The sequence below is a fragment of the Achromobacter spanius genome (assembly GCF_039673305.1).
In the GTDB taxonomy this organism is placed as follows: domain Bacteria; phylum Pseudomonadota; class Gammaproteobacteria; order Burkholderiales; family Burkholderiaceae_B; genus Achromobacter; species Achromobacter spanius_F.
This window is the reverse complement of record NZ_JBDJLJ010000012.1, coordinates 1-115,343: the sequence shown is the minus strand read 5'-3', so window position 1 is coordinate 115,343 and position 115,343 is coordinate 1. Positions and strand designations below refer to the sequence as shown.

At 67.8% G+C, this 115,343-nt stretch carries 94 protein-coding genes and 2 riboswitches (1 of these 96 running past the window's edge); of the genes, 47 read left to right on the top strand and 47 right to left on the bottom strand.

Annotated features, from left to right (window positions below; genetic code table 11):
- The 3 genes from ABE485_RS13035 to ABE485_RS13025 form a co-directional block, all read right to left on the bottom strand.
- On the bottom strand, positions 1–613 hold the 5' portion of the coding sequence (locus tag ABE485_RS13035) for an acyltransferase (protein ID WP_430795422.1). 296 nt of this gene lie to the left of the window's left edge; 613 of the gene's 909 nt are visible here — the first part of the coding sequence; the start codon lies at positions 611–613; the stop codon falls past the left edge of the window.
- Between the two features lie 204 nt (positions 614–817).
- Positions 818–2,713 (bottom strand): LTA synthase family protein, encoded by a 1,896-nt coding sequence (locus ABE485_RS13030; protein ID WP_346515710.1) that lies wholly within the window; start codon positions 2,711–2,713, stop codon positions 818–820.
- A gap of 216 nt (positions 2,714–2,929) precedes the next feature.
- Positions 2,930–3,658 carry a FadR/GntR family transcriptional regulator gene (locus ABE485_RS13025; protein WP_346515709.1) on the bottom strand — a complete coding sequence of 243 codons (729 nt, stop codon included), beginning with the start codon at positions 3,656–3,658 and terminating at the stop codon, positions 2,930–2,932.
- A 129-nt stretch (positions 3,659–3,787) separates the two neighbouring features.
- Here ABE485_RS13025 and ABE485_RS13020 point away from each other — a divergent pair, with 129 nt between their 5' ends.
- The 5 genes from ABE485_RS13020 to ABE485_RS13000 all read left to right on the top strand — a co-directional run bounded on the left by ABE485_RS13020 (position 3,788) and on the right by ABE485_RS13000 (position 8,446).
- Positions 3,788–4,627: an NAD-dependent epimerase/dehydratase family protein gene (locus ABE485_RS13020; RefSeq protein ID WP_346515708.1), complete on the top strand. Its 840-nt coding sequence runs from the start codon at positions 3,788–3,790 to the stop codon at positions 4,625–4,627.
- A gap of 8 nt (positions 4,628–4,635) precedes the next feature.
- Entirely contained in the window at positions 4,636–5,514 is an 879-nt protein-coding gene (locus ABE485_RS13015; RefSeq protein ID WP_346515707.1) for an SMP-30/gluconolactonase/LRE family protein, read from the top strand.
- A gap of 109 nt (positions 5,515–5,623) precedes the next feature.
- Positions 5,624–6,601, top strand: coding sequence for a TRAP transporter substrate-binding protein (locus ABE485_RS13010; RefSeq protein WP_346515706.1), 978 nt, complete (start codon positions 5,624–5,626; stop codon positions 6,599–6,601).
- 7 nt (positions 6,602–6,608) lie between these two features.
- Complete coding sequence (locus ABE485_RS13005) at positions 6,609–7,172, top strand: TRAP transporter small permease (RefSeq protein ID WP_346515705.1); 564 nt, start codon at positions 6,609–6,611, stop codon at positions 7,170–7,172.
- On the top strand, positions 7,163–8,446 hold the full coding sequence (locus ABE485_RS13000; protein ID WP_346515704.1) for a TRAP transporter large permease: 1,284 nt from the start codon (positions 7,163–7,165) through the stop codon (positions 8,444–8,446). The genes ABE485_RS13005 and ABE485_RS13000 overlap by 10 nt, the downstream gene beginning before the upstream one ends.
- Here ABE485_RS13000 and ABE485_RS12995 read toward each other — a convergent pair.
- The 5 genes from ABE485_RS12995 to ABE485_RS12975 form a co-directional block, all read right to left on the bottom strand.
- Complete coding sequence (locus ABE485_RS12995) at positions 8,439–9,185, bottom strand: phosphatase PAP2 family protein (protein ID WP_346515703.1); 747 nt, start codon at positions 9,183–9,185, stop codon at positions 8,439–8,441. The genes ABE485_RS13000 and ABE485_RS12995 overlap by 8 nt on opposite strands.
- A 64-nt stretch (positions 9,186–9,249) precedes the next feature.
- Positions 9,250–10,593: a sensor histidine kinase gene (locus ABE485_RS12990; protein WP_346515702.1), complete on the bottom strand. Its 1,344-nt coding sequence runs from the start codon at positions 10,591–10,593 to the stop codon at positions 9,250–9,252.
- Complete coding sequence (locus ABE485_RS12985; protein ID WP_346515701.1) at positions 10,590–11,303, bottom strand: response regulator transcription factor; 714 nt, start codon at positions 11,301–11,303, stop codon at positions 10,590–10,592. Before ABE485_RS12985 ends, ABE485_RS12990 begins: the two co-directional genes overlap by 4 nt.
- A gap of 27 nt (positions 11,304–11,330) precedes the next feature.
- The gene (locus tag ABE485_RS12980; RefSeq protein ID WP_346515700.1) at positions 11,331–12,746 is read right to left on the bottom strand and encodes an FAD-binding oxidoreductase; all 1,416 of its coding nucleotides are present in this window, start codon (positions 12,744–12,746) and stop codon (positions 11,331–11,333) included.
- A 101-nt stretch (positions 12,747–12,847) separates the two neighbouring features.
- Positions 12,848–13,480 (bottom strand): BPTD_3102 family carboxylase-like protein, encoded by a 633-nt coding sequence (locus ABE485_RS12975; protein WP_430795421.1) that lies wholly within the window; start codon positions 13,478–13,480, stop codon positions 12,848–12,850.
- Positions 13,481–13,799: 319 nt separating this feature from the next.
- On the opposite strand from ABE485_RS12975, the gene ABE485_RS12970 reads away from it, so the two are divergent.
- Both ABE485_RS12970 and pgi read left to right on the top strand, forming a co-directional pair.
- A complete protein-coding gene (locus ABE485_RS12970; protein ID WP_346515698.1) occupies positions 13,800–15,191 on the top strand; it encodes a phosphomannomutase/phosphoglucomutase in 1,392 nt (463 codons plus the stop codon).
- A gap of 7 nt (positions 15,192–15,198) precedes the next feature.
- Positions 15,199–16,746, top strand: coding sequence for a glucose-6-phosphate isomerase (gene pgi, locus ABE485_RS12965; RefSeq protein ID WP_346515697.1), 1,548 nt, complete (start codon positions 15,199–15,201; stop codon positions 16,744–16,746).
- Here pgi and ABE485_RS12960 read toward each other — a convergent pair.
- The 10 genes from ABE485_RS12960 to coq7 all read right to left on the bottom strand — a co-directional run bounded on the left by ABE485_RS12960 (position 16,736) and on the right by coq7 (position 29,578).
- Positions 16,736–17,869 carry a glycosyltransferase family 4 protein gene (locus tag ABE485_RS12960; RefSeq protein ID WP_346515696.1) on the bottom strand — a complete coding sequence of 378 codons (1,134 nt, stop codon included), beginning with the start codon at positions 17,867–17,869 and terminating at the stop codon, positions 16,736–16,738. The two genes, pgi and ABE485_RS12960, sit on opposite strands and share 11 nt — an antisense overlap.
- Complete coding sequence (locus tag ABE485_RS12955; RefSeq protein WP_346515695.1) at positions 17,866–19,023, bottom strand: glycosyltransferase family 4 protein; 1,158 nt, start codon at positions 19,021–19,023, stop codon at positions 17,866–17,868. Before ABE485_RS12955 ends, ABE485_RS12960 begins: the two co-directional genes overlap by 4 nt.
- The gene (locus tag ABE485_RS12950) at positions 19,020–20,135 is read right to left on the bottom strand and encodes a glycosyltransferase family 4 protein (protein ID WP_346515694.1); all 1,116 of its coding nucleotides are present in this window, start codon (positions 20,133–20,135) and stop codon (positions 19,020–19,022) included. Before ABE485_RS12950 ends, ABE485_RS12955 begins: the two co-directional genes overlap by 4 nt.
- Before the next feature lie 3 nt (positions 20,136–20,138).
- The gene (gene asnB, locus ABE485_RS12945; RefSeq protein WP_346515693.1) at positions 20,139–22,070 is read right to left on the bottom strand and encodes an asparagine synthase (glutamine-hydrolyzing); all 1,932 of its coding nucleotides are present in this window, start codon (positions 22,068–22,070) and stop codon (positions 20,139–20,141) included.
- A 43-nt stretch (positions 22,071–22,113) separates the two neighbouring features.
- Positions 22,114–23,256 (bottom strand): glycosyltransferase family 4 protein, encoded by a 1,143-nt coding sequence (locus tag ABE485_RS12940; protein WP_346515692.1) that lies wholly within the window; start codon positions 23,254–23,256, stop codon positions 22,114–22,116.
- A complete protein-coding gene (gene murJ, locus ABE485_RS12935; protein WP_346515691.1) occupies positions 23,257–24,606 on the bottom strand; it encodes a murein biosynthesis integral membrane protein MurJ in 1,350 nt (449 codons plus the stop codon). It lies immediately after the preceding gene.
- Position 24,607: 1 nt separating this feature from the next.
- On the bottom strand, positions 24,608–25,633 hold the full coding sequence (locus ABE485_RS12930; protein ID WP_346515690.1) for an SDR family oxidoreductase: 1,026 nt from the start codon (positions 25,631–25,633) through the stop codon (positions 24,608–24,610).
- An 11-nt stretch (positions 25,634–25,644) separates the two neighbouring features.
- Positions 25,645–26,922, bottom strand: a complete 1,278-nt coding sequence (gene tviB, locus ABE485_RS12925; RefSeq protein WP_346515689.1) for a Vi polysaccharide biosynthesis UDP-N-acetylglucosamine C-6 dehydrogenase TviB — start codon at positions 26,920–26,922, stop codon at positions 25,645–25,647.
- 95 nt (positions 26,923–27,017) lie between these two features.
- Positions 27,018–28,124: an MraY family glycosyltransferase gene (locus tag ABE485_RS12920; RefSeq protein WP_056325286.1), complete on the bottom strand. Its 1,107-nt coding sequence runs from the start codon at positions 28,122–28,124 to the stop codon at positions 27,018–27,020.
- A gap of 776 nt (positions 28,125–28,900) precedes the next feature.
- The gene (gene coq7 / locus ABE485_RS12915) at positions 28,901–29,578 is read right to left on the bottom strand and encodes a 2-polyprenyl-3-methyl-6-methoxy-1,4-benzoquinone monooxygenase (RefSeq protein ID WP_346515688.1); all 678 of its coding nucleotides are present in this window, start codon (positions 29,576–29,578) and stop codon (positions 28,901–28,903) included.
- A gap of 122 nt (positions 29,579–29,700) precedes the next feature.
- Between coq7 and ABE485_RS12910 the strand changes: the two genes are divergently transcribed.
- From ABE485_RS12910 to ABE485_RS12895, 4 genes are all read left to right on the top strand, one after another.
- The gene (locus tag ABE485_RS12910; RefSeq protein ID WP_346515687.1) at positions 29,701–30,144 is read left to right on the top strand and encodes an OsmC family protein; all 444 of its coding nucleotides are present in this window, start codon (positions 29,701–29,703) and stop codon (positions 30,142–30,144) included.
- 117 nt (positions 30,145–30,261) lie between these two features.
- Positions 30,262–31,233, top strand: coding sequence for a thymidylate synthase (locus ABE485_RS12905; RefSeq protein WP_346515686.1), 972 nt, complete (start codon positions 30,262–30,264; stop codon positions 31,231–31,233).
- A 392-nt stretch (positions 31,234–31,625) separates the two neighbouring features.
- The gene (locus tag ABE485_RS12900) at positions 31,626–33,689 is read left to right on the top strand and encodes a putative bifunctional diguanylate cyclase/phosphodiesterase (RefSeq protein ID WP_346515685.1); all 2,064 of its coding nucleotides are present in this window, start codon (positions 31,626–31,628) and stop codon (positions 33,687–33,689) included.
- Between the two features lie 73 nt (positions 33,690–33,762).
- Entirely contained in the window at positions 33,763–34,248 is a 486-nt protein-coding gene (locus tag ABE485_RS12895; protein WP_346515684.1) for a dihydrofolate reductase, read from the top strand.
- A gap of 15 nt (positions 34,249–34,263) precedes the next feature.
- Here ABE485_RS12895 and ABE485_RS12890 read toward each other — a convergent pair whose 3' ends face one another.
- Positions 34,264–35,682: a PLP-dependent aminotransferase family protein gene (locus ABE485_RS12890; protein WP_346515683.1), complete on the bottom strand. Its 1,419-nt coding sequence runs from the start codon at positions 35,680–35,682 to the stop codon at positions 34,264–34,266.
- Positions 35,683–35,840: 158 nt separating this feature from the next.
- Between ABE485_RS12890 and ABE485_RS12885 the strand changes: the two genes are divergently transcribed.
- From ABE485_RS12885 to ABE485_RS12840, 10 genes are all read left to right on the top strand, one after another.
- Positions 35,841–37,166 carry an aspartate aminotransferase family protein gene (locus tag ABE485_RS12885; protein ID WP_346515682.1) on the top strand — a complete coding sequence of 442 codons (1,326 nt, stop codon included), beginning with the start codon at positions 35,841–35,843 and terminating at the stop codon, positions 37,164–37,166.
- A 103-nt stretch (positions 37,167–37,269) separates the two neighbouring features.
- Entirely contained in the window at positions 37,270–38,763 is a 1,494-nt protein-coding gene (locus ABE485_RS12880; protein ID WP_346515681.1) for a CoA-acylating methylmalonate-semialdehyde dehydrogenase, read from the top strand.
- A 206-nt stretch (positions 38,764–38,969) separates the two neighbouring features.
- Complete coding sequence (locus ABE485_RS12875; RefSeq protein WP_346515680.1) at positions 38,970–40,478, top strand: M81 family metallopeptidase; 1,509 nt, start codon at positions 38,970–38,972, stop codon at positions 40,476–40,478.
- An 80-nt stretch (positions 40,479–40,558) separates the two neighbouring features.
- The gene (locus ABE485_RS12870; protein WP_346515679.1) at positions 40,559–42,124 is read left to right on the top strand and encodes an ABC transporter substrate-binding protein; all 1,566 of its coding nucleotides are present in this window, start codon (positions 40,559–40,561) and stop codon (positions 42,122–42,124) included.
- A gap of 66 nt (positions 42,125–42,190) precedes the next feature.
- Entirely contained in the window at positions 42,191–43,132 is a 942-nt protein-coding gene (locus ABE485_RS12865) for an ABC transporter permease (protein ID WP_346515678.1), read from the top strand.
- 10 nt (positions 43,133–43,142) lie between these two features.
- Positions 43,143–44,048, top strand: coding sequence for an ABC transporter permease (locus ABE485_RS12860; protein WP_346515739.1), 906 nt, complete (start codon positions 43,143–43,145; stop codon positions 44,046–44,048).
- Between the two features lie 5 nt (positions 44,049–44,053).
- The gene (locus ABE485_RS12855) at positions 44,054–45,748 is read left to right on the top strand and encodes an ABC transporter ATP-binding protein (RefSeq protein WP_346515677.1); all 1,695 of its coding nucleotides are present in this window, start codon (positions 44,054–44,056) and stop codon (positions 45,746–45,748) included.
- A 25-nt stretch (positions 45,749–45,773) separates the two neighbouring features.
- A complete protein-coding gene (locus ABE485_RS12850) occupies positions 45,774–47,183 on the top strand; it encodes an amidase (protein WP_346515676.1) in 1,410 nt (469 codons plus the stop codon).
- Between the two features lie 28 nt (positions 47,184–47,211).
- A complete protein-coding gene (locus ABE485_RS12845; RefSeq protein WP_346515675.1) occupies positions 47,212–48,687 on the top strand; it encodes a M81 family metallopeptidase in 1,476 nt (491 codons plus the stop codon).
- A 228-nt stretch (positions 48,688–48,915) separates the two neighbouring features.
- Positions 48,916–50,886 (top strand): DUF945 family protein, encoded by a 1,971-nt coding sequence (locus ABE485_RS12840; RefSeq protein WP_346515674.1) that lies wholly within the window; start codon positions 48,916–48,918, stop codon positions 50,884–50,886.
- A 69-nt stretch (positions 50,887–50,955) separates the two neighbouring features.
- Here ABE485_RS12840 and gcvP read toward each other — a convergent pair whose 3' ends face one another.
- The 8 genes from gcvP to ABE485_RS12800 form a co-directional block, all read right to left on the bottom strand.
- The gene (gene gcvP, locus ABE485_RS12835) at positions 50,956–53,829 is read right to left on the bottom strand and encodes an aminomethyl-transferring glycine dehydrogenase (protein WP_346515673.1); all 2,874 of its coding nucleotides are present in this window, start codon (positions 53,827–53,829) and stop codon (positions 50,956–50,958) included.
- 100 nt (positions 53,830–53,929) lie between these two features.
- Positions 53,930–54,307 carry a glycine cleavage system protein GcvH gene (gcvH, locus tag ABE485_RS12830; protein ID WP_008166713.1) on the bottom strand — a complete coding sequence of 126 codons (378 nt, stop codon included), beginning with the start codon at positions 54,305–54,307 and terminating at the stop codon, positions 53,930–53,932.
- A gap of 99 nt (positions 54,308–54,406) precedes the next feature.
- Positions 54,407–55,507 (bottom strand): glycine cleavage system aminomethyltransferase GcvT, encoded by a 1,101-nt coding sequence (gene gcvT, locus ABE485_RS12825; RefSeq protein WP_346515672.1) that lies wholly within the window; start codon positions 55,505–55,507, stop codon positions 54,407–54,409.
- 86 nt (positions 55,508–55,593) lie between these two features.
- A riboswitch (glycine riboswitch) is annotated at positions 55,594–55,716 on the bottom strand.
- Between the two features lie 44 nt (positions 55,717–55,760).
- Positions 55,761–55,862, bottom strand: a riboswitch (glycine riboswitch).
- An 84-nt stretch (positions 55,863–55,946) separates the two neighbouring features.
- The gene (locus tag ABE485_RS12820; protein ID WP_346515671.1) at positions 55,947–56,840 is read right to left on the bottom strand and encodes a ZIP family metal transporter; all 894 of its coding nucleotides are present in this window, start codon (positions 56,838–56,840) and stop codon (positions 55,947–55,949) included.
- Between the two features lie 30 nt (positions 56,841–56,870).
- Positions 56,871–57,485, bottom strand: a complete 615-nt coding sequence (locus tag ABE485_RS12815) for a superoxide dismutase (RefSeq protein WP_346515670.1) — start codon at positions 57,483–57,485, stop codon at positions 56,871–56,873.
- A 152-nt stretch (positions 57,486–57,637) separates the two neighbouring features.
- Entirely contained in the window at positions 57,638–58,840 is a 1,203-nt protein-coding gene (locus tag ABE485_RS12810) for an NAD(P)/FAD-dependent oxidoreductase (protein ID WP_346515669.1), read from the bottom strand.
- A 23-nt stretch (positions 58,841–58,863) separates the two neighbouring features.
- Positions 58,864–61,125 (bottom strand): arginine/lysine/ornithine decarboxylase, encoded by a 2,262-nt coding sequence (locus ABE485_RS12805; RefSeq protein WP_346515668.1) that lies wholly within the window; start codon positions 61,123–61,125, stop codon positions 58,864–58,866.
- Positions 61,126–61,421: 296 nt separating this feature from the next.
- On the bottom strand, positions 61,422–61,874 hold the full coding sequence (locus ABE485_RS12800) for a hypothetical protein (protein WP_346515738.1): 453 nt from the start codon (positions 61,872–61,874) through the stop codon (positions 61,422–61,424).
- A 114-nt stretch (positions 61,875–61,988) separates the two neighbouring features.
- Between ABE485_RS12800 and ABE485_RS12795 the strand changes: the two genes are divergently transcribed.
- Positions 61,989–62,507 (top strand): GNAT family N-acetyltransferase, encoded by a 519-nt coding sequence (locus ABE485_RS12795; protein WP_346515667.1) that lies wholly within the window; start codon positions 61,989–61,991, stop codon positions 62,505–62,507.
- A 16-nt stretch (positions 62,508–62,523) separates the two neighbouring features.
- Here ABE485_RS12795 and ABE485_RS12790 read toward each other — a convergent pair whose 3' ends face one another.
- Positions 62,524–63,765, bottom strand: a complete 1,242-nt coding sequence (locus ABE485_RS12790) for a GGDEF domain-containing protein (protein ID WP_346515666.1) — start codon at positions 63,763–63,765, stop codon at positions 62,524–62,526.
- A gap of 159 nt (positions 63,766–63,924) precedes the next feature.
- On the opposite strand from ABE485_RS12790, the gene ABE485_RS12785 reads away from it, so the two are divergent.
- A complete protein-coding gene (locus ABE485_RS12785) occupies positions 63,925–64,788 on the top strand; it encodes a GNAT family N-acetyltransferase (protein WP_346515665.1) in 864 nt (287 codons plus the stop codon).
- A gap of 4 nt (positions 64,789–64,792) precedes the next feature.
- On the opposite strand, the gene dcd is transcribed toward ABE485_RS12785, so the two are convergent.
- The 4 genes from dcd to apbC form a co-directional block, all read right to left on the bottom strand.
- Complete coding sequence (gene dcd / locus ABE485_RS12780) at positions 64,793–65,356, bottom strand: dCTP deaminase (RefSeq protein WP_008166733.1); 564 nt, start codon at positions 65,354–65,356, stop codon at positions 64,793–64,795.
- A gap of 108 nt (positions 65,357–65,464) precedes the next feature.
- On the bottom strand, positions 65,465–69,151 hold the full coding sequence (locus ABE485_RS12775; RefSeq protein WP_346515664.1) for a translocation/assembly module TamB domain-containing protein: 3,687 nt from the start codon (positions 69,149–69,151) through the stop codon (positions 65,465–65,467).
- A 56-nt stretch (positions 69,152–69,207) separates the two neighbouring features.
- Positions 69,208–71,100 (bottom strand): autotransporter assembly complex protein TamA, encoded by a 1,893-nt coding sequence (locus tag ABE485_RS12770; protein ID WP_346515663.1) that lies wholly within the window; start codon positions 71,098–71,100, stop codon positions 69,208–69,210.
- Between the two features lie 3 nt (positions 71,101–71,103).
- Positions 71,104–72,192, bottom strand: coding sequence for an iron-sulfur cluster carrier protein ApbC (apbC, locus tag ABE485_RS12765; protein WP_346515662.1), 1,089 nt, complete (start codon positions 72,190–72,192; stop codon positions 71,104–71,106).
- 101 nt (positions 72,193–72,293) lie between these two features.
- On the opposite strand from apbC, the gene ABE485_RS12760 reads away from it, so the two are divergent.
- Together ABE485_RS12760 and metG are read left to right on the top strand one after the other, a co-directional pair.
- Positions 72,294–72,569: a hypothetical protein gene (locus tag ABE485_RS12760; protein WP_006226181.1), complete on the top strand. Its 276-nt coding sequence runs from the start codon at positions 72,294–72,296 to the stop codon at positions 72,567–72,569.
- Positions 72,570–72,792: 223 nt separating this feature from the next.
- A complete protein-coding gene (metG, locus tag ABE485_RS12755) occupies positions 72,793–74,859 on the top strand; it encodes a methionine--tRNA ligase (RefSeq protein WP_346515661.1) in 2,067 nt (688 codons plus the stop codon).
- A gap of 71 nt (positions 74,860–74,930) precedes the next feature.
- Here metG and ABE485_RS12750 read toward each other — a convergent pair whose 3' ends face one another.
- The 3 genes from ABE485_RS12750 to ABE485_RS12740 all read right to left on the bottom strand — a co-directional run bounded on the left by ABE485_RS12750 (position 74,931) and on the right by ABE485_RS12740 (position 77,118).
- Positions 74,931–75,668 carry a sulfurtransferase gene (locus ABE485_RS12750; RefSeq protein WP_346515660.1) on the bottom strand — a complete coding sequence of 246 codons (738 nt, stop codon included), beginning with the start codon at positions 75,666–75,668 and terminating at the stop codon, positions 74,931–74,933.
- Positions 75,669–75,753: 85 nt separating this feature from the next.
- Positions 75,754–76,551: a DUF4377 domain-containing protein gene (locus ABE485_RS12745; RefSeq protein WP_430795420.1), complete on the bottom strand. Its 798-nt coding sequence runs from the start codon at positions 76,549–76,551 to the stop codon at positions 75,754–75,756.
- Between the two features lie 36 nt (positions 76,552–76,587).
- On the bottom strand, positions 76,588–77,118 hold the full coding sequence (locus ABE485_RS12740) for an META domain-containing protein (RefSeq protein WP_346515659.1): 531 nt from the start codon (positions 77,116–77,118) through the stop codon (positions 76,588–76,590).
- A 306-nt stretch (positions 77,119–77,424) separates the two neighbouring features.
- Between ABE485_RS12740 and ABE485_RS12735 the strand changes: the two genes are divergently transcribed.
- Entirely contained in the window at positions 77,425–78,576 is a 1,152-nt protein-coding gene (locus tag ABE485_RS12735) for an acyltransferase family protein (protein ID WP_346515658.1), read from the top strand.
- Here the strand turns inward: ABE485_RS12735 and ABE485_RS12730 are convergent.
- Positions 78,557–78,955 (bottom strand): helix-turn-helix domain-containing protein, encoded by a 399-nt coding sequence (locus tag ABE485_RS12730; protein ID WP_346515657.1) that lies wholly within the window; start codon positions 78,953–78,955, stop codon positions 78,557–78,559. The genes ABE485_RS12735 and ABE485_RS12730 overlap by 20 nt on opposite strands.
- Positions 78,956–79,511: 556 nt before the next feature.
- On the opposite strand from ABE485_RS12730, the gene ABE485_RS12725 reads away from it, so the two are divergent.
- Positions 79,512–80,327 carry a response regulator transcription factor gene (locus ABE485_RS12725; protein WP_346515656.1) on the top strand — a complete coding sequence of 272 codons (816 nt, stop codon included), beginning with the start codon at positions 79,512–79,514 and terminating at the stop codon, positions 80,325–80,327.
- A 405-nt stretch (positions 80,328–80,732) separates the two neighbouring features.
- On the top strand, positions 80,733–81,944 hold the full coding sequence (gene kch / locus ABE485_RS12720; protein WP_346515655.1) for a voltage-gated potassium channel protein: 1,212 nt from the start codon (positions 80,733–80,735) through the stop codon (positions 81,942–81,944).
- On the opposite strand, the gene ABE485_RS12715 is transcribed toward kch, so the two are convergent.
- Both ABE485_RS12715 and ABE485_RS12710 read right to left on the bottom strand, forming a co-directional pair.
- On the bottom strand, positions 81,921–83,516 hold the full coding sequence (locus ABE485_RS12715; RefSeq protein WP_346515654.1) for an EAL domain-containing protein: 1,596 nt from the start codon (positions 83,514–83,516) through the stop codon (positions 81,921–81,923). The genes kch and ABE485_RS12715 overlap by 24 nt on opposite strands.
- A 153-nt stretch (positions 83,517–83,669) precedes the next feature.
- The gene (locus tag ABE485_RS12710) at positions 83,670–84,278 is read right to left on the bottom strand and encodes a TetR/AcrR family transcriptional regulator (protein ID WP_346515736.1); all 609 of its coding nucleotides are present in this window, start codon (positions 84,276–84,278) and stop codon (positions 83,670–83,672) included.
- Positions 84,279–84,474: 196 nt separating this feature from the next.
- Here ABE485_RS12710 and ABE485_RS12705 point away from each other — a divergent pair, with 196 nt between their 5' ends.
- The 11 genes from ABE485_RS12705 (at position 84,475) to ABE485_RS12655 (ending at position 97,046) form a co-directional block, all read left to right on the top strand.
- Positions 84,475–85,989, top strand: coding sequence for an efflux transporter outer membrane subunit (locus tag ABE485_RS12705; RefSeq protein ID WP_346515653.1), 1,515 nt, complete (start codon positions 84,475–84,477; stop codon positions 85,987–85,989).
- Between the two features lie 29 nt (positions 85,990–86,018).
- Positions 86,019–87,086: an HlyD family secretion protein gene (locus ABE485_RS12700; RefSeq protein ID WP_346515652.1), complete on the top strand. Its 1,068-nt coding sequence runs from the start codon at positions 86,019–86,021 to the stop codon at positions 87,084–87,086.
- Positions 87,086–89,815 carry a ribosome-associated ATPase/putative transporter RbbA gene (gene rbbA, locus ABE485_RS12695; RefSeq protein WP_346515651.1) on the top strand — a complete coding sequence of 910 codons (2,730 nt, stop codon included), beginning with the start codon at positions 87,086–87,088 and terminating at the stop codon, positions 89,813–89,815. The genes ABE485_RS12700 and rbbA overlap by 1 nt, the downstream gene beginning before the upstream one ends.
- 1 nt (position 89,816) lies before the next feature.
- Entirely contained in the window at positions 89,817–90,941 is a 1,125-nt protein-coding gene (locus ABE485_RS12690) for an ABC transporter permease (RefSeq protein ID WP_346515650.1), read from the top strand.
- Between the two features lie 49 nt (positions 90,942–90,990).
- The gene (locus tag ABE485_RS12685; protein ID WP_346515649.1) at positions 90,991–91,458 is read left to right on the top strand and encodes a hypothetical protein; all 468 of its coding nucleotides are present in this window, start codon (positions 90,991–90,993) and stop codon (positions 91,456–91,458) included.
- On the top strand, positions 91,448–92,194 hold the full coding sequence (gene phbB / locus ABE485_RS12680) for an acetoacetyl-CoA reductase (RefSeq protein WP_346515648.1): 747 nt from the start codon (positions 91,448–91,450) through the stop codon (positions 92,192–92,194). The genes ABE485_RS12685 and phbB overlap by 11 nt, the downstream gene beginning before the upstream one ends.
- 313 nt (positions 92,195–92,507) lie before the next feature.
- The gene (locus ABE485_RS12675) at positions 92,508–93,623 is read left to right on the top strand and encodes an ABC transporter substrate-binding protein (RefSeq protein ID WP_346515647.1); all 1,116 of its coding nucleotides are present in this window, start codon (positions 92,508–92,510) and stop codon (positions 93,621–93,623) included.
- 100 nt (positions 93,624–93,723) lie between these two features.
- Complete coding sequence (locus tag ABE485_RS12670; RefSeq protein ID WP_346515646.1) at positions 93,724–94,617, top strand: branched-chain amino acid ABC transporter permease; 894 nt, start codon at positions 93,724–93,726, stop codon at positions 94,615–94,617.
- Entirely contained in the window at positions 94,610–95,497 is an 888-nt protein-coding gene (locus ABE485_RS12665) for a branched-chain amino acid ABC transporter permease (protein WP_346515645.1), read from the top strand. Before ABE485_RS12670 ends, ABE485_RS12665 begins: the two co-directional genes overlap by 8 nt.
- Positions 95,494–96,315: an ABC transporter ATP-binding protein gene (locus ABE485_RS12660; protein ID WP_346515644.1), complete on the top strand. Its 822-nt coding sequence runs from the start codon at positions 95,494–95,496 to the stop codon at positions 96,313–96,315. The genes ABE485_RS12665 and ABE485_RS12660 overlap by 4 nt, the downstream gene beginning before the upstream one ends.
- Positions 96,316–96,326: 11 nt before the next feature.
- On the top strand, positions 96,327–97,046 hold the full coding sequence (locus ABE485_RS12655; RefSeq protein ID WP_346515735.1) for an ABC transporter ATP-binding protein: 720 nt from the start codon (positions 96,327–96,329) through the stop codon (positions 97,044–97,046).
- Between the two features lie 42 nt (positions 97,047–97,088).
- Here ABE485_RS12655 and ABE485_RS12650 read toward each other — a convergent pair whose 3' ends face one another.
- Complete coding sequence (locus tag ABE485_RS12650) at positions 97,089–97,763, bottom strand: GntR family transcriptional regulator (protein ID WP_346515643.1); 675 nt, start codon at positions 97,761–97,763, stop codon at positions 97,089–97,091.
- A gap of 407 nt (positions 97,764–98,170) precedes the next feature.
- Here ABE485_RS12650 and ABE485_RS12645 point away from each other — a divergent pair, with 407 nt between their 5' ends.
- Genes ABE485_RS12645 through ABE485_RS12630 form a run of 4 tightly spaced genes read left to right on the top strand, consistent with a single transcriptional unit; the run spans position 98,171 to position 102,202 of the window.
- Positions 98,171–99,607 (top strand): cytochrome ubiquinol oxidase subunit I, encoded by a 1,437-nt coding sequence (locus ABE485_RS12645; protein ID WP_346515642.1) that lies wholly within the window; start codon positions 98,171–98,173, stop codon positions 99,605–99,607.
- Between the two features lie 4 nt (positions 99,608–99,611).
- Complete coding sequence (gene cydB, locus ABE485_RS12640; RefSeq protein WP_346515641.1) at positions 99,612–100,619, top strand: cytochrome d ubiquinol oxidase subunit II; 1,008 nt, start codon at positions 99,612–99,614, stop codon at positions 100,617–100,619.
- A complete protein-coding gene (locus ABE485_RS12635; RefSeq protein ID WP_346515640.1) occupies positions 100,619–100,762 on the top strand; it encodes a DUF2474 family protein in 144 nt (47 codons plus the stop codon). Before cydB ends, ABE485_RS12635 begins: the two co-directional genes overlap by 1 nt.
- Positions 100,763–100,789: 27 nt before the next feature.
- Positions 100,790–102,202 carry a PLP-dependent aminotransferase family protein gene (locus ABE485_RS12630; RefSeq protein ID WP_346515639.1) on the top strand — a complete coding sequence of 471 codons (1,413 nt, stop codon included), beginning with the start codon at positions 100,790–100,792 and terminating at the stop codon, positions 102,200–102,202.
- A 14-nt stretch (positions 102,203–102,216) separates the two neighbouring features.
- Here the strand turns inward: ABE485_RS12630 and ABE485_RS12625 are convergent, their stop codons facing one another.
- The 7 genes from ABE485_RS12625 to ABE485_RS12595 form a co-directional block, all read right to left on the bottom strand.
- A complete protein-coding gene (locus ABE485_RS12625; protein ID WP_346515638.1) occupies positions 102,217–102,801 on the bottom strand; it encodes a WG repeat-containing protein in 585 nt (194 codons plus the stop codon).
- Positions 102,802–102,886: 85 nt separating this feature from the next.
- The gene (locus tag ABE485_RS12620; protein WP_346515637.1) at positions 102,887–103,864 is read right to left on the bottom strand and encodes a Bug family tripartite tricarboxylate transporter substrate binding protein; all 978 of its coding nucleotides are present in this window, start codon (positions 103,862–103,864) and stop codon (positions 102,887–102,889) included.
- 74 nt (positions 103,865–103,938) lie between these two features.
- A complete protein-coding gene (gene tcuB / locus ABE485_RS12615) occupies positions 103,939–105,168 on the bottom strand; it encodes a tricarballylate utilization 4Fe-4S protein TcuB (RefSeq protein ID WP_346515636.1) in 1,230 nt (409 codons plus the stop codon).
- Positions 105,155–106,570, bottom strand: coding sequence for an FAD-dependent tricarballylate dehydrogenase TcuA (gene tcuA / locus ABE485_RS12610; protein WP_346515635.1), 1,416 nt, complete (start codon positions 106,568–106,570; stop codon positions 105,155–105,157). The genes tcuB and tcuA overlap by 14 nt, the downstream gene beginning before the upstream one ends.
- Positions 106,571–106,647: 77 nt before the next feature.
- Positions 106,648–107,574: a LysR family transcriptional regulator gene (locus ABE485_RS12605; RefSeq protein WP_346515634.1), complete on the bottom strand. Its 927-nt coding sequence runs from the start codon at positions 107,572–107,574 to the stop codon at positions 106,648–106,650.
- A 3-nt stretch (positions 107,575–107,577) separates the two neighbouring features.
- Entirely contained in the window at positions 107,578–108,276 is a 699-nt protein-coding gene (locus ABE485_RS12600) for a glutathione binding-like protein (protein WP_346515633.1), read from the bottom strand.
- A gap of 43 nt (positions 108,277–108,319) precedes the next feature.
- Positions 108,320–108,751, bottom strand: coding sequence for a hypothetical protein (locus ABE485_RS12595; protein WP_346515632.1), 432 nt, complete (start codon positions 108,749–108,751; stop codon positions 108,320–108,322).
- A 146-nt stretch (positions 108,752–108,897) separates the two neighbouring features.
- Between ABE485_RS12595 and ABE485_RS12590 the strand changes: the two genes are divergently transcribed.
- Together ABE485_RS12590 and ABE485_RS12585 are read left to right on the top strand one after the other, a co-directional pair.
- The gene (locus tag ABE485_RS12590; protein ID WP_346515631.1) at positions 108,898–109,719 is read left to right on the top strand and encodes an alpha/beta hydrolase; all 822 of its coding nucleotides are present in this window, start codon (positions 108,898–108,900) and stop codon (positions 109,717–109,719) included.
- 179 nt (positions 109,720–109,898) lie between these two features.
- Complete coding sequence (locus ABE485_RS12585; RefSeq protein ID WP_346515630.1) at positions 109,899–111,368, top strand: tetratricopeptide repeat protein; 1,470 nt, start codon at positions 109,899–109,901, stop codon at positions 111,366–111,368.
- A 60-nt stretch (positions 111,369–111,428) separates the two neighbouring features.
- Here ABE485_RS12585 and ABE485_RS12580 read toward each other — a convergent pair whose 3' ends face one another.
- Positions 111,429–112,124 carry a hypothetical protein gene (locus ABE485_RS12580; protein WP_346515629.1) on the bottom strand — a complete coding sequence of 232 codons (696 nt, stop codon included), beginning with the start codon at positions 112,122–112,124 and terminating at the stop codon, positions 111,429–111,431.
- A gap of 220 nt (positions 112,125–112,344) precedes the next feature.
- Here ABE485_RS12580 and ABE485_RS12575 point away from each other — a divergent pair, with 220 nt between their 5' ends.
- Both ABE485_RS12575 and ABE485_RS12570 read left to right on the top strand, forming a co-directional pair.
- Positions 112,345–114,300 carry a hypothetical protein gene (locus ABE485_RS12575; protein ID WP_346515628.1) on the top strand — a complete coding sequence of 652 codons (1,956 nt, stop codon included), beginning with the start codon at positions 112,345–112,347 and terminating at the stop codon, positions 114,298–114,300.
- Between the two features lie 19 nt (positions 114,301–114,319).
- Entirely contained in the window at positions 114,320–115,297 is a 978-nt protein-coding gene (locus tag ABE485_RS12570; RefSeq protein WP_346515627.1) for a DUF945 family protein, read from the top strand.
- The last annotated feature ends 46 nt before the right edge of the window (positions 115,298–115,343 follow it).

The window sequence follows — 115,343 nt, the reverse complement described above, 5'->3', positions numbered from 1 at the left end:
TGGGCTTGAGCAGGTGGCGGTAGGGCGACCCTTGCGAGGCGCGCTTGGCCTCGGAAAAGCGGGTGCCTTCGGCAAACACCATCACACTGGTCGGCACCAGTGAAAACTTCGCGCACGCGCGCCGCGCCGCTTCCTGGTCCTGGCGGCCGAGGTCCGGATTCTTGCGCAGCGCGGCCTTGCCGTGCCGCTTCATGAAGGGAAAGTCCAGCGCCCACCATGCCAGCCCGATCACGGGCACGTAGATGAGCTGCTGCTTGAGGAAGAACTTCAGCAGCGGAATGCGCCGGTTCAGCGAATACTGCAGCACGAAGATGTCCACCCACGACTGGTGGTTGCAGTTGACCAGGTACCAATCCGCGTAGCGCAGGTCTTTATTGCCTTGAATGTCCCAGGCCTGCGGCTGGATGCGCACGAACCAGCCGCAATTGCACGACACCCATGCCGTGGCGATGCCGTTGAGCACCGGATCGACACGCCGCCTGACCGCGGCGAACGGCAGCGCCAGCTTCAGCAGCGACAGCGGGAACAGCAGCAGGCACCAGAACAGCGTGTTCGCGGCCAGCCAGACCGAACTGAAGACGCCGGTGACCCATGCGAGCCGCCCGCGCGGCACGGGAATCGCCAGGCGCCGCCGCGGCTGCGGCGCGCTGTCGTGCGCGCTGGATAGGGCCGCGGGAGCGGCGCGGGGGGCTCCGGTGGAAGGATTCGGCGATGTCATGGCCGCCAGTGTGCTATCGGACCGCGGAAAACGGCTTGAGCAGGATCAAGGCGGCCGGCTTGCCACCGGCTGCCTCGCCGGGCCGCAGGCCCGGCGGCGTCAGGGTAGCCGGTACTTCTCTTCCCGATAGGCCCAGCTTGCCCACAGCGCGTGCGCCAGCGCCTCTTGCGTCAGCGTCGGGTCGGCCGGTTCGACCGGCGCATAGACTTCGTCGCGTCCCACCGGCGCCGCCTCGTAGCGGAACTGCCTGGGCGGCTTGGACGGCTCCAGCACCAGCAGCTGGTCTCCCCGCAGATAGCCGAAGTTGTCCGCGTACTGCATCATCGCGCGGTTCGGATCCCGCTGCGTCAGGTCCACGCCCAGCATCGGGTTCACGTTGTCCAACCCGATCAGCGACAGCAGCGTCGGCGCCATGTCGATCTGGCTGACCAGGCGCTCGTCCTGCCGCGGCGCGATGCCGGCGCCCAGGATCAGCGCGGGAATCTGGAAGTGCCGCACCGGCACGGGAATGGACCCGTAGACGCGCGAATCGTGGTCCGCGATGACCAGGAACACCGTGTTGTCCCAGTAGGGTGCCTTGCGCGCCTTGTCGAAGAACTGGCCCAGGGCCCAGTCGGCGTAGCGCACCGTGTTGTCCACCGACGCCGGTTCGCCCACCGGCTGGATGCGGCCTTCCGGATATTCCCAGGGCGAATGGTTGGTCACGGAAAACGCCAGTGTGAACACCGGCTTGTCGCCGTCGGCGCGCAGCAGCCGGTCTACCTGGTTAAACATGTCTTCGTCCGACGCGCCCCACGATCCTTCGAAGACGGGATCCACGAATTTGGGACGGTCCACGATTTCGTCGAATCCGTTGCCCAGGAAGAACGCGCGCATGTTGTCGAAATGCGATTCCCCGCCATACACGAAGCGCGAGTGGTAGCCGTGCTTGCCCAGCAGCTGCGCCAGCGTGAAGAACCCCGTCTGCGAGCGCGGCAGCTTGACCACCGCATCCGCCACGCTGGGCAGGAAGCCCGCCGTCACCGCTTCGATGCCGCGCACCGAACGCGTGCCGGTGGCATAGGCGCGATGGAACATCCAGCCGTCCTTGGCCAGGCGGTCGATATTCGGCGTCAGGTCGCGGCCGCCCAGGCTGCCCACGTACTGGGCCCCCAGGCTTTCCTGCAGGATGATCACCACGTTCAGCGGCTTGTCCCGCCGCACCGTCGCCTTCTGCTCGTGCAGGCTGGGCAGGCGCGGGTCCATCGGCGGCCCCGACATGCCCGCCTTCTCGCGCACGATGGCGTTCATCTCGTCCACCGCCATCTTCGGGTACATCGCGGCCGATGACCGCTCGTCGCGCATGCGATACGCCGCGTCGAACACGCTGTACAGCGAGTTGAGCGCCAGCGCGTTCACCATCGAGTCCGAGCTGAAAGCCACCTTCGCGGGATTGATCGGCCGGTGCTCCAGCGTGCCGCGCGCGCCCAGGAACACCAGCGCCAGGATCACGAAGGACGCAACGGGCCGCTTCCACCACCCCATGAACGGATCGCGCTTGCCGGTCGGGAACAGTTTCACCGCCAGCCAGGCCGCGACCACCAGCACCACAAAGGCGGCCAGCAGCACCCCCTTGTAGCCCTGCCACAGCATCGAGCCGACTTCCTTCGGATTGAGCAGGTAGATGAAGTAAAGGCGATTCGGACGCGTGTCGTATTCGGCGATGAACTGCGGCGTCGAGACTTCCAGCAGTACGTACAGCATCCACCACACGCGGAACCACCATGCCGTGATGCGCGCGGCGAGCGGCCTGTGCCCGAACCAGGGCGAAAGCACGGCGGGCAGCGCGATCACCATCGACAGCAGGCACACGTCGATGCGCAGTCCGCCCAGCAGGAGCGGCCCCAGGCCGCCGGCGGCCTGCACGCGGTCCCACATCCAGAAGGCGAGTCCCAGCCGCGACAGCGTCAGCAGGGCCAGGATGGCGACGATGAACCGGAGAGTCAGGCGACGCATGCCGACGCCCTCCTTGCCAGGAATGCCGCCTGCCCTGTTGATGAAGATATGCCGCCGTGTGTGCCAAGCAGAACCATGCCGCCTCGATGACCAAAAATTGAAACGGGCCAAGAGTAACGCGGTTTCAGCCCCGGCCGGCGCCAGGCGCTTTAACTCAAACGTTGTACGACATCACATGTGACAAAATCCTGCGGGCGCGACAGGCGCGCCCCTCGCCTACTGGGCCCGGCGCAGGCGCTCGCGGCTGTTGCTCAGGTGCGTGCGCATCGCGGCGCGCGCGGCTTCGGCGTCCTGCCGGGTGATGGCGCTGTAGATGTCCTCGTGCTCGAGGTTCACGCGCGCCAGATACGCCGCACGGTCTTCGTGCGCGAACTTGGCCGAGTTGATGCGGGTGCGGGGAATGATGGCCGAACCCAGGTGCGACATCAGGTCCGCGAAATAACGGTTGTCGGTGGATTGCGCCACCAGCAGATGGAACTGGAAGTCGGGAGTAATGGTGTCGCCGTCGCTGTCCAGCGCATGCTTGAATGCGTCGAGCGCGCGGCGCATCTCCTGCAGCTGCGTCTCGCTGCGGCGGATGGCCGCCAGCCCCGCGGCCTCGCTTTCAAGGCAGATGCGCAGTTCCAGCAGGACCAGGACATCGCGCACCGTGCCGATGTCGGCCGGGTCCACCCGGAAGTCGCCGCCGCCGCTGGGCTCCAGCGCATACGTGCCGACGCCATGATGCGTCTCGACAAGGCCCGACGCCTGCAAGCGCGACAGCGCCTCGCGCACGACGGTCCGGCTTACGCCGAACTGACGCATGATTTCGGATTCGGTCGGCAGCTTGTCGCCGGGGCGGATCTCTCCGCCGCGGATGCGTTCGGAAATGTTTTCGACCAGGCCCTGGGCCAGGTTCCGGGGACGACGCTGCGGCAAGACGGGGGTATCGACAGGAGCGTTCATCAGGGATTATCCGAAGGCGGTTGGGCAGAGCTTGACGCTGAATTTTGGCGCTCATTATACTTTGCACCAGTTGTACGATAACGTACCAGCCAAGTCCACTCCACCGCGCCATTTACAGAGCGTTGCGTCATGAGCCGAGCTGTCAACAACATGCCTGCATCTTCCCGCTGTCATCGCTTGTTATTGACCGGCGCCGCCGGCAACCTGGGCCTGGTGCTGCGTCCGCGCCTGAAGGACCACGCGGACATCCTGCGCGTCTCGGATGTGGCCCCCATGGCCGCCGCCGGGCAAGGCGAAGAGGTCGTCCCCTGCAATCTGGCCGATGCCCCCGCGGTTTCCGAACTGGTGCGCGGCGTGGACGCCATTGTGCATCTGGGCGGCGTGTCCGTGGAACGGCCTTTCGAGGAAATCCTGCCCGCCAACATCCAGGGCGTCTACAACGTCTACGAAGCGGCCCGCCTGCACGGCGTAAAGCGCATCGTGTTCGCCAGTTCCAACCATGTCATCGGCTTCTACGAGCAGGGCCGGACGCTGGATGCGGACGTGCCGCTGCGGCCCGACGGCTACTACGGCCTGAGCAAGGCCTACGGCGAAAACCTGTCGCGCTTCTACTTTGACCGCTACGGCATCCAGACCGTCTGCCTGCGCATCGGATCCTCGTTTCCCGAACCCAAGGACCGCCGCATGATGGTCACCTGGCTCAGCCATGACGACCTGACCGACCTGGTCCTGCGGTCCCTGTTCACACCGGACGTCGGCCACCTCATCGTGTACGGCGCCTCGGCCAACCGCGACAGCTGGTGGGACAACCGCGGCGCAGCCGTGCTGGGCTTCGCCCCCAAGGATTCGTCCGAACGCTTTCGCGCGCAGGTCGAAGCGCAGGCGCCGCTGCCCGCCGACGATCCCGCGGCGCGCTATCAGGGCGGCGCCTTCGTCAAGGCCGGTCCTTGCCCCTTCCCGAAGGCCTGAAGCTTCCCATGTCCAAGACCGCCGAACGCATAGGAACAATGTTGTGCGGCGTGGGAGAAAGCCCCGTCTGGCGCCGCGCCGACCAGGCGTTCTACTGGACCGACATTCCCGGCAGGACGCTCTGGCGCTGGACGCCCGCGACCGGCGCCTTCGCGCAATGGACGCTGCCCCAGATGGCAGGCAGCATCGCACTGCGGGGCGACGGCTGGCTGCTGGCGATGGAAGACGGCCTCTACGCCTGCGACGCCTTGCTGACGGACCAGGAATGCGTTCCGCGGCCGCTGGCCGCCGTGACGCACGCCGCGCCCGGCATGCGCTTTAACGATGGCCGCTGCGACCGGCAGGGCCGGTTCGTGGCGGGCACCATGGTCATGGACATGGGCCTGGCCTCGCCCAAGGGCGTGCTGTACCGCCATGACGCGCACGGCATGTCCGTCCTGCTGGACGGCCTGATCGTGCCCAACGGCCTGGGATTCAGCCCCGACGGCCGCACCATGTATCTGTCGGACTCGCACCCGTCGCGCGCATCGGTCTGGGCTTTCGACTACGACACCGGCGCGGGCGTCCCGGGCAATCGCCGCCGCTTCATCGACGCCCTGCCCGCCGGCCGTCCGGACGGCGCCGCCGTGGACACGGACGGCTGCTACTGGATCTGCGGCAACGATGCCGGCAAGGTGTATCGATACACCCCGGACGGCCGCCTGGACCGCACGCTGGACGTGCCCGCCGCCAAGGTCGCCATGTGCGCCTTCGGCGGCGCGGGCATGGACACGCTCCTGGTCACCTCGATCCGTCCCGCGAACGCCGCTCCCGGCTCGCCGGACGGCGGGGTATTCGCCCTGCGCCCCGGCGCGCAGGGCCTGGAGGAAACCGCCAGCGCCGGTTAGCACCCGATCGGCGCCCGCTGCGCGCCCCTGAGCAGGTCAGTCCATATCAAAGAGCTTCGGGGCCATCTTGGCCCTCAACGAAACGCCGTACCCCATTCCGGAGGTAGACATGCTGCACCCTCACCTGAGCCGCGCCGTCCTGGCCGCGGCCGCCTTGCTGACGCTGGTTCCCGCCACCCACGCCGCCGAGCTGCGCTCCGCGGACATCCACCCCGACGATTACCCCACAGTGCAGGCCGTGCGCCACTTCGGCGATCTGGTCAAGCAACGGACCAATGGCCGCATCACCGTCAAGGTGTACTCGGGCGGCGCGCTCGGCAACGAAGACGATTCCATCGAACAGGTGAAGCTGGGCGCGCTGGCGATGGCCCGCGTCTCCAGCGCGGCGATGCACAACATCTGCCAGACCACGCGCGTGCCGTCGCTGCCGTTCCTCTTCCGGTCCAAGGAACACCTGCACAAGGTGCTCGACAGCGAGATCGGCGACCAGATCCTGCGCTCGTGCGAAGGCGCGGGTTTCGTGGGGCTGGCCTGGTATGACAGCGGGTCGCGCTCCATGTACACGACCAAGAAGCCCATCAAGACGCTGGCCGACGCCAAGGGGCTGAAGATCCGCGTGCAGCAGTCGGACCTGTCCGTCGCCATGGTGGAAGCCATGGGCGGCAACGCCACGCCGATGCCCATGGGCGAGGTCTATACCTCGCTCAAGACCGGCCTGGTGGACGCGGCCGAGAACAACTTTCCCAGCTACGAAAGCGCTCACCACTACGAAGTCGCCAAGTTCTACTCGCTGACCGAGCACACCATGACGCCCGAGATCCTGATCTTCTCCAAGCGGCAGTGGGACAAGCTGCCGCCCGATGACCAGAAGATCCTGCGCGAGGCCGCGCGCGAATCGGTGCCCTTCATGCGCAAGCTGTGGGACGAGCGCGAACAGAAGTCGCGCGCCATCGTCGAGAAGGCCGGCTCGCAAATCACGGAGGTCGACAAGCCCTCGTTCCAGGGCGCGATGAAGCCCGTGTACGAGCGCTTCGTCACGACGCCCGAGATGAAGGACCTGGTCGCGAAGATCCAGGCCGTGAAGTGAGGACATCATGTTGGCCACTCCCACGAACGAACCGGATGTCGCCGCGGGGGGCCGGGCTCAAGCCCTGGCTGCCCCGCTGGACGCCTACACGCGCGGCTGCGCCAGGCTGGCGCGCGCTTGCATGTGGACCAGCGTGTTCGGGCTGGTCTGCCTGATCATCGCCGTCACCCTGCAGATCTTCGGACGCCACGTGCTCAACAGCACGCCGACCTGGGCGGAAAGCCTGGCGCTGCTGCTGGTGCTGTACGTCACCATGCTCGGCGCCGCGGTCGGCGTGCGCGACGCCGGGCATATCGGCTTCGAGTCCCTGCTCGACGCCCTGCCCGCCGCCGGGCAGCGGCGGCTGCGCATCTTCATCCATCTGCTGGTGCTGCTGTTCGGCGTGCTGATGGCCTGGAACTGCGGCGTGCTGGCCGAGTCCGTCGCGGCCTACAAGATTCCCAACCTGGGCATCTCCAATGCGTGGAAGTACGTTCCTGCAACCCTGTCGGGCACCTTGATCGCGCTCTTTTCCATCGAGCACATCATCGCGATCCTGCGCAACCAGAAGGTGGTACCGGCATGGCGCTGACTCTGCTTTCCTTCACCTTCATGGGGTTCCTCGTGATCGGGGTGCCGGTGGCCTTCGCCATCGGGCTGTCGTCGATCACGGCCATCATGTACGAAGACCTGCCGCTGGCGGTGGCCTTCCAGCAGATGACCTCGGGCATGAACGCGTTTTCGTTCCTGGCCATTCCGTTCTTCATCTTCACGGGAGAACTGATGCTGTACGGCGGCATCGCGGACCGCATCGTGGCGTTCGCGAAATCGCTGGTGGGCCATGTGCGGGGCGGCCTGGGCATGTCCAACGTGGTGGCCTGCACGCTGTTCGGCGGCGTGTCGGGATCGCCCGTGGCGGACGTATCGGCGATGGGATCGGTGATGATCCCGATGATGAAGCGCGAGGGCTACCACGCGGACTACGCGGTGAACGTCACCACGCACGCCGCCCTGGTCGGCGCGCTGATGCCCACCAGCCACAACATCATCATCTACACGCTGGCCGCGGGCGGCAAGGTGTCCATCGCGGCGCTGATCGCGGCGGGCGTGGTGCCCGCCCTGATCCTGACCGTGTGCAACCTGGCGGCCGCCTATTTCGTGGCGCGAAGCCGGGGCTATCCGGCCGGCACCTTCCCGGGCTGGCACATCGTGGCGCGCTCGCTGGTCGCCGCGGCGCCCGGCTTGTTCGTGGTGGTGCTGATCATCACAGGCATCCTGAGCGGCGTCTTTACCGCCACGGAATCCGCGGCGGTGGCGGTGCTGTACGCGCTGGCGCTGACGGTCTTCGTGTACCGGTCGCTGACCTGGGACCAATTCGTGCGCGCCGCCAGCAAGGCCGTCAAGACCACGGGCGTGGTGCTGCTGCTGATCGGCATCTCGGCCACGTTCGGCTACCTGATCAGCTTCTACGGCGTGGCCGAAAAGACCGGGCAGCTCATGGCGTCCATCTCGACGGAGCCGTGGGCCATCTTCCTGATGGTCAACATCATCCTGTTCGTGCTGGGCACGTTCCTGGACATGGCCGCCACCATCCTGATCTGCACGCCGATATTTCTGCCGATCTGCATGCAGTACGGCATGGGACCGGTCCAGTTCGGCATGGTCCTGCTGCTGAACTGCGCGCTGGGGCTGAACACGCCGCCGGTCGGGACCACGCAGTTCGTGGGGTGCGCCATCGGCGGCGTATCCGTGGGCACGGTGATGCGGACCATCTGGCCGTTCTATGGCGCGCTGCTGGCCGCGCTGGCGCTGGTGACCTACGTCCCGGCCTTTTCGCTGTGGTTGCCGGGGGTGCTGCTCAACTGAGCGGGCGGGCGTCGGGCGGGCCGCCCGCGGTCCGCCCCGCGATCACCGGATAGAAGAACAGCGCCGCCAGCAGCCACATCAGGGCGGCGGACCAGAGCGTCTGACTCAGAAAGTGCGCGCCCTGCAGGATGCGCACCACCGAAAAACCCAGGCCCGCGGCCACGCCCACGGCAAGCCCGCTCCAGCGCCACGCCGGCCTGCCCAGGGCCCAGCCCGCGAAGTACAGGCTCAGCAGCGCGTATCCGGCGCCGGCATGGCCGCTGGGCAGCGCCCCGCCGGCGCGCGCACGGCCCCAGGTCCACCAATGCAGCGGATAGGGCGTGTAGCCGCCCAGCGTTTCCAGGTCGTAGGGGCGCGGCAAGGTGGTGTGATGCTTGAGCTGGTTGATCAGCAACTGCCCGGTGAGGCAGGTGGCCGCCACCGCCAGGGCGGCGCCGCGCCAGCGGCGCCAGGCCGGGATGCGGAAACTCGCCGCCGCCACGCCCGCCGCGGCCAGGCCCACGCCGATCGGCAGCGCCAGCACCACGCGATGGCCCAGCAGTTCCAGCCAGCGGCTGCCATGCAGCGGAAAATCGTCCAGGGCCGGATCGAACAGCGTCCGCGCAATGCGCAGATCCAGCCCCGAGGCCGTGGCCCACCATGCCAGGCAGGCCAGGACCAACGTGACGCCGACGACATGCGTCAGCAGGTAGCGGACTCTCGTCGGCGCGCGCGGCGCCGGCAGGGATGGGGACGGCATGGATCGATGAATTCGGACGGATCGGGCAAGCGGCGACTTTACGCGCCCGACAGTCGAAAATTCGTCAAATCCGCGCTTGCGGGGACGCCGGAACCGGTTCGCGCTCAAAGCGCAGCAGGAACCGCGTGCCGCGCGCCGGGCCTTCCCGCGAGGACTCGACGGTCAGCGACCAGCCCTGCATGTCGCAGACGCGCTTGGCAATGGCCAGGCCCAGCCCGCGGGCCGTTTCGTCGCCGCCCGCCACGCCCGAATCGCGCATGCGGCCGCTGAAGTAGCGGCGGAACAGGAACGGCAGGTCGCCAGCGGCGATGCCCTTGCCGTCGTCGCGCAGCTCCAGCCCCGCGCGGGCGTCCAGCGAGGCCGTCAGGGTGGCGGGCGCGGCATGTTCGACGGCGTTGCGGACCAGGTTGCGCAGGACGGTCAGCAAGGCATAGCGGTCCAGCGTGATCACCTGCCCGTCAGGGATGCGGTTGTCAAAGCGCAGGTCCGCCTGCCGGGCCTGGGCGGCGTGGCCGCGCCAGGCGTCTTCCATGCACTCGGCGATATCCACGGGTTCCGGCGCACGAAGCTGGTCGCGGGCCATGGCGCGCGCGCTCTCCAGGCTGACGATGACGTCGTCCACGTTGTCGACCACCCGGGTCAGGCGCTGCTGCTGGTCCGGCGTCAGCGTCTGCGTCAGCAGCATCAGTTCGCTGTCGGAGCGGATCGCCGCCAGCGGCGTGCGCACCTCGTGGCTGAGATTGCCCGCGAACTCCCGCTCGCGGGCGATCGACTTGTCCACCTGGTTCTGCACGCGGTTGAAGGCTTCGATCAGCCGTCCGGCTTCGTCGTCCCGCGTCACGGCCATGTCGGGCGAGCCGGGCGCCCAGGTCGCCAGGCGGTCCGTCAGGTCAAGCAGCGGGCCGACGGCCACCGCCGCCACGCGCCGCGACAGCGCATAGGCGCCCACCACGCAGATGGCGCCCACGCCCAGCACGATCAGCCCGAAGTCGTGGACGCGCTCTTCGTTATCGGTCGCGTCGTACAGCAGATACACCCTGCCGCGGCCGGTCTCGGCCACCATCACGTGCCAGGTGTAAGCGCCCGGCTCGATCAGGTGCAGTCCGCTTTCCAAGGGCAGGAGCTCCGCCGGCATGCCCGCGGGCGGTTGCCCGTCCACGCTCAGCCAGGCGCGCATGGACCCGCCGAGTTCGCGTGCGCCGTGGCGCGGCAGGAATTCGTCGCTGCTACGCGCGTGCTGGACCAGGCGGTCCATCTCGGTGTTGAGGATGTCGTTGACCAGATCGTCCTCCATCTGGTCGAACGTCAGGTAGGCCAGCAGGGCAAGCGCCGTGACGAACAGCGCCACCGTCCCCGTGAGCGCCCACACGACGCGCTGGGTCAGCGTGCCGGAAGCGGCGCGAGTCATGAGGGGATCCCAGGTAGCGCCAGGCGCCAGCCGGTGCCATGCACGGTTTCGATGCCGTCGAAACCGGCGTCCGCCAGCGCGCGCCGCAGCAGATGGACCTGGCTGCGCAGCGCGTCGGACGACGGCGGCTCGTTGCCCCACAGCACCGATTCCAGCTCTTCGCGGGACACCACGCGGCCGGGGTCGCGCAGCAGGACTTCCATGATGATGCCGGCCTTGCGCGTCAGGTGGACGGGCACGCCGTCGACGGACACGGCGCGGCTCCGGGTGTCGTACTGCAGCGAGCCGAAGGCGCGCACCGAATCGACCGTGGAACCCTTGGCGCGCTGGATCAGCGCCAGCAGCCGGGCTTCGACCTCGAGCAGGGCGAACGGCTTGGTAAGGTAGTCGTCCGCGCCGTGCGAAAAACCCGCCAGCTTGTCCTCCAGGCTGTCGCGCGCGGTCAGCATCAGCACCGGGACGTCCAGCCGCCTTTCGGTCCGCATGGCATGGAGCACGGCGTTGCCGTCCATGCCGGGCAGCCCGATGTCCAGCAGGACGGCGTCAAACCGTTGCTCCTGCAGGCGCTGCAGGGCCGCCTGTCCGCTGTAGGCCACGTCGGGAAGAAAGCCGCGCGCCTCCAGGAAGCTGTACAGGTTGCCGGCGATGATGTGGTCGTCTTCGACGATCAGCACCCGGTGATGCGCACCCGCTGCGGGACTCGCTGACATGATCGTGGATTCCTGAGACGCGGGCGGCTACGCCTGCAGCACCTTGCCCGGGTTCATGAGCCCCTGCGGATCCAGCGCGCGCTTGATCTTGCGCATGAGCGCCAGTTCGACGGGACTCTTGTAGCGGGGCAGTTCGTCGCGCTTGAGCTGGCCCACGCCGTGCTCGGCGCTGATGGAGCCATGGTGCGCATGCACGCTGTCGTGCACCACGCCGTAGATTTCGCTTTGCAGTCCCAGCAGCTCGGCCTCGGTCTGGCCGGGCGCATTGGCCACGTTGTAATGCAGGTTGCCGTCGCCCAGGTGGCCGAAGATCACGTGGCGCACGCCGGGAAAGCGCGCCTGCAGCAGGGCGTTGGTCTTGTGCACGAATCCCGCGATCGACGAGATGGGGATCGACACGTCATGCTTGACCGACTTGCCCAGTTCGGCTTCCGCCAGCGGGATGCTTTCGCGCAGGTGCCAGAGCGCCTTGCTTTGCGCGACGTTGGCGGCGATGGCGGCGTCGTTCACCAGGCCGGCCTCGATGGCCTCGCCCAGCACGGACTCGAAGCGCTCGCGCGCGTGGGTTTCGCTTTCGCTGTCGGACAGCTCCAGCAGGGCGAACCACGGCGACGCGGCGGATTCGCCCTCGAAGGGCAGGCGCTGCTGCGGGAACAGCCGCACGACCGCCTGCAGGCAGGCGCCGCTCATGAGTTCAAAGCCGGTCAGGGATGCGCCGAAACCCGAGCGAGCGCGCGACAAGACTTCGACGGCATCGTCGATGCTGTCCAGCGTCAGCAGCGCCGTGCACGATGCGACGGGGCGTGGATACAGCTTGAGCGTGGCGGCGGTGATGATGCCCAGCGTGCCTTCGCTGCCGATGTACAGGTCGCGCAGGTCGTAGCCGGTGTTGTCCTTGCGCAGGCCGCGCAGGCCATCCCAGATCTCGCCTTCCGCGGTCACCACTTCCAGGCCCAGCGTGAGGTCCCGGGTATTGCCGTAGCGCAGCACCTGCGTGCCGCCGGCGTTGGTCGCCAGGTTGCCGCCGATGGTGCAGCTGCCTTCGGCGGCCAGGCTCAGCGGGAACAGCCGGTTCGCCGCCGCGGCGGCCTCCTGCACGGCCTGCAGGACGCAGCCGGCTTCCACGGTGATGGTGTCGTTGTCGGTATCCAGCGCGCGCACGGCGGTGAGCCTGGCGGTGGACAGCACCACCGCGGTTCCCGAATCGTCCGGGGTGGCCCCGCCGCACAGGCCGGTATTGCCCCCCTGCGGCACCACGGGCACGCCGTGGCGCGCGCAGAGCTTCACCGCCGCCGCGACCTCGGCGGTCGAGCCCGGGCGGATCACCGCCAGCGCCGCGCCGCGATAGCGGCGGCGCCAATCCTGCACATAGGTCTCGGCGTCGGCGCCGGTCAGGACGTGAGGGACGCCCAGAAGGGACTGTAGATCGCTCAGCAATGTCATGGATGCCGCACAAGGAAGGCCGGGGCGCGCCCGGGCGCTGTTCAAGGGATGTGCGGGCTATTGTAGGGGCAGGAGGGCCGGGGCCGAAGCCCCCTTGCCCATCAGCCGACTGCCTGGTCCAGGCGCGTGCCCGTCATGCCCGAGCAGAAGGCCCGGGACGCGATGCGGTTCATCAGAAAGGCGCGGTCGACGCCCGCGGGGCCGGGCAGTTCCGACAGGGCGCGATAGGCGCGGCGCAGCACCTCGCCGCGCGTCGCGCCGCACACCATGAGATGCGTGCACGGCAGGCGGCGATCGCCGCAGCCGTCGATGCGCACTTCCAGGACGTGGGCGGCCAGGAGTTCGTGTTCCGCGACCGGCGTGGTGTGGGCATGGGCCTGCGCCTGCGCATCGATGACGCGGAACACGCCGCTGCGGTCGTCCAGCGAGAACGACACCGTGCCTGCGCCCTGCCAACCGCGGTCCCGCGCCACGCTGGCGGCCACCGTGCGCAGCGCCTTTTCCAGCGAAGTCGCCAGATGCGGCGCGGGGCATTCCGCGATCAGGACGCGAGCTTCCCGCCACACGCTGCGCTCCCAGGCGCGGCCCGTGGCCTGAATTCCGTCCGCGCCCGGCGATACGTGGATATCAAGGCGGCGCTCGCGGCCAGCTGCTGGTCCGGCAAAGTCCGTGGGCGGGCCCCGCCTGCTGGTGGCTCCCCCGGATGACATGACTGTGGATACTTTGGCGCCCATGGCCCCCCCCTGGTCTTTCTGCTTGCATGGCAAGCGTATCACCTTCGGATGACGAGCAACTTCCATGCCATGCGCGGCTGCCCCCTGGGGGCCTGTTTTTGCCTGCGGCGCCCGCACCGCAATCAGGCCGGGACGCACTGCCCGTCGCACCAAACCAGGGCAGGCGCCACCCGGAAAACGCCCTACTCCGCCCGAAGGATGAAGCCCCCTGCGCCAATGGGGGATAATTCCGGTTTGACCCTTGTCACAGCGGATTGGTTATTCGGGTTTTCCATTAGTCCCAACCAATCCCGCGCTGTCCCCTTATCAAGGAACCGTCGTGGGCAACAATACACAATTTCCGGCCTCCGTTTTCAAGGCCTATGACATTCGCGGCACCGTGCCGGACCTGATCGACGCCGCCTTCGCGCGCTCGCTGGGCGTGGCGCTCGCGGCCCGCGCGCGGGAACAAGGCGTGCAGACGCTCGTGGTCGGCCGCGACGGCCGCCTCAGCAGCGAGATGCTGTCGCTGGCGCTGCAGGAAGGCATGCTGGAAGGCGGCGTGGACACGCTGGACATCGGCATGGTGCCCACCCCGCTCGTCTACTTCGCCGCCAACATCATGCAGACCGGCTCGGGCGTGGCGATCACGGGCAGCCACAATCCGCCGAAGTACAACGGCTTCAAGATGATGATGGGCGGCCGCGCGCTCTATGGCGACGACGTCCAGGCGCTGGCCCAGGCCATGAACGGCACGCCGCCCGCCGCCGCCGCGGCCCCCGGCACGCGCCGCCAGCTTGACCTTGCCGATGCCTACATCGCGCGGGTCGCGTCGGGCGTCAAGCTCGCCCGCCCCATGAAGATCGCCATCGACTGCGGCAACGGCGTGGCCGGCGCCGTCGCGCCGCAACTGTTCCGCGCGCTGGGCTGCGAAGTCGACGAACTGTTCTGCGACGTGGACGGCACGTTCCCCAACCACCATCCCGACCCCGCCGAACCCAAGAACCTGCAGGACCTGATCAAGCACGTGGCCGAAAGCGACTGCGAACTCGGCCTGGCGTTCGACGGCGACGGCGACCGCCTGGGCGTGGTCACGAAGTCCGGCCAGATCATCTGGCCCGACCGGCAGCTCGTGCTGTTCGCCCGCGACGTGCTCGAACGCAACCCCGGCGCCACCATCATTTATGACGTCAAGTGCAGCCGCCACGTGGGCCTGTCGGTCGAAGCCGCCGGCGGCGCCCCCCTGATGTGGAAAACGGGCCATTCGCTGGTCAAGGCCAAGCTGGCCGAAACCGGCGCGCCCCTGGCCGGCGAAATGAGCGGCCACATCTTCTTCAAAGAGCGCTGGTACGGCTTTGACGACGGGCTCTACACCGGCGCCCGCCTGCTGGAGATCGTGTCGCGCTTCGCCGACCCCTGCGCCCCGCTGGAAGCCCTGCCGCAGGACGTCTCCACGCCGGAGCTCAAGATCGAAATGGAAGAAGGCCAGCCCTTCACGCTGGTCAAGGCCTTGCAGGAGCAGGGCCAGTTCCCCGACGCCAAGCGCGTGATCACGATCGACGGCGTGCGCGCCGAATACGCCGACGGCTTCGGTCTGGCGCGGCCGTCGAACACCACGCCCGTCGTCGTGCTGCGCTTCGAAGCGCAGTCCGCGCAAGCGCTGGAACGCATCCAGGCCGACTTCCGGCGCGAACTCGGCAAGCTCGCGCCGAACGCCATCCTGCCCTTCTGATCCGCCCATGTCTCTATCGAACAGTCCCGCGTGGCGGCAATTCATCGCAGCGACGCGCTCAGCATCCCGGGACGGCCAGAAGCTGCGCCTCATCAACGCACCCGGCCTGCGCCTGGACTTGAGCGCCCAGGCCCAGTCTCCCGAACTGCTGGCTGCCTCGCAGGCCCTGCTGGCGCAACAGGACTTCGATACTGCGCGCGCGCAACTCTTCGATGGCGGCCCGGCAAACTGGACCGAAGGCCGGGCGGCGTGGCATACCGCGTTGCGCGCGGCCGAACCGCCTGCAATGGTGGCCAAGGCGGTGCTGGCCGAACGCGAACGCCTGCGCGAGTTCGTGCGCGAAGCGGACGCGGCCGGCCGCTACAGCGGCGTCCTGCACCTGGGCATCGGCGGCAGCGACTGGGGTCCCAGGCTGGTCACCCGCGCCCTGCGCCACGAAGGCGCGCGCCGCGAAGTGCGCTTCGCATCCAACGTGGACTCGCATTCGGTTGCCGACGCGATGAGCCGCCTGGACCCGCACAACACGCTGGTCATCGTCGCCTCCAAATCCTTCACCACGACCGAACCGCTGGCCAATGCCGAAGTCGCCATGAACTGGCTGCGGGACGCCGGCGTGGCGGATCCCATCAAACAGGTCGTCGCCATCACGTCCAACGTCGAGGCGGCGCTGAACCTGGGCATCCTGCCCGATCACATCTTCCAGATCTGGGACTGGGTGGGCGGCCGCTATTCGCTATGGTCAGCGATCGGACTGCCCATTGCGCTGGCGCTGGGCAACGACGCGTTCGACCAGTTGCTGGCCGGCGCCGCGGCCATGGACGAGCACTTCCGCACGGCGCCCTTCGCCGACAACGCCCCGGTCCAGATGGCGCTGGCGGGCGTGGCCAACCGCAGCGTGCTGGGCTATGACTCGCTGGTCATCGCCCCCTACGACTCCAGGCTGTACCACATCGTGCCCTGGGCGCAGCAGCTGGAAATGGAATCGCTGGGCAAGGTCGCCACGGCCGACGGCAGCCCCGCCGGCATCCCGACGGGGCCCGCCGTCTGGGGCATGTCGGGCACGGATTGCCAGCACACCTTCTTCCAGTGGCTGCACCAGGACGAGACGGGCGCGCCCGTGGACTTCATCCTGTGCGAACAGCCGGACCACGCATATGCCCGGCATCACGAACTGCTGATCGCCAACTGCCTGGCGCAGCGCTCCGCGCTGCTGCGCGGCAAGTCGTATGAAGAGGCCCTGGCCGAAACCTCGGCCACGGAAAGCGATCCGGCCCGCGCGCGCCTGCTGGCGCAGCACAAGGTGCATCCGGGCGGACGCCCCTCGTCGCTGATCGTGCTGCCGCGCCTGGAGGCTTATACGCTGGGCGCGCTGCTGGCGCTGTACGAGCACAAGGTTTTCACGCAAGGCGTGATCTGGGGCATCAATCCCTTCGATCAATGGGGCGTGGAATTCGGCAAGGTGCTGGCCAAGAACATCATGCGTGAACTGGATGCGCCCCAGGCCAGCCAGCAGGATCCGTCCACCCGCTTCTGGATCGACGCCATCAGGCGCTGAGCGCGTCGTACAGGTCCACGTGGATTCGAGCGACCCGCTCGATATTGAATTCGCGTTCCGCCAACGCCCTGCCGGCCGTGCCCATGGCCTGGCGCAATGCCGGGTCTTCGGCCAGGCGGGCGATGGCGTCGGCCAGCGCCTGCGCATCGCGCACCGGCACCAGCAATCCAGTCACGTCCGGCTCGATGGCGTCGCGGCAGCCCGGCACGTCAGTCGTGACGACCGCCCGGGCGCAGGCCGCGGCCTCGATCAGCGACTTGGGCAGGCCTTCCCGATAGGATGGCAGCACCGCAATGTGCGACGCCGCGTACAGCGCCGCGACATCCGAGCGTTCGCCAAGCGCCTCGACGCAGCCCTCCCGCCGCCACGCGTCGACGTCTTCCTGCGTGGCGGACGTGGGATTGCCCGCGTCCACGCCGCCCACCAGTTGCATCGTCACCGGCACGCCGCGTTCGCGCAGCAGCCGCGCCGCCTGCACGAATTCCTGCACGCCCTTGTCGCGCAGCAGGCGCGCCACCATGGTGACGACGACCGGCGGCGCGGCCGGTTCGGGCGTGGCGCGATAAGCGTCCAGGTCCACGCCTGCGCCGCGGATAATGACCACCTGGTCGTCGCGCACCGCGCCCAGGGACTTGAGCAGGTCGCGGTCGTTGGCGTTCTGGAAGATCACGCGACTGTTGGGATGGCCCAGCGCGATCCGGTACAGCCGCGCCACCACCGAGCGCACCACCCGCATCTTCAGCGAGTTGGACAGGAACACGAAGCCCAGTCCGGAAATCGCCGCCACCATCCCGGGCACGCGGGTCAGGCGCGCGGCGATGCCGCCATACAGCACGGGCTTGATGGTGACCAGGTGCACCACGGCGGGACGCAAGCGGCGGAACAGCCGGATCAGGGCCAGCAACGTGCCCAGCTCCTGCAAGGGATGCTTGCCGCTGCGGGTCATGGGAATGGGGTGATGGGTCATGCCCAGCGCCTGGATGTCCGCCACGGCAGGCCCGTCCATGGTGGCCACGTGGACGTCGTAGCCCGCCCGCTGCGCGGCCAGCGCCACCGGCACGCGATGGGACATGAAGAAAGCCGGGTTGTTGACGACAAACAGCAGACAGCGCCCGGCGCTCATGCTTGGACTCCAGAAATACGGCGCCAGACGGCGATATAGCTTTGCACCATGCGCGCAAGGTCGAAGTTTTCAAGGACGCGGGCGCGCCCGGCCTCGCCCGCGCGCTCGCGGCCGCGCGCAGCCACGTCGCAAAGGGCAGACTCGATGCCGCGCGCCAGGGCCTCGGCCTGCTCGGGCGGCACCACCACGCCCGCGTCCCCGACGATGTAGGCCGCGTCGCCGACGTCCGTCACGACGCAATACACGCCGCAGGCCATCGCTTCGGCGACCACGTTCGGAAAGCCTTCGGCACAGCTGGACAGCACGTGCACGTCCAGCCCGTTCATCATGGCCGGCACATCGTCGCTGGGACCGTTCAGCACCACGCGGTCGCGCAGGTTCAGCTTGTCGATCAGGGCGCCAAGCTCCGCGTTGCCGGCGGTCATGTCGCGGCCGATCAGCACGCAGCGCAGGCCGGCGTCGCGGCCATCGCGCACCAGCGCGGCCACGGCGCGCAGCAGGTTGGCGTGGTCCTTGAGCGGATCCCAGCGCGCCACGCAGCCGATCACGGGCACGTCCTCGGACAATCCCCATTGGGTGCGCGCGCGTGCGCGCGCCGCGGGATCCGGCGCATAGCGCGACAGGTCATAGCCGTTGGGTATCACCACGAGCCGGTCGCGCCGGTAGCCCTTGTCGGCGTGGCGCCGCGCCGCGTTCTGCGCCGCGCACACAATGGCGCGGGGCACGCTGCCGGACAGGAGCGCGCAGGCGCGCAGCACGATGCGCGCGGAGCGGCTGCTGCGTTCCAGGTGCGCGCCGGAGTTGCGGATGCCCCAGGCAACCGCCCGCACACCGGCCATGCGCGCCGCCAGCCCGCCGATCAGGTCGGCGTGATACATCCAGGTCTGCACGGCGTCCGGGCGGGCTTTCGCGATCAGGCCTCGCAATGCCATGAAACCGCCCAGGCTCACGCGCCCGCGCTTCATGCCCAGCGCATGGACCGTCACGCCGGCCGCGCGCAGGCGCTCGCCGTAGAGGCCTTCATCGGTCAGCGACACGACGGTGTGCTCGGCTTCGGCGCCCGGCCAGGTCGCCAGGCGGAACAGCACGGACTCGGCGCCACCCTGCCCCAGGCCGGTGATGACATGCAGGATGCGCAGGGGACCGGCGCTCATCGCCCTTCCCTCACGGCTTCGAACAATTCGTCCCATTCGCCCAGCACGCTGGCCAGCGCGTAGCGGTGGCGCACTGCCGCCGCGCCGCGCGCGCCCAGTTGCTGCCGCAGGGCGGCGTCGCTCATGAGCCGATGCAGGGCGTCGGTCATCGCGACGCGGTCCCCGGCCGGCACCAGCAGCGCGTCCTGCCCGTCCCGCGTCATTTCGCGCGGGCCGCTGGGGCAGTCGAAGGCCGCGCAAGGCAGGCCCAGGGACATGGCCTCGAGCAGGACATTGGGGAAGCCTTCGACCAGCGAACTCAGCACGAAGGCCTGCCCGCGCGCGAGTTCCTCCCAGGGCGCTTCGGTGCGCCCGGGCAGGCTGACGCGCGATTGCAGGCGCAGCCGCGCCACCTGCTGCTCCAGCGCGGCGCGCTCGGGGCCTTCACCCCAGATGCGCAGGTTCCAGTCCGGAAATTCGGGCGCGATCTGCGCGAAGATGTCGATCAGCAGGGAAAACTGCTTGTCGGGCACCAGGCGCCCCATCGCCAGCAAGACGCGGGGCTCGCCGTCGTCGCGCTGCTGCACCTGCGGCGCATCCAGCAGCGGCGCGGGCAGCGGATTGGGAATGACGGCCAGGCGCTTGATGCCCGGCACCTGGCGCGCGAACGGGCCGGCGGTGTCTTCCGCCTGCACCGTCACCATGTCGGCGCGGGGATAAAGAATGCGGCGCAGCCGGCGCCAGACGGAGCCCGTCGTGGTCTCGGCGACCGGATTGGTGCGTTCGCAGACAATCAGCGGCACGCCCAGGCCGCGCGTGGCCAGGATCGCGGCCACATTGACGTTGGTCAGGAAGGACACCACCACGTCCGGCCTGCTGTCGCGGATGTGCTTGCGCAGGGCCAGGAGCCGCTTGAACGCCGCCATCGGTCCCGACACCCGCGTGCCGGCCAGGTCCGCCAGCCACGCCAGTTCAACCTTGTCCGACAGCGGGTAGAAGCACGTTCCCTTGGACGAGTAGGTGGGCGTCAGGATGACGGTATCCCCACGTTCGGACCATGCGTTGACGAGCGTCGCAGCCACTCTTTCCGCGCCGCCCGCATGCATGGAGCTGACCAGCATCAGTATTTTCATTCGTCAACGGTCCTCAATCGGTCCCCCTTGGTCCATGCCGGCGCGATAGCGGTCCAGCCAGGCCTGCATCATCAGCACACCCCACAGGTGGCTATCCCAGTTCCGGTGCCCCGACGTGTGCTCGCGCCATTTGCGCAGGATGGGTTCGGGTTCGAACCAGCCTTCCTGGCGCAGGCGCGCCGGATCCAGCAGCGCATCGGCCCACTCACGCAGCGGGCCGCGCAGCCAGGCGGCCAGCGGCACGGCGAAACCGCGCTTGGGGCGGTCGACCAGGGCCTGCGGCACATGGCGGTGCAGCACCTGGCGCAGCAGCCATTTGCCCGTGTTGCCCCGCACCTTGTACTGGTGCGGCAGGCTCCAGGCGAATTCATAGACGCGGTGGTCGATCAGCGGCACCCGCGTTTCCAGGCTGACCGCCATCGCGGCCCGGTCCACCTTGACCAGGATGTCGTCGGGCAGGTACGTCACCGTGTCCAGCTTCATCATCGATTCGAAGGTGGAACCCTGCATTGCGCGCTCGAACTCGGAGACGGGTTCGACACCGCCCTTCACGACGCTGGACGGGTTGGCCCAGTACGACACGAAGTGGCGATAGAACTCGCCGCGCGAGTCGGCCCGCAGCAGTTCGCCCAGCTTGCCCACCTTGCCGCGCCAGGCGCCGCGTCCCGGCAGGTGCGTGGAGGCGCTGAGCATCGCGCCGGCCGGCTTGCGCAACAGCGCGGGAACGCGCTCGCACTGGCGCCACCAGCTGTCGACGCGGAAGTAGCGCGAATAACCGCCGAAGAGTTCGTCCCCGCCGTCGCCCGACAAGGCCACCGTCACATGCTGGCGCGCCATGCGCGTCACCAGCGAGGTCGGGATCTGCGACGAGTCCGCGAAGGGTTCGTCGTACATGTCGGCCAGCGTGGGCACCACCGCCAGCGCGTCGTCCGCCGTCACGTAGAGTTCGGTGTGATCGGTGCCCAGGTGCGTGGCCACCGCCTTGGCGTGCTGCGCCTCGTCGTAGCCCTTTTCATGAAAGCCGATGGCGAACGTGCGCACCGGCTGCGAGCTTTGCGCCTGCATCAGCGCGACGATGGTGGACGAGTCGATGCCGCCCGACAGGAAGGCGCCCAGGCTCACGTCGGACAGCATCTGCCCGCCCACGGCCTTGGACAGCACGCCTTCCAGCGCGTCCGTGGCCTGCGCGTCGGATTCGAACGACAGGCGGGACTTCGCCGCCGCGTCCGCGGCGTCGCGCGCCGACCAGTACACGCGCGGTTCGGGCATGCGGCGGCTGCGGGTATCGTCCGCGGAGAACTCGACCCAGGTGCCCGGCGGCAGCTTGGCGATGCCTTCGTAGATGGATTGCGGCGCCGGAATGTAGTTGTGCCGCATGAACGACGCCAGCGCATTGCGGTTCAGGTTGCGGCCGAAGCCCGGAATCGGCATCAGGCCCTTGAGCTCGGACGCAAAGACCAGCTCCGCGCCCGAATAGCCGTAATACAGGGGCTTTTCGCCCATGCGGTCGCGCGCCAGCACGAGCTTGCGCGACGCCTTGTCCCACAGTGCGATGGCGAACATGCCTACGGCGGCCTGCAGGGTGGCCTCGATGCCCAGCGCGGTGAAGCCCGCCAGCAGGGTTTCGGTATCGGAATGCCCGCGCCAGGACGGCGCCAGCGCCGATTGCTCGAGCTGCTTGCGGATGTCCAGGTGGTTGTAGATCTCGCCGTTGAACACCATGACGTAGCGGCCGCAGGCGGACGTCATCGGCTGGTGGCCGGCCTCGGTCAGGTCCAGGATGGCCAGGCGGACGTGCGCCAGCGCCACTTCGGCGCCGGCGTCTTCCCAGAAGCCATTGCTGTCGGGCCCGCGGTGGCGGATGCGGCGGCAGCTATCCGCCAGCACCTGCGCCTTGTTCCCCAGGGGGCCCCAAATTCCGACTATTCCACACATGATGTAGTTCTCGTGGTCACCGTAGCAACGGCGCGCGCGGACCCTAGCGGCCCGTCTCCCGCACGCCGTCAAAAATTTCCTGCCATTTTTGCAGCACGCGCGCGGCCGAGAAACGGTCGCGCACATCCGTGGCCGCCCGCGCCATGCGCGCACGGCCGTTGTCGTCGCTCATGACGGCATCCAGCGCCTTGCACAGCGCGGCGACATCGCCATTGGGCCGTACCAGCACGCCGTCGATGCCGTCGCGCACGATCTCGCGCGGCCCCGTGTCGCAATCGAACGACACCGCGGCCAGCCCGCTGGCCATGGATTCGAGCAGGGTATTGGAAAGCCCCTCGAAACGCGAGGTCAGCACATACAGGTGTGCGCTGTCGTACCAGTCGCCGACGTTGCCCGCGCGCCCCGGCATCGAAACGCGCGACTGCAGGCCGGCTTCCCGGACCTGCGTTTCCAGCGCCTGCCGTTCGCCGCCCTCGCCCAGGATAACCAGATCCCAGTCCGGATGCGACGGCGCCAGGCGCGCATAGGCCTGGATCAGGAGGTCGAAACCCTTGTCCGCGTGCAGCCTGCCGACAGCCAGCAGGCGCTTGCGCCCGTCTCCGGACACCGGCGCCAGGATCGGTTCGGCGCGCGGCAGCGGAAAGTGGACGGGATTGGGAATGACGGCCAGCCTGGAGCCAGGCACATGGTGGTCCAGCCAGTCGGCGGTGCCCCGGGTCAGGGCCACCACGCGGGCGGCCCTGGGATAGGTCAGGCGGCGCAGCCGTTGCCAGAAGCCCGACAGGGTCTGGGAAGGCGGATGCGTGTGTTCGGTGGCGATGACGCGGCCCCCCAGCCCCGCGCTGGCCAGCACGGACAGCACCGACGCGGTGGTCATCATGCCCAGCACGATGTCGGGCCGGAACGACTTGATCACCCGACGCAGGGCGCGCACGCGCTGCACGTTGCTCCAGATGCCCCGCAGGCCGCCGCCCTCGCCCGCCGTATTCAGGACTTCGCGGCGGACCTTGGGATGCAGCGCATAGACGTCGCCTTCGACGCCCGCCTGCGTGACCACCATGACCTCGCTGCCCTGGGTGGCCCAATGCGCGCTCAGGTCGGCGGCAACCCGCTCAGCGCCCCCGCCGTGCAGCGAATGGATGAACAGCAACACGCGCGCGGGTCGGGCGGAGTCGGCTACGGACATTCAATCGGCCTCCTTGGGTTCGGCCTTGCGCATCGCCACCACCAGGTAGCAGGCGAAGGACAGGACATACATGAGGCTGGTCGCCAGCATGATGCCGGCCGCGCCCATTTCGGGCGCAAGCACGGTGTTCAGCACGGCCTTCAGCGCAAAATTGGCGACCGCGATGGCAGCCATGATGCGATAGCGGTTCTGGCTGGCAAGCAGCTGCACCAGGATCAGCACGCCGAAGTAGAACGGCAGCTGCAGCAAACCCCAGCGCAGCACATGCGCGACGGCTTGCGTATTTTCAGCGGTGAAGGCGCCGCGCTGGAACAGCACCGATACGCCCCAGGGCGCCAGCACCCAGCCCACCGCGACAGCCACGGCGCCCGCCCCCACCATCAGCAGCGACCACTTGAGCGCCATGCTGCGCGCGCGCGCGGTATCGCCGCGGGCCTGCACGTCGGCCAGCACGGGCAGCGCGGCGCGCCCGACGGAGACCGCGCCGATGCCCAGCAGCAGGGACAGCAGCCGGCTGGCGTAGCCGAGCGTCGCATTGGCGTTGGCGCCCAGGTTGGCCGCGGCGTACTGGTCCAGCGGACCGACGAAACTCATCGCCACCTGGCCGATCAGCATCACGCCGGCGGCGCCCATCAGTTCGGGCCAGTGCGGCGACTGCAGGGTCAGGCGCGGCGCGCCCCAGAACCCGCCGTCGGCGCGCGCCGCCAACCAGGCCAGCCAGGCGGTCTGGATGGCGTAGCCCACCAGCGTGCCCCACAGCAGGGGGCCGACACCGTCGGCGCTGGCCGCCAGCATGACCCAGGCCAGCGTCGCCACGGCGGGGACGCTGTCGAGCAGCGTGTTGACGTGCCGTTCCTGTGCGCGCAGGCGCGCGGCGCTGATGCCTGCGACCAGCAGCAGGGCCGACACGGGCGCGAAGGCGACCAGCAGGTCGCCGGTCATGCCGCGCACGCGGCCCGACAGGCCCTGGCCCAGCCAGTCCACCACGTAGGGCCACGCGAACCATGTCAGGATGGCCAGCGCGATGCCCGCGGCCGCGACCCAGCCTTGCAGCTCGCGGATGAATTGCTGTTTCTCGGCGCCCTCGGCGCGGTTGAGCCGCACCAGCACGGGGATCAGGACCACCGACAGGACGCCCACGATCGTGACCGGCAGCCAGGTGGCCATGGTCATCGAGAACTGGTAGGCGTCCACGGCGTCGCTCACGCCATAGCGGTACGCCACCGCCATCTCTTTGATGGCGCCGGCGGCCTTGCCCAGCAGCAGAAACACCGCCACCCGGAACGCGCCCTTGAAGATGCGCTGGTGGTCCGGGTGGATGTTGCCGAGTTTTCGGACGAGTGCTTTCAAATCAACGCAGGAATTGCGTGTACCAGGGCATGGCGACTTCCAGGCCCTCGAGGACCGTGTGCGTGGGCGCATAGCCCAGCAGCCTGCTCGCCTTGCCGATGTCGGCTTGCGAATGGCGCACGTCGCCCGCGCGGAAGTCGCCGTAGACCGGTTGCTTGCCGTAGCTCACGCCTTCGTTGCCCAGGGCCTTCACCAGGAAGCTGAAGAGCTGGTTCAGGGTGCTGCGGCCGCTGACGGCCACGTTGTAGACCTGGTTGCGCCCCTCGGGTGCCGCCATGGCGCCCAGGATGTTGGCCTGCACGGCGTTTTCCACAAAGCAGAAATCGCGGCTGGTCTCGCCGTCGCCGTTGATGGTGACGTCCTTGCCCTGGATCATCGCGGCGGTCCACTTCGGGATCACGGCGGCGTAGGCGCCGTCCGGATCCTGGCGCTTGCCGAACACGTTGAAGTAGCGCAGGCCCACGGTTTCGAAGCCGTACGAACGCGCGAAGACGTCGGCGTACAGTTCGTTGACGTACTTGGTCACCGCGTACGGCGACAACGGCTTGCCGATGTTCTCTTCAACCTTGGGCAGCGCGGGATGGTCGCCGTAGGTGGAGCTGGAGGCGGCGTAAACGAAAGACTTGACCTTGGCGTCGCGCGCGGCCACCAGCATGTTCAGGAAGCCGCCGATGTTGACGTCGTTGGTGGTGATGGGATCGTTGAGCGAACGCGGGACCGAGCCCAACGCCGCCTGGTGCAGCACGAAGTCCACGCCTTCGGCGGCGCGGCGGCATGCGTCCAGATCGCGGATATCGCCCTCGATGAACGTGAAGCGCGCCCATTGCTCGGGCGTCACCGTGGCCTGGACTTCGTCCAGGTTGCGCTGATGGCCCGTGGCGAAGTTGTCCAGGCCGGTCACGGTCTGCCCCAGCTTGAGCAGCGTTTCCAGCAGGTTCGAACCGATGAAGCCGGCGCAGCCGGTCACCAGCCACTTGCGCGGCGAAGCGGACAGTTCCTGGGTGATGGTCTCAAAACGAGTGGTCATTGCGGAATCCCTTACAGACGCAGATCGGATTCGGCGGGCGACAGCACATACTTCAGGTCATAGAGGATGTGCTGGGCCTTGCCGAGCTTGCGGATGCCCTCGGCGCCCATCGCCTTGAACTGGTCGTGCGCCACCGCCAGGATCACGGCGTCGTACTTGCCTTGCTCGGGCTTGGCGACCGGGGTCAGGCCGTATTCGTGCACGGCTTCGTCGGTGTCGACCCACGGGTCATAGACGTCCACGTCGACGTTGTAGTCGCCCAGTTCACGGACGATGTCCACGATGCGGGTGTTGCGCAAGTCGGGGCAGTTTTCCTTGAAAGCCAGGCCCATCACCAGCACGCGGGCGCCCTGCACGTGGATGCGGCGCTTGGTCATTGCCTTGACCAGCTGCGACACCACGTAGCCGCCCATCGAATCGTTCAGGCGGCGGCCGGCCAGGATGATTTCCGGGTGGTAGCCGATCGATTGCGCCTTGTGGGTCAGGTAGTACGGATCCACGCCGATGCAGTGGCCGCCGACCAGGCCCGGACGGAACGGCAGGAAGTTCCACTTGGTGCCCGCGGCCTGCAGCACGGCTTCGGTGTCGATGCCCATCTTGTTGAAGATCAGGGCCAGTTCGTTGATCAGCGCGATGTTCACGTCGCGCTGCGTGTTCTCGATGACCTTGGCGGCTTCAGCCACGCGGATGCTGGCGGCCTTGTGGGTGCCGGCGGTGATGATTTCCTTGTACAGCTGGTCGACCAGTTCGGCCACTTCGGGCGTCGAGCCGGAGGTGACCTTCTTGATGGTGCTGACGCGGTGTTCCTTGTCGCCCGGGTTGATGCGCTCGGGGCTGTAGCCGGCATAGAAGTCGACGTTGTACTTCAGGCCCGACACGCGCTCCAGCACCGGCACGCAGTCTTCTTCCGTGGCGCCCGGGTAGACGGTGGATTCATAGATGACGATGTCGCCGCGCTTGAGCACGGCGCCGATGGTTTCGCTGGCCTTGACCAGCGGCGTCAGGTCCGGCTGCTTGTATTCGTCGATCGGCGTGGGCACGGTCACGATGAACACGTTGGCCTGGCCCAGTTCGGCGCGGTCGGCGGTATAGGACAGGCTGGCAGCCTCGGCCAGCTCGGCATCGCTGACTTCCAGCGTGTGGTCATGCCCTGCCTTGAGCGCGTCGATGCGGCGCGTATTGATATCGAAACCGATGACCGGACGCTTCTTGCCGAACTCCACCGCAAGGGGCAGACCGACGTAGCCGAGGCCCACGACAGCGAGTTTCACATCCTGAATTCGCAACATAACACTCCCTTCACCGTAGAACATTTACGGCATTTAAAAATTTGGTCGGGTGATGGATAACCGAGCCCCCGGCGGCGATCGCCGGGGCACTCAAACTAATCTGTGGTTCGCAAGACTGAAGGCAGCAGCAGCCAGCCCGGACGGCGCCAGGACACGAGCCGCGCATACAGCCAGATGTAGACGCTGGCGAACACGACCAGGCTGGCGCTCAGGGCCCAGGCGTTGTCCCACCAGATCGTGGCCGGCACCAGCCCGATCAGCGCCAGCACCCACATGTACGGGGACGCCAGCGCGTTGCACAACGCGGGCACGGCATGACGCCGGCCGCGGCTGAAGGTCACGCGGACCAGGCGGCGGAACACCAGCTGGTGCAGGTGCAGCGCGTCCGGCTGGTCCACCGGCACGCCGCGCTTGAAACGTCGCCGCCAGATCGAGAAACCGGTTTCGAAAACGGGGTAGAACAGGACCGCCAGCGCGTAGAACGGCGACACCGACGGGTTGCGCACGACCAGCAGCACCGCCAGTTCGGCCAGCATGAAGCCCAGGAAGTACGCACCGCCATCGCCCAGGAACACGCGCCCGAACGGGAAGTTCCAGACCAGGAAGCCCAGGGTCGCCGACGCCAGCGCCGCCGCCACCAGGAAGATCGGCACATCCCCCACTTGCAAGGCCACCAGGCTGATCGACACCGCCATCAGGGTGGCGACCATGCCGGCCAGGCCGTTCATGCCGTCGACGATGTTCAGCGCGTGCGTGCAGCCGCCCACGGCAAACATGGTGAACAGCAGCGAAACGGGCCAGAACGAAAGCACGTAATCGACGGGCGCCATGCCCACGCGGCTGACGCCGCCCAGCAACCACCAGGCGATGGCCGCGGACAGGAAGGCCGCCAGCAAACGCTTGCTGGCGCCGATATCTTTGGTGATGTCTTCAAGCAGGCCGGCCACGAACACGGGCAGCGCCGCAACGAACAGCGCGGGCCAAAGCCAGGTCAGGGTCATGTTGCTGGGGCCAAGCACCAGCAGGCCGGCGAGCGTGCCGGCAAGCACCGCCAAACCGCCGACGCGAGGCGTCGCGCGGGAATGGTTGGCCTGGGGCTTGTTGAGGTCGCTATCGCCGGTAAAAGCGCCATGCCAGCGCTCGGACGCCACGATGAGTCCCCCCACCATGAACGCGACCACGCATATGTACAGCCAGGTCACTGGATCACCTCTGGTTGGTCTATCGAGACAGGCCCGCCATTATCGGAGGCAGGTGTAACGCCCATATATGGGAGGGATAAGGAAGTGCAATCCAGCGGCACAGAACGTAACGCGGTCAGGCGGGCGGCGAAACTGTCCCGCATGTACCTGGAGGGCGTTGGCGCAACCGCGCCGCGGGCACGCGGCAGTACAGGTTTCATGAGCAGATTGTAGAGCGTTCCGCCCTGGGCAACGCGAAATATCCAAGGGAAAACGCGAAGACGGACGGATGGTCGGCCACGGGGAAGCGCAAGAATCGTCAAACGTCCTTACAAAAAATAGGGACACAACAATTCAAGGCAAAAAAAAGCCCGAGATCGTGAGATCTCGGGCTAAATCCACCAAAGGAGGAGGGTGGAGGAGACAACCGTGGCATGTTGGGAGCTGGCCTTCTGCTCGCTACGCTTTCGGGGTTTTTCACCGCGCCGTCTGCGTTTCAACATCCGATGACTGAATAGTACCCATGTTTTTTGTGCGATGCAAGATTTTTTTTAATCTCTTTTTTGGGCCCGCTTCTGCGTTGCATTTTTGCCGCAACGATTTGCTCCACCCCCTGGAAAGCCGCGCCAATCAATGCCCTTAACGAAAAGCGGGTTTTTGCCGAAGGGGTTTACCCCTTGCGGATTTACCCTAGACCATAGCGGGTAATCCCACCCTGGTTTTTGCACCAAAGCAGTGCATCAAGCACCAGGATGCGGCCAAATTTGCGCATTGCAACATTTTGCCGGGCCGCGTCTTCAGATCCAGTAGGCGGTGCTCGTCATGACCTTGGACATGGCGCGCATGGCCGTTTTCACGGGCGCGGACAGGGGGACGCCCCCTGCTTGCTCGGCGCTGGCGCGGTGCTGGGCCTCGTCTTCTTTCATCTTCTGCACGATCTGGCGCGAACGCTCGTCCTGCACCGGCAAGGTGCGCAGGTGCTCTTCGAGATGCGCCTCGACCTGCTTTTCGGTTTCCGCCATGAAACCCAGATTGCGCGGCACCCCCGCAACACTCGCCATGACGCCCAGCGCAAACGACCCCGCGTACCAGAGCGGATTCAGCAGGCTGGGCCGGCTGCCCAGTTCGGTCAGGCGCTGGTTGCACCAGACCAGGTGATCGACCTCCTCGGCGGCGGCGTTGAGCAGCAGCGCGCGGGGCGCGGGCTCCCGGCATACCGACGCCTGGCCGCGGTACAGCGCCTGGGCGCAGACCTCGCCCACATGATTGACCCGCATGAGACCCGCCGCGTGGCGCTTTTCCTGCGCCGACAAGGCCTGGGGCAATTCTTCGGCGGTTGCCGGGTACGGCCGCCCGGCGCTGGCGCTGCCCGACAGCACCCGCAGCGCGCGGTCGGCTTCGGCCAGCAAGGCATCCAGCGGGCCGGAACGGCGCGAAAGAGAAACAGGGCCGGATCGAGGCAGCGTGGTGGTCATGGCAACTCCTGGATGGGACAGGGTCATACGCCCCTGTTGCGGGGCGGGACTCTCGTGCCGGGGATTGTACGCAACAGGTATCATCAGCCATTGACTGCGCTCAAGCTCAAGGACACTACAAAATGGAATGCACGATCGACTGGGGCGGCCCCAACGGCATGCTCTTTACCGCCAGCACCGGCAGCGGCCATGTGGCCGTGATGGATGGCGCCGTGGACGGCGGCGGGCACAACCTGGCGCCCCGCCCGATGGAAATGCTGCTGGCCGGCACCGGCGGCTGCACGGCCTATGACGTGGTGCTGATCCTGAAGCGCGGCCGCCACGCGGTCACCGGTTGCAGCGTCAAGCTGCAGGCCGAACGCGCCGATGCCGACCCGAAGGTTTTCACACGCATCCACTTCGCCTTCACCGTCACCGGCCGCAATCTGCCGCGGGCCGCCGTCGAACGCGCCGTGCAGCTTTCGCACGAAAAATACTGCTCGGCGTCAGCCATGCTGGAAAAAACCGCCGCGATGACGTTTTCGGTCGAGATCGTCGACACCCAGGAAGCCACCGCAGCCGCCTGAGCCGCGTCCGCGGCGTGGTGTAATTCGGCCTGCTTCTTATCTATATAGGCGCCGCCGCGACCGGTTCGCGGCGGCCCGCTTGCGTCACCCGCCGGGCGGGCGAGCACAAGGACCGCCATGAAACAATACCTGGACCTCGTTCAATCCATCCTCGACACCGGCGCCTGGCAGGAAAACCGCACCGGCATACGCACCTTGAGCATGCCGGGCGCGTCGCTGCGCTTTGACCTGCAAAAGGGCTTCCCCGCCGTCACCACCAAGAAGCTGGCCTTCAAATCGGCCATCGGCGAAATGGTGGGATTCCTGCGCGCCTCGCGCAGCGCGGCGGAGTTCCGCGAGCTGGGCTGCAAGGTGTGGGACCAGAACGCCAACGAAAACGCACAGTGGCTGGCCAACCCCTACCGCGAGGGCCCGGACGACCTGGGCCCCGTCTACGGCGTGCAGTGGCGCCAGTGGCCCGCCTACAAGATGCTCGACGCCGGTCGGCAGGCGCAAATCGAAGACGCCCTATCGCGCGGGTACGCAAAAGTGTCCGAGTTCGAAGAAGGCGGCCAGCCCAAGGTGCTGCTGTACAAGGCTGTCGACCAGCTGCGCCAGTGCCTGGACACCATCCACGAGCGCCCGGGCGATCGCCGCATCCTGTTCCACGGCTGGAACTGGGCCCAGATCGAGGAAATGGCGCTGCCCCCCTGCCATCTGCTGTACCAGTTCCTGCCCAACGCGACCACCCGCGAGATCTCGCTCTGCCTGTACATCCGTTCCAATGACGTGGGCCTGGGCACGCCGTTCAACCTGACCGAAGGCGCGGCGCTGCTGCACCTGGTCGGGCGCCTGACCGGCTATACCCCGCGCTGGTTCACCTACTTCATCGGCGACGCGCATATCTACGAAAACCACCTGCCGATGCTGCGCGAGCAACTGACCCGCGAACCCTATGAGTCGCCGCGCTTGGTCCTGTCTGACCGGATCCCGGATTACGCAGTCACGGGCCGATACGAGCCCGAGTGGCTGGAAAAGGTGGAACCGGGCGATTTCTCGCTGTCCGGCTATACCCACCACGCTCCCCTGACGGCGGCGATGGCCGTATAGACAGCCGCCGGCCGACAGAGGCCGGCGCCAGCCGCCCGGGCATCAACCCGGCCGCGAATTCCTTGCCCGCCCGACTGCAGGTGAAGATTGGTGAGCTTCTGGAAGCCCGATTTCGGTATAACCCATCCCTTAGCCACGGACGTGCGTCCAGCATGGCGCGCGCCCGGTTGCCGCCAGGCGCCCCATCTGCCGTCGCGCCCGCCGCTCGCCCGAACAGCGCCGACCGCTGGCGCCGCACCGCCGCATCCCCCAATCCCTAAAAAAGAGAGTGTGAGAATAGCCAGCGTTGAGAGCAGGATCCTCCTTGCGACCGGAATGCAACTGTTGACTACCAATTGAATTGAATTCGCGCCCGTGCGGCGGCTGTATGCGCTTAGGACAGGACACCACAAATGCTCGTTGGAACTTATAACCCTTCGCTCGTCCTCGTATCCCTAGGGGTCGCCATCCTGGCGTCATACACGGCGCTGGGCATGGCCAACCGGGTCAGGGCCGCAAGCGGGCTGCCCGCCGCGAAGTACTGGCTGGCAGGCGGCGCATTCGCCATGGGCATCGGCATCTGGTCCATGCACTTCGTGGGCATGCTGGCGTTCACCCTCCCCATTCCCATGGGCTACGACCTGGCGCTGACCGCGCTGTCCCTGGCCATCGCCATCGGCTGCTCGGCGTTCGCGCTCTGGATCGTCTGCAAAGACGAACTGCCCTGGGGCCGGCTGGCCGCGGCAGCGCTACTGATGGGGGCCGGCATCGCGGCGATGCACTATATCGGCATGGCCGCGATGCGCATGGCGCCGGGCATCGACTACGACCCGACCTGGTTCGCGCTGTCCATCGCCATCGCCGTGGCCGCCTCGGGCGCGGCGCTGTGGATCACCTACCGGCTGCGCCACGACGGGCCGCGCGTGGCGCTGTCGCGCCCGCTTGCCGCAGGGGTCATGGGCCTGGCCATCGTCGGCATGCACTACACGGGCATGGAAGCGGCCAGCTTCCCCGCCGGCAGCATCTGCATGGCCGCCGCCGGCGGCATCTCCGCCGGCTGGCTGGCGATCGCGGTAACGGCGGTGACGCTGAGCGTGCTGGCCATCGCCCTGGTCGTCGCGGTGCTGGACAACCGCCTGGAGGCGCGCACCTCCGCCCTCGCCTCTTCGCTGGCGGAGGCCAACGAAGAGCTGGTGCAGCTTGCCCTGCACGACACCCTGACCAAGCTGCCCAACCGGATCCTGCTCGAAGACCGGCTGGAACAGGCCATCGAAAGCGCCAGCCGCCGCAAGGGCTATTTTGCCGTCCTGTTCTTCGACCTGGACGGCTTCAAGGCGGTCAACGACGCCTATGGCCACCACACCGGCGACGCGCTGCTGATCGACCTGGCCCAGCGCATCCGGCAGGCGCTGCGCACCCAGGACACGGTCGCCCGCCTGGGCGGCGACGAGTTCATCGTCCTGAGCGAAGTCATCGAACCCACCGACGCGGCCAACGTGGCCGACCGGCTGATCGACGCCATCGCCCGCCCCGTCATGGTCTACGGGCACGAAGTCCTGGTGACGTCGAGCGTGGGCATCGCCGTCTATCCGAACGATGGCGAAGACACCCACGCCCTGCTGACCAACGCCGATGCCGCCATGTATCACGCCAAACGCCTGGGCGGCACCGGCTACAGCTTCTTCGAGCCGTCCATGAACGCCGACGCGCACGAACAGATCGAGCTCCTGCATGACCTGCGCCTGGCGCAGGAGCGCGGCCAATTCGTCCTGCACTACCAGCCCAAGTACGAGGCGCCCGCCGGCCCGATCCGCGGCGCCGAGGCGCTGCTGCGCTGGAACCACCCCACGCGCGGCCTGGTGGGCCCGGACCAGTTCATTCCGACGGCGGAAAAGACCGGCCTGATCCTGTCCATCGGGGAGTGGGTCATCAACGAAGCCTGCCGCCAGATGCGGGAATGGATCAATGCCGGCCAGGGACACTGGACCATCGCCGTGAACATCTCGGCGCTGCAGTTCGCCCACGCCAGCCTGGTCGAAACCGTACGCTCGGCGCTGGCGCGGCACGACGTCCCGCCCGCGTGCCTGACCCTGGAAGTGACCGAATCCACCGCCATGCGCGATGCGGAAGCCAGCCTGACCGTGCTCAAGCGCCTGTCGGCCCTGGGCGTCACCATCTCCATCGACGACTTCGGCACGGGGTATTCGAGCCTGCTCTACCTGAAGCGGCTGCCCGCCACCGAGCTGAAGATCGACCGCGGATTCGTGAACCAGCTCGACAACGACAACGAGGACGCCGCCATCGTCTCGGCCATCGTGGCGCTGGCGCAGCAACTGAACCTGCGCATCGTGGCCGAGGGCGTGGAAACGACGGCACAGCAGAAGTTCCTGACAGGGCTGGGCTGCGATTCGCTGCAAGGCTTCCTGCTGGGCAAGCCGATGCCCGCCACGGAATTCCTCGCGCACGCGGTGAACTGACCGGCCGGGGCCGGCGCAATTTGCTACGCTTACGGCGTTTCTCCGGCCCAACCCCTGACAGTTGCAAGCACGCATGCCCGCCAGCCTTACCCTGATCGTCGCCTATTCCACCAACCGCGTCATCGGACGCGACAACACGCTGCCCTGGAAGCTGCCGGGCGACCTGGCGCATTTCAAGCGCAGCACGCTGGGCCATCCCATCATCATGGGCCGCAAGACCTGGGACTCGCTCGGCCGGCCCCTGCCCGGCCGCAGCAACATCGTCATCAGCCGCAATCCCGGCTTCAGCGCCACGGGCGCGATCCTGGCGCCCACGCTGGAAGCGGCCGTGGCCGCCTGCGGCGATGTGGAAGAGGCCTTCGTGATTGGCGGCGCGCAGATCTACGCGCAGGCCCTGCCCCTGGCGCGGCGCGTCCTGGCCACCGAAGTCCACGCCGAGGTCGAGGGCGACGCGTTCTTCCCGCTGCTGCCTTCGTTCCAGTGGAAGGAAACGGCGCGCGCCGCGCAGCCGGCGGAAAACGGCTACGACTACGACTTCGTCACCTACGAGCGCGCCTAGAACCAGGCAGGGACCTCAGGCCGCGCCGGCATTGCGCATGAAGCGCCACAGCGCCGGCGCCGCGGAATAGGCCACGTTGAAGCGCACCCAGGGCGTGTCGGCCTCGTCGGCTTCAAAGTAGGAGCCGGGCGCCAGCCAGATCCCGTCCTTGAGCGCCAGTTCCGCCAGGCCGTTGGCGCCGCGTTCGCGCCACTGCCCGGCCACCTTCGCCCACAGGAACAGCCCGCCCTGAGGCCGTCCGTAGATGTCGAATCCGTGCTGGCGCATCAGCGCCGACACGCTGGCATGGGCCTCGGCCAGCCGCTCGCGGGTACGCGCGATGTGCGCGCGGTAGCGCCCTTCGCGGATGACCTGGTGCACGATGCGCTCCATGATCTCGGGCGAAGTCAGGCCGACCGCCATCTTGGTGCGCGCGATGTCGCGCACCAGATCCCGGTGCGCCACCACATACCCCACCCGCACCGACGGGCTGATGACCTTCGAGTAGCCGCCCAGGTAGACGACCCGGCGCGCCCCGTCCAGGGCCGCCAGCATCGGTGTCACCCCCGGCGCCAGCTCGCGCGAGATGTCGTCTTCCACCACCCACAGGCCGTGCCGCTCGGCCGCCTGCAGGATGCGGAACGCATTGGCCATGCCGATGCTGGCGCCCGAGGGATTCTGCAGCGCGGTGTTGATGAACAGGGCCCGGGGCCGGTGCTGGGCCGCCACGCGCTCCAGCGCGTCGCAGTCCAGCCCGTCCACGGTCCGGGGCACCGCGATGACCCGCAGGCCGGCCAGGCGCAGCATCTGCAGCAGATTGGCGTACGCGGGCTGCTCCACCACCACGTAATCCCCGGGCCGCAGCAAGGTCCGGATCACGGTGTCCAGTCCATGCGACACGCCCTGCGTCAGCAGCACCTGCGAGGCCTCGACCTCCATGCCCTGCGCGCTCAGGCTGGCCGCGATGGTCTCGCGCAATGGCGCATAGCCGTAGGGATGGCCGTAATTCGCGATGCGCATCGCCGGCACGCGCCCCATGTGGCGCAGCGCCAGGTGCAGGCCCTCTTCGTTCAGCCATTCGCCCGGCAGCCAGCCGCAACCCGATTTGATGGGGATGGAATGGTCCGCGAAGATGTCCGACAGCAGCCAGCCGGCATTGAGCCGGGGCGGCTCCCAGGACGGGGGCTCGGCCGGGCGCGCGGGCGCGTCGGGCGAAGCCACCCGGTAACCCGCCCCTGGCCGCGCCGCCAGCCATCCCTGCGACACCAGCCGGCTGTAGGCGCTGGCCACGGTGAACGTGCTGACGCCGTACTGGCGCGCGAACTCGCGCACCGAGGGTAGGGACATACCCGGACGCAGGGTCTGTTCTTCGATGGCCCGCAGGATGGCCGCCACCAGTTGCTCGACCAGGGTCGGCGCAGGCCCGCGGGCACGGATGGGCTGAAAGTCGATCACGAGATAACTGTACAGTTGTGTCGCCCATAACTATACAGTTAGCGGCAAATGCGCGGATTGTATATTTTCATTCCCTGCGGGACGTTCCAGAATCGTCCGAATCCCGCTGGCCCATGCTCTTCGCGGCGCCCGGCGGTTGTCCATCCCCTGGAGTCACCATGAACGCCCCCGCCCAGTTGCCCGACCTGTCCCATCTCTGGATGCCCTTCACTGCCAACAAGCAGTTCAAGGCCCACCCGCGCATGCTGGCGACGGCCAAAGGCATGTACTACACCTCGACCGACGGCCGCCAGATCCTGGATGGCACGGCCGGTCTGTGGTGCGTGAACGCCGGGCATGGCCGCGAGGAAATCGTCGAGGCGATCTCCCGCCAGGCGGGCGTCATGGACTACGCGCCCGGCTTCCAGTTGGGCCACCCGCTGGCCTTCGAGGCCGCCACGGCGGTTGCCGGCCTGATGCCGCAAGGGCTGGATCGCGTGTTCTTCACGAACTCCGGCTCCGAATCCGTCGATACGACCCTGAAGATCGCCCTGGCCTACCACCGCGCGCGCGGCGAAGGCCAGCGCACGCGCCTGATCGGCCGCGAGCGCGGCTACCATGGCGTGGGCTTCGGCGGCATCTCGGTCGGCGGCATTTCGACCAACCGCAAGACCTTCTCCGGCGCGCTGCTGCCCGCCGTGGACCACCTGCCCCATACGCACAACCTGGAGCAGAACGCCTATTCGAAGGGCCAGCCCGCGTGGGGCGCAAACCTGGCCGATGAACTCGAACGCATCATCGCGCTGCACGACGCCTCCACCATCGCCGCCGTGATCGTCGAGCCGATGGCCGGCTCCACCGGCGTGCTGATCCCGCCCAAGGGCTACCTGGAAAAGCTGCGCGAGATCACCGCCAAGCACGGCATCCTGCTGATCTTCGACGAGGTCATCACCGCCTACGGCCGCCTGGGCGCCGCGACCGCCTCGGAATTCTTCGGCGTGACGCCGGACATCATCGCCATGGCCAAGGGCGTCAGCAACGCCGCCGTCCCGGCCGGCGCGGTGGCGGTCAAGCGCGAAGTGCATGACGCCATCGTCAATGGTCCGGCTGGAGGAATCGAGTTCTTCCATGGCTACACCTATTCCGCGCACCCGCTGGCCGCCGCCGCCATCCTGGCCACGCTGGACATCTACCGCCGCGAAGACCTGTTCGGGCGGGCGCGCAAGCTGTCCACCGCATTCCAGGACGCCGCGCACAGCCTGAAGGGCGCCCCCCACGTGATCGACGTGCGCAACCTGGGCCTGGTGTCGGGCATCGAGCTCGCGCCGCGCGCGGGCGCCCCTGGCGCACGCGCCGCCGAGGTCTTCCAGAAGTGCTTCGACAGCGGCCTGATGGTGCGCTATACGGGCGATATCATCGCCGTGTCGCCCCCGCTGATCATCGACGAGGCCCAGATCGGCCAGATCTTCGAGCAGATCGGCAAGGTCCTGAAAGAGGTTGCCTGATCCCTCCCTGCGCCGCGCGCCCTCATCGCGCCGGCGCCGCGCCCGGGCGGCCTGAGGCCGCCCGGCGGCGTTTTGACGAATTTATGCAAAGAGCCTTTCATCCATGAAGAAGATCCCCCATTTCATCAACGGCCAATCCTACGACGGCGGCAGCGGCCGCTACGCGGATGGCTTCAATCCCGCGACCGGCGAGATCTGCTCGTCGATCCCGCTGGCCTCCAACGAAGACGTGGCGCTGGCCGTGGCCGCCGCCAAGGCGGCTTTCCCCGCCTGGTCCGAAACCCCCGCCCTCAAGCGCGCCCGCATCCTGTTCAACTTCAAGGCGCTGCTGGACAAGCACCAGGACGAACTGGCCGAACTGATCACCCGCGAACACGGCAAGGTGTTTTCGGACGCCAAGGGCGAAGTGACGCGCGGCATCGAGATCGTCGAATTCGCCTGCGGCATTCCGCAACTGCTCAAGGGCCAGTACTCCGACCAGATCGGCGGCGGCATCGACAACTGGAGCATGCGCCAGGCCCTGGGCGTGGTTGCCGGCATCACGCCGTTCAACTTCCCCATGATGGTGCCGTGCTGGATGTTCCCGGTGGCCATCGCCTGCGGCAACACCTTCGTCCTCAAGCCGTCCGAGCGCGATCCGTCCGCCTCGCTGCGCCTGGCCGAACTGCTGACCGAGGCCGGCCTGCCTCCCGGCGTCTTCAACGTCGTGCATGGCGACAAGCTCGCCGTGGACGCGCTGATCTCGCACCCCGATGTCGAAGCCCTGTCCTTCGTCGGGTCCACGCCCATCGCGGAATACATCTACGCCGAAGGCACCAAGCGCGGCAAGCGCGTGCAGGCCCTGGGCGGCGCCAAGAACCACCTGGTGGTCATGCCCGACGCCGACCTGGACCAGGTCACCGACGCGCTGATGGGCGCGGCCTACGGCTCCGCCGGCGAGCGCTGCATGGCCATCTCGGTGGCCGTGGCGGTGGGCGACGTGGCCGACAAGGTCGTCGAACGCCTCACGCCGCGCGTCAAGGCGCTGGTCGTCAAGGACGGCATGCAGCCGGACGCCGAAATGGGTCCGCTGGTGACCGCGCAGCACCGCAAGAAGGTGCTGGGCTACATCGAGGACGGCATCGCCAGCGGCGCCGACCTGATCGTCGACGGCCGCGGGCTCACGGTGCCGGGCGCCGAGAAAGGCTTCTTCCTGGGCGGCACGCTGTTCGACAACGTGAAGCCCGCCATGAACATCTACCGCGAAGAGATCTTCGGGCCGGTGCTGTGCGTCGTGCGCGTGCCCGACTTTGCCAGCGCGGTCGACCTGATCAACGCGCATGAGTTCGGCAACGGCGTCGCCTGCTTCACGTCCGACGGCGGCGTGGCGCGCGCGTTTGCCCGCCAGATCAAGGTGGGCATGGTCGGCATCAACGTGCCGATCCCGGTGCCCATGGCCTGGCACTCCTTCGGCGGCTGGAAGCGTTCGCTGTTCGGCGACCACCACGCCTACGGCGAAGAAGGCATCCGCTTCTACTCGCGCTACAAGAGCGTGATGCAGCGCTGGCCGGACAGCATCGGCAAAGGCGCCGAATTCACCATGCCAGTGCTGAAGTAGCTCCCCCCGAAGCGCTTCGCGCCTCCCCCCAGGGGGCGTCGCAGCGGACCGGCAAAGCCGGCTCCGCGCGACTGCGCTTGCAAGGGTATTGCCAGATTCGCAGCGCGTCGTTCTTGCCTCGGGGTTAAAGGGCGCGCCACGCAGCACTGAAAATGGCGCGGCGTTTTGCCGCGCTTCCGAAAATCAGTACTACAAGGGGAACCCTGATGCGTATCGGGATTGGCGGCTTTCAGCATGAGACCAACACGTTCGCGCCGTCGCGCGCGGCGTGGGAGGATTTTGCGGACAAGGGCGGGGGGTGGCCAAAGCTGGTCAGCGGGCCCGCGATGTTCCAGGCGGTGGCGGGCGCCAACATACCGGTGGCGGGCTTCATCGAGGCCATGGGCCAGCACACGCTGCTGCCCACCACGTGGGCGGCGGCAAGCCCGTCGGGACACGTGACCCGGGACGCGTTCGAGCGCATCAGCGAGATGATCCTGCGCGGCCTGTCGCGGGCCATGCCGCTGGACGGCGTGTATCTGGACCTGCACGGCGCCATGGTGACCGAACACCTGGATGACGGCGAAGGCGAACTGCTCAGGCGCGTGCGCGAGCTCGTCGGCCCCGGCGTCCCCATCGTCGCCAGCCTCGACCTGCACGCCAACGTGACCCGCAGCATGGTGCGCCACGCCGACGCGCTGGTCTGTTACCGCACCTACCCCCACATCGACATGGCCGAGACCGGCCAGCGCGCCGCCAGCCTGCTGTCGCTGAGACTGGCGGGCGTGCCGCGCCACTATGTCGCCTTGCGCAGCCTGCCCTTCCTGATTCCGCTGTGCTGGCAATCCACCGACATCGAACCCGCGAGCAGCCTGTACCGATTGGTGGACGAACTCGAGGCGCGCGGCGCCGCAAGCCTGTCGTTTGCGACCGGCTTTCCGGCTGCGGACTTTCCCGAATGCGCCCCCACCGTGTGGGCCTACGGCATGACGCAGGCCGACGCCGACGCGGCTGCCGACGAACTGGAGCGCGCCGTCCTGAATGCGGAACGCGACTTCGGCGGCAGGCTATATACGCCGGACGAAGCCGTGCAGGAAGCCTTGCGGCTGGCGCGCGACGCGTCCCGCCCCGTCGTCATCGCGGACGCGCAGGACAACCCCGGCGCCGGCGGCAGTTCCGACACCACCGGCGTGCTGCGCGCGCTGATCCGGCACGATGCGCGCGACACGGCGATCGGCCTGATCGTCGATCCCGCCGCAGCGCTGGCGGCGCATCGCGCGGGGGCCGGAAACAAGGTACGGATTGCATTGGGTGGACACTCGGGTATTCCCGATGACACACCGCTGGACGCCGAATTCATCGTCGAGAAAACCTCCGACGGACGCTTCGATACGCATGGCGCGTTCTACCGCGGCTTTCACATGGACCTGGGCCCCAGCGCCTGCCTGCGCATCGGCGGCGTGCGCATCATCGTCGCCTCGAACAAGGTGCAGATGGCGGACCAGGAGATGTTCCGTTTCGCCGGCGTGGAGCCCACCCGCGCCGCGATTCTGGTGGTCAAGAGTTCGGCCCACTTCCGCGCGGACTTCGCCCCCATCGCGCAGACGATCCTGGTTTGCGCCGCCCCTGGCTCCATGCTCATGGATGCGGCAAAACAACCATGGACACGGCTGCGTCCCGGCATCAGAATGGCGCCTTGCGGACCGGTGTTCGACGGCCGGCCCGCTACAGCCTGACCCTCGCGCGCCGCCCTTGCGCGGCGCGTCAACGACGTAGCGGCCCACAGCGCCGCTCACTACGCTTCAAGGGGAACTACATGCTCAAGTTTGTCCGAGCGGCCGCTCTGGCCGGCGCAACCCTCGCGATGGCGCACGGCGCCTACGCCGAGACCGTCATCAAGACGGTGATGCACTCGCCTCTGCGTCTGACCGATCCGCACGCCACCACCGCCTACATCACGACGTGGCACGGCTACATGATCTACGACACCCTGCTGGCCACCGACGCCGACAACAAGGTGCAGCCGCAGATGCTTGAGAAGTGGGAAGTCTCGCCCGACGGCAAGACCTACACCATGACCCTGCGCCCCGGCCAGAAATGGCACGACGGCAAGCCGGTGACCTCGGAAGACTGCGTCGCGTCGATCAAGCGCTGGGCCGCGGGCGACGGCATGGGCCGCACGCTGCTCAAGTTCACCGACAAGATCGAAGTCATCGACGACAAGAGCTTCCGCATCGTCATGAAGGAACCCACGGACCTCGCGCTGCGCGCGCTGTCCAAGCCCACGGGCACCGCGCCGTTCATGATGCCCAAGCGCATCGCGGAACAGGCGATCGGCCAGCCCATCACCGACATGACCGGATCGGGTCCGTTCAAGGTCATCGAATTCAAGCCGGGCGTGAAGACCGTCTACGCCAAGAATCCCGACTACGTGCCGCGCAAAGAGCCCGTCAGCGGCCTGGCGGGCGGCAAGGTCGTGCACGTCGACAAGGTCGAATGGGACGTCATGCCCGACGCCCTGACCACGGCCAACGCGCTGCTCGGCGGCGAGATCGATTTCGTCGAGCAATTCCCGTACGACCTGTTGCCCATGATCGAAGGCAACAAGGATCTGAAGGAAGAGTCGCTCAGCCCGGTCGGCTACTTCACGATGTACCGCTTCAACTTCAAGTACCCGCCGTTCAACAACAAGAAGATCCGCCAGGCCGCCATGTACGCGATCGGCCAGGAAGACGTGATGAAGGCGCTGGTCGGCAATCCCAAGTACTGGAAGACCTGCGCCTCGCTGTGGGGCTGCGGCACGCCGCTGGAAAGCGACATCGGCAAGGACATGGTCGTTCCGTCGAACATCGACAAGGCCAAGGCGCTGCTCAAGGAAGCGGGCTACGACAACACGCCCATCCTCGTCATGCACGCCACCGACGTGGGCACGCTGTCCGCGCAACCCGTCGTGATGGCCGCGGCGCTGCGCAAGGCCGGCTTCAACGTCAACCTCGCGGCGATGGACTGGCAGAGCGTGGCCACGCGCCGCGCCTCAAAGGCCGCGCCGGCGGAAGGCGGCTGGAACATCCACAACACCAACTGGTACGCCACTGACGTGATGGACCCGGTGCGCTCCGCCCCGGCCGCCGCCAACGGCGACAACGCGTGGTTCGGCTGGCCCGAGTTCCCGCAGATCGAAGAACTGCGCACGAAGATGGCGCTCACCGCCGACCCGGCCGAGCAGAAGAAGATCTCCGAGGAAGTGCAGCGCATCGGCATCGACGAAGGCCTGTACGTGCCGCTGGGCCAGATGTCCGTGCCCACGGTCTACTCGACCAAGCTGTCGGGCCTGGTGCACGCGCCGGTCTTCGCGTTCTGGAACGTCAAAAAGGCCCCTTGATGGGCGAAGGGCCTGCGCGCAGCGACTTGCAGTACGCGCGGGCCCAACTAGTACAGGGGGAAAAACATGCTGGCATTTGTCTCACGCCGGCTCCTCGCGACCATTCCAGTCCTGCTGATGGTCGCGGTGGTGGTCTTCGCGATACTGCGTTTCAGCCCGGGCGATCCGGCCATCATCATGGCGGGCGACGGCGCCACGCCCGAGCGTATCGTCCAGATACGCCAGACGATGGGCCTGGACCAACCGGTCATCAAGCAGTTCTTCATCTGGGGCGGCAAGCTCCTGCAAGGCGACCTGGGCACCTCGCTCATGTCCGGCGTGCCGGTCACCAAGCTGATCTCGCAGCGTCTTGAACCGTCCCTGAGCCTGGCGGTGCTGACCCTGATCTTCACGCTGATCGTCGCCATTCCGCTGGGCGTGCTGGCCGCGTGGCGCCAGGGCAAGCTGCTGGACCGCGCCGTGATGGGCTTTTCGGTGCTGGGATTCTCGGTGCCCGTGTTCGTCACGGGCTACCTGCTGATCTGGGCGTTCGCCATCAAGCTGGGGTGGTTCAACGTGCAGGGCTACACGCCGCTCGAAAAAGGCTTCTGGCCGTTCCTGCACCGGCTCATCCTGCCGTCGCTGGCCCTGTCCACGGTCTACGTGGCGCTGATCGCGCGCATCACGCGCACCAGCGTCATCGAGGTCATGGGCGAGGACTTCATCCGCACCGCCCGCTCCAAGGGACTGGGCGAAACCGGCGTGCTGCTTGGCCACGCGCTGCGCAACGCCGCCGTGCCCATCGCCACGGTGGTGGGCGTGGGCATCGCGCTGCTCATCAGCGGCGTGGTCGTGACCGAATCGGTGTTCAACATCCCCGGCCTGGGACGGCTGGTGGTAGAGGCCGTGCTGGCGCGCGACTACCCGGTCATCCAGGGCCTGACGCTTTTCTTCGCGTTCGTCTACGTGTTCATCAATCTTGTTGTCGATTGCGCCTACACGGTGTTCGACCCGCGGATCAGGTACTGACGCCATGAGCATGCAAACGCCAACCGATACCGCCGCGCAAGCGGCCGCCGACCTCCCCGGAGGCGGCAATCCCCAGGTCACCGCGTGGCGGCAGATCCGCCACGGGCTCAAGAGCTGGCCCGTCATGCTCGCGCTCGTGGTGCTCACGGCGATCGTCCTGATCGCCCTGTTCGCGCCGCTGCTGGGCACGGTGGACCCCACCCTCCTCAACCCCGGCGCGCGCCTGAAGCAGCCGTTCACGGACTACCTGCTGGGCACCGACGCCTTCGGCCGCGACGTCTGGTCGCGCGTGGCCTACGGCGCTCGCATCTCGCTCATCGCGGGCCTGGGCGCCGCGGTCGTCAGCGTGGCGATCGGGCTGGTCATCGGCGTGATCGCCGGATGGTTCCGCTCGCTCGACGGCCCCATCATGCGGACCATGGACGCCATCATGGCCATCCCGGGCATCCTGCTCGCGATCGCCCTGGTGTCGGTCACCGGCGCCAGCATCACGACCGTGCTCGTGGCCATCACCATTCCGGAGATTCCCCGCGTGGTGCGCCTGGTGCGCGGCCAGATCCTGAGCGTGCGCGGCGAACCCTACGTCGAGGCCGCGCTGGCGCTGGGCACGCCGCTGCCGCTGCTGCTGTGGCGCCACATGGTGCCCAGCACCGTCGCGCCGCTGACCGTGCAGGGCACCTACGTCTTCGCGTCGGCCATGCTGACCGAGGCCATCCTGAGCTTCCTGGGCGCGGGCATCCCGCCCGAGATCGCCTCCTGGGGCAACATCATGTCCGAAGGCCGCATGTACTTTCGCATGCTGCCCGGGCTGATCCTGTTCCCCGGACTGTTCCTGTCGCTGACCGTGCTCAGCGTGAACATCCTGGGCGACGCCTTGCGCGACGCGCTGGACCCGAAAATGGTGCGCAGGATCTGATGCCGATGAACTATTCCCCCAATCCCCCCGCGGGCGATACCTCGTCCGCCATCCTCGCCATCCGCAACCTGTCGGTGGAAGTCGCGGGCGCGGGCAACCGCGTCGTGCGCAACCTCAGCCTCGACGTGCATGCCGGCGAAACGGTGTGCGTCGTCGGCGAGTCCGGCTCCGGCAAGTCCGTCACGTCGCTGGCCGTCATGGGCCTGCTGCCGCAAGGCATCCTGGGCATCAGCGCCGGTTCCATCCGCGTCGAGGGCGAGGACGTGGCCACCGCCACCCAGCGCCGGCTACGCGAAATGCGCGCCACGCGCATGGCCATGGTCTTCCAGGAACCCATGACCGCGCTGAACCCCGTGCACACGGTGGGCAAGCAGGTCGACGAGGTGCTGCGCCTGCACCGCAAGAACATGTCGGCGGCCGAGCGCCGCGCCAAGGTGCTGGAGATGTTCCAGTCGGTGCACCTGCCGGACGTCGAACGCATCTTCGAGGCCTATCCCCACCAGCTGTCGGGCGGCCAGCGCCAGCGCATCGTCATCGCCATGGCGCTGATCCTCGAGCCCAAGCTGCTGATCGCCGACGAGCCCACGACGGCGCTGGACGTCACCACGCAAAAGCAGATCCTGGCGCTCATCAAGGAACTGCAGGTCAAGCACAAGACCGCCGTGCTCTTCATCACGCACGACTTCGGCGTGGTGGCGGAAATCGCCGACCGCATCGTCGTCATGAACCGCGGCGACCTGATCGAAAGCGGAACGCGCCACGAGATCCTGGCCGAGCCCAAGCAGTCCTATACGCGCAGGCTGGTCTCTTCCGTGCCCAGCCTGGTGCCGTCGCGCCGCGACGCGCCCGCGGGCACGCCGGTGCTGCATGTCAAGGGGCTGGGCCGCACCTATGGCGGCAGGAGCTCGCTGTTTTCCCGCAAGGCGGCGCACAGCGTGGTCGCCGCCACGGACGTCAACCTGACGCTGCGCAAGGGCGAGATCCTGGGCATCGTGGGCGAATCCGGCTCGGGCAAGTCCACCGTGGCGCGCTGCATCGTGCGCCTCATCGAGCCCACGGCCGGCCACATGATGATGGGCGGCGAAGACCTCAGCACGCTGTCCGGGTCGGCGCTGCGCCCCGTGCGCCGCCGCATCCAGATCGTGTTCCAGGATCCGTACCGGTCGCTGAATCCGCGCCGCACCGTCGGCGAGTCCATCATCGAAGGACTCCTGAACTTCGGCGTGCCGCGCGAACAGGCGCTCAAGCGGGCGGGCGAGACCCTGACCGTCGTCGGCCTGAGCCCCGACGCCATGCGCCGCTACCCGCACCAGTTCTCCGGCGGCCAGCGCCAGCGCATCTGCATCGCGCGCGCGCTGGTCATGGACCCGGAGATCCTGGTGGCCGACGAGGCCGTTTCGGCGCTGGACGTATCCGTGCAGGCCCAGGTTCTGGAACTGCTGGAGCAGGTGCGCGAGCGCACCGGCGTGGGCGTGCTGTTCATCACGCACGACCTGCGCGTGGCCGCGCAGATCTGCGACACCATCATGGTGATGCAGCGCGGCAAGGTCGTCGAGACCGGCTCCGCCGAAACCGTGCTGACCGAGCCCCACCACGAGTACACGCGCGCCCTGATCGACGCGGCGCCCGGCCGCGACTGGGACTTCCGCAATTTCCGGCCCATCGCGGCCGGCCAGATGCCCGCCGCCCCGGCCCCCTGACTTTCCCGGACCCACTGGAACCGCAATGCCGCAACCGCATGAATTGTCCGCCCAGGAACTCCTGCAGGCCTATCGCAGCAAGACCCTCTCGCCCGTGGAAGCCACGCGCTCCGTGCTGGACCACATCGAACGCTGGGAGCCGCACCTGAAGGCCACCTACGCGCTCGACCCCGACGGCGCGCTGGCCATGGCCCGGGCCTCGGAAGCCCGCTGGATGAAAGGCGAGCCGCAAAGCTGCGGCGGCCATACGCTGGATGGCGTGCCCGCCACCATCAAGGAAAACATCGCCACGCGGGGCGTGCCGGTTCCGCTGGGCACGGCGGCGACCGACCTGACCCCGGCGGCGGCCGACGCGCCGCCGGCTGCCCGGATGCGCGAAGCCGGCGCGGTGCTGCTGGGCAAGACCACCATGCCGGACTACGGCATGCTGTCGTCGGGGCTGTCCAGCTTCCATGACCTGACGCGCAACCCCTGGGACTTGTCCAAGAATCCGGGCGGCTCCAGCGCAGGCGCCGGGGCCGCCGCGGCGGCAGGCTATGGCCCGCTGCACATCGGCACCGACATCGGCGGCTCGGTCCGCCTGCCGGCCGCCTGGTGCGGCATCGCCACGCTCAAGCCCAGCCTGGGCCGCATTCCGATCGATCCGCCGTTCATGGGCCGCTGCGCCGGCCCCATGACGCGCGACATCACCGACGCCGCGCTCATGATGGGCGTGCTGTCGCAGCCCGATGCCCGAGACCACATGAGCCTGCCGTTCCAGGACGTCGACTGGATGAACCTGGACCAGGACGTGCGCGGGCTGCGCATCGGCCTGCTGCTGGACGCGGGCTGCGGGCTGCCGCTGGACCCGGAGACCCGCGATGCCGTCGAAGCCGCCGCGCGCGCCTTCGAGGCCGCGGGCGCCGTCGTCACGCCGATGCAGCCCTGGATGACGCCAGAGATGCTGGACGGCGTGGACCGCTTCTGGCGCACCCGCTCGGCCGTCGACCTCTCCGCGCTGTCCGAGGAACGCCGCGCGAAGATCCTGCCGTTCATCCGCGCCTGGGCCGAAAGCGGCGGCGGACAGACCGGCGAGGCCGTCTTCCGCAGCTACTACGAGACCCTGAACGTGCGGGCCCGCACCGTCGCCGCCTGCGCTCCCTACGACTACGTGCTGTCGCCCGTGGCCCCCGTGGTGGCCTACAACGCCGAGTGGCCGTCGCCCACCAACGACGTCGCCACCACGATGCACCACATCGGCTTCACGCTGCCCTTCAACATGAGCGAGCAGCCCGCCGCCTCGGTCAATTGCGGCTACACCAAGGCCGGCCTGCCCATCGGGCTGCAGATCGCCGGCGCGCGCTTCGACGACCTGGGCGTCCTGCGCGTGGCCCGCGCCTGGGAACGGATGCGTCCGGCCCAGCGCCGCTGGCCCCAGCCCCCCAGGACGAACTGATTTTCCACGGCAACCACAGGACTTTCCCATGCGTTGGCTTTTGGCAATGATCAAGCACGAGACGAACACGTTTTCGCCCGTGCCAACCCCGCTTGAACGCTTCTTCCGCGGCAACCCCGAGATCCTGGCCGGCGAACGCGCCATCCGGGCCTACGAAAACACCGACAGCGGCCTGGGCGGCTACATCGAGGTGGCGCGCCGCGAAGGCGCCGAGATGGTCGTGCCGGTGGCCGCGGAGTCCTGGCCCAGCGGTCCCACAAGCGCCCAGACGCACGAACGGCTGTGCAGGCTGATCCTGGACGAGGTCGAGCGCGGCGGCTTCGACGCCATCCTGCTGGACCTGCATGGCGCCATGGTCGCCGAGGGCGTGGAGGACGCCGAAGGCGACCTGTTGCGCCGCCTGCGCGAGATCGATCCCAAGACGCCGGTTGCCGTGACGCTGGACATGCACGCCAACATTTATGACGACATCGTCAAGAACGCCACCGTCATCAGCGGCTTCCACACCTATCCGCACGTGGACATCCGCGAGGCCGGCGTGCGCGCCGCCAACGTCATCGTCCGGACCCTGAAGGGCGAGATCAAGCCCGTCATGACCTGGGCCAACAAGCCCATGCTGCCGCACATCATGTGCCAGGGCACGCACGCCGCCCCCAACAAGCCCCTGCAGGAACGGTGCAAGGAACTCGAGGCCGGCGGCGTGCTGGCCGCGTCGGTCTTCGTGGGCTTTCCCCACGCGGACATCCGCGAGGCCGGCCTGAGCGCCGTCGTCTGTACCGACGGCAACCTGGCGGACGCCGAACGGCATCGCGACGAACTGCTGGAGCGCGCCTGGACCGGCCGCGCCGACTGGGTGTTCCACCCCGAACCGCTGGCGCCCACCATTGCGCGCGCCAAGGCGATCGAGCAAGGCCCCGTCGTGCTGCTGGATCATTTCGACAACACCGGCTCGGGCGGCACCATGGACACCACGGCCGTGCTGGCCGAGGTGCTGCGCCAGGAACTGGACAACGTGGTCTTCTACGCCATCTGCGACCCGCAGGCGGCGCAGGAGGCGGCGGCCGCCGGCGTGGGCAGCACCATCGCCCTGAAGCTGGGCGGCAAGCTGCCCATGCCCGCCATCAAAGAGCCCAGCGAACCCCTCGAAGTCACCGGCCGGGTCAAGCTGGTGTTCGACGGCGTCTACCTGAACCGCGGCCCCATGTACCGCGGCGTGCGCAACGATACGGGCCTAACCGTCGTGATCGACACCGGCCGGGTCGAGATCGTGGTCGTGTCGCGCCACCAGGAACCCTTCGACATCAATTGCCTGCTGTCCGCCGGCATCGATCCCCTGCAGAAACGCTATGTGGTGCTCAAGAGCCGCATACATTGGCGCGCGGGCTTTTCCGACATGGCCACCGAGATCATCGAATGCACCGGCGTGGGCGTCACCACGTCCGACTACGGCCAGCTCGAATTCAGGAACGTGCGGCGCCCCATCTATCCGCTGGATCCGCTGTAAACCGGCGCATTGTCGACAATAAGGCCGGCGCGCAAGCGCCGGCTTTCATTTTGAAATCTTCGGTAACTGCGCGCGTGTCCGGGGAGACACGCGTCTCGGTATACTCCGCCGCGGGCCTTACAGGCCGATGAATACGCGTATTCCGTAGGTGCGCCCTCCAGACGGGCGCAGCGGCGCACTGCCGCGGCCACTGGATATGACTCGATAATCAACGATATAAGCAGAACGATGAAAAAGAGCGTAGCGATCACCCTCGGCGTGGTCATAGTGGGAGCGGGAAGCTGGGTAGGCGCCACGTGGTACACCGGCAAGCGCATCGAAGAGGACTCGCAGCGTTATCTGGCGCAGGCCAACGAAAAGCTGGCAAAGCTGACGCCCCTGTTCGGGCTGCGCATCGATCAGCTCAAGTACGAGCGCGGCCTGTTCTCGACGCAGGCGCGCTATGGCGTATCGCTCATCAAGAACGACAAGGGCCTGGACGACCTGCCCGCCGGCATGATCGAGTTCGACGCGACCGCCGAGCACGGCCCCTTCCCCAAGAGCGCCCTGGCGCGCGGCGCCATTGCCCCCAAGCTGGCGTTCATCCACACCGAGATCGCCAAGACGGACAACATCAAGCCCGTCTTCGAACTGACCAAGGACGTATCTCCCCTGATCGGCGACGCCGTCGTCAGCTACGGCGGCAACGCCACGACGACCGCGGCCATCGCGCCCGTCCTCGTGAAGCAGAACGGCTCCCTGGTTAACTTCAGTGGCATGCAGATCAACGGCACGTTCGAACGCGGCACGCAGGCCGTCACCGGGCAGGGCGTGATGAACGAGCTGGTGGTGGACGTCAGCAACGGCAACGGTCCCTCCACGATGACGCTGTCCGGCCTGACGCTCGGCCTGGACAGCCGCATGGGCAAGTTCGGCATTTCCATGGGCGATTCGGATCTGAAGATCAAGCGCATCGACGTCGTGCGCCCGGGCGATAAGCTCAAGGTTGCGCTGGACAACTTCGCCTACGGCGTCAAACTGTCCGAAGACGACAAGTCGATCAATGTGCAGGCGTCCTACCAGACCGGCGACCTCACCGTGAACGACGTGGTGCTGGGCAACGGTCAGGCCGTGATCAAGCTCGCCCGGCTCGACGGCCAGGCCGTCAAGCAGCTCTCCGACACCTACAACCAGCTCATGCGCCAGTACATGCTGGGGGCCACCGACGAAGGCCTGAAGGACGAACAGTTCGACGTGCTGCTGGACAACGCCGGCAAGCTGCTGGCGGGCAACCCGTCGTTCAGCATCGATCCCTTGAGCTGGAAGACGGCCAAGGGCGAAAGCAAGCTGAACTTCTCGCTGGACCTGGCCAACCCGGCCAACGCCAAGGACCTGACCCCGCAGGAAATCGTGGTGCAGGCGATCAAGAAGATCGACGCCTCGCTGGTGATCTCCAAGCCCATGGTGCAGGACCTGATGGTGCAGTACGCCATCAAGACGCGCGGCATGGCCGCCGACAAGGCCGCCGCCGAGGCTGACGAGAACATCCGCCAGATGGCCGGCATGGCCGAAATGCTCAACGTCGGCAAGAATGACGGCGACAACATCGTGGGCAAGTTCACCTTTGCCGACGGCATGGGCGACCTGAACGGCCAGAAGATCCCGGCCGAAGAACTCTTCAGCGGCCTGCTGGGCGCCTCCGGCCTGGGTTCAATGGACGACGAGGACGAAATCTCCGGCCTGGACATGGACTCCGACGAAGGCGAGCCCGCCGCGGACGCAACCGCCGCGGCTCCCGCGGTCGGCGTCATGGAGGACTTCAACCTGGATTCCGTCTCCAGCATGCTGGACGACATGGGCTACACCGTCACCAAGTCCGACGGCGATGAAGGTCCCGTGCTGGTCCTGAGCCCGGGCTCCACCGGCGCCACCGACCTGCGCCTGGAATTCCTGTGCAACGACTTCACCGAGAAGTGCCTGGACCTGGTGATGACTGCCACGTACAGCCCCAAGAAGCCGATGACGCTGAAGGCCATCAACGCCTGGAACCAGGAATACCGCTGGACGCGCGCCTACCTGGATGACAAGAACCGCGCCGTGCTGCAGATGGACATGAACGCCGAAGGCGGAATCGGCAAGGACAACCTGCAGATCCTGCTCAACACGTTCATCAGCATTGCCGAAGACTTCGGCGCGGCCAGCAAGGCGCCCGCCAAGTAAACAGGCGCCGCTTCAGGCCAAAAAAAAAGCCCCCGTCGAACAGAGACGGGGGCTTTTTTACTGGGGACTTCAGGCGTAGGCTTCGACCGGCAGGCAGGCGCACACGAGGTTGCGGTCGCCGTAGGCGTTGTCGACGCGCGCCACCGGCGGCCAGTACTTGTTCTCGCGCAGCGAAGCCACCGGGTAGGCGGCCTGCTGGCGCGGGTAGTCGTGCAGCCACTCTTCGGCCAGCAGCATCTGGGCGGTGTGCGGGGCGTTCTTCAGGACGTTGTCGTCGCGGTCGCGTTCGCCGCGCTCCACTTGGGCGATTTCCTCGCGGATCGAGATCATCGCATCGATGAAGCGGTCGAGTTCGGCCACACCTTCGGATTCGGTGGGTTCGACCATCAGGGTGCCCGCCACCGGGAAGCTCATGGTCGGCGCATGGAAACCGTAGTCCATCAGGCGCTTGGCGATGTCCTCGGCGCTGATGCCGCTGGTTTCCTTGAGCGGACGCACGTCCAGGATGCATTCGTGCGCCACGCGGCCATTGCGGCCAGCGTACAGGACCGGGTAGTGGTCGCGCAGGCGGGTGGCGATGTAGTTGGCGTTCAGGATGGCGACTTCGGTGGCGCGGCGCAGGCCGTCGGCGCCCATCAGCGCGATGTACACGAACGGAATCGGCAGGATGCCGGCCGAGCCGAACGGCGCCGCCGAGACCGGGCCGACCTTGGCGTCGCCGGGCAGCTTGCCCTGTTCGTTCACGACGCCCGGCAGGTAGGGCGCCAGGTGCGCGCGCACCGCCACGGGACCCACGCCCGGGCCGCCGCCGCCGTGCGGGATGCAGAAGGTCTTGTGCAGGTTCAGGTGGGACACGTCCGAGCCGAACTTGCCGGGCTTGGCCACGCCGACCATCGCGTTCATGTTGGCGCCGTCCAGGTACACCTGGCCGCCCGCCTGGTGGACCAGATCGCAGATCTCGGTGACGGCTTCTTCGAACACGCCGTGCGTCGAGGGGTACGTGATCATCAGCGCGGCCAGCTTGTCGCCGACCTGTTCGATCTTGGCGCGCAGGTCGGGAAGGTCGACGTTGCCGTTGGCGTCCGACGCCACCACCACCACGTCCATGCCGGCCAGCTGGGCCGAGGCGGGGTTGGTGCCGTGCGCCGACGACGGGATCAGGCAGATGTTGCGCTGGTGCTGGCCGTTGGCCTGGTGATAGCCGCGGATGGCCAGGAGGCCCGCGTATTCGCCCTGCGCGCCCGAGTTGGGCTGCAGGCTGATGTTGTCGTAGCCGGTGATTTCACACAGCGCGGCCGACAGGCGGTCGATCAGATCGACATAGCCCTGGCTTTGCGAGGCGGGCGCGAACGGGTGGATCAGCGCGAATTCGGGCCAGGTGATGGGGATCATCTCGGCCGTGGCGTTCAGCTTCATGGTGCACGAACCCAGCGGGATCATCGTGCGGTCCAGGGCCAGGTCCTTGTCGGCCAGCTTGCGCAGGTAGCGCAGCATGTCGGTTTCGGACTGCACGCTGGAGAACACCGGGTGCGACAGGATCGCGCCTTCACGCGCGACCGAAGCGGGAATGCCGCTGGCAGCCGCGTCGTCCAGCGCGTCGATGTCGAGTTCGACGTCGTCGCGTTCCAGGCCGGCGGCAAACACGTTGACCAGGGCCTGCAGGTCGGCGACGGTCACCGTTTCGTCCAGCGACACCGCCAGGCGGGCGCCATCGACGCGGCGCAGGTTGATGTGCGCGCAATCGGCGGCGGTCAGGATGGCCGGCGTCGCGGCGCCCGTTTCAAGCAGCAGGGTGTCGAAGAACGTGTCGTTGACGACCTTGACGCCCAGCTTGACCAGTTCGGCGCGCAGGATCGCGGTGCTGCGCTGCACGCGTTCGGCGATGCGGCGGATGCCGGCGGGGCCGTGCCAGACCGCGTACATGCCGGCCATGACGGCCAGCAGCACCTGCGCGGTGCAGATGTTGGACGTGGCCTTCTCGCGGCGGATGTGCTGTTCGCGCGTCTGCAGGGCCAGGCGCATCGCCGGGTTGCCCTGCGCGTCCTTGGACACGCCGACCAGGCGGCCGGCCATATTGCGCTTGAATGCGTCCTTGCAGGCCATGAAGCCGGCGTGCGGGCCGCCAAAGCCGAACGGCACGCCGAAACGCTGGGCCGAACCAATGGCGATGTCCGCGCCCCATTCGCCCGGGGCGGCCAGCAGGGCCAGCGCCAGCAAATCGGTCGCGCACGCCACCACGGCGCCTTGCGCGTGAGCGGCTTCGGCCAGCTTGCGGTAATCGGACACCGAACCCGTGCTGTGCGGGTACTGCAGCAGCACGCCGAAGCAATCGGGCAGGCCTTCGGCCTCGTCGCCAATCCGGATCTCGATGTCCAGGCCCTCGGCGCGCGTGCGCACGACTTCGATGGTCTGGGGATGGACGTGGCGCGAAATGAAGAACACCGGGCTCTTGGACTTGGCGCCGCGGCGGGCGAGCGTCATGGCTTCGGCGGCGGCGGTGCTTTCGTCGAGCAGCGAGGCGTTGGAGATGTCCAGGCCGGTCAGGTCGGCGACCATGGTCTGGTAGTTCAGCAGGGCTTCAAGGCGGCCCTGCGAGATTTCCGGCTGGTACGGCGTGTAGGCCGTGTACCAGGCGGGGTTCTCGAGAATGTTGCGCAACACCACGTTGGGCGTCTGCGTGCCGTAATACCCCTGCCCGATGTAGTTGCGGTAGACCTTGTTGCGGCCCGCGATCTGCTTGAGCTCGGCCAGCACGTCGGTTTCGCTGCGCGAAGGCGGCAGCGCCAGCGGCTCCTGGCTGCGGATCTTGGGCGGCACGACTTCTTCGATCAGGGCGTCGAGGCTGGCGCTGCCGATCACGGCAAGCATGGCGGCCTGGTCGGCGTCGGAAGGGCCGATGTGGCGGGGGATGAAGTCGGTGTGGGTGTCTAGGGCGCGCGACATGGGGAGATCTCGGGGTAGCGGTGGCGTCGGGGGACGGAGGGTTTGGCGTGGGGCGCGAGGGGCGCGGCGCCGGGCCGGCCCGCGCCCGGCGCGGCCAGGCTTAGCCGTTGGCGACGGCTTCGTAGCCGGCGGCGTCCAGCAGCTTGTCGGCGTCGGCCGCGTTGACGGGCTTGATCTTGAAGATCCAGGCCGTGAAGGCCGATTCGTTGATCAGGTTGGGGTTGTTTTCCAGCTCTTCGTTGAAGGCGACGATTTCGCCGGCGACGGGCGCGTAGATGTCCGAGGCGGCCTTGACCGACTCGACGACGCCGGCGGTTTCACCGGCGTTTAGCTTGGCGCCGACGTTCACGTCGCCGACGAAGACCAGATCGCCCAACTGATCCTGGGCGGTGTCGGTGATGCCGACGACGAACACGTCGCCCTCGGCTTTGACCCATTCATGGGACTCGGTGTACTTGCGATCGGTGGGCAGACTCATGGGAACTCCTGAGGGAATGCGGGTAGATGAATGGTGTTGCGCGCCTCGCGCGGGCGGCCGTCGCCCATGCCGGGCCGGCGCTCGCGCGAAGCTTCGAGTTTACGAGTGTTCGACGGCTTTGCCGTTACGCACGAAAGGCAGTTTGCAGGCCAGGGCGGGCACCCACTTGCCGCGGATGTCGACCTCGACCGTGTCGCCCGGATTCACGCCTTGCGGCAGGCGGGCAAAGCCGATGGACACGCCCAGCGTGGGCGACATGGTGCCGCTGGTGAGTTCGCCCATGCCTTGCGCGGTGCGCACGGCCATGTGCGCGCGCATCACGCCGCGGTCCTGGAGCTTCAGGCCGATGAACGTGGCGGGCGTGGCGAACTGCTCCAGCGCATCACGGCCGATGAAACGGCGCTCGGGGTTCTTGAGCGACACCGTCCAGGTCAGGCCGGCCTGCCCGGGCTGGGTCAGTTCGTCCATGTCCTGGCCGTAGAGGTTCATGCCGGCTTCCAGGCGCAGCGTGTCGCGCGCCCCCAGGCCTGCCGGACGCACGCCCTGGGCAGCCAGGTCGCGCCAGAGCTGCACCACGTCGGCGGCGGGCAGCACGATTTCGAAGCCGTCTTCGCCGGTATAGCCCGTGCGGGCGACCAGGGTGTCATCGCCCACGCGGGCGGCGACAAAGGGCGTCAGGGGTTCGCTGGCGGCCTGCCAGGCCGGGCGCGCGGCCCACAGCTTGGCGCGCGCGTTGGGGCCCTGCACGGCGACCATGGCCAGGTCGCGGCGCGGCGTGACGGCAACGTCGAACGCGCCGGCCTGCTTCACGCGCTGCATCCAGGCCACGTCCTTGTCGGCCGTGCCGGCGTTCACCACCACGCGCCATTCGTCGGCCGCGAAGAAATAGATGATCAGGTCGTCGATGACGCCGCCCTGGGGATTCAGCATGCAGCTGTACAGGGCCTTGCCCGGCACCGTCAGCTTGGACACGTCGTTGGCGACCAGGCGCTGCAGGAAGGCGTAGGCGTCGGGGCCCTTCACGTCGACGTTGAGCATGTGCGAGACGTCGAACATGCCGGCGTCCTGGCGCACCGCGTGATGCTCTTCGAGCTGCGAGCCGTAGGCCAGGGGCATGTCCCAGCCGCCAAAGTCGACCATGCGGGCGCCGGCGGCAATGTGTTCTTCGGCCAACGGGGTGCGTTTGAGGGTAGCGGACATGCGGGGGAACTCCGGGACGGCAGCGATGCCAGGGTTACGGAATGCCGGTGGTTGCGGGCGGAACGCGCCCGCGCAACGGCTGAATCTTCCGCCCCTCTGTCCTTTTGCCTGAGAGTTGCCCCGCGTGGCGGGTTTGCACCTTCGGCGCCTGGGCTGCTCGCTATGTCCCTAGTTCAGGGGCGGCGCCAGGTCTCTCCAGAGTACTGTTTTGCCGCGTCCGCCTGGCCTGTATGGCAAGAAAAGCGGGACGGGACAAGCATGTGCGGTATCGGTTACCTGAGCGATTCTGGGCGAATTGCGCCTTCGGCGGCGGCCGGAATTCCTGCTTGCGGCCGCTCTCTCCCGCAACATGCGTGACAGCGCCGAAAGCATACAACGAAAGCCCGGGGTAAGCCTAGGCCCGTCGAGCGCTTTCGGCTGCCATCCGGCCGCCCGGGCCCTACCCCAGCGCCGTATCCAGCAACATCATCAGGACGAACCCGAGCATCAGGCCGCAGGTCGCATAGACCTCGTGTCCCTTGCGGTGCGACTCGGGGATGATTTCGTGGCTGATGACGAACAGCATGGCGCCAGCGGCAAAGCCCAGGCCCCACGGCAGGAGCGGCGCCGACCAGCCGACGATGGCGGCTCCCAGCACGGCCCCCACGGGCTCGATCAGTCCGGACAGCATGCCCAGCGCCACCGCGAAGGTGCGCTTGTAGCCGGCGGCCAGCAGGGCCACCGCCACCACCAGCCCTTCGGGAATATCCTGGATCGCGATGCCCGTCGCCAGCGCCGTGCCGCGCACGGGATCGCCGCCGGCATAGCCGACGCCGATCGCCAGGCCCTCGGGCAGGTTGTGCAGCATGATGGCGAACACGAACAGCCAGGTGCGGCGCAGCCGGTGCGCCTCCATCCCTTCCCTGCCCTTGATGAAATGCTCGTGCGGCAGGATGCGGTCCATCAGCAGCAGGACCGCCGCGCCCAGCAGCACGGCCGCGCCGACGATCAGGCCCGCGCCCCAGGGCCCGTAGCCCAGGTCCTTGCCCGCGGCGATGCCGGGCGCCACCAGTGAAAACGCGCTGGCCGCCAGCATCACGCCGGCGCCGAAGCCGAACATGCTGTCCTGCACCTTCTGGGGAATGGTGCGAGCGAACAGGATGGGCAGCGTGCCCAGCGCCGTCGCGCCGGCCGCGACCAGCCCGCCCAGCAGGGCGTCGGCCACGTGCGGCGCCCGCACGTCCAGGTACACCCAGAGCTGGTACAGCGCCAGGCACGAGACCATGACGGCCAGCGTCCACACGCTGATGCTGGTTGCCGCGGGCCGCACCCGATGACGGCTGAACGTGTTCATAGGCTGCTGCGCTCCTTGCGTAAGATGCGCTCAGCCCTTGGCCGCGGCATAGCGGCGCGCCACCTCGGGCCAGTTCACCACGTTGTAGAAAGCGCCGATGTATTCAGGCCGGCGGTTCTGGTACTTCAGATAATAAGCGTGTTCCCAGACGTCCAGCCCCAGGATGGGCGTGTTGCCATGCATCAGCGGGCTGTCCTGGTTGGCGCTGCTTTCGACCACCAGCTTGCCGGCCGGCGTCACGCTGAGCCACGCCCAGCCGCTGCCGAAGCGGGTCAGCGCCGCCTTGGTGAAGGCTTCGCGGAAAGCGGCCTGCCCGCCCAGTTCCGATTCGATGGCCGCCGCCAGCGCGCCGTCCGGCTCGCCGCCGCCCTGCGGCGACATGACGGACCAGAACAGGCTGTGGTTCGCGTGGCCGCCGCCATGGTTGCGGACTGCGCCGCGCACGGCTTCGGGCAACTGTTCCAGGCGCGCGACCAGGGCCTCGACGGGCTCGTCCGTGGCGATGCCGGCGCCATCCAGCGCGGCGTTCAGGCTGGTGACGTAGGTCTGGTGGTGCTTGCTGTAGTGGATCTCCATCGTCATCGCGTCGATGTGAGGCTCCAGCGCGTCATAGGCATACGGCAGGGTCGGAAGGGTATAGGCCATGCGGGTCTCCGTCGGATCCGTCCCCAGGGCGGGGATTTGATCAAGATCAAAACATAAATGATATGTATTTTTATTTAATATCACAATGCCGGCTTGGCCAATCCGGCCCGGTCACGCGACGCATCACGTAACCGGGCGTATCGCGAATGTCGTCAGAGCGCCTGGCCGCAGGCCACGCCCGAGGCCCAGGCCCACTGGAAGTTGTAGCCGCCCAGCCAGCCCGTGACGTCCACCGCTTCGCCGATGAAGTAAAGGCCCGGCGCCGCCTTGGCCTGCATGGATTTCTGGTCCAGGCCGCGCGTGTCCACGCCGCCGCGCATCACTTCGGCCTTCTTGTAGCCTGCCGTGCCGCTGGGCACCAGGGACCACTGATGGATGTCCTGCGCCAGCGCGCGCAGGGTCTTGTCCGGCGCATCCGCCAGGCGCAGCGACGCCAGCCCCGGCTTGCCGCCCTGCTCCGACAGGTGCAGCCAGCGGTCGGCCAGGCGCTTGGGCCACAGCCCCGCCAGCACCGTATGCAGCTGCTGGCGGTTGCCGGACTTGGACGCCAGCAATTCCTGCGCCAGGTCCCGGCCCGGGGCCAGGTCGATCACGATGGGTTCGCCCGGTTTCCAGAAGCTGGAGATCTGCAGGATCGCCGGGCCCGACAGCCCGCGGTGGGTGAACAGCAGGTCTTCAAGGAACTCTCCGCGCGCCTTGCCCTGCCCCGTGTGCAGGTTGACCTCCAGGGCCACGCCCGACAGTTCCGACAAGGCCTGCCATTGCGCGGGGTCGAAGGTCAGCGGCACCAGCGCGGGCCGCGGCTCCACGACCTTCAGGCCGAACTGGCGGGCGATCTTCAGGCCGAAATCGGTGGCGCCCAGTTGCGGAATCGCCATGCCGCCGGTGGCCACCACCAGCTTGGCGGCGCGGATCGGGCCCTGGCTGGTGCGCAGCTCGAAACCATGTTCGCCGTGCGCGATCTCGGCCACCGTGCAGCCCATGCGCCATTGCACATTGCCCGCCCCGCACTCGGCGCGCAGCATGTCGATGATGGATTCGCTGGAATCGTCGCAAAACAGCTGGCCGCGGTGCTTCTCGTGCCAGGCGATGCGGTGGCGCTTCATCAGCGCCAGGAAGTCCTGCGGCGTGTAGCCGGACAGGGCCGAGCGGCAGAAATGCGGATTCTCGGATAGAAAATTGGCGGGTCCGGCGCCGATGTTCGTGAAGTTGCAGCGGCCTCCGCCGGAAATGCGGATTTTCTCGGCCAGGCGCTGCGCGTGGTCGACCAGCACCACGCGCAAGCCGCGCTGGCCGGCCACCGCCGCGCACATCATTCCCGCGGCGCCGGCGCCGAGTACGGCTACATCGAACATCAGGACTCCAGACCCTGCCGCGCTTACTCTTCGATCAGGCAATCGACGTAATAGCGCTTTTCGCCGTCGGGACCCACTTCATCGGCCAGGCCGTGGATGTAGGTCTCGAAGCCCGGGAAGCGCTCATTGAACTCGCGCGCGAACTGCAGGTACTGCACGATGGTGCGGTTGAAGCGTTCGCCCGGGATCAGCAGCGGGATGCCCGGCGGGTACGGGGTCAGCAGCACGCCCGTGACGCGCCCTTCGAGCTTGTCGATGTCGACGCGCTCGACCTCGCGGTGCGCCATGCGGGCAAAGGCGTCGGACGGCTTGAGCGCCGGCACCATGTCGCTGAGATACATCTCGGTCGTGAGGCGGGCGACGTCGCGCTCGCGGTAGGCCTCGTGGATCTGCTGGCAGAGGTCGCGCAGGCCCATGCGTTCATAGCGGCGATGATCGCGGCAGAACTCGGGCAGGATGCGCCACAGCGGCTGGTTGCGGTCGTAGTCGTCCTTGAACTGCTGCAGCGCGGTCAGCAGCGTGTTCCAGCGGCCCTTGGTGATGCCGATGGTGAACAGGATGAAGAACGAGTACAGGCCGGTCTTCTCGACCACGACGCCGTGTTCGGTCAGGTACTTGGAGACCAGCGCGGCGGGAATGCCGGTTTCACCGAAGCTGCCCGACATGTCCAGCCCCGGCGTGATGACCGTGGCCTTGATCGGGTCCAGCATGTTGAAGCCTTCGGCCATTTCGCCAAAGCCGTGCCAGTGGTCGTTCGCTTCGAGGATCCATTCGTCGCGATTGCCGATGCCCTCGGACACCAGGCGGTTCGGCCCCCAGACCTTGAACCACCAGTCGTTCTTGCCGAACTCGGATTCCACCTTGCGCATGGCGCGGCGGAAATCCAGGGCTTCGCGGATGCTTTCCTCGACCAGCGCGGTGCCTCCCGGCGGCTCCATCATCGCGGCGGCCACGTCGCAGGACGCGATGATCGCGTACTGCGGCGACGTGGACGTGTGCATCAGGTACGCCTCGTTGAAGACGTTGCGGTCCAGCTTGCGGGTCTCGGATTCCTGCACGATGATCTGCGAGGCCTGCGAGATGCCGGCCAGCAGCTTGTGCGTGGAGTGCGTGGCGAACACCATGGCGTCCTGGCTGCGCGGACGGTCCTGGCCGATGGCGTGCATGTCCTGGTAGAACTCGTGGAACGAGGCGTGCGGCAGCCAGGCTTCGTCGAAGTGCAGCGTATCGACATAGCTGCCCAGCTGCTTCTTGATCATTTCCACGTTGTAGATGACGCCGTCGTACGTGCTCTGCGTCAGCGTCAGGATGCGCGGATTCTTGTTCACGGCTTCGCGCGCGAACGGGTTGGCCTCGATCTTCTTGCGAATGTTGTCCGGGTGGAATTCTTCCAGCGGGATCGGGCCGATGATGCCCAGGTGGTTGCGCGTGGGGCGCAGGAACACCGGGATCGCCCCCGTCATCGTGATGGCGTGCAGGATCGACTTGTGGCAGTTGCGGTCCACCACCACCACGTCGCCCGCGGCCACGTTGGCGTGCCACACCACCTTGTTGGACGTCGACGTGCCGTTGGTCACGAAGAAGCAGTGGTCGGCATGGAAGATGCGCGCGGCATTCAGTTCGGATTCGGCGACCGGTCCGGTGTGGTCCAGCAGCTGGCCCAGTTCGTCCACCGCGTTGCAGACGTCGGCGCGCAGCATGTTCTCGCCGAAGAACTGGTGGAACATCCGCCCCACCGGGCTCTTGAGGAACGCCACGCCGCCCGAGTGGCCCGGGCAGTGCCAGGAATACGAGCCATCCTGCGCGTACTTCACCAGTTCGCGGAAGAACGGCGGCGGCAGGCTGTCGACGTAGCTGCGCGCTTCGCGGATGATGTGGCGCGCCACGAATTCGGGCGTGTCCTCGAACATGTGGATGAAGCCGTGCAGTTCGCGCAGGATGTCGTTCGGGATGTGTTCCGACGTGCGCGTTTCCCCGTACAGGTAGATGGGGATATCGGCGTTGCGAAAGCGCAGTTCGCCGATGAACATGCGCAGGTTCTTGATCGCGCCGGCCACGTCCTCGGGCGAATCCACGTCGAACTCTTCATCGTCGATCGACAGGATGAAGGCGCTGGCGCGGCTTTGCTGCTGCGCGAACGAGCTCAGGTCGCCATAGCTGGTCACCCCGATCACCTCGACGCCCTCGGCCTCGATTGCTGCGGACAAGGCACGGATACCCAAACCGGACGCGTTCTCGGAACGGTAGTCCTCGTCGATGATGAAGATAGGGAAGCGGAATTTCATGCAGGCGCTCCTGGGGGCAAGGCGAATCGGACGCGTATCGCGGCGCGAATGTACAGCTAGTAAAGACCCGTCCGATGACAGACGGCGCGAGCACCCGCCGGGCGGCGGGAATGGCGGAATTGTAGGGCTGTTTTTCTTACAGTCCTAAGGGAAATCCCCAGAAGGCGCCCGAGGGCGTTGTCATCGCGCCAAAAGCGCGGCCCGGCGCCCGGCTGCCGCCCCCCAGGATTGCTGGCGGAGGACGAACGCAGCCGGCTGCATGCGGCGCGGCCGCGGGGCCTGGGCGTTGGCGACGCCTAGCGGATGGTCGCGGCCTCGCCGGCCTGCAGGGCGGTCATGAATTGTTCAAAGTAGGCGGGGATCGCCTCGGCGGGCCCGTAGCGGATGCGCCGTTCGACCTTGGCGATGGCGCCGAAGCAGACTTCGGCGCCGGGTTCTCCGCAGACCAGGACCACGGGGTCCTCGTCGTCGCAGACTTCATACAGCCCGCCGTGCGCCCGGCGCCCGACCTCGTACAGATAGGCGGCTGCACCGACGGTTTGCATGGGGGTCAGAGGCAGCGTGCCCAGATGGGCGGCCTCCAGTGCGTCATCGAGCGCATGGACGCTGGACGGGGAGTAGTCCAGCACGGCGCCGGTGGAACCGGCGGCCTGCACGAAGTCCTGCGCGGCACCCGCCACGCGCGCCACGAATTCTTCCTGGACCTCGTCGCGCGTAGCATCCTGGTTTATCTTGAGGAAACCGAACATCATTGGCTCCTTTGTGAAAACCGCAAGCGGCGTTGAAACCATTATAGGCAAGCCCTCCCGCCCATACCGACCCGGCCGCCACGAACGTTCCCTATTCCCAACAGTCCACCGCCCATGCCAGACCCCATCGTCAGACGCCTGACCGCCCCGGATGCCGCGCCCCTGCGGCAATTGCGCCTGGATGCGCTGGTCGAAACCCCGGAATCCTTCGGATCGAGTTACGAAGAGGAACACACGCTGACATTGGAGGACATCCGCGAATGGATATCCCCCGCGGACGATGGCGCCCTGTTCGGCGTCTTTGCCGATGGCGAGCTGGCCGGGATGGTGGGCGTGGGCCGGCAGCGCAAGCTGAAGATGCGCCACAAGGCGCACATCTGGAGCATGTACGTGGCGCCTGCCCGGCGCGGACGCGGCTTCGGCCGGCTGCTGATGCTTGCGGCGATCGGCCACGCACGCACCATGCGCGGCATCCGCCAGGTGCAATTGAGCGTTACCGCCAACAACGCCGCGGCGGCCGCGCTGTACACCAGCCTGGGCTTCGCCGTGTATGGCCACGAGCCCGAGGCGCTGTGCGTGAACGGCCGGCTCTACGACGAGACGCTGATGGCGCTGCCGCTGGCGGAAAACTAGATCGCCTGGCGCGGACTCAGGCGGAAGCCGCCCGGCGGCGCGCGCCGTAGGCGCACACCTGGTTGCGCCCGCCGTCCTTGGCTTTGTAGAGCGCCTGGTCGGCGGCCTTGATGACGGCGTCGGGCGCGCGCAACGCCTCGCTGCGCTCGGCCACGCCGATGCTGACGGTCACGCGCAGCGGCCTCGATCCGCGGCCGCCGCGGTTGCCGCGCCGGCGCTGGCCGATCTGATCGGCCTTCGGCCGCGCCGGCTTGTCGCGCAGCCGCATCTGGTAAGCCTCGATTGCGCGCCTGACGGTTTCCAGGTGCGGCATGGCCTCGGCCGCGGTCTTGCCCGGAAACACCAGGGTGAACTCTTCCCCGCCGTAGCGGTAGGCGTGGCCGCCGCCCGGCACGCGGCGCAGCTGGGACGCCACCATGCGCAGCACCTGGTCGCCCACGTCGTGGCCGTGCGTATCGTTGAACGCCTTGAAGTGATCGACGTCGGCCATCGCCAGCGTGTAGACGCGGCCCATGCGCTGCAGCCGCTCGTTCAGCGCGCGACGTCCCGGCAGGCCGGTGAGCTCGTCGCGAAACGCCATGTGGAAGCCTTCGTGCGCCAGCGAGATGCACAGCGCAGTCAGCGACGCGGCGGACATCAATGCCAATTCGATGGGGTGGGCGGCCCCGCGCGGCAACGCCCACGCCATGCAGACGAATCCGAGCCACTGGCCGGCCTGCTGCGGGCGGCCATAGCGCAACAGCAGCAGCGTCAGGGTCAGGCCGGTGGCCAGCAGCGCCACCAGCGCCTCGGCCGGCACACCCAGGCGCGCCAGCATGCCTTGCAGGGCGATCGTACTGAAGAGGTCGCCCACGCCGTCCTTGCCGGCCAGCGCGATCGCCGCCACGCCGGCGGCCATCAGGCCGATGCGCAGCGCCACGTCGATGAGCATGCTGGAGCGCTCCGACCACAGCGCATTGATCGTATAAACAAGCGACCACCAGGCCAGCACGGGCCCCATGGCCCAGGGCGCTTCGCGCGCAAGCGTGGGCCAGGCCGCCGTGATCGCGAGCACGCACAGCATCAGCGCCATGGTCTGCGAACGCTGGTACATCAGGCAGATCGCCGCGCCGATCAGCGCCATCACCCAGGGCACGAAGGGCACGATGAGGGTCAGCGCGGGCGGCCATTCCCGCCAGAACAGGAGCCCCACCGCCGCAGCGACCGGCAGCGCGGGATAGAACAGGAGGGGCAGCCAGGGAATATGGGGGTAACGCACGGATGGGCCTTGCTCACGCTTGCAGAAATGACGTCGCCAAATCGGCAAACACATGTATTCTTTTTACGGACGCGGCATGGGGTTCTTTAGCGCAAGCCGCGTAACAGCGCGGGCATCGGGCTCGCGCCATGCTTGCTGGCGCCGCCGGCGTAAGGTCCCATGAAAATCCTGGTCAACATCGATGTGCCCGATCTTGAACACGCCATTGCGTTCTATCAACAGGCCTTCGGCCTGAACCTGCATCGACGATTGGGGTCGACCGGCGCCGAAATGCTGGGCGCCGATGCGCCCATCTATCTGCTGGAAAAAGCCGCGGGCACGCCGGCCGCCGGCGCGACGCGCCAGCCGCGCGACTATGCGCGGCACTGGACGCCCGTGCATCTGGACGTCGTGGTCGAGGACGTGGACAGCGCGGTGGCGCGGGCCGTCGCCGCCGGCGCGCGGCTGGAAGACCCGCCCGCCACGCACGCCTGGGGCCGCATCGCGCACCTGAGCGATCCCTATGGCCACGGCATCTGCATCCTGCAGTTCCTGGGCCGGGGCTATGACGAACTGGCGCAAGACGGCAGCGCCAGCCCCGGCGGGCTGCGGTTTCCGCCCGCGTCGGAATCGGATTTCGAGGCGCTGCTGGCGCTGCGGATCGCGGCCATGCGCGAGAGCCTGGAGCGGCTGGGCCGCTTCGATCCAGAGCGGGCGCGGGCGCGCCTGCGCGACACCTTCCGGCCGGACTGCACCTGGCACATCGAACAGGACGGGCTGCGTGTCGGCTTTTACGCCGTGCGCCCGGACGGCGAGGGATTGCGGCTGGACCACCTGTACCTGCACCCCGCGGCGCAAGGCCGGGGGCTGGGCGGGCAGGTCATGCGGTGGATCTTGCGGTACGCCGACAGCCGCGGATTGCCGGTGACGCTGGGCGCGCTGCGCGGCAGCGACTCGAACCGCTTCTATCGCCGGCATGGCTTCGTGCAGACCGGCGAAGGCGAGTGGGACATCGAATACCTGCGGCCCGCGTCAGCGGGCTGAAGCCTCAGGTGCGCGGCAGCGTGACGCCGCGCTGGCCCTGGTACTTGCCGCCACGGTCGCGGTAAGAGGTTTCGCAGACTTCGTCGCTTTCCAGGAACAGCATCTGCGCGCAGCCTTCGCCCGCGTAGATCTTGGCGGGCAGCGGCGTCGTGTTCGAGAATTCGAGCGTGACGTGGCCTTCCCATTCGGGTTCCAGCGGCGTGACGTTGACGATGATGCCGCAGCGCGCGTACGTGCTCTTGCCCAGGCAGACCGTCAGGACGCTGCGCGGAATGCGGAAATATTCCACCGTGCGGGCCAGCGCGAACGAATTGGGCGGAATGATGCAGACGTCGCCCTTGAAATCCACGAACGAGCCTTCGTCGAAATTCTTGGGATCGACGATGGTGGAATTGATGTTGGTGAAGATCTTGAATTCGTCGGCGCAGCGCACGTCGTAGCCGTAGCTGCTGGTGCCGTAGCTGACGATGCGCCCGCCATTGGCCGTACGGACCTGCCCCGGTTCGAAGGGTTCGATCATGCCGGCTTCGGCCTGGCGGCGGATCCAGCGGTCGCTTTTGATGCTCATGGTGGGTGTGGTGCTAGGGGATGGAATGGCCGCCATTTTATCCCGAGCGCGTCCGTCCCGTGCCGGCCAGGGCGGGACGGCCTTGTCCCGCCTCAAGCCGGGCGCCGCTCAATTGCCGAACAGCGTCCGGTAGACCAGCGAGATTCCGTTGACCGAACCGCCCTTCAAATCCAGGGACAGACCCCGCGCAAGGCGGTAGCTGGCGCGGCCGACCGTATCGCTGCCCGACAACGCCTGCTCGACGCTGAGCGTGATGCCGTTGGCGAAGTTCTTGCTGGCCACCAGGAACTGGGTGGAGAGATCGCTGTTGATGTCCCGGTTCACGTTGCCCGCCACGGTGCGGTCGGGCAGGATGCTGCCCGAACTGCCCATGCTGCCCGTGCGCACGGCGACGTCGTCCAGGCCGAACTGCTTGAAGAACGGCTGTCCGCCGCCCAGCAAGGCGGTGCCGATGGACACCAGCAGGGCGGCGTCGCCGCCGCTTTCGTCGGGACCGCGGCCCAGCAGCAGCCAGGACAGCTTTTCGACGTCGCTCACCTCCGGGTAGGACACCAGGTCGATGCGCGGCCGCTGGGCCGTTCCCACCACCCGCACGCCCGCCTCGACCAGTTCGCCCGTGCGCAGGGCTTCGATGTCGAGGATGGGGTTGTCCAGGCGGCCCTGGAAGGTCAGCGTGCCCCGGCTCAGGCGCAGCCGCTGGCCGTAGGCCTCGATGCCGCCGCCGCGCGTGCGCAACTGCCCCCAGCCCGTCAGGCGGCCGTCGTTCAGCCGGATCTGGATGGCGCCCAGCAGGCCCGCGTCCAGCCCCATGCCGGTGATGTAGAACCGCGGCCCCATGTCGAACCGCAGGTCCATGGTGGTCTGCAGAGGTGTCGAGACCGTCGATGCGTCATCGCCCGCGCGGATCACGCGGACGTCGTCGTCCAGCGAGGGCACGCCCTGCAGGATCTCCAGGCTGAACCAGCCCGCGTCGGCGCTCAGGTTCCCGACGATCTCCAGGCGCGGCATGGCCGCCCGGACGTCCACGGTGCCGGACACCATCGCGTAGCGGTCCGACCGCTGCAGGGCGGGAAAGCGGTGCAGCGTCAGCTTGATGGCGCCGCCGCCGTCCATGATGTTCCAGTCGCCCTTGGCTTCGGCGTAGCCGCCCTTCGCCCCGGGGTTGGTCGTGATCCATTCCTTGGTCCGCCATTCCGCCGGCATGACCCGCAGCGACGCCGGGAAGCGCAGGCTGTCCAGCACCAGCCGCTGGCCGTCCAGCCGCGCGGACAGCGTGCCGTCGACCAGCCGCACGCCGTCGTCGATGCGCACCAGCCGCAGTTTGTCGCCCCGGATGGTGCCGGTGGCGTTCCATTGGCCGGCAAGGGTGCCCTGGACGTCGACGTTGGCCTTGAGCGTGCCGCCGATTTCCATCGTGTCGCCCACGAACAGTCCCACCCAGGCGAGGTCGGCGATGTCGGCGTTGAGCCGGGCCCGCAGCGGCTGGCGGGAATCGAGCGCCATGCCGCCCTGGGCGTCCACGACCAGCACCGCGGTTCCGGTCCCGTTGACCGAACCCATTTTGTCGGTGGCCAGATCGAGCCGGGCGTCCAGCCGGCTGGCGTTGGCCGAGGTGGGCGTGGCGGTCAGGTCCAGCGCCAGGGCCTTCACGCCGAGCGGGATGGGCGGATCGCCCGGTATCAGCAGGTCGCCCGAACGGCGCGCGATCCGCGCCCTGCCCGCCAGGCGTCCGTCGAACTTCAGGTCCCAGAGCAGATCCAGCGCGATGCGCCGCTGCCCCTCCGGAACCATGGCATTCACGCGCCCGGCGTTCTTGCCCAGCTTGGCCGCCGCGTCGGGATCGAACGCGCCGACCACCTGGCGCGCCATGGCGGCCGTGATGACGAGGTTGTCGGCCTGTCCGGCGGTTTCCCAGCGCTTGCCGCCCCCACGCGAACCCTGGTGCGCCACGGTCAGGCGTTCCTTGCCCGGCAGCGTCAGGCTCAGCGTCGTCTGGCCGACCTGCCACTGCCATTGCGGCGCCACGGCGGACGGCAGGAAACTGAGCGCAACCGGCCTGTCCGCGGACACCGCGAAACCGGCGGTGTCCGCGCCAAGACGGGAAAACGTGCCGCGCCAGCCCACCAGCGCGGCGTCCGGCTGACCGGCCGCCCCCTTGCCCCAGCCTCCGGAGAACGTGAGGTTGGCCTGCGCCCGCGATTGGCCGATGACGCCGGGGCGCAATCCGGGAGGGGTATAGGTGGCGGAGACCTCTCCGCGGTGGGCGGCCAGCGCGCCGTCCAGCCGCGCCTTCACGTCCGCGCCGCCCGGCAGGTCGGGCCAGAACGCATCGAGCTGCGGCGCCTGGGCATCCAGCGTCAGGGAACTGTCCGCCGCGCCGAGTTCGCCGGCCGCGCGGACGCGGTTGCGTCCCAGCCTGACGTCCACATCCAGGCCGCGGATGCGCAAGCCCGCCAGGGGATCCAGCGCCGGGTCCGGCGGCGCGGCCCCGGCCGGCGCTGCCGCAGCCATGTCCACCTGTGCCTTCAGCGTGCCGCCCAGGGGCTGCCGGTTCCAGCGGCTGCCCTCTTCGAAACGCAGGTCGATGGCGGCCTGGCGCAGCTGGCTCAGGTTCTCGATCTCGGCTCGCACGTCGGCGCGCACGGTCAGCACCGCGGGCGGAATGGCGTTGCCTGCCCACGGCCCGAGGTCCAGGCGTTGGGCGTCCAGCGAACCGACGATCCGGTCGCGGCCGGGGGCATCGCCCGCCTGCAGGTCGAACTGCGCCGCGAGCGTGGACTTGTCGGGCAATTGGGCGCGCGCCCGGGCGCTGCGCAGCACCAGCGCCGTGCGGGGCGCCAGGTCGGCGACCACGTCCAGCACCAGGTTGGATCCCGTGCCGTCCACCTTGGCCTGGATGCCATCCAGCGAACCCGCGGCATCGGCATGAAGCACGACCAGGCATGCCGGCGCGGGCGGTCCCATCGGTTCGGCCGTGGCGGCGGCGGGAATCTGCGCGGCTTTGCCCTTGGCGCCGGCTTCGGCCCGGCCCTTGGCCGCCGCGTCCGCCTTGGCTTTGGCGCCGCCCTTGGCCGCCTCGTCCGCTTTGGGCTTGGCGCCGCCCTTGGGCGTTTCGGCCGCCTTCGGCTGCGCCTGCCCCGCGGCCGGCCCGAACACGCCGCTGAGCCGGTCGGCCTGGCACAGCGGCGACTCGGGTCCCGAACCCCGCGCCGTCACGTCCAGGCGCGCGGCGAAGGGCCAGGGGTCGGCCATGTCCCGCAGATCCGCCTGGCCGGTCACGTCGGCCTCGCCGACCTCGTGCCCGACGCGCAGGCTGGCGATGCGCACCTGCGCCCCCTGCTTGCCGGCGGCGAAGGTGGCGCTCAGGTCATTGAGCGTCACCGGCAGCGGCTGGCCATCCTGGATGAACTGGAAGTCTCCCAGCGCCAGCCGGTCGACGGCGATGGTCACCGGCAGATCCGGCAGCGTGAAGGGCTCATCGCTTTCTTGAACGGGCGGCGTCTCGGGCGAGGAGGTCGTTTCCACGCGGACCGATCCCGCCGAGACATTGCGCACATGCAGCAACCGGTCTCCCAGCGCGCGCCAGCGCACCACGAGATTCAGGTCGCTGATGTCGATGCGGGTGCCGCCCGTCTCCAGCTCGAGCCTGCCCACGGTCACGCCGCGCAGGATGGAGCCGCGCACGTCCAGCGCCTGGCCGTTCAGTTGCTGGGCGGCGGTGGTCAGCAAAAGGCGCGTGCCGTTCTGCGACGCCGCCAGCCAGAACAGGAAGCCCGCCGCAAGAACGGCCAGCATGGCAAGCCCGGGAAGCCACCACACCAGCACATGGCGAAGGAACTTGCGCAGGACCCTCAAAACGCGATCCCCAGCGAGAAGTGCAAGCGCAGGTCGCGTTCGCGCTGGCCATAGGCCACGTCGAGGAACAGCGGGCCGGCCGGCGTGCGCACGCGCGCGCCAACCCCGTAGCCCACCGACATCTTCATGTCGCCGAAGGACTCCGCGGCGTCGCCCGCGTCCACGAAGACGCCCATGCCCCAGCGCTCGTCGAAGTAATGGTCGTATTCGATGCTGCCGACCAGCAGCGTGGGCGCGCCCACGACCGCGTTGTCGCGGTGCACGCCGATGCTCTGGTAGCGATAGCCGCGGATGGAGCGGGCGCCGCCGGTGCGGAACCCGAAATCGTCAGGCACCTGCACGTCGCCGTTGGACCACACGCGCCCGACCTCGCCGCGGATCATCAGCACGTCCAGCTTGCCGATCGGCCACCACTTCTGCCCGCGCAAACGCAGCCGGGTGTAGGGTTCGCCGGTATCGAGCGTGACGCCGACGCCGCCGCCCACGGAAATCAGGTTGCCCTCGCGCGGGTCGTATTTGTTGTCCACGTCGCGCCGCAGCCATTCCGCGGTGAGGGTCGCCGTGGGCAGCGTGTAGCTGTCGCCGCCGTCGATCTTGACGTGATCCTGCGCCAGCAGCGCGCCCCAGCGCGTTTCGTATTCGACGCGGCTGTCGCCGGCGCCCTTGCGCTCCTGCGAGCGCGTGGCGCCCAGCGCATAGCGCGTGACTTCCAGGCCCTGGATGTCGGAGCGGTCGGCCAGGATCCCGACGGAATCGCGGTATCCGCGTTCCGTGGGCGGCAGCAGGATGTCCATGAAGGCGCGCTGCCGCAGGCGGTCGACCCCGAAACCGGTTTCCAGGGTGACGGGCTGGCCGAACACCACGTTCTGGCGATACAGGGATTCCACCCGCACGCCGGCCTCGTCGTCCACGCCGATCGACGCGGAAAAGCGCTTGGGCGGCGCTTCGACCACGCGCACCTGCACCGGCAAGGTCACCTCGCCGTCGGAATCGAACTGGGCCGGCGGCGGCGGCATGCCGCCGGACACCGTCGGATCGCCGGCCGGCGCGGAGGCCGCGGCGTCTTCGGAACCCGGCGCGCGCGCGCGGTCCGAAATCGGATCCGTCGGCTGCTGCGAGTCGCCGGGTTCCTGCAGCGACACGAACGCGCCCCGAAAGAACGCGGTGGACTGCAGGTCCTGCTGCCACTGGTCCAGGCGGTTCTGGTCAAAGGCCGCGCCCACGTTGTAGCGGACGTAGCGGTTGATGAGCTTTTCCGGCACCCGTTTCAGGCCGGTGGTGTTCAGTTCGCCCATGCGGACCTGCGGGCCGCTGTCGATCGAGACGTGCAGGCTGGCAGTGGCCTTGTCCGCATTGATGTCGGCCCGGGAGGACGTCATGCGCGCCAGCAGGAAGTCGCGCGTGGACACGTCGTCCAGCAGCGTGGCCTTGGCCCGGTTCCAGTCGCTGTTGATGAAAGGCTGCCCCGCCTTGAGCCGCCAGTCGTCGCGCAGCTTCTGCACGCGCTGCGCGTACTCGGGACGGGTGATGCGGCCGGTGAACTCCAGGTTCACGGACTCGACCGTCGTGCGCTTGCCCGGCACGATGGCGATGTCCCAGGTTTCGCCGCCGATGTCGGTACCCGCTTCCAGCGTGACCTTGGGCGAGAAATAGCCCTGGGTGGCCAGGGCGGCCAGCGTCGCGTCGCGCGCGCGCCGGCGCAGGCGGTTTATTTCACCGCCGTCCTGGTCCTCGGCCAGCCGCGCGATCGCGTCGACCGCCTGGGTGATCGCCTGCAGCGCGGCCGGGGGCACGCCCCCGGGGTCCACGATGACTTCCGGGCGCTTGGCCAATGCCTCGCCCGCCATCACGCACAGTCCTGCCAAGAAGGCTCGGGCAGCCCACCGCATGCTTCAGGACGGTTGCTGCACGACGATGGAGGGGAATTTCCCGGCCATATCGCGCGGCAGCGCGGCAACGCCGGCCGCCAGCTTGCGTGCGATGGCGCGATACAGCGACGCGGCCTCGCTGCCCGCATCCGACACGACGGTCGGGGTGCCGGCATCGGTCTGCTCGCGGATCGCCAGGGTCAGCGGCAGGCTGCCCAGCCACGGCGTCTGGTATTGCTCGGCCATGCGCTGGCCGCCGCCTTCGCCGAAGATGTGCTCGGCATGCCCGCACTGCGAGCAGATGTGGATGGCCATGTTCTCGACCACGCCCAGGATCGGCACGTCCACTTTCTGGAACATGCGCAGGCCCTTGCGGGCGTCCAGCAGGGCCACGTCCTGCGGCGTGGTGACGATGACCGCGCCGACCACGGGCACCTTCTGCGCCAGGGTCAGGGCCACGTCGCCGGTGCCGGGCGGCATGTCGACGATCAGGTAGTCCAGGTCGCGCCAGTTGGTCTGGCGCAGCAGTTGTTCCAGCGCCTGCGTGACCATCGGGCCACGCCAGATGGCGGGCGAGTCGGCGTCGATCAGGAAGCCGATGGAGTTGGCCTGCAGGCCGTGGCCGGTCAGCGGCTCCATGCTCTTGTTGTCCAGGCTCTCGGGACGGCCCGAGATGCCCAGCATCGTCGGCACGCTGGGACCGTAGATGTCCGCGTCCAGGAGGCCGACCTTGGCGCCTTCGGCCGCCAGCGCCAGCGCCAGGTTCACGGCGGTGGTGCTCTTGCCCACGCCGCCCTTGCCGGATGCGACCGCAATAATGTTGCGCACGTTGGGCAGCGGCTTCAGGCCCTTCTGCACCGCGTGCGCGGCAACCTTCCAGGTGACGGAGACTTGCGCGTCGGGCGCGCCCGCCTGGGCCAGCGCCCGGACGGCCAATTCGCGGATCTGTTCGCGGACGGCGTCGGCGGGATAACCCAGCTCCAGCGACAGCGCGACACGGCCGCCGCCCAGCTGAATGTCACGATCTTTTACAGAAACACCCAAATCCAAACCGGTATTCGGGTCTTGCACGGCGCGCAATGCGGCGCGGATGTGTTCTATCGTTATACTCATGTCACTATGGTTCCGTAGGCAGCGCGGCTTCTGCGGGCCGCCATCCCCTAAAGGATAGCGGATACACGGGAACCTTTCGCTGCGTTTTGCATCCGACATTCATGACCAACACACTTATCCGCTTCTTTCGTGCCGTCCTATTCGCCGCCCTGGCCCTGATCGGCATGGCGATGGCGCTGGTGTTCATGCTTTCCACGGCAATCGCCGTGGCGATCCTGTACGTGGTCGCCAAGGTGCGTGGCAAGCCGTTCGGCGTGCGCGCCTATTGGAGCCAGCGCCAAGGCGCCCGTCCGGGCCCCTTCCAGTCCGCCACCGCCCCGTTCGCCACGCAGCCGCGCGGCGACGTGATCGACGTCGAGGCCCGCGAAATCCGCTGACGGCGGTTTTCCAACCCGCTTGCGCTGTTTCCGACGCAAGCTGGGCGTGCTGTGCCGCGTAGTTGCGCGGCCATCGCGCCCCGCCCCTTCCCCCAACCCGCCTGATCCGCCCCGCCGCGATCGGCGGGTTGTGTGCTTTCCGGGACGCATCCCGGGCAACTCGGCCCGCTTGCCCTAAAATGGCCGGCCAAACTCCTTTTCCCCTCAACCTCTGTCGACAACCATGTCTCGCACCCTTTTTGTCACCACAGCGCTGCCCTACGCCAACGGATCTTTCCACATCGGCCACATCATGGAGTACATCCAGGCCGATATCTGGGTTCGTTCGATGCGAATGGCGGGCCACACGGTGCATTTCGTGGGTGCCGACGACGCGCACGGCGCGCCGATCATGCTGAAGGCGGAAAAGGAAGGCATCACGCCGCAGGCGCTGGTCGCCCGCTACGCGGCCGAGCGGCCGCAGTACCTGAACGGCTTCCACATCCGTTTCGACCACTGGCACTCCACCGATTCGGCCGAGAACGTGGCGCTGTCGCACGACATCTATCGCGCGCTGAAAGCCCAGGACCTGATTGAAACGCGCTCCATCGAGCAGTTCTACGATCCGGTCAAGGGCATGTTCCTGGCCGACCGCTACATCAAGGGCGAATGCCCCAAGTGCCACGCCAAGGACCAGTACGGCGACTCCTGCGAAGTCTGCGGCGCGGTCTACGCGCCGACCGAGCTGATCAACCCCTATTCGGCGCTGACCGGCGCCACGCCCGTCCTCAAGTCTTCCGACCACTTCTTCTTCAAACTTTCCGATCCGCGCTGCGTGGAATTCCTGCAGCAATGGACGACCGGCTCGAACAAGCACGGCGGCAAGCACCTGCAACCCGAAATGCTGGCCAAGACGCGCGAATGGCTGGGCGCCGAGGACGGCGAGGCCAAGCTGGGCGACTGGGACATCTCCCGCGACGCGCCCTATTTCGGCATCGAGATTCCGGACGCGCCGGGCAAGTACTTCTACGTGTGGCTGGACGCGCCGGTGGGCTACCTGGCTTCGCTCAAGTCGTACTGCGAGGTCAAGGGCATGGACTTCGACGCCCTGCTCGACCCCAACGGCGACACCGAACAGGTGCACTTCATCGGCAAGGACATCGTGTACTTCCACGCCCTGTTCTGGCCCGCGATGCTGAAGTTCGCCGGCCGCAAGACGCCGGACGCCGTGAACGTGCACGGCTTCATCACCGTCAGCGGCGAAAAGATGTCCAAGAGCCGCGGCACCGGCATCTCGCCGCTGCGCTACCTGGAAATCGGCATGAACGCCGAATGGATGCGCTATTACATTGCCGCCAAGCTGAATGCGCGGGTCGAAGACATGGACTTCAACCCCGAGGACTTCATCGCGCGCGTCAATAGCGACCTGGTCGGCAAGTACGTCAACATCGCCAGCCGCGCCGCCAGCTTCATCACGAAGCACTTCGACGGCGTGCTGGGCTACTCGGGCGATACCGCCGCGCTGGCCGCGGAATACGCCGAACAGGCCGAATCCATCCGCGCCGCGTTCGAGGCCCGCGAGTACAACCGCGCCATCCGCGAAATCATGGCTTACGCCGACCGCATCAACCAGGCGTTCGACACCGCGCAACCGTGGGTCCTGGCCAAGGGCATCGCCACCGCCGACGACGCGCAGAAAGCCGCGCTGCAGGACATCTGCTCGCGTTCGCTGGCCGGCTTCAAGGCCCTGTCCGTGATGCTGGCGCCGGTGCTGCCTGCGCTGGCCGAACGCGTCGCCATGGAACTGTTCGGCGCGCAGGCGCCGTTCACCTGGGCGGACGCCTCGGTGCTGCCGCAGCGCGTCGCGCCGTTCAAGCACCTGATGCAGCGCGTCGAGCCGCAGATGCTGGAAGACCTGTTCGAACCGCCCGCGGCGCCGGTCGTGGTGCCCGGCGGCGAGCCCCTGGCCGAAACCATCTCCATCGACGACTTCGCGCGCGTCGACCTGCGCATCGCGCAGATCGTCAACTGCGAGCACGTCGACGGCTCGACCAAGCTGCTGCGCCTGACGCTGGACGTGGGCGAAGGCCGCCACCGCAACGTGTTCTCGGGCATCAAGTCGGCCTACAAGCCCGAAGACCTGATCGGCAAGCTGACGGTCATGGTGGCCAACCTGGCCCCGCGCAAGATGAAGTTCGGCGTCTCCGAAGGCATGGTGCTGGCCGCCAGCCACGCGGATGAAGCCGTGGACGCCGGCATTTACGTGCTGGAGCCCTTCCCCGGCGCCAAGCCCGGCATGCGCGTGCGCTGAACCGCCACACGCCGCCCATGAAAAGAGCCCGCGTCAGCGGGCTCTTTTGCGTTCCGGGCAGGCGTTGCGCGCTAGGCGTTGCTGGGCGCCAGCGCCGGATCCAGCGAGACGCGCTCGTCGAACACGAAGCACTTGCCTTCGTAGCCGGGGCCGCCGGTTTCCTCGAAGTACTTGAGGATGCCGCCGTCGAGCTGGTAGACGTTCTGGATGCCGGCCTCGTTCATGTAGATGGCAGCCTTTTCGCAGCGGATGCCGCCGGTGCAGAAGCTGACCACCGTCTTGCCTTCGAGCTGCGCGCGGTTCGCCTGCACCGCGTCGGGAAATTGCGTGAAGCGGTCGATGCGCCAATCGATGGCGTTCTTGAACGTGCCTTCGTCCACCTCGAACGCGTTGCGCGTGTCCAGCATCACCACGGGACGGCCCGCGTCGTCGACGCCCTGCTCCAGCCAGCGCGCCACCGTGCGGGCGTCGACGCCGGGCGCGCGGCCCGCGGCGGGGCGTATCGCCGGATGGTTCATCCGGATGATCTCGCGCTTGATCTTGACCAGCAGCTTGCGGAACGGCACGTCGCCGCTGTGGCTGAACTTGACCTCCAGCTCGGCAAAGCGCGGATCGGCGCGCAGGTCGCGCAGGAACGCGTCGATGCCGTCGGCCGCGCCGGCCAGGAACAGGTTGATGCCCTCTTCGGCCAGCAGGATGGTGCCCTTGAGCCCGGCATCGCCCGCCAGGCTCAGCAGGTGCGTGCGCAACTCGGGCAGGGAATCCAGCGGAACGAACTTGTAGGCGGCGATATTGACGACGGAAGTCATGGCAAAGCAGTAAAAAACGGGCGACGAAGCCCGTAATAGTAATCGCTGGGCGGCCCGGGCCGCCCGTGGCCGCGGTTGCGCCAGCTCAACGGCTGACGACTTCCTGCTCGATCACCGCGTCCAGCACCCAGCGCACCGACGAGGCGTCGGCGGGCGGATTCGGATCGTGGACCTCGACCACGCGCAGGCGGTAGCGCACGCCCGGCTGGAAATTGAAGCCGGTGATGTCGCCATACCAGAACTGCCAGGGTTGCGAGGCGCTGTCCCGGACCTGGTAGCACATGGCGCGGCCCGCGCCGGCGGTGCAAGGCACCCGCTCCGAATTCACATAGACCAGCTTCGAGGGGCCGCGCTGGCCGCCGGCGACGGGATCGGTCCGGCGGCCGAAATCCAGCGTGTCGCCCGTGTTGAGCTTCCAGGTCATGCGCTGCGGGTTGTTGGTGTTGTCCACGGAACTGGCGGTGATGCGCGTGAGGCTCGCCAGGAAATCCTGCTCCAGCGCCATGGCCTGCGGCGCGCATGCCATCCTTGTGGACACGGGCTCCGAACGGACGATGAGCAGGCCATTGGCGACCGTGTAGGGCGCATTGAACTGGTTGCAGCCGGCAAAGCCCATCATGCGCGGGGAGCCCTGCTCATGGATGAACGCCACGGTAACGGGCCGCGTGGTCGACGACGGATGCGGCACGGGGCGCAGCCCGCCCGCGGGCAACGTCCAGCGCGCCAGCTCCCAGCTGGTCTGCACCAGCATGTCCGAGGCAGACGCGGGCTGGAAGCGCGGATCCTGCCCGTCGGCGGCGCGCATGGGCGGCGACGAGCAGCCTGCAAGGCCGATGAACAGCAGGCAGGGCGCCAGTCGGCGCCAGGAAACGAGAAAGGGCATGCGTGCCTCGTGAGACGGTCTGCGGGGCGGAAGCGATCAGGGCGTCGGCGGATCCTGGCGGCGTTCGAACTCGAGGACGTCGCCGCCGCGAAGCTTGAACGTCAGATGGCGCGGCGCGCCGCCGCTGTCCAGCGTGAACGTATCGATGGCGCCCAGGCCGCGCAGGTAGTCGGCCTCGAGCTTGGCGCGTTCGGGCGGCACGCAGGCCATGCGGGTGGTGGCCGGCGCGTCGATGAACAGCTTGCCCTTTTCCAGCCTGTAGCTGCCCATGTAGCGGTTGCAGCCCGCAAAGCCGTTGACCTGGTACTGCTTGCCTTGCGCCAGGAAGGTCAGCCGGATGGGTTCGCCGTTGTCGCCGTGGGGGATGTCGCGCAGCGCGCCGCCGGCTTGCGTCCAACGGACCAGTTCCCAGCTGGTCTGCGCCAGCGAATCCTTGCTGCTGGCGGCGTTGGCGGCGGCGGCGCCTTCCGGGCGGGCTCCGCCGAGGGAGCCGGCGCAACCGGCCAATGCCGCGGTCAACATCCCCAGGCAGAGCAACCGGGCAGGCGTGGACAGGAAGTTGGGCATGGACGGGACTCCAGGAAGGTTCGCAACTTTCGTACTGTAACCGGCATCGGCCGGGCGGGCGATTTTCTCCGCCCTACAGCCGTATCCGAAAGCAGCACGAGCAAGCCGCGTTCCTACCTCGGATGGCGCGGCGTGCTGCATCGAAAGCTGCATGGCGGGCGCCCTTGACTGCGCGCAGAATCATCGCAGCGGGTGACTCCGGCCGGATCAGAAATAAAGGGAAAGAGGAGCGGAGCACTCCACGACGTCAGGCGCAAGTGTCCGGCCCATCGGGCCATAGAAGAATATCGACGGGGGAGACACGCAATGGGCTTCTTGAGAACGTTACTCGCGCTGTCGGTGGTGCTCGACCACCTGGGCGGCGGCTACGGCGATCACCTCGTGGGCGGCAGGCTGGCGGTTCAGCTTTTCTACGTGATCTCCGGCTTCCTGATTTCGTATGTGCTGACCGCGACCGACCACTATCAGGGCGCGGTGGGCAAGTTCTACGCGAACCGCGCCCTGCGGCTGTTCCCGATCTACCTGGCCGTGGCGGCCCTGACGCTGACCGCGCACATCGTCAGCGGCGGCTCGTTCTTCCGCATCTACCAGTCGCTGCCCTTCAGCGCCGAGCTCTTCCTGGTGATCTCCAACATTGTCATCTTCGGCCAGGACTGGCTGATGTTCTTCGGCATCCGGGATTCCGCGCTGGCGTTCACCGGCAGCTTCGCCAACAGCGATGTGCCGCTCTACAAGGGCCTGCTGGTGCCCCAGGCCTGGACCCTGGGCGTGGAAATGAGCTTCTATCTGGTGGCGCCTTTCGTGCTGCGCTCGCCGCGCCGGCTGCTCGCCCTGCTGGCGGCATCGCTGATCCTGCGCGCGGTGCTGATCGCAACCGGCATCGGCCGGTCCGATCCCTGGACCTATCGCTTCTTCCCCACGGAGCTGGCGCTGTTCCTGATCGGCTCGCTGTCGCACCAGGTGCTGCTGCCGCGCATGAAGGCCTGGACCCAGCGCGTGAAGCGCCTGCCCGAATTGGGCACGGCCATCCTGTTCGCCTATGTCCTGGTGCATTTCTCGATCGGCATCAATCCCACGGTGCGCGACGGCCTGGCGGTCCTGCTGTTCGCGGCGCTGCTGCCGCTGGCGTTCCTGTTCCAGTCGCGGCACCGGCTGGACAAGGCGATCGGCGAACTGAGCTATCCGCTCTATATCTGTCACATGCTGGTGATCATGGCGTTCAGTTGGCTCATGCACGGGCTGCAGGAACATCAGCCCATGCTGTTCGCGGCCATGGCGATCACGGGCTGCATCGGGGTGTCGGCGGTGTTGAACTACCTGATCGCGGATCCCGTGGAGCGCCTGCGCAACCGCCTGCGCACCGACGGTGCGCGAGGCACGGCGCAGCCCGCGGCCGATGCCCGTCCGCGGCCTCAGGTGCCGGCCGATCCGTTGGGGACTATTCGCCGCGTGCCTTGATGTACGCGGCCAGCACCAGCTCGATCTGCCGCTTCTCTTGCGAACTGAGCCTGTCGTAGGTGGCGTAGGAAACGGTCTCGAATGGCCACGCGGGCTGCAGGGCGAATGCGCCCGCGCCGCTCACGCCGTCGGCGCCCTGCGCCGAATCCAGCATCGGCCCCTCGCCGGTGCTGAGCCATAGCGGATTGACGCGCAATGCGCGCGTCAGTTTGATGAGGGCGTCGCTGGAGGGCTGCTGGCGCTGCCCACTTTCGTAGTTGCCGATGGCGCTTTGCGACAGGTTGCTCGCGACAGCCAAGTCTTTTTGAGTCCATCCCTGAAGCATTCTTGCGTTGCGCAGACGATGGCTAAACGTGTCCAATCGATCAACCCGAGACATTAATATGAATGTATTTATTTGATTAAAGCATCTCAATTCTGCTGCCAAACAAACGGATTACACCCCAATTTCCGGGCTAATCCGTAAATCGCGGCGGCCCCCCGCGCAACCGCACATCCGGCTCGCCTGCCCGCATCCCGCCGCGCGCAAGCCTGCGCCAGAAAAATCATATCTATCATCGACTTGCAGAGCTTCGCCCGGGCCAGACGCAGATCCGCCCGGCGTTCCCCGCGTGAGGACCAGGCAGCAAAAAAGCCCGACGAGTTTATGGGAATTCAATCGGGTAAAAACAAAATAATGTATCGGTAATACATAATATATTGTTGATGCAAAAGACGAAACAAACACTGTTTCAATGGTCTCAAGGGTGTCCGCAGGGCATGGTCTGTTACCAGTCGAAACTATCGAAACGTATCTTCACAAAAAAACACGCCCGTGTTTAAATGAAACACGGGCGTGACCTCAGCGCCCACGAAGGCCGGCAACGGCCTGGTCCTGCGGGCGCCGCGGCCCGCTCCGGCGCCGCCCCCGCCGCGCCGCCTCATTGGAAGCATCAATGAACAACACGCTGGATGTCATTTTTCTTGGCAGTGACAACGCCAGGCATGCCAGACTGGTGGAAGGGCTTTCCCACCTGGGATTCAATGTCCGACGCTGCCACGACCTGGTCGATGTCTACGACAGGTTTTCCCGCCGGCCCAGCCCGCTGGTGGTCCTGGAAGCGCCCCTCACCGATGTCCACAACGCCGCCGTGCGCCTGCGCGCGGTGGACCGGAGCCTGGGCATCGTCGCCATCGCCGATTTCACCGACTCCGAAAGCCGGATCCGCACCCTGCTGTGCGGCGCGGACGCCTGCCTGCCCCCGGAAGTCACGGGGCTTGAACTGGCTGCCGTGCTCCAGGCGCTTGTCAGACGCGCAGTGGGCCTGGACGGCATGGACCCCGCATCGGACCCGCAAGCCGCGGAAGAACCCTCCCAGGAAGGGTGGCGGCTGGCCAACAAAGGCTGGACGCTGATCAGCCCCAGGGGCCGCACGCTGGGCCTGACGACCGGCGAGCGGGACTTCCTGTCCCGGCTGGTCCGGGCGCCCGACCGCAAGGTCAGCCGCGATGCGTTCATCGCCGACGGCGCCGACGAGGCCGACAGCGGCATCACCCGCCGCCGCTTCGTGGACGTGATGATCAGCCGCCTGCGCCGCAAGGCCACGGCCAATCAGATGACCCTGCCGATACGGGCCGTGCACGGATGGGGCTACATGTTCGCGGCCGACATCACGCTGGACCTGGACTATCGGGTATCGGTGCAAAGCGGCCGTGCGGACAGCCAGGAGGCCTGGCGCAGCGAAGCGGAAGACGCGAGCGCGTCGGTGTAGCTGCGGGCCTTGTGCGCGCCCCGGAACGGGCGGCGGGGCGAAAAAAACGCGGCGCTGCCCCCGAAGGGTAAGACGCCGCGCTAAAACAACACGTGAACCTGGAGTCATCGGCCGGCACCGATGCCTTCTACCTGGATCACGCGATTCCAACATTCGTGCCTCATACTACTCACGCACGGTCCGACCGTGGACCCGCGCCGGGTCTCTAGTCCCTGCGCAGGCTGCAACGTGATCAACGCCTGGCAATTCGTCCACCCTGGCTGCTGGCGGGCTTATCAGCCATATCGGCGGCGTTCCTTTCGGATAGCCACCTGATGCGGAAAGTTTAGGACCTCGGACGAGTTTCCAGTAATTCTTTGTTGATAGTCTTCCATACCTATCTGATATAGGACGAGCGTGCGTCCCATGCCTCTGCCCCGACCCAACCTGCGCCATCGCCTTCGCAAATTCCTGGCCCTGTTCCCGCCCAACTGGTGCCTGGCCATCCTGGTGGCCCTGGACGGCTATGCGTTCATGCACCCCGTGCTGCGCGAGGTCCGGGCGCGCGAGTATTCGTTCTGGCTGGCGCTGGACAACTGGCACGAAATCATGCGGGTCGTCGGACTGCTGGAGATCCCGCGCCTGGTGCTTGGCGTGGGCCTGCAGGTGATCGCCCTGGGCCTGATCCTGAAGGCCCGCATCGCGTGGGCGTTTTCGCTGGTGCTGCTGATCGGCATCGGCACCTTCGCCATCCTCGGCGACGGCGGACGCGCCGGGCTGGGCATCTACACGCTGATCCTGGTGATTGCGCTGGTGGCCTACTGGCGGCGCTTCGACCGCGCCAGCGTGACGGCCGGCTCGCTCTTCGCGCTGGTCAGCGTGCTGTCGCTGCTGATCTATGCCGTGTTCGGCGCGCTGTACCTGGGCAACGAATTCAACCCGCCTATCCTCGACGTCGGCACGGCGCTGTACTTTTCCATCGTCTCCATGTCCACGGTGGGATACGGCGACATCACGCCCCACAGCGGCACGGCGCGGATGTTCACCGCGTCGATTATCATCCTCGGCATTACCGTGTTCGCCACGTCCGTCAGCGCGATCGCCGGACCGGTGATCGGCGGCAACCTGAAACGGCTCGTCAAAGGCAGGTTTTCCTCGGCCATGAGAAAGAACCACATCATCATCGCCGGCGCGACGCCGCTGGCCCAGAGCGTCTACCAGGGGCTGCGCAGCCGCAACGAAGAGGTCACCGTCATCGTCCCGGTGGGCGTGGCGCACGACTACCCCGCGGCGACCGACCTGATCGAAGGCGATCCGTCCAGCGTCGACGTGCTGCACCTGGCGGGCGTGACGCGCGCGCGCTACGTGCTGGCGCTGCGCGACGACGACGCCGAGAACGCGTTCATCGTGCTGGCGGCCAAAGAGGCCACGGGCACGGGCGGCGCCAAGACCGTGGCGCTGGTCAACACCAGCAAGCACCTGGAGAAGATCCGGCGCGTGCAGCCCGACCTGGTGTTTTCGGTGCAATTGCTGGGCGCCGAACTCCTGACCCGCGCCATCAACGGCGAACCCATGGACAGCCAGGCCATCACGGACCTGTTCTTCGCCCAGCCCTCAGCCGGCGCCAAGACCGCCTGAGTCCGGCCGCGCCGCGCCAGGCGGCGCATGCCCGGCATACCAGCGCAGAAACTGCTCCGACGGCATGGGCCGCGCGAACAGATAGCCCTGGATGAAGGAAACGCCGCGCCTGCACAGATAGTTGAACTGCAGCTCGGTTTCCACGCCTTCGGCCAGCACCGCCAGTCCCAGGCGATGCCCCAGGGTGATGATGACGTCCAGGACCGGCGCGTCTTCGCCGGTAGGCTGGATGGCGTGCACGAAGCCCTGGTCGATCTTCAGGTAGTCCACCGGGAACCGCTGCAGGTACGACAGCGAGCAGTGGCCCGTGCCGAAGTCGTCGATGGCCACGCGCACGCCCTGCGCGCGCAGCGCGTCGATATTGCTGCGCGCCTGCCCGTCGTCGGTGATCAGGCTGCGCTCGGTGATTTCCAGCACGACCACCGGCTGGCGCGCCGCGATGTTCGCCACGAAGCGCTCCACGTCGGCCTGGAGCGCCGGGCTGGACAAGTGCTCGGCGGCGATATTGACGCCGATATGAAAGCCCGGCGGCGTGTTCCAGCCGCGCATGTCGCGTTCGATGAGCGCGAAGAGATGGCGGGTCAGCGGAATGATCATGCCGTCCTCTTCGGCCGCCGCGATGAAGATGTCCGGCCGCACGTAGCCCACGCCCGGACGCTGCCAGCGCATCAGGGCCTCGACGCCTGCGCACTGGCCCGTCGCCTGCCCGTAGACCGGCTGGTAGTGCACCTGGAATTCGTCCGCGCGCATGGCGCGCCGCAATTGTTCCTTGTAGGACTGGCGATTCGCCTGAAGGCGGTATGCGCCGACGGCAAGCACGAAGCCGAGCAGCACCGCCGCCGGCAGGTAGGTCAGCATCAGTTGCTGCCAGGCCTCCACGACGGTTTCGGGAGGCGCCTTGACGCGGATGGTCAGGGGAGCCCGCCCGTCGTGGTTCGTGGTTTCGCTGTAAACGAGCTCGCCGGGCGCCGCGCCCGGCAGCTTCGCCTCGCTGTGTATCGGCGCCCCGCCCTCGCCCACCAGCAGTTCGATCCGGTAGTCGCGCAAGGTCGCGACGGCGTTCAGCAGATCCTGCACATAGCGCCCATCGACCACCACCACGCCGCTATGCCCGTCCGCCCCGGGCCTGCCCAGCAGGATGGCGGGGCGTTCCGGCGCCAGGGGCGTCCCGGCCACCGTGAACAGCCAGTGGTCGGGCGACACGCCGGCAGACCATCTTTGGAATTCCGCGACCGAGTAATCGGCCTTGCCGACCGCGGACGAGCAGTAGATGCGGTCGCCGCGCAGCAGGATCAGCGAACGGAAGTAGGGATTGAGCGTGCCCCAGCGCTGCAGGTCGGGAAGCGCGTCCGCGCAAGGCAGGGACGTCAGCGCGGCCACCCTGTCCAGCACGTCCCAGGCCTGCGCCAGGATATGCTGCGCCTGCGCCCGGACGATGCGGGCCGCCGACTCGGCTTCCTCGCGCTGCGCTTTCTGGGCATGCCACCAGGTCAGTCCCACGCAGGCCAGCACCGGAAGCGCCAGGGCCAGCGCCACGGGAAGATAGCGCCACGACGGTACACGTTCCCTCAAGCCGGATGTCGGCAAATTCCCCTCGCTGGAGTATGGGCCGGATTGCGCGGACCCAACGGGACGATGGGACACCAAGCGCGGGCCGGCGTCAAGGCGCGCGTGACGCGCGCCCCGCGGCTTCTGAAGGGCCCGGCAGATCAAAGGGTCAGCAGATCATGGGGCCAGCAGCTCGCAGATCATCGCGACATGCGCCTGGCGGCGCTCGGGCAGCGGCATGCCGCCCTCCGGATCATGCAGCGCGGCCATGACGACCGTATGGACGACGGGCGCGAGCAGCAGCCAGGGATGGTCCAGCGCCACGCTGTCGCGGCACAGCCCGCGCTGGCGCGCGAGCGCCAGCAGGCGCCCAAGGTCGGCCAGGTTCGCGGCGGCCGTCTCCTGGCGCCAGCGCGCCGCCACGTGCGGCACCCGGCCGCTTTCGGCCAGGAGCAAACGCATGGTGCTGACCATGGCCGGGTTGGCGAGGCTCCGGTGAAGATGGTCGGCGATGCCCTCGGCCAGGTCGCGGGCCGTCGCGGCCGCACCGAGAACGGCATCGATGTCGAGGCGCGACGGGCTCAGGTGGCGCTCGAGCAGGGCGACGAAGACGGCTTCCTTGCTTGGAAAGTGGGCATAGAGCCCCCCCTTGGACAGGCCGGCGCGCAGCGCGATGTCGTCCATCCGGGCGCCGGCATAGCCCGCCTGGGAAAACTCCAGCAATGCGGCGTCCAGGATCTGCCCTGCCCGCACGGCCGGAGGAAGACGACTGCGCTGCCTGTCCATCCCTGCTGCTCCCGTGTGATGTCCAGCCATTAAAAACCGACCAGTCAGTCGCTAACTTGATCCGCGTCAAGGAACGTCCGGGTCGGGTTGGGCAGAATAGGCCCATGCCCCTGGTGCAGGGAGTCAGCCCGGGTCCGCAGGCCACAAGCCTGGTCCCCCAGGCCACTCCCGCCCCCTTGCGCTGGAGAACCGCTGCATGACCGCCCCTGCGTTTACCGCCAAGATCGCCGCCCGATTGGCCCCCGCCGCCCTCGCGGCGCTGCTGGCCGCCGGCTGCACCTCGCTGGCGCCCGATTACGAGCGCCCCGCCCTCCCGGTGCCGGCGGTGTATCCCGGGGCCGGCCAACCGGGGGCGGGCCAACCCGGGGCGGGCCATCCCGGGGCGGGCCAAGCGCAGGACGCCGCCGCATCGCAGCCCGCATCGGCGGCCCGCATCACCTGGCAGTCCTATTTCACGGACCCCGCGCTGCAGGGCCTGATCGCCACCGCGCTGGAAAACAGCCGCGATCTGCGCAGCGCCCTGCTGCGCGTGGAGGAGGCCCGCGCCCTGTACGGGATCCAGCGTTCGGACCAGTTTCCGACCGTGGGCGTGCAGGCCGACGGCTCCCGCTCCCGCGTGCCGGGGGACCTGAATCTCACCGGCCAGCCCCTGGTTTCCAGCCAGTACCAGGTGGGCCTGGGCATGGCCAGCTGGGAACTGGACTTCTGGGGCCGCGTGCGCAGCCTCTCGGACGCCGCGTTGCAGAACTATCTGGCCACCGAGGCCGCCGCCCAGGCCGCCACGCTCAGCCTGATTGCCCAGGTGGCCGACAGCTACCTGACGCTGCGCGAACTGGACGAGCGCCTGGACCTGACCCGCGAGACCATCGATTCGCGCGCGGAATCGCTGCGCATCTTCCGCCGCCGCTTCGAGGAAGGCGCGATTTCGAAGCTGGACCTGACGCAAGTGGAAACGCTGTGGCAGCAGGCCAAGGCGCTGGGCACCGAGCTGGAGCGGACCCGCGCCGCGCAGGCCCACACGCTTGAATTGCTGGTGGGCGCACCGCTGGACCTGCCCGCGAACCAGACCCGGCTGAACGACGACGCCGTCATGCACGCGCTGCCGGCGGGACTGCCGTCCGACCTGCTCACCAACCGCCCCGACATCGTCGCCGCCGAGCACCAGCTCAAGGCGGCCAACGCCAACATCGGCGCGGCGCGCGCCGCATTCCTGCCCAGCATCACGCTGACCGGCGCCTTCGGCACCGCCAGCGCGGAGCTGGACGGCCTGTTCGCCGGCGGCAGCCGCGCCTGGAATTTCGCGCCCAGCATCAACCTGCCGATCTTTGACGCGGGCCGCAGGCAGTCTTCGCTGGACCTGACCGAAGCGCGGCGCGACCTCGCCGTCGCCAACTACGAGAAGACGATCCAGACCGCCTTCCGCGACGTCTCCGACGCGCTGTCCACGCGCCGCTGGCTGGCCGAACAGGTCGAGGTGCTGCGCGCTACCGTGGCCGCGCAGGCCGAGCGCGAGCGCCTGGCCCAGCTGCGCTACGACCACGGCGCCTCGCCGTATCTGGAAGTGCTGGACGCCAAGCGCGACCTGCTGGCCGCGCAGCAGCAGCTGGTGGAAACGCGCCGGGCGCTCCTGTCCAGCCGCGTCGGCCTGTACGCCGCGCTCGGCGGCGGCACGCAAGCGCCGCCGCCAGGCCCCGACACTCCCCGCAGCTGACCGAACAAAAATACCAAGGACCCGCCGCCATGCGCCTGCCCACCCGAAAACTGATTCCCCTGCTCGCCGTCCTGGCCGTCGCCGCGGCGGGCTACTACGGATGGCGCCTGATGGCGGACACGGGGCCCGGCGAAGGCTTCGTCAGCGGCAACGGCCGGATCGAAGCCACCGAGATCGACGTCGCCACCAAGCTGGCCGGCCGCGTGCAGGAAGTGCTGGTCATCGAGGGCGACTTCGTGTCGCCGGGCCAGCCGCTGGCGCGCATGCAGATCGATACGCTGCAGGCGCAGCGCGAGGAAGCGCGCGCCCAGCACCAGCAGGCGATCAACGGCGCGGCCAGCGCCGCGGCCCAGGTCGCGCAGCGCGAGAGCGACAAGCTGGCGGCCGAGGCCGTGGTGGTGCAGCGGGAAAGCGAGCTGGACGCGGCGCGGCGCCGGTTGGCCCGGTCCGAAACCCTGTCCAAGGAAGGCGCCTCGTCCATCCAGGAACTGGACGACGACCGCGCCCGCGTGCGCAGCCTGCAGGCGGCCGTGAACGCCGCGCGCGCGCAGGTGACCGCCGCCGCGTCCGCGATCGACGCCGCCCGCGCCGCCCAGGTGGGCTCGCAGTCGGCCATCGCGGCGGCCCAGGCCACCGTGGCCCGCATCGATGCCGACATCGCCGACAGCGAGCTGCGCGCCCCGCGCGCCGGCCGCGTGCAGTATCGCGTGGCGCAGCCCGGCGAAGTGCTGGGCGCGGGCGGCAAAGTGCTCAACATGGTCGACCTGGCCGACGTCTACATGACGTTCTTCCTGCCCGAGCAGGCCGCCGGCCGCGTCGCGCTGGGACAGGACGTGCGCATCATCCTGGACGCCGCCCCCGAATACGTCATTCCCGCCAAGGTGTCTTTCGTGGCCAGCACCGCGCAGTTCACGCCCAAGACCGTCGAGACCGCCAGCGAGCGGCAGAAGCTGATGTTCCGCGTCAAGGCGCAAATCAGCCCCGACCTGCTGCAGCAGCATCTGAAGCAGGTCAAGACCGGCCTGCCGGGCGTGGCGTGGCTCAAGCTCGACCCCGAAGCCCAATGGCCCGCCAATCTTGAAGTCAAGGTGCCCTGATGGCCGCCGCGCCCGTCGTCTCGCTGTCGGACGTCAGCCTGCGCTACGGCGCGACGCGGGCGCTGGACGGCATCACGCTGGACATTCCGGCGGGACGCATGGTGGGCCTCATCGGCCCGGACGGGGTCGGCAAGTCCAGCCTCCTGGCGCTGGTCGCGGGCGCCCGGGCCGCGCAGCAGGGCAGGATCATGGTGCTGGGCGGCGACATGGCCAGCAGCCGTCACCGCGACGATGTCTGCCCGCGAATCGCCTATATGCCGCAGGGCCTGGGCAAGAACCTGTACCCCACGCTGTCGGTGGAAGAGAACCTGCAGTTCTTTGCCCGCCTGTTCGGCCATGACGCGGCCGAACGCCGCCGGCGCATCGACAGCCTGACCCGCAGCACCGGCATGTCCGCCTTCCTGTCGCGGCCCGCGGGCAAGCTGTCCGGCGGGATGAAGCAGAAGCTGGGTCTGTGCTGCGCGCTGATCCACGATCCGGACCTGCTCATCCTGGATGAACCCACCACCGGCGTGGACCCGCTGGCGCGCGCGCAGTTCTGGGACCTGATCAACGACATCCGCCAGGAACGCAGCGGCATGAGCGTCATCGTGGCGACCGCCTACATGGACGAAGCGCAGCGCTTCGACTGGCTGATCGCCATGGACGAAGGCCGCGTGCTCGCCACCGGCACACCCGCCGAACTGGAACAGCGCACCGGGGCCGACTCGCTGGAGGCCGCGTTCATCGCGCTGCTGCCCGAAGAAAAGCGGCGCGGCCACAAGCCCGTCGAGATCGTGCCGCTGGCGCTGGACGACGACGCCGAGATCGCCATCGAGGCGCGCGACCTGACCATGCGGTTCGGCGACTTCGTGGCGGTGGACCATGTCAATTTCCGCATCCGCCGCGGCGAGATCTTCGGCTTCCTGGGCTCGAACGGCTGCGGCAAGTCGACCACCATGAAGATGCTGACCGGCCTGCTGCCCGCCAGCGAAGGCCAGGCCTGGCTGTTCGGCAAGGAAGTCGACCCGCGCAACATCGATACCCGACGCCGCGTGGGCTACATGTCGCAGGCGTTTTCGCTGTACGGGGAACTGACCGTGCGGCAGAACCTGGTGCTGCACGCCCGCCTGTTCCACGTGCCCGAGGCCGACATTCCCGCCCGCGTGGACGAAATGGTGGATCGCTTCGGCCTTGCCGACGTGCTGGACACGCTGCCCGAGAACCTGCCCATGGGCGTGCGTCAGCGCCTGTCGCTGGCGGTGGCCATGGTGCACAAGCCCGAACTGCTGATCCTGGACGAACCCACATCGGGCGTGGACCCAGTCGCGCGCGACGGCTTCTGGCGCCTGCTGATCGCGCTGGCGCGGCAGGACCAGGTCACGATCTTCATCTCGACGCATTTCATGAACGAAGCCCAGCGCTGCGACCGCATGTCGCTGATGCACGCGGGCAAAGTGCTGGTCAGCGCATCGCCGGCCGAGATCACCCGGATGCGCGGCGCGAAGACACTGGAAGAGGCATTCATCGCCTACCTGATCGACGCGGGCGCCGGCACGGCGGCCGAGGCCGGCGCGGCGCCTCCCGCGGCGGACGCCCAGGCGCCCGCCAAGCCGCCGCGGCAGGGATTCAGCATCGGGCGTGCCCTGAGCTACATGTGGCGCGAATCCCTGGAGCTGCGGCGCGACCCCGTGCGCGCCACGCTGGCGCTGATGGGATCGCTGCTGCTGATGTTCGTGATGGGCTACGGCATCAGCCTGGACGTCGAGGACCTGCGCTACGCCGTGATGGACCGCGACCAGACCAGCCTGAGCCAGAACTACGCCCTGAACCTGTCCGGCTCGCGCTACTTCATCGAACGACCGCCCATTGCGGACTACGCCGACATGGATGCGCGCATGCGCAGCGGCGAACTGTCCCTGGCGATCGAGATCCCGCAGGGCTTCGCGCGCGACGTGCAGCGCGGCAAGAGCGCGCAGATCGGCGTCTGGATCGACGGCGCCATGCCGCAGCGCGCGGAGACCATCCGCGGCTACGTGATGGGCATGCACCAGGGCTGGCTGGCGCAGCAGGCCCGCGAAAAGCTGGGCTTGAGCGCGGACTCGCCCGTAAGCGTGGAAACGCGCTTTCGCTACAACCCCGATGTGCGCAGCCTGCCCGCCATGGTGCCGGCGGTGATCCCCCTGCTGCTGCTGATGATGCCGGCCATGCTGACCGCGCTGGCCGTGGTGCGGGAAAAGGAACTGGGTTCTATCATCAACCTGTACGTCACGCCCGTGACGCGGCTGGAGTTCCTGCTGGGCAAGCAGGCGCCGTACGTGGCCCTGGCCATGCTGAATTTCCTGCTGATGACCCTGCTGGCGGTGACGCTGTTCGGCGTGCCCATCACCGGCAGCTTCACCACCCTGCTGGTCGCCGCGCTGATCTACAACGTGGTGGCGACCGCCATCGGGCTGCTGGCCTCAACCTTCACGCGCAGCCAGATCGCGGCGCTGTTCTTCACCATGATCGGCACCCTGGTGCCCGCCGTGCAATTCGCGGGGCTGCTCAATCCGGTCTCGTCGCTGGAAGGCGGCGGCAAGCTGATTGGACAGGTCTACCCCGCCACGCACATGCTCACCATCAGCCGCGGCGTGTTCAGCAAGGCGCTGGACTTCCACGACCTGCAGAGCTCGTTCTGGCCCCTGCTGATCGCGATCCCCGTCATCCTGGGCGCCTCGGCACTCCTGTTGAAGAAGCAGGAGACCTGACATGCGGCACCTGGCCAACATCTACCGCCTGGGCGTCAAGGAACTCTGGAGCCTGGCGCGCGACCCGATGATGCTGATCCTGATCCTCGTGTCGTTCACGCTGATGATCTACACGGCGGCCACGGCGGTGCCGGAAACGCTGCACAACGCGCCCATCGCCGTGGTGGACGAGGACAACTCGCCGCTGTCGGCGCGCATCGTGTCGGCCTTCTATCCGCCGCACTTCACCCCGCCCCAGATGGTCGCCTCGTCCGAGGCCGACGCGGGCATGGACGCGGGGCGCTACACCTTCTCGGTCAACATCCCGCCCAACTTCCAGCGCGACGTGCTGGCCGGCCGGCCCGCGCAGATCCAGCTGAACGTGGACGCCACGCGGATGAGCCAGGCCTTCACGGGCAGCAGCTACATCCAGCAGATCATCACGGACGAGATCAACGAATTCGCGAAGCGCTACCGCGCCGCGACGGAACTGCCGGTGGACCTGGCGGTGCGCATGCGCTTCAACCCCAACCTGACGCAGTCCTGGTTCGGCGCGCTGATGGAGATCATCAACAACGTCACGATGCTGTCCATCATCCTGACCGGCGCGGCGCTGATCCGCGAACGCGAGCACGGGACGATCGAGCACCTGCTGGTGATGCCCGTCACGCCCACTGAAATCATGGTTGCCAAGGTCTGGTCGATGGGGCTGGTCGTACTGGCGTCCGCTGGGCTATCGTTGACTTTCGTGGTGCGGGGCCTGCTGCACGTGCCGATCGAAGGATCGGTGGCGCTTTTCCTGGCCGGCGTGGCGCTGCACCTGTTTGCCACGACCTCGATGGGCATCTTCATGGCCACGCTCGCACGCAGCATGCCGCAGTTCGGCATGCTCCTGGTACTAGTGCTGCTGCCCCTGCAAATGCTGTCCGGCGGCACCACGCCCCGCGAAAGCATGCCGGAGTTCGTGCAGAACATCATGCTGGCGGCGCCCACGACCCACTTCGTGGAACTGGGCCAGGCCATCCTCTATCGCGGCGCGGGCATAAGCGTCGTATGGCAACCCTTCCTGGCGCTGGCGCTGATCGGCTCGGTCCTGTTTGCGTTATCCCTGGCGCGCTTTCGCAAGACCCTCAGCCAGATGGCGTGAGGCCCGTTTGTATTCGTTTCCCCTTACCACTCTTTTAAAAGGACGGATGATGAAGAAGACCAATGCCTCCATGCCCCTGGGCCTCGCCGGCGCCAATGCCGCCTATTGCCAGCGCCTGTCCCTGCTTGCGCAGGAAAGCCAGCAGCGCTGGATCGAGCTGGGCCAGCGGCTGGCCAGCGACGGCGCCAACCAGTACCTGGCCGCGCTGGCTCCCCTGAAGCCGGCCGGCAACTGGCAAGAGCTTGCGCCCGCGATGGGCGAACTCACGCGCAAGCGCTGGCAGTGCCAACTGGAAGCCAGCCAGGCCCTGACGCACGCCGCGCTGCAGGAACAGGCCGTGATCGCCGCCGGCCTGGGCGAAGCGATGAGCGAATGGTTCAGGAACGCCACCAGCGCGGGCGCGGTCGTCAATGAGTCGCCCTTGACGCAAATGTGGTCCACCATGGCGAACCAGATGGCGGCCGCCTGCTCGGCCATGCGCGACGCCAGCCAGCCGGGAGGCCATCATGACGGCTAGGCGCACGGCCCTGATCACGGGCGGGGCCGGCTGCCTGGGCCGCGCCATCGCGGTGGCGCTGCACGACGCCGGCCACGACGTCATCGTCACCTACCATTCCAGCGAAAGCGCCACGCGCGACTGGGTCAACGAGGAGGCCGCCAAGGGGCGCAAGTTCGACATGTACAAGGTGGACGTGGCGGACTTCGATTCCTGCCAGGCGCTGGTCCGGCGGCTCGAGGACGACGGGCGCCAGATCGACATCCTGGTCAACAACGCGGGCATCACCCGCGACGCCAGCCTGCGCAAGATGTCGGCCGACAACTGGGCCGAGGTCATGCACAGCAATCTGGACTCGATGTTCAACTTGACGCAGCCGCTGTGCGGCCCCATGGCGGACCGGGGCTGGGGCCGCATCGTGAACATCTCGTCCGTGAACGGCAGCAAGGGCGCGTTCGGCCAGACCAACTACGCCGCCTCGAAGGCGGGCATCCACGGCTTCACCAAGTCGCTGGCGCTGGAGCTGGCCAAAAAGGGCGTCACGGTGAACACCGTGTCGCCGGGCTATCTGGCCACGCGCATGGTGCAGGCGGTGCCGCAGGAGGTGCTCGACGAAAAGATCCTGCCGCAGATCCCGCTGGGCAGGCTGGGCCAGCCCGAGGAAATCGGCGCGCTGGTGGCCTTCATCTGCAGCGACGCCGCGGGTTTCATGACGGGCAGCAACGTCGCCATGAACGGCGGCCAGCACATGTACTGACGTACTGACGAACGGCGGCCGGCCCCGCGCCGGCCCGCGTCACTAAGGTTGTCCTGTTGCCAAGGCAAAGGTGCAACCCACCCCAAAAAACATTGTTTGAAACACAAGGTAACGGGTTAACCCCATATTGTTGGGCCGCCCGCTGCCTCGTATATTTGCATCCACTCGATCAGGATTGGATGCAATTTCTTCTCTTGGTATCCATTTTCCTGTCCCGGTAAGCGCCAGAAGCCCGCCGCTCCTGGCTTTTCAAGCACCGCCGGCATCAACACGCACCAGACGCGGGTCCGGCAGTCCTCCGAGGGGAAACACCATGCAATTCAACGTTCGTCCGCTAGTCGCCGCCACCTTCCTCGTGCTGTCGCTGACCGGCGCGGGCGCCCAGGCGCAGGAAACCGTGAAGATGGGCGCGGTCCTGTCGCTGACCGGCGCCAACGCCACCGTGGGCGAGGACGTGCGCCGCGCCGTCGACCTGGCCGTCGAAAAGGTCAATGCCGATGGCGGCGTGCTGGGCAAGAAGTTCGCCGTGGTCATCGAAGACTCCGGCGGCAACCCGACCACCGCGCTGAACGCGGCGCGCAAGCTGGTCAGCGTGGACAAGGTGCCGGTGGTCATCGGCGAATACTCGTCGGGCATCTCCATTCCGCTGGGCCAGTACCTGGTGAAGGAAGGCGTGACCCACATCAACATCGCCAGCACCAGCGTCAAGATCCGCGACCTGGGCGCGACGTCCTTCAACCTGATCGGCCTGGAGGACAAGGGCAACAAGTTCTCGGCCAAGGACACCTGGGACCAGGGCTACCGCAACGTGGCGATCATTGCGCCCAACAACGCCTACGGCCAGGGCGTGGCGCACGGCTACAAGGAAGAGTTCGAGAAGCTGGGCGGCAAGATCGTGACCGAGGTCCTGTACACCGCCGGCCAGTCCACCTACCGCCGCGAACTGCAGCAGATGTCTCGCAGCAACCCCGACGCCTACATCTACACCGCCTACGGCCAGGAGTCGGCCGTCATCAACCGCGAAGCCTTCGAGCTGGGCCTGCGCAAGACGCCGTGGTACGGGATCCTGCTGAGCATGTGCCTGAGCGATACGCCGGCCGACATCGCGCAAGGCCAGATCGGCATGGAAGTCGGTTCGGTGCTGGGCCCGAAGGGCCGCGAATACGCGGACGCGTTCAAGGCCCGCTACAAGGAAGGTTTCAAGACGTCCTACACGGGCTATGCGTATGACGCCGTGCTGCTGACCGCCGCCGCGATGAACCAGGCCAAGTCGACCGCGCCGGCCGACATCCAGGCCGCGCTGACCCAGCTGGGCCAGAAGGGCTACGAGGGCGTCACGGGCTTCATCAAGTTCGACGGCGACCGCCAGCGCGTCGACCCGCCGTACGCCAAGCTCAAGTCCGATCAGGGCAAGATCGTGGTCCGCTGACAAGGCCTTGGCCGGGCTCGCCGCGGAGCGGGTCCGGCTTTTTTTCCGCCGTGCGGCCCCGATGCGGCGGGGCTTTCAAGATGTCTTTCGAGCAAACAAGATGATCCAGATTCTGGTCGACACGCTGCTGCGCTGCTCGGACCTGGCGTTGATCGCGCTGGGCCTGAGCATGGTGTACGGGCTGGTCAAGTTTCCCAACATCGCCCACGTGCAATACGCCATGGTGGGCGCGTATCTCACTTATGCGCTGAGCGCGGCGGGACTGCCGCTGGCGCTGGCGCTCCTTGCCGCCTGCGCGCTGACGGGCGCCATGGCGCTGGCGTTCCACCTGCTGGTGTTCCGCCGGCTGCTGCGCGCGGGCCCGGCCATCACCATGATCGGTTCGCTGGCGCTGTCCATGCTGCTGATCGCCTTCTGCCAGGGCATCGCCGGGTCCTTCCCGCTGATGTTCAAGCTGCCGCTGGCCACCCCCATCCGCCTGGGCGACGCCAGCGTCACCGTGACACAGATCGCGTCGGTAAGCACCACCGCGATCCTGCTGACCGGGTTTGCGCTGCTGCTGTTCTACACCCGCGCGGGCCGCGCGATGCGGGCCCTGGCGTGCAATCCCGCGCTGGCCGACGCCAGCGGCCTGAACGCCTCGCGCATCACCTGCCAGGTTGCGTTCTGCAGCGGCGCGCTGGCCGGCCTGGGCGGCGGCCTGCTGGCGCTGTCCACGGGCGCGCACATCAACCTGGGCACCGACCTGCTGCTGCCGGTGTTCGCCGCCGCCATCCTGGGCGGCCTGGGCAATCCGCTGGGCGCGGTGGCCGGCGCGTTCCTGATCGCGCTCACCGAAACCCTGGTGACCAACCTGAACTTCGGCTGGCTCTACGCCAAGCCCGTGGCGTTCCTGCCCGTGGCCTACATCAGCGCCGCATCCTTCCTGATCCTGCTGCTGGCCCTGCTGTTCAAGCCGTATGGGCTGTTCGACCGCGAGGTGCGCCGTGTTTGATTTCCTGATCTCGTCGCTGACCTTCGGCGCCATCTTCGCTCTGATGGCGCTGGGGCTGAACCTGCAGGCGGGCCTGGCGGGCCTGCTGAACTTCGGCCACATCGCGTTTGCCGGCATCGGTGCCTACGGCACCGGCATCGCCGTGCATGCCGGCTGGCATCCCGCGCTGGGCGCGGCGGCTGGCGTCGCCGTCGCCGTGGCGCTGGGCTGGGGCATCGCCCGGCTGGGCAGGCAGCTTGCCGCCGACTACTGGGGCATCGCCACGCTGGCCATCGCGGAAATCATCCGCACCATCGCCACCAACGAACTCTGGCTGACCAACGGCGCGCAGGGCATCAGCGGCATACCCGCGCTGTTCGACGGCATGCCGGGCAAGACCGGCGCGCTGGCGTTCCTGGCCCTGGTGCTGGCGCTGGCCGCGGCCGCCGCCGTGCTGCTGCGCCGCCTTGCCTATGGCCGCTTCGGCCGGGCCCTGCGCGTCATGCGCGAAGAGCCCAAGCTGGCCGCCTGCATGGGCTACGACCTGATGTCGCTGAAGTCGCGCGCGGTGATGGCGGGCGCCGCGGTGACCGCCGTGGCGGGTTCGCTGTATGCGCACTACATGAGCTTCGTCGGCCCCGACTACCTGGTGGCATCCGAGACTTTCCTGCTCTGGACCATGCTGATGATCGGCGGCATCGGCAACTTCTCCGGCGTGGTGCTGGGCGTGGTGCTGGTGCAGGCCGCCTACACGCTGGTGCCGTTCGCCAAGGACGCCTTCGGCTTCGGCTCCGACATTGCCGGCGCCCTGCGCCTGGGACTGATCGGGTTCATCCTGCTGGGATGCCTGTTGTGGCGCAGCGAAGGGCTGCTGCCGGAAAAGATGAGGAAAATGCCATGACGGCCCCCTATGCATTGCAGGTCGATTCCGTGGCCAAGGCCTTCGGCGGCAACCGCGTCCTGGAAAAGGTCGGATTCAACATCCGGCCCGGCGAAATCGTGGGCCTGCTGGGCCCCAACGGTTCCGGCAAGAGCACCTTGCTCAACACCATCACCGGCTTCGAGGCCATCGATGCGGGCAGCGTCACGTTCGAAGGCCGGCGCATCGATGCGCTGAGCGCGCACCGCATCGTGCAGGCGGGCATCGCGCGCACTTTCCAGCTGCCGTCCATGCCCGCCAAGATGTCCGTTGCGGAAGTGGCGATGGCGGCGTCGGTCGAGCATCACGGCCTGTGGGAGAACCTGTTCGGCCTGCGGGCCGCGCGCGAGGCCGAGGCCCGGGCGCGCGAGCAGGCCAACGCGCTGCTGTACCAGCTGCTGCTGTCGCCCGTGCGCGACCAGCCCGCCGCGGCGATCTCGGGCGGCCAGAAGAAGCTGCTGGGCATCGTGTGCGCGCTCATGGCCCATCCGCGCATGCTGATGCTGGACGAGCCCACCGCCGGCGTGCATCCCAATCTGCGCAGCGACATCGTGGGCGCCCTGCAGCGCCTGAACGCGGCCGGCATGACCATCGTGATCGTCGAGCACGACATGCACTTCATCCGCGAGGTCTGCCACCGCTGCATCGTGCTGGACCGCGGACATATCGTGGCCGACTGCCGGCCCGACGAACTGGCCTCCAACGAGCGTGTGCTGGAAGCCTACCTGGGCGGCGCCGCCGCCAAGCCCGCCGCCACGGGCGCCACCGCCGGCCCCGTGCTGCGCATGGGGGTCGCATGATGAGGGACAAGATGATCGAAGTGGAAGACGTCGTGGCCGGCTACACCCGCGACGTGGACATCCTGCGCGGCATTTCGCTGTACGCGGGCAAGGCCGAAATCGTGACGCTGCTGGGCCCCAACGGCTGCGGCAAGTCCACGCTGCTCAAGACCATCGCCGGCTACCTCAAGCCGCGCGAGGGGCGCGTGATGCTGGGCGACGCGGATATCTCGCGCTTTCCCGTGCACGAAAAGATCCTGCGCCATGGGCTGGGGTTCGTGCCGCAGACGGAAAACGTCTTCACCGCGCTGTCGGTGCGCGAGAACCTGCAGGTCGGCGGCAATGCGCTGGACAAGCAGGTCTGCGAGGACCGTATCCGTACGCTGTGCGAGCACTACCCGGTACTGGGGCGCAAGCTGCAGGCCCCGGCCGCGTCGCTGTCCGGCGGCGAACGCCAGATCCTGGCGCTGGCGCGCGCACTGATGCCCGCGCCCGGCCTGCTGCTGCTGGATGAACCGTCCGCGGGCCTGTCGCCCAAGACGCTGGGCGAAGTGTTCGAGGCGATCCAGCGCATCCGCGAAAAGGAAAACGTGACCATCCTGATGGTGGAGCAGAACGCCATGGAGGCGCTGCGGATCTCGGATCGCGCCTATGTGCTGTCCATGGGAACGGTCGCCATCACGGGCGATGCGCAATCGCTGATGAACGACGAGCAGGTGCGCGAACTGTATCTGGGCGGCCGGGCCGCCTAGCGCCGTCCCCCGGCGCGTCGAAGGCCCGCCCCGCGCGGGCCTTCAGCCTTCCTGGCGCATGCGGTGCATGGCGACCAGGTTCTTCTTGGTTTCGATGATGTGCTCTTCCACCAGGCGCGCGGCCAGCGTGCCGTCCTGCTTCCTACAGGCCTCGAGGATGCGGTAATGGTCCGCCTGCGGGCCTTCCTTGCCGGTCGCCATCGACATCATCTCGTGCGTGTAGCGGTCGGTGTTCAGGCCGTATTCTTCAATCAGCCTGCGCAGCCGCGTGTTGTTCGCGGGCGCGCACAGCGCCAGGTGGAAGCGCCGGTTCAGTTCGGCCCAACGCGGCACCGCGTCGGCTTCGTCGTACTCGCGCAGGATGGATTCCAGCGCGTCCAGGTCGGCGCGTCCCATGTTGGGCACCGCCGCGCGCACCGCATAGCCTTCCAGCGCGATGCGGATGTCCAGCAGTTCGCAGATCTGGTCCACGTCCATGCGGATGACGACGGCGCCGCGGTTCAGGTGGTAGGCCACCAGGCCCTCGGTCTCAAGCTGGCGCAGGGCCTCGCGCACCGGTATGCGGCTGGCCTGGAAGCGGGTCGCCAGCGCGTCCTGCTTGAGCGGCGTGCCGGCGGGCAGCGCCCCCGTCAGGATTTCGTAGCGCAACTGGTCCCGGATCCGGTGCGGCAAGGCCTGGGCTTTGCTGGACGAGGCCTTCGTTTTGGTAATGCTCATGACTATCGGGTATCTCTGGCGAAGGACGGCGGCCTGCGGCAAACGTCGATGGGGCGGTTGCGATGGGGCTCCCATCGTAGCCCAACGGGCACGCCCGGGGAACCGCAAGCGGCGCGCGGCCGCCGGGCGCCCCTGCCGTCGGCTGGCGGCTTGAGGCGACTGCCCTGTGCTGTTTTTTTTGTAACTTCGCCAGATCATCCCGATTTGCGGCACAGGCGATTTCCCTATGAGGCGTGCCGATCGGCCGCCTATTGCGATCAAACTGATACGCTTTTTTCCTCTGTCTCTGAATCTGTACTGAAAAGCGCGCAAGACCTAACTTCATGGTGCAGTGCAAACACCGCGTCAGCGCACGCCGCCAGTTGGCGGTTCGCCCCGCGCTGGCGATGAAAGTCAGGAATACCGCCATGGATAGCGACGCGCTATTGCTCGCCCGAATACAGTTCGGCTTCACCATCTCTTTTCACATCGTCTTCCCCGCCATCACCATCGGGCTGGCCAGCTACCTGGCCGTGCTGGAGGGGTTCTGGCTGAAAACGGGCAAGACGGTGTACCGGGACCTCTATCACTTCTGGACCAAGATCTTTGCCGTCAACTTCGGCATGGGCGTCGTGTCGGGCCTGGTGATGGCCTACCAGTTCGGCACCAACTGGAGCTTCTTCTCCGATTTCGCGGGCAGCGTGACGGGTCCGCTGCTGGCCTACGAAGTGCTGACGGCGTTCTTCCTGGAAGCGGGCTTCCTGGGCGTGATGCTGTTCGGCTGGTCGCGCGTGGGGCCCGGCCTGCACTTCTTCTCGACCGTCATGGTGGCCCTGGGCACGCTGGTGTCGGCCACCTGGATCCTGGCGTCCAACAGCTGGATGCAGACGCCCGCGGGGTACGAGATCCTGGACGGGCGCGTCGTGCCCACCGACTGGCTGGCCGTGATCTTCAATCCGTCTTTCCCGTACCGGCTGGCGCACATGGGCATCGCCGCCTTCCTGGCCACCGCGCTGATGGTGGGCGCGTCCGGCGCCTGGCACCTGCTGCGCGGCGACCGCAGCCCGGCGGTGAAAAAGATGTTCGCGATGGCGATGGGCATGCTGCTGCTGGCCGCGCCGCTGCAGGCCGTGGTGGGCGACTTCCATGGGCTGAACACGCTCAGGCACCAGCCCGCCAAGATCGCGGCGATCGAAGGCCACTGGGAGAACGAGCCGGGCGCGGGCGTGCCGCTGACGCTGTTCGGCATCCCCGACATGGCGCGCGAGGAAACGCGCTATGCGCTGAACATTCCGCGGCTGGGCAGCCTGATCCTCACGCACAGCTGGGACGGCCAGTTTCCCGGCCTGAAATCCTACCCACCCGAAGACCGCCCGAATTCCACGGTGGTGTTCTGGTCGTTCCGCGTCATGGTGGGGCTGGGCCTGCTGATGATCGCGCTGGCGATCTGGGCGCAGTGGGCGCGCTGGCGCCGCCGCCTGTACGCGTCGCGCTGGCTGCACCGCTGCGCGCTGTGGATGGGCCCCTCCGGCATCGTCGCCCTGCTGGCCGGCTGGTACGTCACCGAGATCGGGCGGCAGCCCTGGATCGTGTATGGCGTCATGCGCACGGCGGATGCCGCCACGCCGCACGGGCTGGGCGAGCTGACGCTGACGCTCGCGCTCTTCGTGGCGGTGTACCTGCTGGTCTTCGGCGCGGGCGTTTCCTACATGCTGCGCCTGATCCGCATGGGCCCCAGCCCGGCCCCCGGCCATGCGCCGCTGTCCGGCGGCCCGGGCGAACCGCGCCAGCCGTCGCGGCCGCTGTCGGCGGCCTCCACCCTGGCGGGCGTCGAGCCCGCGCCACACACGCATTCGGGAGTCTGAGGCCATGGGCATCGACCTTGCACTGATCTGGGCAGTCATCATCCTGTTCGGCGTGATGATGTACGTCATCATGGATGGATTCGACCTGGGCATCGGCATCCTGTTTCCGCTGATCGCCGACCGGCAGGAGCGCGACGCCATGGTCAACACCGTGGCGCCCGTCTGGGACGGCAACGAGACCTGGCTGGTGCTGGGCGGCGCGGGCCTGCTCGCGGCGTTTCCGCTGGCGTACGCGGTGATCCTGAGCGCGCTGCACCTGCCCCTGGTGTTCATGCTGCTGGGACTGATTTTCCGCGGCGTGGCGTTCGAGTTCCGCTTCAAGGCCGACGAGCGCCACCGTCCGCTGTGGGACATCGCCTTCGTCTTCGGCTCCGTGTGCGCCACGTTCTTCCAGGGCGTCACCCTGGGCGCCTACATCGAAGGCATTCCGGTCGTGGACCGCGCCTACGCGGGCGGCGCCTGGGACTGGATCAGTCCGTTTTCGATGTTCACCGGGCTGGGCCTGGTCGTGGCCTACGCGCTGCTGGGCTGCACCTGGCTCATCATGAAGACCGAAGGCCGGCTGCATCGCCACATGTGCCGCATTGCGCGGCCGCTGACGTTGGCGCTGCTGGCCGTCATCGCCGTGCTGAGCGCCTGGACGCCGCTGGCGCAGCCGCAGATCGCGCAGCGCTGGTTCAGCCTGCCCGGCATGTTCTGGTTCTTCCCCGTGCCGCTGCTGGTGGCCGCGGCCGGGTTCGAACTCATCCGCCGCGTCCGGGGCACGCCGGCCGCCGGGCCGTTCGTGCTGTCGCTGGCGCTGGTCTTCCTGGGCTACAGCGGACTGGGCATCAGCATCTGGCCCGCGGTGATCCCGCCCGACGTGTCCATCTGGACGGCGGCCGCGCCGCCCCAGAGCCTGGGCTTCGCGCTGGTCGGCGCCCTGGCGATCATTCCGATTATCCTCATGTACACCGCCTGGTCGTACTACGTTTTCCGGGGCAAGGTGCGCACCGGCGAGGAGTTCCACTGATGAACGGCCCGCAACCCGCCCTGTCCTCGTGGCGCTCCCGCCTGCTCTGGCTGGCGCTGATCTGGGCGTGCAGCGTCGCGGCGCTGGGCGCCGCCGCCGGCGTGCTGCGCCTTGTCATGCGATCCATCGGCATGTCGACCTGAACCGCGTGACGCATACGGATGCCCCCAATGAAGCGCTACGAACGCCTGACCGAAGAAATCACCGCCTCGATCCTGTCCGGCCTGCTGCAGGTGGGAGACCGCCTGCCCTCGGTGCGGCAGACCAGCGCCAGCCGCGGCGTCAGCCCGTCCACCGTGTTCAAGGCCTATTACCTGCTGGAAGCGCGCGGCCTGATCCGCGCGCGCGACCGGTCCGGCTACTACGTCCAGCGCGCCCCGCGCGCCGCGCTGCCCGAACTGGACGGGCCGTCGAGCGCCAGCGCGGAGCGGCATCCGGTGGACGTCAGCGACAACGTGCTGCGCGTGCTCAACGCCACCCTGCGCCGCGACATGCTGCCGTTCGGGTCGGCGTTTCCCAGCCCGTCCCTGCTGCCCTACGGCAGGCTGGCCCGCTACCTGGCCAGCACGGTGCAGAAGCTGGACCCCTGGGGCTCCATCGACGACCTGAGTCCGGGCGACGCCGCGCTGCGCCGCGCGATCGCCCTGCGCTATCTGGCCGACGGCATGACGGTGCCGGTGGACGACATCGTAATCACCAACGGTGCGCTGGACGCGCTGAACCTGAGCCTGGCGGCAGTATCCAGCCCCGGCGACGCGGTCATCGTCGAGTCGCCCACGTTCTACGCGGCGCTGCAATCGCTGGAGCGCAACGGGCTGCACGCCATCGAGGTGCCGACGCATCCGCGCGTGGGCATCGACCTGCAGGCGCTGGAAGACGCCATCGTGCGCCACCGCCCCCGGGCCTGCTGGCTGATGACCACCTTCCAGAATCCGCTGGGCAGCCTGATGCCCGACGAAAAAAAGGAAGCGCTGGTCCAGCTGCTGACCCGCCACGACGTGGCGCTGATCGAAGACGACGTGTACGGCGAACTCTACTTCGGCGAAACCCGGCCGCGGCCGGCCAAGGCGTTCGACACCGCAGGCATCGTGATGCACTGCTCGTCGTTTTCCAAGACGCTGGCGCCGGGCTACCGCGTGGGCTGGGTGGCCGGCGGCCGCTACACGCGCCAGATCATGCGCAACAAGCTGACCACCAGCCTGGCCACCGCCGCGCCGACGCAGGCCGCCATCGCGGCCTATCTCGAGAAGGGCGGCTACGACCGCCACCTGCGCCAGTTCCGCCAGGCGCTGGCCCTGCAGCAAGGAGAACTGCTGCAGGCCGTGGCGCGCTATTTCCCCAAGGGCACGCGCGCCACGCGGCCTGCGGGCGGCTACTTCGTGTGGGTGGAACTGCCCGCGCACATCGACACGCTGAAGGTGCACCGCGCCGCGCTGGACCACGGCATCAGCATCGCGCCGGGGCCGCTGTTCTCCGCGTCGGGGGGCTTCGGCAATTTCCTGCGGTTGAATCACGGGCATCCGTGGAACGACGCCATGGAGCAAGGGATGGCGACACTAGGGAAACTGCTGGCGGGCGGGTAGCCGCGAGTGAACCGTCAGCGCGTCGCGGCGCGGGCTCGCGCCGACTCCACGTCACCACGCAGGGATACTGGATCGGCGCGCAGGGGCAGCACGAGCCGTCCCTGACGGTCGATGGCGCCCCACTCGCCGCCCACCATATAGCTGTGTTCGCCGTCGGGCGTGCGCTCGGTGCGGCAGCCCTTGCACACCGCGGCAATGCCGCCTTTGAACCGGTCCGCCCAGTCGTAGGGCGTGGCCAGCACGCGGTTGAGCTGCCTGTCGTAGTAGGCCATGCCGCCGGACCACCGGCCGCGCGTGAGGCCTTCCTCGAAGTCGTCGGCGCCGTTGTCATACGTGAGCACGGCGACGGCGCGGCCGTCCGGCCGCACCCAATGCCAGGATCCGTTCGCGGTGGCGGGCGACAGCCCGTCGCCGCCGAAGTCCATGCGCGACAGCACCGCCGGCCGGAACGCCACGGCGTCGCCCGTGACGCGGGCGCAATGTTCGACGTGTTCCAGGGAACCGTCCGCCAGCTTGTCCGCGTAGAAGCACGGCAGGTCATAGTCGGCGGCGTTGCCCGAGGCCAGGGCAAGCGAGGAAAGCAAGGCGGCGATCAGCATGCGGGGCATCCTAGCATGGCGTGCCGCCGGTTCATGGCCCATGCAGGGCCCCGACGACAACGGCCCCGAAGGGCCGTTGCTCACCTCAGTTGGCGGTGGCGCCGGAGTCCTTGACCGCCTTGGCCCACGACGCGATCTCCGTCTGGATGAACTTGCCGAAGTCGGCGGTGTTCATCCCGGAGGCGCGCGCGCCCTCTTCGAGCAGCCGCTGCTTGACCTCGGGCGCGGCCAGCGCGCCGCTCAGGGCTTCGTTCAGCCTGGCCACCACGGCGTCCGGCGTGCCGGCGGGCGCGACGATGCCGTGCCAGGACACGGCCTGGAAGCCCGGCAGGCCGGATTCCGCCATCGTCGGCACGTCGGGCATGGCCGACGAGCGCTCGGGCGACGTGACGGCCAGCGCGCGCAGCGTGCCCGCCTTCACGTGCGGCAGCACGCCCGGAATGGTGGTGAACATGAAGTCGATCTGGCCGCCGATCAGGTCCGTGATGGCGGGGCTGCCGCCCTTGTAGGGCACGTGCGTGAATTGCAGCTTGGCCTCGCTCTTGAACATTTCTCCGGCCAGGTGCCCCGGCGTGCCGGCGCCCGCCGAACCCATGTTGGTCTTGTCGCCCTGCGAGCGGATATAGGCGATCAGTTCCTGCACGTTCCTGGCCTTGACGTTGGGCCCGACGACCAGCACGTTCGGCACGGTGGCCAGCAGCGTGACGGGCGTGAAGTCCTTCACGGCGTCGTAGGAGATGCGCGAGTACAGCGACGGGTTGATGCCGTGCGTGCTGGCCGTGGCCAGCAGCAGCGTGTAGCCGTCCGGCGCGCTCGATGCCACCTGCTTGGCGGCGATGGTGCCGTTGGCGCCGCCCTTGTTGTCGATCACGATGGTCTGGCCCAGCGTCTTGGCGGCCTCGGCCGCGACGGTGCGCGCGAGGATGTCGGACGTGCCGCCGGCGGAATGGGGCACGGCCAGCGTGATCGGCTTGGCGGGGAAGGATTGCGCGTGCGCCGCCGGCAGCGCCGGCGTGATACAGGCGGCCAGCGCGATGCGCGCCAGCAGTCTAGAGCGGAACATTGAAGTCTCCAGGGTTGTTGTCGATTGCGGCGCCTTCCTTGGGCGCCGTCATATCGGCGATAAGGCCGGTCCGTTCAGTCCGAACCGAGCTGCAACTTGTTGGGCTGGCGCTTTTCGATCGACCACTTCAGCAGCGCCGCCGACCGGTAGATGCCGTGCGCGAACTTGCCGTAGGGCAGCGTCAGGAACAGCGCCATCACCACGCCCAGGTGGATCGCCAGCAGCAGCGCCATGGCGCTGCCGTCGCGGCCCGCCAGCAGGGCCAGGCCGGTGGCGCTGGTCAGGAACAGCAGCACGATGAAGCCGCGGTCCATGGGCTTTTGCGCCGCGTCGCCCTGCTGCGGGTGACGCTTGAAATTCAGCCACAGCAGGCCCGCCGGCCCGATCAAGAGGCCGATGCCGCCCGCGGAGCCCAGCAGCACCGGCGCGCTCAAGACCGGATACGGCGCCTGCTGGCCCAGCAGATAGTGGTACAGCGTGGCCACGCAGGTCGCGGCAAAGCACAGCATGAAGCCGTAGAACGTGAAGTGGTGGAAGCGCCGGCGCCACAGCGTGAAGGCGTCGTCGGCGTTGTTGCAGCCCTTGCCGTGGCCGCCGTCCAGGTAGCGCAGGCGCAGCGCGTCGTGCGCGGCCTCGGCCACCGCCGCGCCGGACGCCGCGCCCGGACTGACATTGCGCCAGAAGCGCACGACGCCCACGCCCAGCGCCAGCATGGAAAAGCCGAACACCACGCCGAACATCAGCGCCAGCGTGTTGTGCGGGAACACGGCATAGAAATTGCCGGCCATCGGCTCATGGAACAGGCCGCCGGCCATCACCACCGCCAGGACCAGGAACAGCGCCAGGCCCGCGGCCGTGGCCAGCGACAGGGCCAGGCCGTTGCGCTTGTAGAGCGAACCCAGCGCGGCCGGCCAGGCATAGTCGGTGTAGGTCTGCATCCGCACCTTGGCCATGGCCTGCGGCACGTTGACGGCGAACTCGTGCGGCGGCGCGTACTGGCACGCGTGCAGACAGGCCCCGCAGTTGTGGCACAGGTTGGCCAGGTAGTTCAGGTCGGCCTTGCCGAACTCCAGGCGCCGGGTCATGGCGGGGAACACCGCGCAGAACCCTTCGCAGTAGCGGCAGGCGTTGCAGATCTGCATGACGCGCGCGACTTCGGTTTCGTCGTCGGTCAGCGTTTCCGTCAGCGGCTTGGCGCCGCGGGCGTGGAAATGCACGGGCTGTTCGGACAGCGCCGGCGCCGGGCCGGACTGGCTGCTGGAAAAGGACTGCGCCTCGCGGGCCAGGGCTTCAAGCTGCTTCACGTTGTGCTCCCGCATTCTTCTGGCTGCGCGCGGCAATGGCGGCGCGCGTGCCGGCGATCCGGCCGAAGGCCGTGCCGATGGACATGCCCACGCCCGCCGTATAGCCCTTGCCCAGCACGTTGCCGGCCATCATTTCGCCCGCGACGAACAGGTTGTCGCTGGGCTTGTCGTTGAACCGGACCGCGGCGGTGTCGTCCACCTTCAGGCCCAGATAGGTAAAGGTGATGCCGGGCCGCAGCGCATAGCCATAGAACGGCGCGGTATCGATCGGCCGCGCCCAGTGCGTCTTGGCGGGCGTCACGCCTTCGGTGTGGCAGTCGTCCAGCGCGGTGTGGTCGAACTTGCCCACGCGGCAGGCCTCGTTGTATTGACGGATGGTCTGCGCGAAGGTGGCCGGGTCCAATCCCAGCTTTTCGGCCAGCTCGGGCAAGGTGTCGGCCTTCACGCCCGGGAACACCGGCGGCATGAAGCGGCCGATCGCCTTGGCGTCGATGATGGAATAGGCGATCTGGCCCGGCTGCAAGGCCGTCAGGCGGCCCCAGATGGCGTAGCGCTTGGGCCAGAAGTCTTCGCCCTCGTCATAGAAGCGCACGGCCTCGCGGTTGACGACCACGCCCAGCGACACGCAATCGATGCGGGTACAGATGCCGCCGTCATAGAGCGGGGCGCGGGCGTCGATGGCCACGCAATGCGATTGGGAGGGATCGCCGATGCCGTCGGCGCCGGCGTCCAGCATGAACTTGAGCAGCACGCCCATGTTGAAGCGCGTGCCGCGGATCAGGAAATTGTCGGCCGGCCATTCGCCGCGCTCGTTCTGGCCCCAGGCCTCGCGCAGCCATTCGCGGTTGGACTCGAAGCCGCCGGCGGCCAGCACACAGGCGCGGGCCTCGATGCGTTCGCCGCCGATGCGCGCGGCCACGAAGCGGCCGTTGTCCAGCTCCAGCGAATCGACCGGCGCGTTGTAGCGGATCTGCACGCCCAGCGCCTCGGCGCTGCGATAGTAGGCATTGACCAGCGCCTTGCCGCCGCCCATGAAGAAGGCATTGGTGCGCGCCACGTGCAGCGCGCCCGACAGCGGCGGCTGGAAGTTCACGCCGTGGCGGCGCATCCAGTCCCGACAGGTGGAGGATTCGCGGATGACCAGCCGCGCCAGGTGTTCATTGGTCAGCCCGCCCGTCACCTTGAGCAGGTCCTGCCAGTATTCTTCTTCGGGGTACGCGTCGACCAGCACGTCCTGCGGCGCATCGTGCATGCAACGCAGATTGCGCGTGTGCTGCGAGTTGCCGCCCCGCCATTCCTTCGGCGCCGCTTCCAGCAGCAGCACGCTGGCGCCGGCCTCCCGCGCCATCAGGGCCGCGCACAGCGCCGCATTGCCCCCACCAATCACCAAGACGTCAACCATGCCATCTTCCCCATTTCAAGGGGCAGACTGTACGCAGCGGTGCGCCGCCGCGATATCAGGCAGGCGTCAACGGGTCTTCACGATTCGTGAAGAGCGACCACGGCCCATTTGCCCTCGCGGGCCAGGGTGCGGGACACGTCGGCCATCACCAGGCGGGCGGCCAGCGCCGCGGGGGACAGTTCCTCGTCGGAGAGGCTGGCCAGCAGGTTGGAGCGGAACAGGTGGGCATCGTCGATGCGCGCCATCCGCAACTGGCCGGGCGCGATGCGCGCCGTCGCCGAACTGGGCTGGATGGTGGCGGCGTTGCCCTGCTGGACCACGTCCATCAGCAGCGACAGGCCGTCGACCTCGGCCACCACCCGGGGCGTGCGCCCCAGTTGCAGGAACGCGTTGTTGACCAGCGCGCGCAGGCCGTGGCGGCCGCTGGGCAGCACCAGCGGCAGGTCCGCGATGGCTTCCAGCCGCGTCGTATCGCCGGCCGGCACGCCCGGCATGTCCGGCCGGGCAAAAAGGAACAGGGGTTCGTCCAGCAGCGGCATGACGCTCCAGCGGCGCGCGGATTCCGTGTGGAAAACGATGGCCAGGTCCAGCAGGCGCCCGTTGAGCATGTCGGTCAGGTGCCCCGACAGCGCCTCGACCAGATGCAGGCGGATGTCGGGATAGCGCTCGTTCATGGCCTGCAGGAAGGGCGCGCCCAGCACCGCCGCCGTGGTGGACGGCAGGCCGACGCTGACATGCCCGGCCAGCCTGGCCTGCTGGGCGGCCTGGACCGCGTCGTCGGCGTGGCGCAGGGCCAGCTGCGCCTGGCGGAAGAATGCCAGCCCCGCGTCCGTGGGCACCACGCCGCTGGCGCTGCGCTGCAGCAGGCGGGTGGACAATTCGCCTTCGAGGCGGCTGATCTGCTGGCTGAGCGCCGACGTGACCATGCCGATCGACATGGCCGCCCGGCCGATGCTGCCCGCCTCGACCACGCGCACGAAGTAACGCAGCTGGCGCAGTTCCATGGATCAGCCCGGGATGGCCAGTCCCTTGGCCACGGCGGGCCGGGCGACAAAGGCCTCCAGCACGCGCCCGACGTTCTTGAACCCGGAGAAGCCCACCAGCTCGCCGGCGCCGTAGAAACCCACCAGGTTGCGGACCCAGGGGAAGATCGCGATGTCGGCAATGGTGTACTGGTCGCCCATCACCCAGTCGCGCCCTTCCAGGCGCTGGTCCAGCACGGCCAGCAGGCGCTTGGACTCGTCGACGTAGCGGTCTCGCGGACGCTTGTCCTCGTAGTCCTTGCCCGCAAATCGGTGGAAGAAGCCCAGCTGGCCGAACATCGGACCGATGCCGCCCATCTGGAACATCACCCACTGCAGCGTCTCGTAGCGCCCCGCCGTGTCCGCCGGGATGAACTGGCCGGCCTTGCCGGCCAGGTAGACCAGGATGGCGCCGGACTCGAACAGGGCCAGCGGCTTGCCATCGGGCCCGTTGGGGTCGAGGATCGCCGGAATCTTGTTGTTCGGGCTGATCGACAGGAATTCGGGCGAGAACTGGTCCTTGGAATCGAAGCTGACCCGGTGCGGTTCATAGGGCAGTCCGGTTTCCTCCAGCATGATCGACGCTTTCACGCCGTTAGGCGTGGGCAGCGAATAGAGCTGGATGCGGTCGGGATGCTGGGCGGGCCACTTCTGGGTGATGGCAAAGGCGTCGAGGGAGGACATGCGGGGATTTCTCCGGAGGAGGCGGGGTTGGGTGACGACAATCCTAGCGCAAAACCCGGCATATCCCCCACCGCAGCGCCGTGACGGCCAGCGCGATGGGCAGCACCACGTGCAGCTGTGCCAGGAACAGTTCGCGCGTCGCCTCGCCGGGCGCCCAGGTGTTGCCAAACACCTGCGGCGAAGGCGGCGCCAGGTACAGGGCGAGCAGCGCGGCGGCCAGCGTCGCCCCCGCCCGCCAGAGCCCCGATTGCCGCAGCCTGGCCGGGCGCTCGGCCAGCGCCAGCAACGCCAGCCCTGCCAGGCCGGCCAGCACGGCCTCGACGTAGAAATCGCGCGGCTCATACATATAGGGCGCGTCGGGGATCACCCAGCCGTAGGCGCCGGTTGTCAGCACCGACGTCAGGCAGGCGCCGAAAAGCGCTGCGGCGCAGGATAGGAGCAGGAGGTCCAGGAGGCGCAACAGGAGTTTGGGCATCGGAAAGGCGGCGGCGCGGCGGGCGGGAATCAGGGTGGCGGGAGCATGCCACACCTTGGGACCGGGCGCCGCCCCCCGTCCCGGCCATGCAGGGCCAGCCCGCAACCGGCTACATTCCACTACCGGCCCTTTGTCCCTGGATCCGCATGCGCGCCTTCCGCCTGTCCCTTGCCCCGATGCTTGCCGCCCTGTGCGGATTGGCCGCGGCTGCGCCCCTGACGGACCAGCCTTACGGGCCGGACGCCGCGCAGCTTGCCGACGTCCATCTGCCCGCCCCCGCCGCGGCGCCCGCCCCCATCCTGGTGGTCGTCCACGGCGGTTCCTGGAAAGGCGGCGACAAGGCCACGCCGGACGTCGTGCAGAACAAGCTGGCGTACTGGCTGCCCCGGGGATTCGCCGTCGTCTCCGTCAATACCCGCCTGCTGCCGGCCGCCCGCCCCGAACAACAGGCGGAAGACCTGGGCCGCGCCCTGGCCTGGATCGGACGGCAGGCCGCCGGCTGGAACGCGGACCCGGACCGCGTCATCGTCATGGGTCATTCGTCGGGCGGGCACCTGGCGACGCTGCTGGCCGCCGACCAAGCCATGCGGCTGCGCACCGGCGCGCGGCCGTGGCTGGCCAGCGTCATCCTGGACGGCGCCGGATTCGATCTGCTGGACGTCATGACCAAGCCGCACGCCGCGTTCTATGACGCGGCCTTCGGCACCGATCCCGGGAAATGGGCCGCGGCATCGCCCGCCGCGCAATTGCGGGACCCGCAGCCCCCCACCCTGTTCGTGTGCTCGACCTTGCGGCCCGATCCGTGCAACCGGGCGCGGCGCTACGCCGGCATGCTCCAGGCGCAGGGTGGCGTGGCGGAACTGGCTGGCGTGGCGCGCAACCACGCGCAGATCAACGCCGACGTCGGCGACGACAACGAGGAAACGCGGAGGATCTCGGCGTTCATCGATGCGCGGCTGGCGCGTTGAAATCGCGCGCCGGTCCACGCCATCCGCGTCGATCCGACCGGTGCGCTTGAGGGACTCGTCGCGAGGCCATTTGTGATGCACAATCCGCGTCGCGCTCGCGACGCGGCGCCCTGCCCCGGCAGGCCTTCTCCATTCCAGCCGTGGCGACCCGCCGCGGCCCGGCATCACCGGCAGTTCCCATGAAGCATCCGCAGCAACGTTCCGGGCAAGACTCCACACAGGTCATTCGGCACGACATGCCGCACGCAGGCAGGCGCGGCGGCAGGCGCGCAACAGCCGCCGCGCTGTTGCTGGCCGCCACGCTGGGGCTGCCCATGCTGGCCGCGCACGCCGCCGACGGGGTCGCCGAAGGCGCCGGGTCCTCCACGGCGGAAGCCTCCGGCGTAGCCCCGCAAGCGGCCGAGGGCCTGCGCAGCCGCAGCCTGACGCTGACGCTGATGAACAGCAAGGGCGGCGCACCCGCGCCCAATACGGCCTATCGGCTGTTCGTGACCGGCAAGGACGACGCCATCCTGGACACCCCCAGCGGCGACGGCATCCTGCACGGCGTCACGGACGCGCAGGGCCGCACGGCGCCGGCGCGCACCACGCTGCCCCATGCCGAGGAAGACTTCACCCTGATCCGCCGCATCGGCGACGGGCCGTGGGGCCACTTCTTCCAGCTTCAGTCCAGCGGCGACAAGGCGCCGTTGCCGGCGTGGCCCTACATCATGACCATGCACCAGCGCTGGGGCGAACAATGGGTGGACCTGGGCTATACCAACCGCCAGGGCGCGACGGCCTACTTCAGCCACCACGTGCCGGCGGGCTCGCTCTCGCTGTCCATCGACTCGCCGCTTACGTATGACCGGCCCTGCTTTGACGAGCTGGACGCCATCAACCGCAAATTCGCGCAGGACGATGCGCAGGGCGCCCGCGAGCTCATCGCCGCCATGCGTTGCGCCGACACCCCCCAGCAACGGCTGGACCTGGCCCGTATGCTGCTGTCGGCGGGCCAGCCCGAACTGGCCCGCCACTGGCTGATGCAGGCGCGGCAACGCCCCTTTCCGGACTGGATGAAGCCCATCGACACGTCCTTGCTGGGCGAGCGCCTCATGGTGGAACGGCTGCTGGGCATGCCGGACCTGGTCCTGGCGGACGCCCAGGCCATGCAGGCGCGGCAGTGGAAACGCAGCCGCGCCCGGACGCGCGACGGACAGGATTGGGCCAACAGCACGGCCTACTATCTTGCGGACTTCCCGGACTACCTTGCGCAGGCCGAGGACCAGGCCCGGGAATCCATCAAGCGCTTTGGCGCCAGGCCCTACAACCGGGGCACGCTGGGCTGGATCCTGGCGCTGCGGGGCCAGACCGACGAAGGCCTGCGCCTGATGCGCGACGCCTACCGCGACGTGCCGCGCGACCAGGAAATGGTGGCCGACTACGGACTGGCCCTGTGGCGCGACGGGCAGCGGGAACAGGCGGTGCAGCTGTGGGACGAAGCGCAGCGGACGTGCGTGTGGGGCCTGCGCCTCTACACCGCGATGCAGGAAGCCGCTTATCCGCATCCCTATTTTCAGCCGTCCGGTTCGAGCGCGGTGAAGGCGTACCGGGACCGCTGCGATGGGCCGCGGACCAAGGCGAAGAGCCGGACAAACGGGCAGGCATGAAAAAGCCGGCTGCACCCGCAGCCGGCCTGGGAACCGCGGACGGCCTCAGCCGCCCGGAGCTTATTTCTCGTCCTTCATCTTGACGTCGCTGGCCGCGTCGGCCTTCAGGCCGCTGGTGTTGATCTTGCCCGGCGGCGGCGCATCGATCTCATCCAGGTTTGCCGCAGCGGCCGGAGCGGTCACATCGTCCAGGTTCACGGCGTCCGCCACGGGCGCCGCGGGCTTGGCGGGGGCCGGCTTGGGCGCCGCCTTGGGCCGCGGCTTGGCCGGCACGCGCGGCTTCGCGACCTCAAGCGGACGGGTGTAGAGATTGCCGTCCTGGTAGACCAGCATGTAGGGCTTGCCGACGGCGGGCTTTACCGTCTGACGGGCGGTCCATTGCCCGTTGGCCACGTTGAACGACAAGGGACCTTCGCAACTGCGATAACCGTTCCCCCACTTCGACGACTGCGTGCCCGACACGCGATACACATGGTAGACGTGGCCGCAGCCGGCCTCCGGCACGTCCAGGGTGATCAGCGTCGCGCCAGGAACCTCGGCAACGTTGGCCACCATCATCGAGCTGCCCGCGACGTCGAGTTCCATGACCTTCTTCTGGCCATAGAGCTTGATGTCATAGGAATCGTTGTAATAGCGGCGCAGCGCCGCACGTTCGCCGTTGACCGTGAAGACCTGCTGCTCCTTGGCCAGGACTTCGCCGAAGTCGAGCCCCATCTTGCCGGAGCCGGTGCTGACGCAACCCGACAGCGCCGCCACGACGGAAACCAGGACTATTGCGCCAACCGGACGGCTAGTGCCAGGCCTGCTTGCCAACTTTGCCAAAACCCCACCAATGACCGCCGCCTTCATTCAATAACCCCTTGATAAAAAAACAGAATTTTCACGTCTCGCGAATTTCTGACAAACGTATCATTTATATCTAAATGATACGCACTGTTATACTGTAAACCAAAGCGTACAGGGCGAGGCTCGAAGGATGAAGAAGGTTTGCGTGGCCGCGGCGATCGCCGCCAGCGTTGGCAGCATGCCGGCGCACGCCGAGGCGTACCGCCTGGCATATTCCAAAGCGGAAAACATCGAGATTTTCATTGACCACGCCAATGGCGCTGCCTGGTGCGGTCCACAGTTGACTCTGCGCGCCGTCTACGGCGGGGCGCCAGATGGCGAGGCCCTGGGCCGGCTGCTGCCCAAGATCGGCGTGCTGCTCAACAAGCAATGCCCGCAGGCGGCCGACCTGCGCTGGACCAGCGTCAGCAGCGCGGGGGCCCGCGTCGCCGAGGGCACCAGCGCCAAGGCGTCCGGCTGGACGATGCAGATGGCCGCAGCGCCGGCTGCCGCAGCACCGGCGGCCCCTGCTCCTGCCGTGGTCGCGGCGGCTTCCGCGCCCGTCGCCACGCCAACCGCGCCGCAACCGCCCGTTGCCCCGGCCCCGGCCGCAGCCCCCGCGCCTGGCCCGGTCGCGGTTGAAACGCCGCCGGCAGCCGCCCAGACGTCGGCGCCGATCTCGGCCACGCCAGCCGAAACGGTCCCGCCGGCCGCACCTGCGCCCGATATCGCCGCCCCGGTTGCCCCAGCGATGGCGGCCGTCCCCGCCGCGCCTGAGCCGGCCCCGTCTCCTGCCGCCGTTCCGGCCGCGCCCATTGCCGATGCCCAGCCCACGGCGCCGGCTCCCGCCGCGCCCGCGCAGGCCGCGTTCGCGGTCAACGGCTGGACGCCCCCGCAGGCAGCCGCCGCGATGGCGGGCAGCAAGCAGCTCAGGGTCATGCAGGACCAGAACGGCTGCAAAGTGATTTCGACGTTCCAGCTGGGCGACGGCGCCCAGTACATCACGCTGAAATCCGATGGTTTGAATTGCGGCCCCGACGGCTACGCGACCGGCAAGGGCCGCTTGCAGCTGGAACGCTCGGACGGCGCCCGCATCGCACAGACGAACGACGTCTGGCTGGTGTCGGGCATCCCCTTCGCGTCCCCCGTGGCCGCCGCCCGCCTCGCGCATGTCGGCGAAAACGGCACGCTGTGGTTCCACATGGACAGCGATCCGGCCAGCCGCTCGCACTATCTGCTGCGCGCGGAGCGCACGTCGTACAACAACGCGCTGCAGGCCTGGCGCTATAACCGGATCGACGTGGTCACCGAAAGCGCGGACGTGTTCCGCAACGCCACCGACATCAGGGTAGCCGTGGACGCCGCCTTGCGCGTGCTGGAACGCACGTCGGTCCCCGACGCCGCCAACGCGCACATCGTGTTCTCGGACAACTTCGAGCAGGGCGCCATCGGCGGACAGACCGAACATCTGCTCTACGCCATCGACGCCAACCGCGCCACCGACTGGCGCACCGGCAAGCCCAAGAGCGAATGGCGCTACAACCTGCAGTACGCGCAGAACTACCTGTTCAAGCGCGATGAGATCCTGGCTCGCCAGAAGCGCGAAGCCCAGATGCGCCTGGCCAACAAGGAACGCGACAACCTGCGCCAGTACCAGAACCTGGTCGAGCAGGCCAAGAGCGATCCCAACGGCATCCTGGGCCGCATGCTGCGCGACGTTCGCTACGAGCCGCTGGGCGGCGGCAGCTACGGCGGCCTGATGGCCGGCCGCAAGGCCACGGTGCGCATGGTCGTCCACGTGGACGACCACAAGGACAACGACGCCATCGCCGACTGGCCCTACGAAATGCGCCTGCCCGGCCAGAAGTCGCTGAAGGAAGGCTGGTACCTGGTCCCCGGCGACATCACGCTGGACGCCAAGCGCGTGGACGGCCGCGGCCTGCCCCTGACCCTGTTGACGTTGGGTCCGGCCGCTCCCCACGCCTGCAAGAAGGAAGGCTGCGCCGACCTGAACGATCCGCTGGTGGGCGCGCGCATGATGCTCGGCCTGCCCGACTGGACGCCCGAGCAGGCCCAGGCCGTGATCGACCAAGCCACCCAACCCTGATAGCCGGACGAGCAACGCAATGATCAAACAAAAGAAAGCCCTGATCGCGGGCGGCGTCGTGGCGGCGCTGGCCTGCGCCTGGTGGGGCCTGGGCGCCTACGCGTCCGGCAAGGCCGAGGACGAGCTGCTGGCGCTCCTGGACAAGACCGGCCAGCGCGACATGGTGCACTGGAAGAGCCTGTCGGCGTCGCCGTTCGGCTCCGCCAAACTGAAGGAAGTCACGATCGGCTCGGCCGCATCGCCCGTCGCCAGCATCGAGACCGTCAGGATCAGCGGCCTGCGCAACACGCGCGACCGCCAGAGCGGCGACGTGACGATCGAAGGCGCCGCGCTGCCCAACGGCAACAGCGTGCTGAGCCAGACGGACCTGATCCGCCAGGCGGGCAAATCCGACCTTCCCCCGGCCAACCTGCGCGTTCGCTGGGACTACCAGCGAGACGACGACAACGCGTCGATCCATCTCAACCTGGAGCAGCCCGAGGCGCTGAACGCCGAGCTCACGCTGGGCCTGGAGCGCGTCAACGGCGCCGCCGCCCTGGCCGAGAACGGCGCCGCGCTGGGCGCGCTGGGCATGATGGGAATCATGGGCATGGGCCGCATGGACCGCAGCCTGGCGCCCCTGGCGGAAGTGCGCATCACGGAAGGCAGCCTGTCGCTCAAGGACGACGGCTACGTCAAGCGCAGCATTGAACTCTACAAGCGTTACAACATCGCCGCCGTTCCGGGCGAAGGCAACCCGGACAAGCAGCGCGGCAAGCTGTTCGACAAGTTCATCGACGACGCCCGCAAGCAGTGCATCCAGCGCAAGTCGATGGCCGGCTTCAAGGACAACGAAGACGCCTGCAAGGCCGCGGCCAATTTCGCGGGCGGTGAAGACCGCGAGATCACGCTGACCCTGAATCCGCGCAATGGCGTGTCCGTGGCCGAAATACTGTCGGGCGCCGGCCGGGATTACAGCAAGGTCCTGGCGCTGTTTTCGCCCACACTGAAGAACTGAGCGCAACGCGCCGGAACGAACTGGGCGGCATACCGCGGGGGCTGCC

What these genes read in the sequence shown, in the direction of transcription:
- ABE485_RS12675 (WP_346515647.1), top strand. Translation starts at nt 92,508, where the DNA reads ATGCAATTCAACGTTCGTCCGCTAGTCGCCGCCACCTTCCTCGTGCTG.
- ABE485_RS12800 (WP_346515738.1), bottom strand. Translation starts at nt 61,874, where the DNA reads ATGTTCGGTTTCCTCAAGATAAACCAGGATGCTACGCGCGACGAGGTC.
- ABE485_RS12980 (WP_346515700.1), bottom strand. Translation starts at nt 12,746, where the DNA reads ATGACATTGCTGAGCGATCTACAGTCCCTTCTGGGCGTCCCTCACGTC.
- ABE485_RS12795 (WP_346515667.1), top strand. Translation starts at nt 61,989, where the DNA reads ATGCCAGACCCCATCGTCAGACGCCTGACCGCCCCGGATGCCGCGCCC.
- ABE485_RS12635 (WP_346515640.1), top strand. Translation starts at nt 100,619, where the DNA reads ATGAACGGCCCGCAACCCGCCCTGTCCTCGTGGCGCTCCCGCCTGCTC.
- asnB (WP_346515693.1), bottom strand. Translation starts at nt 22,070, where the DNA reads ATGTGTGGAATAGTCGGAATTTGGGGCCCCCTGGGGAACAAGGCGCAG.
- ABE485_RS12600 (WP_346515633.1), bottom strand. Translation starts at nt 108,276, where the DNA reads ATGTCCTCCCTCGACGCCTTTGCCATCACCCAGAAGTGGCCCGCCCAG.
- kch (WP_346515655.1), top strand. Translation starts at nt 80,733, where the DNA reads ATGCCTCTGCCCCGACCCAACCTGCGCCATCGCCTTCGCAAATTCCTG.
- ABE485_RS12705 (WP_346515653.1), top strand. Translation starts at nt 84,475, where the DNA reads ATGACCGCCCCTGCGTTTACCGCCAAGATCGCCGCCCGATTGGCCCCC.
- ABE485_RS12955 (WP_346515695.1), bottom strand. Translation starts at nt 19,023, where the DNA reads ATGAGCGCCGGTCCCCTGCGCATCCTGCATGTCATCACCGGCCTGGGG.
- ABE485_RS12895 (WP_346515684.1), top strand. Translation starts at nt 33,763, where the DNA reads ATGCCCGCCAGCCTTACCCTGATCGTCGCCTATTCCACCAACCGCGTC.
- ABE485_RS12785 (WP_346515665.1), top strand. Translation starts at nt 63,925, where the DNA reads ATGAAAATCCTGGTCAACATCGATGTGCCCGATCTTGAACACGCCATT.
- ABE485_RS12740 (WP_346515659.1), bottom strand. Translation starts at nt 77,118, where the DNA reads ATGCCCAACTTCCTGTCCACGCCTGCCCGGTTGCTCTGCCTGGGGATG.
- ABE485_RS12850 (WP_346515676.1), top strand. Translation starts at nt 45,774, where the DNA reads ATGCCGCAACCGCATGAATTGTCCGCCCAGGAACTCCTGCAGGCCTAT.
- ABE485_RS12575 (WP_346515628.1), top strand. Translation starts at nt 112,345, where the DNA reads ATGAAGAAGGTTTGCGTGGCCGCGGCGATCGCCGCCAGCGTTGGCAGC.
- ABE485_RS12880 (WP_346515681.1), top strand. Translation starts at nt 37,270, where the DNA reads ATGAAGAAGATCCCCCATTTCATCAACGGCCAATCCTACGACGGCGGC.
- ABE485_RS12810 (WP_346515669.1), bottom strand. Translation starts at nt 58,840, where the DNA reads ATGTTCGATGTAGCCGTACTCGGCGCCGGCGCCGCGGGAATGATGTGC.
- ABE485_RS13005 (WP_346515705.1), top strand. Translation starts at nt 6,609, where the DNA reads ATGTTGGCCACTCCCACGAACGAACCGGATGTCGCCGCGGGGGGCCGG.
- ABE485_RS12700 (WP_346515652.1), top strand. Translation starts at nt 86,019, where the DNA reads ATGCGCCTGCCCACCCGAAAACTGATTCCCCTGCTCGCCGTCCTGGCC.
- ABE485_RS12585 (WP_346515630.1), top strand. Translation starts at nt 109,899, where the DNA reads ATGAAGCATCCGCAGCAACGTTCCGGGCAAGACTCCACACAGGTCATT.
- ABE485_RS12690 (WP_346515650.1), top strand. Translation starts at nt 89,817, where the DNA reads ATGCGGCACCTGGCCAACATCTACCGCCTGGGCGTCAAGGAACTCTGG.
- ABE485_RS12975 (WP_430795421.1), bottom strand. Translation starts at nt 13,480, where the DNA reads ATGGGCGCCAAAGTATCCACAGTCATGTCATCCGGGGGAGCCACCAGC.
- ABE485_RS12595 (WP_346515632.1), bottom strand. Translation starts at nt 108,751, where the DNA reads ATGCCCAAACTCCTGTTGCGCCTCCTGGACCTCCTGCTCCTATCCTGC.
- ABE485_RS12820 (WP_346515671.1), bottom strand. Translation starts at nt 56,840, where the DNA reads ATGAACACGTTCAGCCGTCATCGGGTGCGGCCCGCGGCAACCAGCATC.
- ABE485_RS13015 (WP_346515707.1), top strand. Translation starts at nt 4,636, where the DNA reads ATGTCCAAGACCGCCGAACGCATAGGAACAATGTTGTGCGGCGTGGGA.
- ABE485_RS12725 (WP_346515656.1), top strand. Translation starts at nt 79,512, where the DNA reads ATGAACAACACGCTGGATGTCATTTTTCTTGGCAGTGACAACGCCAGG.
- pgi (WP_346515697.1), top strand. Translation starts at nt 15,199, where the DNA reads ATGTCTCTATCGAACAGTCCCGCGTGGCGGCAATTCATCGCAGCGACG.
- apbC (WP_346515662.1), bottom strand. Translation starts at nt 72,192, where the DNA reads ATGAGTATAACGATAGAACACATCCGCGCCGCATTGCGCGCCGTGCAA.
- ABE485_RS13000 (WP_346515704.1), top strand. Translation starts at nt 7,163, where the DNA reads ATGGCGCTGACTCTGCTTTCCTTCACCTTCATGGGGTTCCTCGTGATC.
- ABE485_RS12710 (WP_346515736.1), bottom strand. Translation starts at nt 84,278, where the DNA reads ATGGACAGGCAGCGCAGTCGTCTTCCTCCGGCCGTGCGGGCAGGGCAG.
- ABE485_RS12855 (WP_346515677.1), top strand. Translation starts at nt 44,054, where the DNA reads ATGAACTATTCCCCCAATCCCCCCGCGGGCGATACCTCGTCCGCCATC.
- ABE485_RS12860 (WP_346515739.1), top strand. Translation starts at nt 43,143, where the DNA reads ATGCAAACGCCAACCGATACCGCCGCGCAAGCGGCCGCCGACCTCCCC.
- ABE485_RS12905 (WP_346515686.1), top strand. Translation starts at nt 30,262, where the DNA reads ATGAAACAATACCTGGACCTCGTTCAATCCATCCTCGACACCGGCGCC.
- ABE485_RS12900 (WP_346515685.1), top strand. Translation starts at nt 31,626, where the DNA reads ATGCTCGTTGGAACTTATAACCCTTCGCTCGTCCTCGTATCCCTAGGG.
- ABE485_RS12670 (WP_346515646.1), top strand. Translation starts at nt 93,724, where the DNA reads ATGATCCAGATTCTGGTCGACACGCTGCTGCGCTGCTCGGACCTGGCG.
- ABE485_RS12950 (WP_346515694.1), bottom strand. Translation starts at nt 20,135, where the DNA reads ATGAAAATACTGATGCTGGTCAGCTCCATGCATGCGGGCGGCGCGGAA.
- ABE485_RS12870 (WP_346515679.1), top strand. Translation starts at nt 40,559, where the DNA reads ATGCTCAAGTTTGTCCGAGCGGCCGCTCTGGCCGGCGCAACCCTCGCG.
- ABE485_RS12750 (WP_346515660.1), bottom strand. Translation starts at nt 75,668, where the DNA reads ATGACTTCCGTCGTCAATATCGCCGCCTACAAGTTCGTTCCGCTGGAT.
- ABE485_RS12805 (WP_346515668.1), bottom strand. Translation starts at nt 61,125, where the DNA reads ATGAAATTCCGCTTCCCTATCTTCATCATCGACGAGGACTACCGTTCC.
- ABE485_RS12590 (WP_346515631.1), top strand. Translation starts at nt 108,898, where the DNA reads ATGCGCGCCTTCCGCCTGTCCCTTGCCCCGATGCTTGCCGCCCTGTGC.
- ABE485_RS12985 (WP_346515701.1), bottom strand. Translation starts at nt 11,303, where the DNA reads ATGTCAGCGAGTCCCGCAGCGGGTGCGCATCACCGGGTGCTGATCGTC.
- ABE485_RS12995 (WP_346515703.1), bottom strand. Translation starts at nt 9,185, where the DNA reads ATGCCGTCCCCATCCCTGCCGGCGCCGCGCGCGCCGACGAGAGTCCGC.
- ABE485_RS13010 (WP_346515706.1), top strand. Translation starts at nt 5,624, where the DNA reads ATGCTGCACCCTCACCTGAGCCGCGCCGTCCTGGCCGCGGCCGCCTTG.
- ABE485_RS12875 (WP_346515680.1), top strand. Translation starts at nt 38,970, where the DNA reads ATGCGTATCGGGATTGGCGGCTTTCAGCATGAGACCAACACGTTCGCG.
- ABE485_RS12735 (WP_346515658.1), top strand. Translation starts at nt 77,425, where the DNA reads ATGGGCTTCTTGAGAACGTTACTCGCGCTGTCGGTGGTGCTCGACCAC.
- ABE485_RS12655 (WP_346515735.1), top strand. Translation starts at nt 96,327, where the DNA reads ATGATCGAAGTGGAAGACGTCGTGGCCGGCTACACCCGCGACGTGGAC.
- ABE485_RS12840 (WP_346515674.1), top strand. Translation starts at nt 48,916, where the DNA reads ATGAAAAAGAGCGTAGCGATCACCCTCGGCGTGGTCATAGTGGGAGCG.
- ABE485_RS12645 (WP_346515642.1), top strand. Translation starts at nt 98,171, where the DNA reads ATGGATAGCGACGCGCTATTGCTCGCCCGAATACAGTTCGGCTTCACC.
- ABE485_RS13020 (WP_346515708.1), top strand. Translation starts at nt 3,788, where the DNA reads ATGAGCCGAGCTGTCAACAACATGCCTGCATCTTCCCGCTGTCATCGC.
- ABE485_RS12650 (WP_346515643.1), bottom strand. Translation starts at nt 97,763, where the DNA reads ATGAGCATTACCAAAACGAAGGCCTCGTCCAGCAAAGCCCAGGCCTTG.
- phbB (WP_346515648.1), top strand. Translation starts at nt 91,448, where the DNA reads ATGACGGCTAGGCGCACGGCCCTGATCACGGGCGGGGCCGGCTGCCTG.
- ABE485_RS12775 (WP_346515664.1), bottom strand. Translation starts at nt 69,151, where the DNA reads ATGCTGGCCGTTCTTGCGGCGGGCTTCCTGTTCTGGCTGGCGGCGTCG.
- ABE485_RS13030 (WP_346515710.1), bottom strand. Translation starts at nt 2,713, where the DNA reads ATGCGTCGCCTGACTCTCCGGTTCATCGTCGCCATCCTGGCCCTGCTG.
- ABE485_RS12770 (WP_346515663.1), bottom strand. Translation starts at nt 71,100, where the DNA reads ATGCGGTGGGCTGCCCGAGCCTTCTTGGCAGGACTGTGCGTGATGGCG.
- ABE485_RS12930 (WP_346515690.1), bottom strand. Translation starts at nt 25,633, where the DNA reads ATGACCACTCGTTTTGAGACCATCACCCAGGAACTGTCCGCTTCGCCG.
- ABE485_RS12730 (WP_346515657.1), bottom strand. Translation starts at nt 78,955, where the DNA reads ATGTCTCGGGTTGATCGATTGGACACGTTTAGCCATCGTCTGCGCAAC.
- ABE485_RS12570 (WP_346515627.1), top strand. Translation starts at nt 114,320, where the DNA reads ATGATCAAACAAAAGAAAGCCCTGATCGCGGGCGGCGTCGTGGCGGCG.
- ABE485_RS13025 (WP_346515709.1), bottom strand. Translation starts at nt 3,658, where the DNA reads ATGAACGCTCCTGTCGATACCCCCGTCTTGCCGCAGCGTCGTCCCCGG.
- ABE485_RS12815 (WP_346515670.1), bottom strand. Translation starts at nt 57,485, where the DNA reads ATGGCCTATACCCTTCCGACCCTGCCGTATGCCTATGACGCGCTGGAG.
- ABE485_RS12630 (WP_346515639.1), top strand. Translation starts at nt 100,790, where the DNA reads ATGAAGCGCTACGAACGCCTGACCGAAGAAATCACCGCCTCGATCCTG.
- ABE485_RS12745 (WP_430795420.1), bottom strand. Translation starts at nt 76,551, where the DNA reads ATGCCCTTTCTCGTTTCCTGGCGCCGACTGGCGCCCTGCCTGCTGTTC.
- ABE485_RS12685 (WP_346515649.1), top strand. Translation starts at nt 90,991, where the DNA reads ATGAAGAAGACCAATGCCTCCATGCCCCTGGGCCTCGCCGGCGCCAAT.
- cydB (WP_346515641.1), top strand. Translation starts at nt 99,612, where the DNA reads ATGGGCATCGACCTTGCACTGATCTGGGCAGTCATCATCCTGTTCGGC.
- ABE485_RS12865 (WP_346515678.1), top strand. Translation starts at nt 42,191, where the DNA reads ATGCTGGCATTTGTCTCACGCCGGCTCCTCGCGACCATTCCAGTCCTG.
- dcd (WP_008166733.1), bottom strand. Translation starts at nt 65,356, where the DNA reads ATGAGCATCAAAAGCGACCGCTGGATCCGCCGCCAGGCCGAAGCCGGC.
- ABE485_RS12760 (WP_006226181.1), top strand. Translation starts at nt 72,294, where the DNA reads ATGACCAACACACTTATCCGCTTCTTTCGTGCCGTCCTATTCGCCGCC.
- metG (WP_346515661.1), top strand. Translation starts at nt 72,793, where the DNA reads ATGTCTCGCACCCTTTTTGTCACCACAGCGCTGCCCTACGCCAACGGA.
- ABE485_RS12910 (WP_346515687.1), top strand. Translation starts at nt 29,701, where the DNA reads ATGGAATGCACGATCGACTGGGGCGGCCCCAACGGCATGCTCTTTACC.
- ABE485_RS12625 (WP_346515638.1), bottom strand. Translation starts at nt 102,801, where the DNA reads ATGCTGATCGCCGCCTTGCTTTCCTCGCTTGCCCTGGCCTCGGGCAAC.
- ABE485_RS12605 (WP_346515634.1), bottom strand. Translation starts at nt 107,574, where the DNA reads ATGGAACTGCGCCAGCTGCGTTACTTCGTGCGCGTGGTCGAGGCGGGC.
- gcvT (WP_346515672.1), bottom strand. Translation starts at nt 55,507, where the DNA reads ATGTCCGCTACCCTCAAACGCACCCCGTTGGCCGAAGAACACATTGCC.
- ABE485_RS12620 (WP_346515637.1), bottom strand. Translation starts at nt 103,864, where the DNA reads ATGTTCCGCTCTAGACTGCTGGCGCGCATCGCGCTGGCCGCCTGTATC.
- ABE485_RS12990 (WP_346515702.1), bottom strand. Translation starts at nt 10,593, where the DNA reads ATGACTCGCGCCGCTTCCGGCACGCTGACCCAGCGCGTCGTGTGGGCG.
- ABE485_RS12885 (WP_346515682.1), top strand. Translation starts at nt 35,841, where the DNA reads ATGAACGCCCCCGCCCAGTTGCCCGACCTGTCCCATCTCTGGATGCCC.
- ABE485_RS12940 (WP_346515692.1), bottom strand. Translation starts at nt 23,256, where the DNA reads ATGTCCGTAGCCGACTCCGCCCGACCCGCGCGCGTGTTGCTGTTCATC.
- gcvP (WP_346515673.1), bottom strand. Translation starts at nt 53,829, where the DNA reads ATGTCGCGCGCCCTAGACACCCACACCGACTTCATCCCCCGCCACATC.
- tcuA (WP_346515635.1), bottom strand. Translation starts at nt 106,570, where the DNA reads ATGGTTGACGTCTTGGTGATTGGTGGGGGCAATGCGGCGCTGTGCGCG.
- ABE485_RS12845 (WP_346515675.1), top strand. Translation starts at nt 47,212, where the DNA reads ATGCGTTGGCTTTTGGCAATGATCAAGCACGAGACGAACACGTTTTCG.
- ABE485_RS12660 (WP_346515644.1), top strand. Translation starts at nt 95,494, where the DNA reads ATGACGGCCCCCTATGCATTGCAGGTCGATTCCGTGGCCAAGGCCTTC.
- gcvH (WP_008166713.1), bottom strand. Translation starts at nt 54,307, where the DNA reads ATGAGTCTGCCCACCGATCGCAAGTACACCGAGTCCCATGAATGGGTC.
- rbbA (WP_346515651.1), top strand. Translation starts at nt 87,086, where the DNA reads ATGGCCGCCGCGCCCGTCGTCTCGCTGTCGGACGTCAGCCTGCGCTAC.
- tviB (WP_346515689.1), bottom strand. Translation starts at nt 26,922, where the DNA reads ATGTTGCGAATTCAGGATGTGAAACTCGCTGTCGTGGGCCTCGGCTAC.
- coq7 (WP_346515688.1), bottom strand. Translation starts at nt 29,578, where the DNA reads ATGACCACCACGCTGCCTCGATCCGGCCCTGTTTCTCTTTCGCGCCGT.
- ABE485_RS12960 (WP_346515696.1), bottom strand. Translation starts at nt 17,869, where the DNA reads ATGAGCGCCGGGCGCTGTCTGCTGTTTGTCGTCAACAACCCGGCTTTC.